We start from the raw sequence: 113,955 nt of genomic DNA on the forward strand, positions 1-113,955 counted from the left end.
CTGATGAACGCGATTCCAGCGAAGGTTGCCGGGGTCGAGCGTTTGGTGGTGGTCACCCCTACGCCGCACGGAAACACCAATCCTCTCGTTCTGGCCGCTGCGCACATCGCTGGCGTTGACGAGATCTGGCGCGTCGGCGGGGCGCAAGCAGTCGCCGCACTCGCCTATGGAACCGATCGCATCGCCAAAGTGGATGTCATTACCGGTCCGGGCAATGCCTGGGTCGCAGAGGCAAAGCGCCAGCTGTTTGGCGTGGTCGGGATCGACATGGTTGCCGGGCCAAGTGAAATTCTGGTCATCGCGGACAAGCACAATCGCGCAGACTGGATCGCCGCGGACTTGCTAAGCCAGTCCGAACATGATCCGACATCGCAGTCGATCCTGATCACCGACGATGCGGGATTTGCAGACGCCGTGTCTGAAGAGGTCGATGCCCAGCTCAACGAACTCGCAACAACGGAAACCGCAACTGCCAGTTGGCAAGCCAACGGCGCGATCATCATCGTGGACGACTTGGCTGAAGCTGCGCCACTTGCAGACCGCCTCGCCGCTGAACATGTCGAACTGGCTGTCGCGGAACCGGATACACTTTTGAATACCATCCGCCATGCGGGCAGCGTATTCCTTGGCCGCATGACCCCTGAAGCGATTGGCGATTATGTCGCGGGACCAAACCACGTGCTGCCAACCGGCCGCCGCGCACGCTTTGCCAGCGGCCTGTCGGTGTTGGATTTTATGAAACGCACCAGCTTTATCGCGCTGGATGATGGTTCGCTCGCGAAGATCGGACCTGCTGCAGTTTCGCTCGCTCATGCAGAGGGTCTTCCCGCGCATGCCAAATCAGTCGAATTGAGGCTAAAATGAACGCTCCTGCTCGCTCTCAAGCCCGCTCGGCCGCGCGGCTAGCCGCCGTTCAGGCGCTCTATCAGCAGCAGATGGACGGTACTGCACTGACCCGTCTGCTCAATGAGTTTCACCAGCATAGGCTGGGCCGCGAAGTTGACGACGAAGACCACGAGGGTGAAGTCTTTGCCGATGCCGAAGTCGATTTCTTTGACGATATCGTCAGCGGAGTGGATGCCCGCCGCGAAGAGATTGACGAATTGCTAGTCAATAAGCTGGCCGATGGCTGGACCCTCGCTCGCCTCGACAAGACCATGCTTCAGATCCTGCGCGCCGGCGCTTACGAGCTGATCGCTCGGGCAGATGTTCCAGCAGCCAGCGCAATCAACGAGTATGTCGATGTGGCCAAAGCCTTCTTCGACGACCGCGAGGCCAAATTCGTGAACGGCATCCTCGATGCGGTTGGCAAGGATGTGCGGTCATAGACGAACGCGGATTCATCGAAGCCCTGCGCAAACTCCCGCTCCATCCGGGCGCGCGCGGGCTTGAAGATGATTGTGCGGTTCTTTCGATCGGCAATGAAACGCTGATTCTGACGCATGACAGCATGGCAGAGGGAACGCATTGGCTTCCCGACGCCGATCCATATGACATCGCCTGGAAGCTCGTCGCTTCCAACCTCTCTGACCTCGCGTCGAAAGGTGCCGAACCCATCGGAGTGCTACTCAGCCATACTTTGGGAATGGGGGATGATCGCTTCCTGGAAGGTCTCCATGCAATCCTCTCCGAATATGACGTCCCACTGCTGGGCGGCGACACAATCAAGGCGGAAGGGCCTCGAACACTAGGCCTGACCGCAATCGGCCGCGCGTCGCAAACGCCTGTCCCTGCACGCAGCGGGGCTCAGATCGGCGACTACGTCTATGTCACCGGGATTCTTGGTCGGGCCATGCTGGGATTTGAAGGCGATCCTGCGCATCTTGAGGCCTACAATCGCCCTGTCCCGAGCCTGTCCGAGGGCCAAGCTCTCGCGCAGCATGTGACCGCGATGATGGATATCTCTGACGGGCTGCTGCTTGATGCATTTCGTATGGCGCAGGCTAGCGAAGTGACGCTGTCCATCGAGAGTTCTAAAGTGCCGGTCGCAGCGCCTGAACGGAGCTTAGACTGCCTCCGCTGGGGCGATGACTATGAGTTGCTTTTTACATTGCCATCCAGCGCCAGCCCGCCGGTTCCAAGCGCTCGCATTGGTACGGTCGAGCCGCATGGTTTTGCCCCTCTCGTCCTCGACAACGAACCGATTGTGAACGCGGAAGGGCTAGGATACCGGCACTGACGCCTAGCGAATCTGGTGACGCGCGCCGCATTCTGCCGATTCCACCCTTGTCACCGCCGTGTCATCGCCTATAGCCCTCGCCACCAAGGGCTTCTGCGTCCGCAGGGTCACATTTCCACGTAGGGTTAAGGGGAAGAGTTCGTGGACCTAATTCTCATTTCAATCGGGCTAGGTGTGCTCGCCGTCGTGTACGGTTTCGTCACCAGCCGTCAGGTTCTCGGCGCGGATGCCGGGAACGCCAAAATGCAAGAGATTGCTGGCGCCATTCAAGAAGGTGCGCAGGCCTATCTCAACCGTCAGTACACCACTATTGGCTTGGTCGGCGTGGTTGTCGCGATCCTGGTCGGGGTTTTCCTCGGCGCGATCCCGGCAGTCGGATTCGTCATCGGTGCGGTATTGTCAGGCGTTGCGGGCTATATCGGGATGAACATCTCGGTTCGCTCAAACGTGCGTACCGCGCAGGCGGCAAGCACCGGCTTGCAGCAAGGCCTCACCATCGCGTTCCGCGCGGGTGCGATCACCGGCATGCTGGTGGCTGGCTTGGCGCTGCTGGCAATTGCCGTGTTCTTCTATGTGCTAATCGGCCCGATGGCTCTTGAAGCGAACAGCCGCGCCGTCATTGATGGCCTCGTTGGCTTGGCTTTCGGCGCTTCGCTGATCTCGATCTTCGCGCGTCTGGGCGGCGGTATCTTCACCAAGGCCGCTGACGTGGGCGCTGACTTGGTCGGCAAGGTCGAAGCAGGCATTCCTGAAGACGATCCACGTAACCCGGCGACCATCGCTGACAACGTAGGCGACAACGTAGGCGACTGTGCCGGCATGGCCGCTGACTTGTTCGAAACCTATGTTGTGACCGTTGGTGCGACCATGGTTCTGATGGCGCTGCTGCTGACCGGCATTGGCGATCTGTTGCTGCCTCTGATGGCGCTGCCGCTGCTGATCGGTGGTGCGTGCATCGTGACTTCGATCATTGGCACATACTTTGTTCGTCTCGGCAATGGCACCAATGTCATGGGCGCGATGTACAAGGGCTTCATCGTGACCGCCGTTCTGGCGATCCCGCTGATCTGGTACGCGACGTCATATGCGCTGGGCACAGCTGGCATGGACATGAACACAGTGCTCAATCCGGGCCTAGGCATGGTCGAGTTTACCGGCCGTGACCTGTTCTATTGCTCGCTGATCGGCCTTGTGCTGACCGGCATCATCATCTGGATCACAGAGTATTACACCGGCACGAACTTCCGTCCGGTGAAGTCAATCGCCAAGGCATCGGAAACTGGCCACGGCACTAACGTGATCCAGGGTCTGGCAATCAGCCTTGAATCGACCGCTTTGCCGACCATCGTCATCATCGCGGCGATCATCGGTGCATATCAGCTTGCTGGTCTGCTCGGCCTCGCGTTCGGTGCAACGGCAATGCTCGCGCTGGCAGGTATGGTTGTCGCGCTCGACGCTTACGGCCCGGTAACCGACAACGCTGGCGGTATCGCCGAGATGTCTGGGCTGGATGACAGCGTTCGTGAGAAAACTGACCTGCTTGACGCTGTTGGCAACACCACCAAGGCTGTGACGAAGGGTTATGCCATCGGTTCTGCTGGTCTTGCAGCTCTCGTGCTGTTCGCAGCTTACACCGCTGACCTTCGCGAGTATTTCCCGAACGCTGAAGTCAACTTCAGCCTCGAGAATCCGTATGTCATCGTTGGTCTGCTACTGGGCGCGCTGCTTCCCTACCTGTTCGGTGCGATGGGCATGACCGCCGTTGGCCGCGCTGCGGGTGACGTGGTTGTCGACGTGCGTGACCAGTTCGCGAAAGACCCGGGCATCATGGAAGGCACGAGCCGTCCGAACTATGCCCGCACGGTTGATCTCGTAACGAAGGCTGCGATCAAGGAAATGATCATCCCGTCGCTGCTTCCGGTGCTCGCTCCCATTGCGACATACTACGTGATCTTCCTGCTCGCAGGTCAGAACGAAGCGTTCGCTGCTGTAGGCGCTCTGCTCCTCGGTGTGATCGTTGGCGGTCTGTTCGTTGCTCTGTCGATGACAGCAGGCGGCGGCGCTTGGGACAATGCCAAGAAGTACATCGAAGACGGCAATCACGGCGGCAAGGGCTCTGAAGCTCACAAGGCTGCTGTGACTGGCGACACTGTGGGTGACCCGTACAAGGACACCGCAGGTCCAGCCGTGAACCCGATGATCAAGATCACCAACATTGTGGCGCTGCTTTTGCTCGCCGCGCTGGCTGGCGCTCACTAAGAACACGAGTTCCCCCTAGAGGGACTGGAGACCCCGCTCGGAGCGATCCGGGCGGGGTTTTTCTATGGGTAGCGAGCGTTCTTACGTTGACGGAAGCGTAAGTGCATCGCATGGCTTCAACGATGTCCGATACAACCTCTCCCGAACGCCTGGTTGCAGGCCTTGTAAAGCTACTCACTGTAGAGCCTGAAGGGGACATGCAGTTCATCGGAAAAGCGCAGAAGAACGGCGTAGGACGCATGTTTGGTGGGCAAGTTATCGCGCAGGCGCTGCAGGCCGCTCAAGCCACTGTCGGCGATGGTAAAGAGGCGCATTCGATGCATGCCTATTTCCTGCGCGGGGGTAAGGAAGGTCCAGCCACCACATTGGACGTCGCAGCCGATTTCGACGGACGCAGCTTCTCGAACCGCCGAGTCGTCGCCAGCCAATTGGAGGAAGACGGCACTAGCCGCCCGATCCTAAACCTAACTGCCAGCTTTCAGAAGCCTGAGCCAGGCTTGGAACATGACGACTATCAGATGCCCGATGTTCCGCAGCCGGAGGATTTGCGCCCGGATATGGAGCTGCGCCGTGAGTATGCCGACAAAGCAGGGATCGAGGGGACTGCGCGTCAACTAATGCTACGCCCGCGCCCGATCGACATGCGGACGACGGATAAGCTGCACTGGATGAATTCAGAACCACGCCATCCCAGCGCACACAGCTGGTTCCGCGCAGCTGCCCCTCTGCCAGATGATCCGGCTCTGCACCGCGCGGTGATCGCCTACGCCAGTGACTTTACCCTGCTTGGCACCAGCGCGCTACCGCACGGACTAAGCTGGATGCGGGGTGAGCTGACCGGAGCGAGCCTGGATCATGCAATCTGGTTCCACCGCCCAGTCCGCGCTGACGATTGGCTACTCTATGCCACCGACGCCCCTTGGAGCGGAAGCGGGCGCGGCTTCAACCGTGGACGTATCTTCAACCGCGCTGGCATGCTCGTCGCCAGTGTAGCTCAGGAAGGCATGATCCGCCGGCGGAAGAAGAGCGCCTCTTAGTCAGGGTGCAGGCTTGCAAACCGATCAACATCAGCGATCCAACCGTCAGCTTGCATGAGCCACTAAAGCCAGGCTACGTGTACCCCAGGCCGAAGCCATCAATGAGCCATCAGTATCGGAATCTTCGGATCGGTTAGCGCTTTTCGCGTTACCCCGCCCAACAACATCTCAGCCAGGCGTGAATGGCCGTAAGCCCCCATGACCATGTAGCCGCATCCGCGCGCTTCAGTTGCTGCGAGCAGGCTCTGCGCAACCGGGGCATCTCCAGCCGGAAGCTCTACGATCTCTGCATGAACCCCATAGCGGCTGAGATATTCAGCACCATCAACGGGTGGAAGATCCTGACGCTCCTTGGCATCTTTTTCCGTAATAGTCGCGAGATAAACCTTGCTCGCCTTCGCCAGAAGAGGAACCGCAGCTCTCAGCGCGACACATGCCTCTGTAGACCCATTCCATGCGACCAGCGCCGGAGCGCTATAATCCAGCTTCTTCTGATCGTTTGGTACAACGAACACAGGCGTTCGCGAATGCAGAAGGAGATCGCCTACCATCCGCGATGGTCGTGGTCCGGTCTCACCAATGTCATTGGGCCCAAGAACGATCACATCATTGATCGCGGATTTCTCAAGCAGCCTGCTTTCCGCCATACCGAACTGGAACACCCATTCCCATGACACGTCTTCGTTCGCGAGATCCGCTTCAACTTTCTTCCGCAAGGCTTCAGCATTCTCTCTTATCACAGGCATGGCAGCCGCCATCGCTGAACCGTAGAAATCGCCCGGTGCAAAGATTTCGTAGGTCACAGCCTGAAGGCATGTGATGTGCCCCTCAAACGCACGAGCAAGGTCCAACGCAACCTGCATGCGCGCCTCCAGCCCTTCGTCATCGCCGATATGTAGCAAAATCGATTTCATGGGTGACCTCCTTCTCAATCTCACCAGGGTGACCATCAATGGATTCATGTTAGCATGTCGAAGACAGGCTACATTGATCTGCGTCAAAATTCCAAATCCGTTACCAGCGATCCTTGCCGCTTGCGCGTGCGGGCCAACCCGCTACTCTCACGCCAGAGAGGATTCCAATGCAGATCACCCGCGAAGCGCCGCTGAAATACACGCTTGAGCCATCGAACCACCCCTATCTGTCCGGGGCATGGACGCCGGTGCATGAAGAGGTCACGGTCGACCAGCTCGAAGTGATCGAAGGCGAAGTACCCAAGGACATCGACGGCATTTATTTGCGCAACACGGAAAACCCCGTTCATCAGCCGCTTGGGCGCCATCACCCCTTCGATGGTGACGCGATGGTGCACCAGGTTGAAATCCGCGATGGCAAGGTTCGCTATCGCAATCGTTTCGTGCGCACGCATTGTTTCGAAGAAGAGCAGATAGCGGGCCGATCGCTCTGGGGCGGGCTTATGGACCCGCCCGGCACTTCGGTGAGGCCCGGATTCGGCGCGCATGGCGGCCTGAAAGACACTGGTAGCACGGACATAATCGTTCATGCTGGCGTGGCATATGCGACCTTTTACCAGTGCGGCGAAGCGTGGATGCTGGACCCGATCACGCTAGAAAATTTGGGTAAGGCACCATGGGGCCCGCTCGACGGCGTCTCTGCTCACCCAAAGGTCGACGAAGAAACCGGCGAGCTGATGTTCTTCAACTACTCGGTCCATGCGCCTTATATGCATTATGGGGTGGTCGATCGCGCGGGCAAGCTGGTGCACTATGTCCCGATCCCGTTACCAGGCCCTCGCCTGCCGCACGACATGGCGATCACGAAGAACTGGTCGATTCTCAATGACATGCCGCTGTTCTGGGATGAAGACGCGCTGAAGAAGGATATCCACGCCGCGCGCATGCACGACGGGCTGCCCACGCGCTTCGCGCTGATCCCGCGCCACGGTCAGCCAGAGGATATTCGTTGGTTCAAAGCCGAGCCGACCTATGTGCTGCACTGGACGAATGCTTACGAGACCAAGAACGAGAATGGCGACGACGAAATCGTTCTGGAAGGCTATCACCAGTCCTGCCCTATGCCGCAGCCGCTGCAGGAATATGGCCGCTATGCGCATATGATGGCCTATGTCGATGAGCACAGTTTCCAGTGCCGCATGCACCGTTGGCGCTTCAACCTGACAACCGGCGAAACGCGCGAAGAGCGACTGTCTGACCGGATCGTCGAATTTGGCATGATCAATCCTGATTATGCGATGCGCAAATCACGCTATGTCTGGCACACGACCAGCAAACCCGGCTGGTTCCTGTTCAACGGCTTTGTGAAGCATGACACCGAGACCGGCGAGGAACAGGTGGTCGAGCTGCCTGACGGGGTCTATGCGAGCGAAGCGCCGGTGGTGCCAAAGAAGGGTGGGTCTCATGAAGATGATGCTTACCTCGTCACCTTCCTGATCGACGAGAACCGCGGCACGTCCGAACTCGCGATCCTCGATGCGAGCGACGTGACCAAGGGCCCGATTTGCCGACTGGCGCTGCCGCACAAGATTTCGAGCGGGGTGCACTCGACCTGGGTCGAACGCGCGATGATTGGCTAATCCTCAGGAGACAAAAGAATGGCGCAATTGAGTTTAACTGCCGGGAGAGTCCTGCTCGGCCTCTATTTCCTGATACCCGGCTTGATGAAGGCCGCGGGGCCGGAAGAGACCCTCGCTTATATGGAAAGCCACGCTATTCCCTTCACCGTTCCGCTGATGTGGTTTGCAACCTTCGTGAATATTGCAGGCGGGCTCGCGCTGATCGCCGGAAGGCATGTTCGCCTCGTTGCCTATGGGTTTGTGATTTACATCCTGCTGGTCAATTTCATGCTGCATGACTTCTGGACCATGGGCGAGCACGTCGCGCAGCACGAAGGGCAGAATTTCTTCAAGAATCTTGGCATTCTGGCGGGGCTGCTGGTTCTGGCGGGAACTTCGGCGGCGCGCCCGCTTTCGCTCACCGGTTGGTGGCGGAGTGACAAAGCGGTGAGCGGTTAGTTGCGACTAGCCGCTTAACGTCCGAATGTGGGGTGGAAAGCGGACGTCTCCTCGAAGCACACTAATGCCTATACGTGACGATTTAGCTGAGACATAAGCGGCATATGACGCAAAAACCAAAAGCTAAGTTATTGCTGCGCCGGCTCGGCCATAACCTTCGCGATCAAGACTGGTTTACGGTCGCAGTTGAATTCTTCATCGTTGTCTTCGGTGTTTTCCTCGGCATTCAGGTTGCGAACTGGAATGAGGAACGGCTGCAGCGTGACGACGAACGAGCCATCCTTGTGCGCTTGCAAGATGAAACTGAAAACCTCCTGAATACGGTGCGTGCCGAAGGTAAGGAATTGCAATTGCAGGCTGACAGGCTTGTGAGTGCGCAGCCAGTCCTTTTTTCGGCCGAACCTGAGCGCCCCCTTACGCCGGGCGAGTGCCTAGCTATCGTTGCTTCGCACGTTTATCGCAAGCCGTCGGACGAACTGCCCATCCTTGAGGAGTTGCTTGCAACCGGCCGCTTTGATCGGTTGCAGAACGCCGATCTGAAGCAAGAATTGCGCAGATACATAATGTTTCGTGACCGAGAGCGCGGAAACCACGAAGAGCGGACGAACGAGTTATTCCGACTTCATAGCCTCTACCCCGATCTTATCACCATCGACTTGATTGCAAGAGGCGATGAAGATGAACCGCTGAGCCGGTTTGAGTTGCTGAGTGCTGATGCATACCAATGGAACCGACGTTGCGACAGCAAGGGAATGCGGTCAAACCAGCCGTTCCTGAACGATCTATTCGACAATATGGCCCGCAACGGGAATGTCCTTAATTCAAACAGGATGCGAGAGACCCTGCTTGTTGAGCTGCAAGAACACTTGAACCACTTGCTGAATCCCTGACTTTTCCGTCGCGCCGAATTGCCCAGCGCACTGGCAAAGAGAATAAGCCTGCGAAGTTAGCCAACGTCCGCAATTGGGTCGTTAGCGGACATTTACACGTATCACCCACCCGCATGATAGAAATCGTAGATCTTCCGCGCTACCGCGTCACTAACTCCCGGTGCGCGCTGCAAGTCTTCCAGCGCCGCCGCGCGGACCTTGCTCGCCGTGCCGAAATGCAGCAGCAGCGCGCGTTTCCTCGCCGGGCCGATACCCGGAATCTCGTCCAGCGGTGAAGCAGTAATCGCGCGGCTGCGCTTTGCCCGGTGCGCGCCAATGACATAGCGGTGCACTTCATCGCGCAGGTTCTGCAGATGAAACAACACCGGCGAATTGGTGGGAAGCATCTTCTCGCGCCCGTCGGGGAAATGAAACACCTCGCGCCCCTCGCGCCCGTGATGCGGCCCCTTGGCAATCGCGATCAGCGGCACATCCTCGATCCCCAACTCCTCCAGCGTATCGCGCACAGAGGACATCTGCCCCTTGCCGCCATCGATCAGGACGAGATCAGGCCACACCGCCTTGTCACCCGAAGTCTCGCGATCGGGATCATCCTTCAGCGCGCGCTCGAACCGCCGCCGCATCACTTCGCGCATCATGCCGAAATCGTCATTGCTTTGCGCCTCGCGGATGTTGAACTTGCGGTACTGGTTCTTGAGGAAGCCATCAGGCCCAGCGACCACCATTGCCCCGACCGCCTTTGCGCCCTGGATATGGCTGTTGTCGTAGATCTCGATCCGCTCGGGCACACCATCGAGCTCGAGGAACTCGGCCATCTCGCGCAACGTCCTGGCCTTGGTGCCGCGTTCGGCCAGCCGCCGGTCAAGGGCTTCGCCGGCATTGCGGGTCGCTTGCTCCATCAGTTTGCGCCGTTCGCCGCGCTGCGGGACCGAAACGCTGACCTTTTTGCCGGCGAGTTCGGACAGCGCAGCTTCAACCAGCTCGCATTCAGGCAGCTGTCGATCGACGAGCACTGTCGGCGGTGGAGGAACCTCTTCGTAGAACTGAAGCAGCACATTCGACAGCACCTGATCTTCATCCACATCCTTTGTTCGCGACGGGAAGAAAGCACGGTGCCCCCAGTTTTGTCCGCCGCGGATGAAAAACGCTTGAATACCAACCTGCCCGCCCTTGGCCGCCAGCGCAAACACGTCTGCATCGCCTACGCCCTGCGCATTGATGGCTTGCGAGCCCTGAATGAAGGTGGCTGCCCGCAGTCGGTCACGCAGGATTGCCGCAGTTTCGAAGTCGAGCGCTTCAGCAGCCTCGGCCATTTGCTTTTCAAGATCGGCCTGCACTGCGGAGGATTTGCCCGACAGGAAATCCTTGGCCTGCTTTGTCAGATCGGCGTAGTCCTCTTCATTGATCCGACCCACGCACGGCGCGCTGCAGCGCTTGATCTGGTAAAGCAGGCAAGGCCGGTCGCGGCGGCTAAAGAAGCTATCGGTACAACTTCTCAGCAAGAACAATTTCTGCAGCGCGTTGATTGTGGTGTTGACGCTGCCAGCGCTGGCGAAGGGGCCATAGTAATTGCCCTTCGATTTGCGGGCGCCGCGATGCTTCATGATACGCGGGAAATCATGCCCCTCGCGAAGCAGGATAAAGGGAAAGCTCTTGTCGTCCCGCAAGTGGACATTGAACGGAGGGCGGAAGCGTTTGACCAGCTGCGCTTCAAGCAGCAGCGCCTCCGCCTCCGAATTGGTGGTGACGATTTCCATGGATCGGCACTGGCTAACCATGCGCTGAAGCCGGTTGGTCAGTCCTTGCACCTGCGTATAGTTCGCCACTCTGTTTTTCAGCGCACGCGCTTTGCCGACATACAGCACATCGCCGCGTGCATCGAGCATGCGATATACGCCTGGCAAAGGTTTCAAAGTCTTAACCGTCTCGCGGATGGCCGCCACACCCGCCTCTAGATCGGGCTGCGCTGAGGCAACCGTATAGGTCGCGCGCTCCTCATTGAAACGCTCTGCCCCTCTTGGGTCGTTCTGTGATCCTGCTTTGGCGCGTGACATTGGGTGAGAGATAGGCTGGGGCACAAACAATCTCAATCGCTTGCATGCCGTGAAGTTTCGCTCCAGCAAGGCGCAAAGGGGAATACCATGAGCACACAGGTCAAGCCGCCACGCACTGTCGGAGCAGTCGGAACGTCACTGTTCCAGATTAACGGCATGATCGGGGCGGGTATTTTCGCTCTACCGGCAGTTCTGGTCGCTGCAGTTGGCAGCTTTGCCCCTGTGATGATTGTGATCGGTGCGATCCTGATCCTGCCGACATGCTTTGTATTCGCATGGCTGGCTACGCGATTCGACAAGACAGGCGGGCCGGTACTTTATGGCAAGACTGCTTTTGGCAGTTACGCCGGCTTTCAGGCCGGTTGGGGCCGCTTTGCATCGGGCATAGTGGCCTTGGGAGCCAACACCCATGTCATGGTTGGCTATCTGGGGGCCTTGTTTCCCGCACTTCAAACGACATGGATTGCGTCGCTGACGGTATTCGTGATCCTAGTACTCACCACTCTCTATAACATTCTGGGAATGCGCAGCTCTGTGAATGCGTTGGGCTGGCTAACAGTGCTTAAGCTGGCGCCTTTGGGCGTTCTCGTCATCGCCGCAGTGATCGGAAATTATAACGCGCCTGCGATCGTTCTGCCTGAATTTACTGAGGCCGAAACGATCATTTTGCTGACCTTTTATGCCTTCATCGGTTTCGAGGGTGTAGTCGTTCCGGCAGGTGAAATGCGCAATCCCAAACGCGATCTACCGCGGGTAATTATGATCACTCTCACCGGCGTTACGCTGGCATACATCGGCGTTATCTGGGCGTACATGGCCATCGTCACAGAGCCTACCGGCAATTCCAATGCATTGGCGGGCGCCGCCGATATTGTATTTGGCGAAATCGGGGCGATCATGATTGTGCTCGCGGCTAGCTTTTCCATCATGGCAAACACTTTTGCCGGCATGGTTGTTGTACCCAGGCTTGCCTATGGCATGGCCGAACAAGGCATGCTGCCAACATGGTTCGAGCGCATCCACCCGCGCTTCCTTACACCGCACAATTCAATCATGTTTTACGGGTTCGGTGGGGCGCTGTTCAGCTTGACTGGAGGGTTTGCTGCCCTCGCGGCAGCCAGCACTCTGACTCGCCTGCTTACCTATGTGATCAGCGCTGGCGCGTTGCCGGTGATCGAACAGCGCGAAGGCGGGATGAACTGGCTGCACCTGCTTTTTGCGCTCCTCTCACTGGCATCCTGCGTATGGATCGCGTCCAATGCCAGTGCACAGTCATGGTTGACCTTCGGGGGAGTGTTCATCGTCGGAACGGTGCTGTTCCTGATTGCACGACGCGGCTCAGACGCTTCCCCTGAAGCGGAGTGATCAATGGTTAAGAACGTCGACGCAATTATCCTGGGCGGCGGGGCAGCCGGTCTGTTCTGCGCTGCGCGCGCGGGCCAGCGCGGCAAGCAAATTCTCGTGCTTGAGCGTGCCAGCAAAGTAGGAAAGAAAATCCTCATCTCGGGTGGCGGTCGGTGTAATTTCACTAATGTGAATGCTGGCCCGGCCAACTACATCAGCGCCAATCCACATTTCGCCAAGAGCGCGCTTGCCCGGTACACGCCGCAGGATTTCATCGAACTGGTCGACAGCTATGGCATCGCATCTCACGAAAAGACGTTGGGCCAACTTTTCTGCGATAGGTCCGCCCAGCAGATCGTCGATATGCTGTTGTCAGAATGCGAACGTGCGAAGGATGCAGGGGGCGATGTTGATGTGCGTTGCGGGGAAGAGATCGAAGAGGTCACGTACGCGGACGGAGTCTTCAGCGTTGCCACGCAGAACGGCACATTCACTAGTCCAGCGCTCGTCATCGCGACAGGTGGGCCTTCGATCCCCAAAATGGGGGCCACAGGATTTGCCTATGACCTTGCCCGTCAATTCGGTCTCAAGGTAGTTGAACCGCGCCCTGCTCTCGTCCCATTGACTCTGGGCGGCGAGCAGGTGCTGTTTCGAGAGATCTCCGGCGTTTCCGCGCCCGTAGTCGCGACCGCCAACAAGGTGAGCTTCGCCGAAGCGGCACTGTTCACTCACCGTGGACTTTCAGGCCCCGCCATCTTGCAAGTCAGTTCCTACTGGAAGCACGGCGATCCGGTAGCGATCAATTTCCTGCCAGATCAACCGGATGGCTGGCTGATCGACGCAAAGCAGAAGAGTCCGCGCGCCACGCTCAAATCGGTGCTTCGGGAACATCTCGCGGATCGGTTGGCAGACATTCTTGCGGAAAAAATCGCCCTTTCAACCGAGCTCGGCAATGCGCCCGATACCAGATTGCGCGAGGTAGAACAGCGGTTGGCGCGATGGATATTCCAACCCAATGGCAGCGAAGGATTCGCCAAGGCAGAGGTTACGATTGGCGGCATCTCAACCGCTGAGCTATCCTCTAAGACGATGGAATCTAAGAAGATTCCTGGTCTATACGTGATTGGCGAGGCAGTGGACGTTACTGGATGGCTGGGCGGATATAATTTCCAATGGGCATGGGCGAGCGCCGCCGCCGCAGGCGAAGCAATTTAGCGGCTCTATTCTACTCTAGGCTTACCCTGCGGAACCCTCTGACGCGGGCGGCAAGTTGACCAGAACCCAGCTTCTGTTAGCGTCTGCAGCATAACGGCTCGTAAAGCGCCGAAACAGGAGAGAACCCTTGCGGCAATTGCAGGGCATGGATTCATCGTTCGTCGCGATGGAATCGCCGAATTCGCCGATGCATATCGGCAGTGTGCTGATCTACAATCCGGAGACGGCGCCGGGAGGCTTTGTACGCTTCAAGGATATCCTTGAATTCATCGAAAATCGCTTACGACTTTCCACGACGATGCGGCAGCGACTGGTGCGCGTACCGTTCGATCTGGACTTTCCCTATTGGGTTGAGGACCCGAACTTCGATCTGGAATACCATGTCCGCCATGTTGCCCTGCCAAAGCCGGGCGACTGGCGGCAGCTTTGTATTCAGGCCGCACGGATCCACGCACGCCCGCTCGATCTGTCGCGCCCGCCGTGGGAATTCACAGTGGTCGAAGGCCTCGACAATGTGCGCGGGTTTCCCAAGGGCTGTTTTGCGTTCGTGACCAAGGTACACCACGCAGCAATCGATGGGATGAGCGGGATTGACCTGATGGAAGCGACACACACCGTCTCACCCAGCACTGCTCCACCAAACCAGCCCGATGACTGGAAGCCCGAGAAAATTCCTGGCGCTGTTGAATTGCTCGGCAAGAGCTATGTCAACGCAATCCTCAATCCGCTTAAGCAAGCCCAGGTTGCTGCCCAAGCGGTCCCAGGGATAGCAAGCGCGGTGAAAGGCCTGGTAACGCGCGAGTTCAAGCTTTCGACCGACATGGTTGCGCCACGAACGCGCTTTAACCGCACGATTTCGCCGCATCGTGTAGTCGAAGGCCGTACATTTCCTCTCGCCGATATGAAGGCAATCCGTGCGCTCTTGCCAGATGCCAAGGTCAACGACGTCGCGCTCGCCATTGTAGGTGGCGCGCTCAACAAATACCTGACAGCCAAGGACGATCTGCCCAAATCAACCTTGACGGCGATGGCACCCATTTCCGTGCGATCCTCTGACGAGAAAGGCGATATGGGCAATCAGGTCGCCGCCATGATCGCGCCGCTAGGCTCGCATATATCCGACCCTAAAAAGCGACTTGAGTATGTATTCGGTCAGACCAGCAATTCCAAAGCCCTGACCAACGCACTGGGTGCGCGAACCATGACTGAGGTCAGCAAGGTCAACCCGCTGCTCTATATGGCTTTGGGTGCGCAATTGTTCAGCCGTGTGAGCTTGGCCCACCGCGTCATGCCATTCAACACGGTCGTTACAAATGTACCGGGCCCGCCGGTTCACATCTATTCTGCTGGGGCACGGATGGAGAGCATGGCGCTGTCTCTGATCTGTCTTACCGACGGTCTGGGGCTGGCGCATGTGGTGCAGAGCTATGTCGATGAAGCCTATATCAGCTTCACGGCTTGCCGCGACATCATGCCTGATCCGGAATTCTATTCGCAGTGTCTGCAAGACAGCTTTGATGATATGCTCGCAGCAGCAAAGGCGCAGGCGGCAAAGCCGGTGGCCAGAAAAGCGGCTCCCGCGAAATCGGGCGCAACCAGCGCCAAGCGGAAAACTCCTTCAAAGAAGAAAGTGGCGCCTAAAAAACCCGCGTCGAGAAAAGTGGCAGCCAAGATCGCTGCGCCAACCAAGACTGGGGCCACCAGCGCAAAACGCACGCAAACGACCAAGAAAACTTCAGCGAAGCGTAATGGCGCCGCTGGCAAGACCAAAAAATAGGCCCAATGGGTCGCAAGAAAAAAGCAGGAAGGACGCAAGTATGGCCACTTTGGCTGCCGTAGAGGAAGAGCTTGACCATATTGCACGGCCACCCAGCCGCTTCTGGGCGCTGGCTGAAGGTCGAGCCATGTTCGAGCTCGGCGCTTTCTACCTGACCAGACCGTTTCTGAGCCAGTTGCCCAAGGGCGACGGGCACACTGTCAAAGTGCTGCCCGGATTTATGGCAACGAATAATTCGACCGCGCCGATGCGTCGGCTTCTGCAAGATTTGGGATACGATGCGCATGGCTGGGATAGCGGGCGAAACGTCCGTGTCGATAATGCGTTGATCGAACGGCTCGAAGCGCAGTTGCAGCGGCTGAATGACGATAGCGGACAAAAGGTATCATTGGTTGGCTGGAGTCTCGGCGGCGTGCTGGCCCGAGAACTTGCAAAGCTGCATCCTGATCGCGTGCGGCTGGTGATCAGCTTGGGTAGCCCGATCTCGGACGATCGAGGCCATACCAATGCTCGCCGACTGTTCGAACTCCTCAATGGCCGCGAGCCAGAGCCGTTGCGCGATGGCCGTTTTCAGGGTTTGGACGAAGCGCCTCCGGTGCCTACTACGTCGATCCTAACCAAGACGGACGGGGTCGTGCATTGGCGCGGCTCAGTTCAAAAGCCCACCCGCACACCAAGCGAGAATATCGAAGTCTACGCCAGCCATCTGGGGCTTGGCGTGAATCCTTCGGTCATGATCGCGATTGCTGACCGGCTCGCTCAACCAGAAGGCGACTGGGTTCCGTTTGAACCCTCATTGGCTCAACAATGGATGTTTCCGCATACAGGATTCAACTAAGCATCCCGGCTCGTCGACAAGCTTCTAGAAGGTCTTGCGCAGATCGATCCCGAGATAACGCCCGTTTGGATCGATCAGCAAAGGCTGATAGCGTAGCGGAGTATCACCATTCTGATCGACTACCCGACGCTGCGCGTCGAATACATTGTTCGCCACTACAGTTACGACGAGCCCCTTGCGCCAACCACTTTCGGCCTTGGTAAGTGTACCCAGATTCGCGAAAACCCGCAGATCGAAAGTCGCAATGTCATCGAAGAACAGCGGGCTGGTGCCGGTTACCACATTGCCGTTGACCCGCGCGCTGCCTGTGTATCGCGCGGAGGTACGGATACCCATCCCATCGCGGAAGAAACCGGTCTCTAACCGCGTTGTGTGCCGTGGCTGACCAAAGTCTCCCTCAGTGTCTCCATCAAGCAGGTCGAGTAGTGGACCGCCTTCTGCGATCAGGACTTCGTTTTCCAGTTCATATGTGTGCGTGAGGCTAGCGAAATAGCGCCCGCGCCCGTCGCGCCCAAAACCGCCTGATATCGGGTTGGGTATTGGTCGCTGACTAGATCTGTCTCCGTCCGACGGCCCACCGCGCATTTGCTCAGGGTCCATGCTGCAAAGTCGTTCTCGCCACTGGCTTAGCTGATCGCGATCTATCGTGCCATCATCTGCCGCAAAGCGCGCCAGCATACGTTGAGCGCGTGAGAGGTCGAGATCGGGAAACTGTTCGGACAAATCATCTCCCCGCTCGATCGCCTCTGCGATCTGCTCGAGAAAGGCCATTCCATCCTCAGCGCACAATCTCTTGCGGAAAGCCATAAATCGCTCGCGCTGCTCCGGGGTGGGCGGGCCACCCCGCGCCGCGCCCGGCGGTGGACCTCCCGGCCTTCCGCCCCCTGCTTCTGGTCGCGATCCGCGCCCCTCACCACGACCGGACGGCGCAGCCGCCCCCCACGAGCCTCGGGTGAACAAGCCAAAGACCAGCCTTTCGCTTCGTGTACTGTCAAAGGTCACCGGGCGACGATCAATCGACAACAATGTGCCACCCGCATCGCGCACGATGCGGTCCGGAAAAGCTGCCTCGATTTCTGCCGTCAATGCTGGGAAGCCGCGGGTTACATCGCTCGAGCGGTTGCGAATATACTCGCCAAAAAAGGTGGTGTTATCCCAAAACGGGATCTGCCAATTCGCGCTGAAGCGCCAGTCACGCTGAGTCTCTGCAAGGAGATCGGGGTTTCCGCCGGTTGTAACACTCGCCAACACCGTTTCACCGTTGACCAGGTCAAATACCGGGACATTGAATGTAGTGAAGTTTGCTGCGCCCAGACTATTTAGCCCTGGTGCAGCCTCGCGCCAGATATAGGTCGCTTGCAGGTTGAGGCGGCTTGTCGGGGCCCAGTTGAGACCTGCTGTCCAATCCATCAACGCGCCAAAATCGGAGAGATCTTCAAAGCCGACACTGCCATTGAGGGTAAAACTGCCTAGCGCATCCAAGAAACCTTCACGCTTGCTGGTTAGCGGCACCACAATATTGAAACCACCTTCAAGCTGTCGCCGCGACAAGTCCGTGTCAGTGGTGGTGCGGGTGTCCTCGCTACGTATGTTTTGCCAGTTGAGACCAAGGTCGAAAGTGGTGGACACTTCACCACCCGGCAAAAGTAGCGGACTTCCGTTCAAGGTAACTTTGTTCGCGGAGGTAATGGTCTGACTGCGCGAGATGTCGAACCCTGCGTCTGCTTGACGAGGGATCACACCAAAGATGTCAAGCGAGCCATCCGCGGCCGCCTCGATCAGCGACTGAGTATCAGCCCTGCGATCAATCTCATTCTCGCTTTCGATCAGACTAGCATCTGCGGTCGCAGTCATCTGATAACTGCCAATTCTTCGCGAATAACTGGCCGCGGCTGATATCGTATCTCGACCACTGCGAGTCTCCAGCGGATTGTCCTCGCCAAAAGTGCGCACGACGCTGGAGCCATCCGGCGTAGTCAATGTGACGCTATCAAGGCCCGAAAAGCTCGTCGCGTCAAAGCGATTATACGTCAGATTCAAACCAACCGACGCGCCGGAGTTCAAGAACGCCTTCGCCCAATTGACCGAGCCCTCAATCTCGCGACTATCGCTCAAAAGGCTGCGAAATTTCGCGGGATCAGGATCCCCTTCCACGCCCGAGACCGAACCCTGAGTCTGTATGATGCCGCGTTCCGCTTCCGTCAGCTGGGTTCGGTCATTTGCTTCAAGGCTGAAATTTATCCGTGCCCCATCGTTGATGGTCAGCAAAGTGAATTCCTGCTCGTTGCGCCAGTATCCTCCGCGATCCGGTGCTTCGAATTCCAGCTCCACTTCGCGGCTCGAGAAATTGTCCTTCAGGATGATGTTGACCACGCGGCGATCAGGCGGAAATCCGAAACGCTGGGCAACCTCCTCGGGCATAACCTCAACCTTGGCGACCGATTCCGGCGGGTAACTGCGCAATTCACGGAAACTGCCGATTCTGATCCCATTGACAAGGAAGACAGGCCGGCCTCCACCCCGTCCTTGTGAAGAACCAGTTTGGGGGCCGATCGCCTCAATCAATTCCTCGATCGAATTGGCCCCCAGCGAGGCGATATCTTCCTCGTTAAGTTCAAGTAGTGGGGGTTGTTCGACATCAAGCTGCCCACGCAAACGTTCACCCTGAACAACGATGGCGTCACTCGGGACTGTAGCTGCTTGGATTTCAGCTGGAATCTGGGCAGCGTCGCTTGCCTCCTGCGCATGCACGACAGAGGCAAATCCCATGCTTAGGGACGAAGTAGCTAGGAATAGAAACTTGGGGGGCATAGCGGAAGCGTCTCTCTTAATCGGCCTAGGCTGACAAGCCGCTGAAATGTATCATTTTGCATCAATCGTTACGAAGCGTGGCGCAATAGGGATGCACCGAGTTTTGGACCAAGAACGCACGAGGCTTCCCTTTTGCTCCCCGCAAGGCTAAAGCGCGCGAAATTTTGTGAAACACAACGACGCTAAGGAATTACATGGCCAAAGAAGAACTCCTCGAAATGCGCGGCAAGGTGGTCGAACTGCTGCCCAATGCGATGTTCCGGGTCGAGCTTGAAAACGGTCACGAAGTTCTCGGCCATACGGCTGGCAAGATGCGTAAAAACCGTATCCGCGTGCTGGTGGGTGACGAGGTGCTCTGCGAATTGACACCGTACGATCTCACCAAGGCACGGATTACCTACCGCTTCATGCCGGGTCGCGGTGGCCCCGGCCAGGGCCCAGGTCCAGCCTAAGCGCGCTGCTCAGACATGAGCACGCCCTCTCTCATATTAGCATCAGCTAGCCCGCGACGCCGCGAGTTGATTGCGCGCCTTGGCGTGACACCTGATGCCGTCGCTCCCGCCGATATTGATGAGACCCCACATAAAGGGGAACTTCCGCATGACTACGCGCAGCGAATGGCGCGAGAGAAAGCCTCGGCGCTAAGCGCTGATGGGCATGTCTTGGCAGGCGACACTGTAGTTGCAGCCGGTAGAAGGATACTGCCTAAGGCGGAGGATGAAGCGACAGCGCGGCAATGCCTTGCCCTTCTTTCTGGCCGCAGACACCGTGTTCTCTCTGCGATCGCACTCAAGTCACCCGATGGCACCTTGCGCGAGAGACTCAGCGAAACCATTGTTCGTTTCAAGCGACTGAGCGAAGACGAGGTGAACTCATATCTAGCCAGCGGCGAATGGGAAGACAAAGCAGGGGGCTATGCCATTCAAGGCGCAGCTGAAGGCCTGATCGCGTGGATTCAAGGCAGCCATTCGGGTGTCGTCGGACTGCCGCTCTTCGAAACGCGCGCTCTGCTCAAATCTGCGGGGTTCGAAATTGCCTGAGTGGGTGGTCGAACACGGCATAGGTGAGCATCGAGCCATGCTGATTGACGGGGAACGAGTTCTTGGTGCGAAACTGCATTGGCCCGGATCGCTCAATCCCGGACGCGTAATTGACGCCAAACTGACATCCAAGCATGCCGGATCGAACCGCGGCGTTGCGCGAACGGACGCTGGCACTGAAGTGCTTCTCGACAATCTGCCTCAAGACGTGAACGAAGGGGCAAAAATCCATGTAAAGATCAAGCGGGCGCCAATTGCGGAACGCGGCAGACTGAAACTTGCGTTGGGCAGATACCAAGACACCCATGCCGTCGAAGAGGCGCGTTCGCGCGGTGCGAAGCCGGGAGACATTGAGGGGTTCAGCTATCCCATGATGGGTGTTGAACAGATGAGGCAGCTTCCGGCTGGCCAGTTTCTTGACGACCGCTGGGAAGATATCTGGCACGCCGCATCATCAGGTGAAGTGGCATTCGATGGCGGCTCACTTCTGTTCAGCGTGACTCCAGCGATGACCCTGATCGATGTCGATGGAGAAGGCTCGCCGCGCGAATTGGCTCTCGCAGCAGTGTCTGCCATTGCGCGCTGGTTGCCTCTCTTCGATCTTGGCGGGAATATCGGGATCGATTTTCCCTCAGTCGAAGCAAAATCAGATCGCAAGGCAGTCGATATCGCTCTGGCTAAAGCGCTCGACCATTGGCCGCACGAACGCACCGCAATGAACGGATTTGGATTTGTACAGATCGTCGCGCGGCTTGAGGGGCCTTCACTGCTTCATCGCTTTGCCACCTCACGCGTTGGCATATGCACGCGAATGGCATTGCGATTGGGAGAGCTCGCCACGGGTACCGGCAACGTGCTGCTGCTAACGGTCCGCCCCGCACTCAAAGCAAAGCTGAAACCGGAATGGATCGAGGAACTCTCGCGGCGCAGTGGTCGACAAGTCGAGATTGCGGTCAACCCTGCCCTTGCACTCGAAGCCCCACAAGCCCAGATCATTACACGATGAGTAAAACCTCTAGGCCCTGCCCCATCTGTAAGAAGCCGCGGCACGAGGATTTCGCGCCTTTTTGCTCAAGCCACTGCAAGGATCGCGATTTGGCCAGGTGGTTTGGTGATGGCTATGCTGTGCCCGGTCGTCCTGCCACCCCAGAGGAAATCGCAAGTGAAATTATCCGCGAGGAGCGTGACTGAACCCCTCCTCTGGTAAATTCCGGCATTTCCCCCTTGCCAAGATCGCGCACCTTCGCCATAGGCGCGCTCTCACTCGCTCGCTGGCGCGATAAAGCGCTCTCGCGATTGCGATGCCTCGGTAGCTCAGTTGGTAGAGCATACGACTGAAAATCGTAGTGTCGGTGGTTCGATCCCGCCCCGAGGCACCATTTTCCAGATAGCGCCAGATTTTCTTCAATCAGGCTTGATAGTGACCAGCAAGGCCGATTTGGGGTAAGAGCCGACTATCCTAGGTCACGTATCGAGCGGAATTGGGTCTTGGGTGACCCCGGTTCGCTACGAATACAGCTTAACCGAGGCGGGGCTGACCCTGATCCCGGCTCTCAAGGCGTTCACGCTCTAGGGACAGAAACATATCGGTTCGACAGAAACCATAATCGCAGTCGAAGATGGCGTGCAACGCATGACCCGACCCGTTGCAGTTGATCCGGCGCTACTTCTCGACAATTGAGTCTGCCTGTTTCTCTTACACTGATTGCCAATTTCGCGCGTTGCGCCTATGTGAAAACGAACGCCCGGCCACCGCGTTGCGCACTCGCGCTGATTGCCGGGGCGCGTGTATTTTTGCAGCAGAGTGAGCCCGCACATGTCGCGTCGTCGCCAGATTTACGAAGGCAAGGCAAAGATCCTTTACGAAGGTCCTGAGCCTGGCACGATCATCCAGTACTTCAAGGATGATGCAACCGCATTCAACGCGGAAAAGAAAGGCACGATCAACGGTAAGGGCGTGATCAACAACCGCATCAGCGAGCATGTATTCACCCGCCTTGCGCATATCGGCATCCCAACACATTTCATTCGACGCCTGAACATGCGCGAACAACTTGTGCGACAGGCTGAGATCATCCCAATCGAAGTGGTGGTGCGCAATGTAGCAGCAGGCTCGATTTGCAAACGACTTGGGCTCGAGGAAGGCGATCCACTGCCGCACACTCTGATAGAATACTACTACAAGGATGATGCTTTGGGCGATCCGCTGATCGCTGAAGAGCATATCGCCTGCTTTAACTGGGCAGGCCCGGATGAGATGCAGGATATTGCCAGCATGGCTATCCGCATCAATGACTTCATGTGCGGTATGTTCGCCGCGATCGATATCCGGCTGATTGATTTCAAACTAGAGTTTGGTCGAATTTTTGAAGGTGATTTCAGTCGCGTCATTCTGGCAGACGAGATCAGCCCGGATGGCTGCCGCCTGTGGGATATGAAGACCAATGAAAAGCTTGATAAGGACCGGTTCCGCCGCGATCTGGGGGGCGAAAGCGAAGCTTATCAGGAAGTGGCCCGGCGTCTGGGCCTGCTTCAGAATGACGACAACGGTCCGGGCGAAGTGTTCGATATGTCGAGCCACCGGAGCCGATTGCGCGGCACCCCACCGCCTCCTAAGAAGTAAACCACCCACAACTATCGCATTCATCAACTTGTCAGCCTGCTTACGGCAGGTAAGCAGGTGCTATGCGATTGTTTGCCATGTTTGCGGCTGTGGCCGCCCTAACCTTCTCGCCAGCGACTTCGTTTGCCCAGGAGGTCCAGACAGACCCGCCTGCATGGGCGTTTGAGGAAAGCGATATACCTGTCGATCCTGCATTCCATTTTGGCGTGCTGGACAATGGTATGCGTTATGTCTTGCGATCAAACGGCACACCGGAAGGGACCGCATTGGTCCGGCTGCACATTGGCGCGGGCTCTCTAGATGAGACCGATAGCGAACGCGGCCTAGCGCACTTTGTTGAACATATGGCATTTAATGGATCGACCAGCATTCCCGAGGGCGAAATGATCCCATTGTTGGAGCGCGAGGGTTTGGCATTCGGGGCCGACACGAATGCCAGCACAGGCTTTGAGCGAACGCTCTACATGCTCAACCTACCGCGCAACGATGAGGATTTGCTGGAAACTGCACTGATGCTGATGCGTGAAACAGCCAGCGAACTACTGATAGAACAAGAGGCGGTTGAGCGCGAGCGTGGCATCATTCTGGCGGAACGACGGGACCGCAACAATTTTGCCTACAAGGCAGCGATAGACGGGTTTGAATTTTCCGCACCTGATGCCCGCTTTGTTGAACGCGTCCCTATTGGCAGTCTGGAGGTTTTGGAGAATGCGAGCGCAGAGGACCTTCGCGGTTTCTACGAGCGCAATTATATTCCCAATAATGCAGTGCTGGTCATCGTCGGCGACTATCCGGTCGAGTTGCTGGAAGCGCGCGTGAAGCATTGGTTCGCTGATTGGGAGGCCAACGAAGAACCCGGCGATCCTGTCACCGGCCCGGTTGATATTACCCGCACGGACGAAATTGATATCTATGTTGATCTGGCTCTGAACGAAACCATCTCTGTGTCGCGCTATTCCCCATGGGTTGAGCGTAGGGACACAATGGAGAACCGTCGCCAGAACTTGCTTCGCCAAGTGGGTTTCGGGATCATCGGGCGGCGTTTGGCAACGCTGGCACGCGGCGAGAATGCACCCTTCCGCGCTGCTCGATTTGGCGTGGACGAACTGTTCGAAGATGCGCGCACAACGACCCTTACCGTGAACACCTCTGACGGCGAGTGGCGCAACGGATTGATCGCAGCAGGGATCGCAGTACGCACCGCGTTAGAATATGGATTCAGCGAGGCCGAGGTCGCAGAGCAAGTTGCGCGACTGCGCGCCAGCATTGAGAACGCTGCGGGTGCTGCGAACACACGAAGCAATAGCGCGCTTGTGTCTGCAGCACTGGGACTGGTTCAAAGCGACAATATCCCCTCTACGCCGCAAAGTTCGCTCGAACGTTTCGAATCCTTTGCCGACCAGATTACGCCCGGGGCCGCATTCGCTGCAGTAAAGGACGAGATTGCCGAACTCACCCAACCCCTGATCCGCTTTCAAGGGCGCGCCGAACCCGATGGTGGAGCAGAAGCGCTAAAAGCGGCTTGGACAGAGGTTGAAACTGCAGAAATTGAAGCGCCAGAATTCACCGAAGCTGCCGAGTTCGCCTATCAGGACTTTGGTGATGCGGGTGAAATTATATCGGATACAATTGAAGAGCGCTTGGGCATCCGGAAAATCCGTTTTGCCAATGGTGTCATGCTCAATCTGAAGCAAACAGATATCAGCGAAGATCGGGTGAGCTATCGTCTGCGTCTGGACGGGGGGAGTTTGCTCAACACCGAAGATGATCCGCTCAAGACGGCTTTAGCGAGTTCCTTGCCTGCCGGCGGTTTGGGCGCGCATTCACAAGACGAATTGGTCAGCATTCTGGCCGGGCGCAGCGTTCGCTTCAGCTTCGGCTCTGGAAGCGAAGGATTCCAGATGAGTGGGACAACGACGCCACGCGATCTTGAACTACAATTGCAGTTGCTTGCAGCCAGCCTCACGGATCCCGGTTATCGCAAGGAAGGAGAGGAGCAGTACCGACGGGGTGTGGCTCAGTTCTTTGCCAGCATGGATGCCACACCGGGGCAGGCTCTCGGCAACAAGATTGGTGAAATATTATCAGATCGCGACCCGCGTTTTACGATCCAGCCCGAGGATGCATATGCCGCGCTCACGTATGAGAAACTGCAAGCTGATATCGGAGACAGGCTGGCCAACGGTGCGATCGAGCTTGCGATCGTAGGCGATTTTGACCCGGACAACGCGATAAGTGCAGTCGCCAAGACATTGGGCGCTTTGCCGAACCGTGAGACCGACTTCATGTCGCGCGAAAACGCACGCTACCGTCCATTTACTGCAGATCGAAGCTTGAGGGTGATTACTCACTCGGGTGAACTCGACCAAGCACTGATCCGCGTTGTCTGGCCAACGACCGATGACAGCGATCACGCCGAAGCAACGAGGCTTAGCCTGCTCGCTCGCGTGCTTCAGATCCGACTTCAAGAGGTTCTGCGCGAACAGCTTGGCCAGGCCTATTCGCCAAGTGCGCGAAGCAGCACTTCGCGTACATGGCGCAACTACGGAATTCTTAGCGTAAATGTCGCCGTCGATTACACCCAACTTGATCCTGCGCGAGACGCGATAATGGAAATGGTCGATGAACTTCGCGATGGCGTGGATCAGGATCTCATTGATCGCGCGCGGCAGCCCCTGCTCGAACGCTACGAAAACCTGCTCAAGAATTTGGGAGGCTGGATGAGCCTGGTCGATAATGCGCAAAGTGAAGCTGAACGACTCGACCGTTATTTCGATGCGCCTGAGTTGCTTGAAGGTATTACAGCAGAGGACATTGAAGCTGCGGCAAAGCAATATCTCGACACAGAATCCGCCGTCATAATGCAGGTGATCCCGGAGAGTTTTGCAACGGAGACCCAAGGCCGGGAGTAATCGCCTTACATGGTGGGCAACCGCTCCAAGGGCAATTGCAACACGAGAGGATCACGGTATAGGGCGTCGAGAGCGGCGCGACTGCGTTTTTGCGCCAGATACACTGCGAGGAGCTGTTCATGAAAGTCCGTATTCTGGTTCGCCTGAAGCCCGGTGTTCTCGACCCTCAGGGCCGCGCCGTGCACCACGCGTTAGAAGGACTGGGCTTTGACGATGTCGAGGACGTTCGAATCGGACGGGTTGTTGAAATGGACGTCGCAGACGACACCAGTGACGATACCATTGACGATATGTGCCAAAAGTTGCTCGCGAATATGGTGATCGAGGATTACACGGTCGAAAAATTCGAAAAGGCGGAGCCAGCCTGATGGCTTTTCGCGCCGCAGTTATCACATTTCCTGGATCAAATTGCGACCGCGACATGGCCGTTGCGATAGAGAAGGTTGTCGGTGCGGCTCCATTGCGGGTCTGGCACGGGGACGACCTCCTGCCTGATAAGCTAGACTTCATCGCACTACCCGGCGGGTTCTCATATGGCGATTATCTTCGCTCAGGCGCAATGGCTGCGCGCAGTCCGATAATGCGGGCGGTGGTGAAGGCTGCTGAGGCCGGCGTGCCTGTGCTCGGTGTATGCAACGGTTTTCAGGTCCTGACTGAAAGCGGCCTGCTGCCCGGTGCATTGATGCGCAATGCCAGCCAGAACTTTATTTGCCGGACAGTCTCGTTGACGGTTGAGAACAACCAGTCACTTTTCACCAGCGCCTATGAAGCAGGTCAAACTGTTCGGATCCCTGTCGCTCACCATGACGGCAATTTCTTTGCTGATGATGCTACGCTTGACCGGATCGAGGGTGAAGGCCGGGTGGCATTCCGCTATGCTGAACCTTGCAACGGCTCACGCCGCGACATTGCAGGTATCCTGAATGCGCAGGGAAATGTCCTGGGCATGATGCCGCATCCAGAAAGGGCGATCGAAGACGTGCTAGGCAGCAGCGATGGTCTGCAGTTATTCGAAAGCGTGGTTGGAAGTCTGGTCAGTGACTAGATAATAGACATCGTTAAGCGCTCAGGACAGACGCTTCTTCATCTCGGTTAACTGCACGATCTTTTCTGCATCGGCTGCCGACATGGGGCGTCCGAAATAATACCCCTGAATCTTGTCACAGCCCAGTTCACGTATGAGCTTGGCTTCTTCGCTTGTTTCAACGCCCTCTGCCGTTGTTGTCATTTCCAGGCTTTGCGCCATTGCTACAACCGCGCGGATAATCGCGAGGCTTTCAGCGCTCTCCTGCGCCGCACCCTTCACAAAGGTACGGTCAATCTTGATCGTGGAGAAGCGCAGTTTGCGAATGTAGCCGAGCGAGGAATAGCCCGTCCCGAAGTCGTCCAGCGCGACACTGCAGCCCAGCGCCATCACCTGTTCAAGCGCGCTTCGAGCTACGCTGGCATCGCGTACAAAAATGCTTTCAGTCACTTCGATCTCAAGCCGTTGGGGACGCAGTCCGGTTTCGGACAGAATGCGCACGACTTCGTCTGTGAATCCAGGGTCCAACAACTGTTCAGGTGAAACGTTGACGTTAATCTTGATATAATCGGGCCACTTACACGCTTCCAGACAAGCCTGCCGCAGCACCCAGCTTCCAATCGGAATGATCAAGCGAGTGTCTTCAGCGATAGGAATGAATTTTGCCGGGCTGACAAATCCATGCTCTTCACTTTGCCAGCGCAACAGCGCTTCAAAGCTGACCGCATGCTCCCGGTTTGCGTCAACGACCGGCTGAAAGGCGAGCTGAAATTCATCCTTGTCGAGCGCCTTGCGAAGCGACAGCTCAAGCTGTCGGCGTTCTTCGGCAACAACGTGCAGATTAGGTTCGTAAGGGTAGTGGTCATTGCCACCCTCATCCTTTGCCCGGTAGAGTGCCAGATCGGCATTTCGCATCAACTCTTCGACCGAACGTCCATCGCGCGGACCAATCGCCGATCCGACGCTGGCTCCGACGTACAGAGTATGATTATCGACAATGTAGGGTTCGGACAGGCTCTCAATGATTACCCTCGCAACCTTCTCGATGATGCGGTGATCTGTCGCGTCGCGAATGACAACGGCAAACTCGTCTCCGCCCAGACGTCCGCAGAGTTGCCCATCAACCATGAGCCCCTGAAGCCGGGCCGACACTTGTGCCAATAAGCGGTCCCCTACCAAATGCCCGAGAGAATCGTTGATCGACTTGAAACGATCAAGATCGATCATAAGGAACGCGCAGCGTGTTCTCCATTCGTCGGCATACTGCAAAGCTTCGCCCAGCGCTTCAGTAAGCTGTAATCGATTGGGTAGAGAGGTGAGCGTGTCATAGCGTGCAAGGTAAGCGATCTTGTCAGAGGATTCACGCTGAGCTGTCACATCAGAACCCACTCCGCGAAACCCGATAAAACGGCCATTCTCGGTCAAAATCGGGGTCCCTGATAGCTCCCACCAGCGGCGCTGGCCTCGGATTGAGACCTCCACCAACAAATTCGAAAAGCTTTGCTGGTTCTTTAGCTTGTTGGCGAGTTCATGCAACGTAGGTGGCAAGCGACCACTCTCCCATCCTTGCCCCGCGATCATTTCCAGCAAAGGTCGCCCTTCAGCTTCTGCCTGACTGCGACCAAGCGCGTAGGCAAGCCGAGGAGAAGCGCTACGAACACGACGCGTTGGATCAACTTCCCACAACCAGTCGGCTTCGTTTTCCTCGAATTCTCGCAGCAAGAGCGATACGACCTGATCCTTCTCGGTAGCAGCTTCCTCAGCTAGCCTCGCCGCCAGAAACATTCGCCCAGCTTCCACAGAACCAATCATCGAAATGGCAAGAAAAGTGAACGCTGCAGCCGCCATTGAGTACAGATCGTGGAATATCAGGCTAATCAGTCCTGCCGCACCGACAATGCTCGCGAAAACCAGAATGCCGAGAGGCGCCGCGGTATAAAAAAGCGTTGAGCCCGTTATCAGTACCGCAACGATCGTCCAGACTACCGCCATCTCCACGCCACCAGCTTGCGGAGCGAAGAATAGAAGAGCAATCGCCCACAGAACACCGGATAGCGCGGGCGTAACCAACTGTTGACGAAACTCTTCCTTTGTTACCCTACGCCTATGGGTGTCTGCCAGACTATTGTCGAACTTCATTCCGCGCAAATGGACGAACCCCAAGGCCGCTGCCCAAGGAACGAGCCACCATACAGCAACATGTTCTCGCAATATCGCCGCAGTCAATACGGCGAGAATGAGATGCATGATCATGCGGTATTTTGTGACCTGCGCCATCGTCGAATACTGCATGCCGCGCAGGTGAGCCCATTGCTCGCCAGCCGCGTCATCAAGACCCAGCACAGCGGCAGTCGACAAGCCCATTGGTTCGTCGGCAAAGGCGGATTCGTGTTCACTCACACACCCGCGATTAACCGCGAAAGGTTATGTCGCCGTAAACATTACTGAATTAGTGATTCTTGCAGGCAACTGCTGGCAGGCCGATGAACCAACTCACTCGACAGTCACCGATTTCGCAAGATTCCGGGGTTGATCGACGTCTGTCCCCTTCACGCAGGCAACGTGATAAGCGAGCAATTGAACCGGCACTGCATACACCATAGGCGCAATCAGCGGATGAACATTCGGCATTTCAATCGTTGCAAGACAACCCTCGCCAGCCGCTTCAAGACCTTCAGCATCCGATATAAGAACAATCTTTCCGCCGCGCGCGCGCACCTCTTCCATGTTCGAAACGGTCTTCTCGAACAAGGGACCTGAAGGCGCAATCACGATGACGGGCACGTCCTCATCAATCAATGCGATTGGCCCATGCTTCATTTCACCTGAAGCGTAACCTTCGGCATGTATATAGCTGATTTCTTTCAGTTTTAATGCGCCCTCCAGGGCTAACGGATAGTCCTGCCCGCGGCCCAGGTACAGCACGTCACGCGCTGGTGCGATCAGATGGGCCATGGCTGCAATGTCGGCGTCATGATCGAGCGCAGCATTCAGCGAAGCCGGCACTTCGAGCAGATGCTGAACTACTCGCGTTTCTTCCTCACGATCCATTCGACCTTTCACTACCGCCATACGCGCCGCAAGCGCAGCAAGTACAGCCAATTGGCAGGTAAATGCCTTCGTGGAGGCGACGCCAATTTCCGGCCCGGCATGGGTGGGGAGAAGCAGATCGGCCTCGCGCGCCATGGTACTGGTCGGCACATTTACGACAACGCCGATGGTCTGGCCCGCCTGCTTGCAATGGCGCAATGCCGCTAGGGTGTCCGCCGTCTCGCCGCTTTGGGAAATGAACAGCGCCAGTCCGCCCTCTTCCAGCACCGGATCGCGATAGCGAAACTCGCTGGCTACATCCACGTCGACAGGAAGCTTGGCAAAATGCTCGAACCAGTACTTGGCTACCAGCCCAGCATAAAAGGAAGTGCCGCAGGCAACGATGGTTAGTCGCTTGATTGCGGAAAGATCGAAATCAAACTGTGGTAAGGCCACTGAATTGTCTGACCTGCGCAAATAGGAAGAGAGCGTCTGTGCAACCGCAGTTGGTTGCTCGAAAATCTCTTTCTGCATGAAATGGTGGAAGTTACCCTTCTCCACCGCTGCCGCGGACGCACCGGAATGGCGAATCTCGCGTTCGACGGGTTTATTCTCTGCATCGAAGATTTTGGCACCGTCATGCGAAACGACCGCCCAGTCGCCTTCCTCCAAATAGGATATTTGCTGTGTCAGGTGTGCAAGCGCCAGCGCATCGGAGCCAAGATACATCTCGCCATCGCCATAGCCAACAACAAGCGGCGATCCCAGTCGAGCGCCGATCAATATGTCTGGATATCGGCGAAATGTGATTGCAAGCGAGAATGCTCCTCTGAGCTTTGGTAAAACTTCAGCTACAGCTTGCTGGGGTGAGAGCCCATTTTCTATCCGTACCGATATCAGATGGGCGACTACCTCAGTATCCGTTTCGCTGTTGTACGTGCGGTTTTCGCCTTTCAGTTCATCACGCAAAGGCTTGTAGTTTTCGATGATCCCATTGTGCACCAAGGCCAACTCATCAGTCATATGCGGGTGTGCGTTACTCGTAGTTGGTGCACCATGCGTTGCCCAGCGTGTATGCGCGATCCCGACAGTCCCCGTGGCCGGTTCAGCGCCAAGGACCTCGATGAGGTTCGCGAGCTTGCCTGAAGCACGGCGGCGAACTAATTCTCCATCGTCGACCGTACATAGGCCCGCGCTGTCATAGCCGCGATACTCCATCCGCCTGAGGCCATCTACCAGCCTTTCAGCAACTGGCTGTGATCCAACAATTCCAATAATTCCGCACATTGTGTCATTTCCCAAGAATTAATGCGATCGCGGGTCGACTATAGCTGCCCTGCTGAACACCGGATTGCCTGCAAAGCTATTCAGCGCCGGATCAAACGTTCTACTCTTTCTGTGCACCGTCACGCCAAAGGTAAAGACCCGCGCCGATAATAATGGCCGCACCGGCCATAGTAATCGCATCAGGCACGTCTCCAAAGAACCACCATCCGAGCAACGTTGCGACCAACATTTGGATATATGAAGCTGGCGCAATCTGCGATGCACCGGCGCGCGTCGTGCCAAGATAAACGAGCCAATGTGCTGTCGATGCGGTTAGCGCTACAAAAGCGCAGCGGAAAATTACATCCGCTGAGGGCCAAGACAGACGCAATCCATCGATCTGGGCAACTTCGCCACCGACGCTTGCAAGGATCAGTATGGGTACCGCGATCAGTGCCATGTAAGCCTGCATCGCCAACGCGCTGCCCGAGCCCGTGGATGCACGGTTGGCGATGATCATCAACGAAAAGAACACCGCGGATACCAAAGGCAGCACCGCGTGCCAACCGAGCTCCGCAAGATTTGGTCTAAGGATCAGTGCCACGCCAACGAGTGCAAAGAGGCATGCTATCCACACTGCCTGCCGAACCTTTTCGCCAAGCAGAGGTCCGCTTAACAAAGCTGTCAGCACTGGAGACAAAAATGTAATGGCCATCGTCTCCGCCAATGGCATCACGAATATCGCAGAGAAGAAAGATAAAGAGGCGCCCGCGAGGCAGACCCCCCGTGCAACTTGGAGCCAAGGCTTCGTTGGCCTGAAGCCCGCGGCTCCCTCATTGTAAGCAAGCATGGCGGAAAGTGCGATGGCGCCAATCGAAAACCGTAAAGCCGCCACAGCTGTAACAGGCCAGAGACCGGCCATGCTTTTCAGGACGGCGTCCCCTATTGAAAGAGTGGCAAAGCCTGCCACCGCCAGCAAAATTCCGGAACGTGTATCTTGCAAGTGGTGCCAATCAGTTTGTTCGGTCAGATTAGTGGTGGTTGATAGCCAAAGTTAATGCCCAAGCAAGGCGATTTCGCCTTAGTTAAGCCCAACGGAGGCCACGATACCCCAAGGCGCAATTTTAGGAAAATAATAAGGTTTCCCAATTATTCACCATTCTTCGAGAGACCCTCTTCGCCTTGAGCGAGGATGGCTGTTGTAAATGATTTAGCCGCTTTGGGGGCCATGGAATGAGTGCATTCGGCAAGAAGACCGGACCTGGGGGTATGAAGCCTGGGGCACGTCCGTCTTTTGGCGTCGCGCGTCCGATGAAGTCGGGCGAGAAAGCAGACGTAGAGAAATCCGAAGAAAGCGGTGGGGAGCAGTTTCCACCATTGCCCAATGGCGGCGGTTCCGAGCCTGCACCTGCTGCGCCAACTTCTGCCAAATCCTCTGGCAGGTCCAACGATGATGCAATGGCACGCCTCTCTGAGCGCATGAATGCCACACATGCCACCGATTCCGAGGTCGGCGGATTTGAAGCGAGCATCCACAAGATCAAAGAGCAGGTGCTTCCACGCTTGCTTGAACGCGTCGACCCCGAAGCTGCCGCTACTCTCACAAAGGATGAGCTGTCGGAGGAATTCCGTCCCATCATCATGGAAGTGCTGGCTGAACTGAAAGTGACACTGAACCGCCGCGAGCAATTTGCTCTCGAGAAGGTTCTGATTGACGAACTGCTGGGCTTTGGCCCGCTTGAAGAACTGCTCAATGACCCAGACGTGTCCGATATCATGGTCAATGGTCCGCAGCAGACCTATATTGAGAAGTCAGGCAAGTTGCAGCTCGCGCCGATCCAGTTCCGCGATGAACAGCATCTGTTCCAGATTGCGCAACGCATTGTGAACCAGGTTGGCCGCCGCGTTGACCAGACGACCCCGCTGGCCGACGCCCGTTTGAAAGACGGTTCACGTGTGAACGTCATCGTTCCGCCGCTGTCGCTGCGCGGTACTGCGATCTCCATTCGTAAGTTCTCCGAAAAGCCGATCACGCTCGATATGCTCAAGGACTTTGGTTCGATGAGTGAGAAGATGTGTACCGCGCTGAAAATCGCGGGCGCTTGCCGGATGAACATCGTTATTTCTGGCGGTACGGGTTCGGGTAAGACGACCATGCTCAACGCATTGTCGAAGATGATCGACCCGGGCGAGCGTGTTCTGACCATCGAGGACGCCGCGGAACTTCGCTTGCAGCAGCCGCACTGGTTGCCGCTGGAAACGCGCCCGCCAAACCTCGAAGGGCAAGGTGCAATCACCATCGGTGACCTTGTGAAGAACGCCCTGCGTATGCGTCCTGACCGCATCATTCTGGGTGAGATTCGTGGCGCGGAATGTTTCGACCTTCTCGCCGCTATGAACACCGGCCACGATGGTTCGATGTGTACGCTTCACGCCAACAGCCCGCGCGAATGCCTTGGCCGTATGGAAAACATGATCCTGATGGGCGACATCAAGATTCCGAAGGAAGCCATCTCCCGACAGATTGCAGAATCGGTCGATCTGATCGTCCAGGTTAAGCGTCTGCGCGACGGTTCGCGCCGCACCACCAACATCACGGAAGTGATCGGGATGGAAGGCGATGTCATCGTGACGCAGGAGCTGTTCAAGTTCGAGTATCTGGACGAGAGCGAAGACGGCAAGATCCTTGGTGAATTCCGCTCAAGCGGATTGCGCCCCTATACGCTCGAAAAAGCGCGTCAATACGGCTTTGATCAGGCCTATTTGGAAGCCTGTCTCTAACCATCGCAGCTATTGCGAGAATAGAGCAGTTGGAAGCGAAAGCGCGAGTAGTCCGCCGCCGATAATTGCGCAGGCCAGAAACACCAGTGTCCACGGCACCCAGCCGACACTGTCAAGTTGCCCTACCCGCTCGCGCCGCGAGCGTAAGCGATCCATGACCAAAGCGAGAATTGCGATCGTCACGAAGAGGCCGCCCAAAAAGGCAACCTGATCTGCTTCGCTCGCAAATGTGAAGGCGCTCGCAATCATCGAAAGCAAATGGTGCGCGAAACAGTCTGACGCAATCCCCCAAGAGGTTGCACGCTGCAACATTCTGCGTAGAGAACAGCTTGTGACTGCTGATGCACCCATCCAACGCCCGCTTTTCGCGCTCTTTGTCAGACTGGCTGCAGCAGCAACACTTTCAGTGATGGTCGCATTGGTCAAACTTGCCAGCGAAAGCGGTCTATCCTTGCCGGAAATCCTTTTCTGGCGCCAATTGCCAACGATTCCACTTGTCATTCTGATCTTCTGGGCCACGGGACGACTTGGCCGCCTGCGATCGAAGCGACTAAACCAGCACGGCCTCCGCGCCTTACTGGGAATTGGCGGCATGTTCCTAAACTTTGGTGCCGTAACCCTTTTGCCACTTGCAGAGGCGACCAGCTTGAACTTCACATCTGCAATTTGGGCAGTCATTTTGTCGGCATTGATCCTGCATGAGAGGGTGGGCCTTTGGCGCTGGGGCGCGGTGATCTTGGGGTTTGTCGGGGTTCTGGTCATTGGACAGCCGGGCGATGGACACATTCCACTTTTCGGGGCAGGCGTAGCACTGGGGGCCGCCTTTATGATCGCGCTGATTTCGATTGCGATCCGCGATCTTACCAAGACAGAAGACTCGCTAACGATCGTGTTTTACTTCGCGCTGTTCACTACACCGCTGCTGGCAATTGCTCTGCCCTTTGTATGGCAGGCCAAGTCCGCCGAACAATGGTTCTATTTGATCGCGCTCGGCCTCAGCGGGCTGTTAGGACAATATCTGCTTACCAGCGCCCTTAGGTACGGCAGTGTATCAAGCGTCATTGTGATGGATTATTCTGCTCTGATCTGGGCGACTTTGTTGGGTTGGTCGCTGTTCGATCGACTTCCGCCCGCAACAACTTGGCTGGGGGCGCCGCTGATCATCGGCGCGGGCCTCCTGATTGCCTGGCGCGAGCACCAGTTATCGCGTCCTGCACGCAGTCTGGCTGCTCCCCCATAGTAATTCCTTGCCAAATGCGTCAGTCTGTCGGCAAATACCAAAAGAGATGCCAACGAAAGGAAACAGGCATGATCCGTAAGACAATCATTGCAGCAGCTTTAGCCGCCATGACTTTGGCCGCCAGCGCCTGCAACACTGTCCGCGGCGTGGGCGATGACTTGAAGTCAGTCGCCGATGCGGTCGACGAAGAGACCTAAGTCTCACCGCTTCTGCGATAGACTAGCGTCAGATTGTTAGCCGGCATTTCATGGCGCGCTTTTCGCGCGAAACCGTAATCTGTGCCTAACGCATCGATATCGGCAACGTTTCGTAGACCCCAAGATGGATTGCGCGCCTTGAGACTGGTATCAAAAGCCAGATTTGACGGCGCAGTTTCGACGTCGTCTTCCAAATAGGGGCCATAGAGGATCAGCGGCGCGTCTTTCGAAAGAAGCATTGCCGCCCCTGCAAACAGCCCCTCGCACGCTTGCCAAGGCGCGATATGGATCATGTTTGCGCAAAAAATCGCATCGGCACGATCCAGTGCCCAGTCACTATCCTCTCCATTCAGTTCAATCGGTGGCAAGAGATTTGGACGTCCGTGATCAGCGCGCCACGCCTCAATCGAAGCGAGAGCAGCAGGATCAGGATCGCTGGGTTGCCATGTCAGGCTTGGGAATCTCTCCGCGAAGTAGAGCGTGTGCTCGCCGCTCCCGCTAGCGACCTCAAGGACAAGGCGAGCTTCCGGAAGCTCTAAAGCCAACACGTCCGCGATCGCCTCACGATTGCGCAAAGTAGCGGGCGCATAGCGTTTCTTGTCTTCAGTGGTCGACGCGTACAATGGCTAGCTAACCTGGCGTTCCTGTCCGGCCCAATAAGGCTCGCGCAGCTGCCGTCGCAGGATCTTACCAGAAGGATTGCGCGGCATCTCAGGGATCACGTCGACACTCTTGGGTGCCTTGAATGCGGCGACACGTTCGCGTGCATAGGCGATGATGTCGCCCTCTTCGACTGACTGGCCAGGCTTGCAAACGACGCAGGCTTTCACTTCCTCACCCCAGCGTTCGCTGGGCACCCCGATCACAGCCACTTCCGCGACCGCCGGATGGCCGAAAATCGCATTCTCTACTTCTGCCGGATAAACGTTCTCGCCGCCTGAGATGATCATGTCCTTGATGCGGTCCTGAATGTAGATGTAGCCATCTTCATCCATGATCGCCGCGTCACCGGTGTGCAGCCAGCCATCTTCATCGATCGTGTCGCGCGTTGCGTCGGGTAGCTGCCAATAGCCCGCAGTGTTCGATGGTGACTTGACGCAGACTTCGCCGATCTCGCCGAGCGGCACTTCCTTGTTGTCCGGCCCGCGAACCTCGATCTTAGCGCCCGGAACAGCTTTGCCAGCGGAACGCATGCGCTCGTTTCCTTCAAGCACATGATCTTCAGGCGGAAGGATAGAGATAGTGCCGGCGGTTTCCGTCATGCCATAGGCTTGCAAGAACCCCGCATTGGGCATGGTCCGCACTGCTTCCTTGAGAAGTTCCAAAGGCATCGGGGCTGCGCCGTACATCAGATATCGAAGCGCGGAAAAATCGGTTTCCTTGGCTTGAGGATGTTGGACCACCATTTGCAGCGCCGCTGGCACGATAAACATATGCGTTGCGCCATTCTCGATCGCTTCCAGTACACCGACGGGCGTGAACTCGGCTTGCACCAGGCAGCGGATGCCGTTGACAATGGCAATGTTGATCAGTCCCGTACCGCCAATGTGCGAACAGGGCATGGCGACCAGCATACACTCGCGCGGTTCGAAGAAGTTCCATGCCAGACCAGCTGCATTACCCGGATTGCGCAAGTCCATCAGGTTCGCGTTTGAAAGCATCACGCCCTTCGGGTTGCCGGTAGTCCCCGATGTATAAAGCTGCAGAATCGCCTCATGCTTATCGACCCGCTCATGCTGGCCGGGCTGTGTCTCCGAGATGGCCTTGCGTGCCTGATGTTCTCCGATCACGATCGGCTTGGCAGGCAGATCAGGCGCGATCTGGCTGGCCGTTTCCGTAAATTCTTCGCCGGTGAAGACGATCTTCGCGCCCGTATCTTTCAGGATATACGCGATCTCTGGCGGGGCGAGCCTCCAACCGATCGGCACCATAACCACGCCAACACGCGCCGCCGCCATGTAGAGTTGGCAGTGCAAATCGGAGTTCTTGCCCAGCCAAGCAACGCGATCACCCTTGCCAACTCCATGCGTCGCCCAAAGCGCAATAATACGCCGCGTATTCTCCTCCAGCTCGGCATAGGTCGTCGTACGGCCGTCTTGCTCGATAGCGACGTCATCGGGGCGCTCTTTCGCCCAGAATTGAAGAATATCGTCGAAATGAGTGAAGTCGTGATGTGCGTTCATGTCCTCTCCGCCTGGTCTGAATGCCAGTTTATGTCCCTCTCTTATACGCAGAAATCGGCCGAAGCGTTCCTGATTAATCTGCTCAGCTAAACCGTCCTTGCGCGCGCGCTCTGCCCTCCCGAACAATGAGCCAGACGAACAAGCCTAGCGGCCCCGCCATAAAGGTCGCGAGCAGAATCGGCGCCTGCAAGATGCGGGAGAAATTCTTGGAATCCGCATCACGCGCAATCCACAATCCGACAAACAGATCGAACGCCAGATAATGCACCCAACCAAGCGTAAGTCCGCCCTTGGATGAGAATAGCGTCTGAACGCCTTCAATTGAGCTGAAATTGCCGCCAGTCATGTCGCCAACCGGGTCCACAAACCCGCCAACAAGCCCGATAAGAATTCCTGCATAGAGCAAGCTCAACAGCCCAACCGACAGGAACAGGATCGCGCTGAGCAACGCGGGCCAACGCGGCAGCAGGATAAGCGCAACCCACGATATGAGCGCAAACATATTTGCTGCGCCGAAAATTGCGTCCCAGCTCATTCCTTCTCTCCCTTTCGATCTCGCCGCCACCATGCGGCAAGCAAGCTGCCAATGACAACGTGGTAGACCGCCGACACCGCGCTCGGCACAGGCGCAAGTGCAGCCTGCATCGGCAAAGTAAACTGTGCGGCAAAACTGGGGCTGGATGCAAGCGTTGACCCCAAGCCACTGTTTTGCATGCCCACCTCAATAGCACAGGTGCGCTGTTCCGCTTCGCCCAGCTTGAGCAGCCCGCTGAGTACATAGCCCAGAGCAAATCCAGTCGCGTGCAGCGCCAATAGCGCGAGCAAAAGAACCCCTGCATGCTCGATGATCAGCGGCTTTGACTGTGCGATAATGCCGCCAACAATCAATACTACGCCAACAACCGATGCGAGCGGCGATGCGGCCGCAATCCGGGCTGTGGCGGTTGGGAGAAGGCGGTTAAGCAACACGCCCGCGACCACTGGCAGCAAAACGACAGTTATCAATCCGCGAAACAGCGCCCAGCGGTCAATCTCCACGAATACGCCTGCCAGCCAACCCGTCAGAAGCGGTGTCAGCACGACTGCGATGAGTGTCGAGGCAAGCGTCATTGTGACAGACAGCGCCAGATTGGCCCGCGCGAGATAGGCAACGACGTTCGATGCCGTACCGCCGGGGCAACAGGAAACAAGGATCAAACCCACGGCAAGGCCTGTCTCAAGTCCAAACAAAGTCGCAAAGCCGATCCCGGCGAGCGGCATTACAGTGAATTGCAGCGTCACACCTGTGGCAACAGCGCGCGGAAGCTTAAGCACACGGCCAAAATCTTGAGGCGAAAGAGTGAGCCCCATGCCCAGCATGATAATGCCAAGAAGCACGCTGACAAGCGATTGTCCAAAGGGACGAAACGTTCCGTCAACCACCCACAGGAAATGATCCGGAATAAACCACGCCCATGCAGTTCCAAGCACAGTCCAGACCGCAAATAGATTGGTTGCCCACCGGATCATGTTTTCAGCCCCCTCCTCCAAAGAACTCCGATGTTCGTCAGCGCCCGGTCATCGATGTGACTAGCTGCCCTGCTTTGTCCATTCGCGCGCGCATCGGACGATCTGATCGTGCGTGTGCGTGAAACGACCCGCAGCCTTTCGTGACGAGAACCCCAGAGCTGCTTGCGCAACTATGCGCGCCTCAATCGAGCGATAGTCGCGCAGTTTGCCTCCCAGAAATGGATCGATGAATGGTGCGATGATCTGTCCAATGCCTTCTGCTAGCCGCGGGTCACCCTCACGCGGGCCACGCAACAATCCAGGTTGAAGAATATCAAGCCGTTTGAAACCGATCTTGGACAAACTCTCCTCTGTTTCGCCTTTCACCCGGAGGTAGAAATTCTTTGACCTCGCATCGGCGTTGACGGAGCTGATGGCAACCATCTGGCGGATACCAGCTTTACTGGCAGCTTTTGCTGTATCGGTGACAAGATGCTGATCCACGGCGCGAAATGCCTCTTCATCGCCGCCGACCTTCTTGATGGTCGTTCCCAGCGCGGAAATCAGCGCGGTAGGCTGCAATGCTTCGAAGACTTCGCCCCATTTCTCCGGCTGCGCGACAAACAGCTCCATGCGCGCCCCCTTGGGCAATTTCATTTCACGCCGAGAAATCGCTGCCAAGCGAATGTCTTCGCGCCCGATGCATGCTTCGATCACACGGCGACCCACTAGACCCGTGGCGCCGACGAGCACTATCCGCTGGGGCTCAGACATTGGTCAATCCGTTCGGTCTTTCCCCATAGATCGCGGCGCAACGCTCAATCGCAAATCGATCGCTCATTCCCGCGATGAAATCTGCGATCATCCGCGCTCGCTTAGGGTTTTCAGCGGGAAGATTCGCTTGCCATTCTGCCGGCATGAGGCTGGCATCGTTGGCATAGGCCTCGAACAGCTTTGCCACCACGTCGTGCGCTCGTCTGGCGGCCGTCACTTGATCTGAATGGTAGTAAAGCTTGGCGTACATGAATTCTTTGAGGCCGCGTTCTTGTTCGGCGAATTCTGGCGAGAAGCCGCTTAATTGCCGCCCTGCCGCGCGCACCTCTTCGACCGAAGCTATGCCTTCTATTTGCGACTTGGTGTGTGTGATGACATCGTTGACCATTAGCCCGATCTGATCGCGTACAAGCTCGCGCTGCAACCGATCGCGAGGGGCGTTCGGGTAACGCCGTTCGACGGCGCGCCATTGGTCCTTCAACAGATCAAGTTCGAGCAGATCCTCCAGCGCCAGGAAACCCGCCCGCAAGCCGTCATCAATGTCGTGATTGTCGTAGGCAATGTCGTCGGCTACCGCAGCGACCTGAGCCTCCAACGAAGGCCATTGCGTTAGCTCGAGCGGAAAGGCGGCATCCAGCTCTGCCAATGCCCAATTCGGGGCATCAATCGGTCCGTTGTGCTTGGCCAGCCCCTCAAGCAAATCCCATGTCAGATTGAGCCCGTCGTGCCCCGGATACGGGCTTTCAATCCGCATGATCGTGTGCAGTGACTGTGCGTTGTGGTCAAATCCGCCGTGGCTCTCCATGGCTTCGCACAAGGCGTCTTCGCCCGCATGTCCAAACGGCGGGTGCCCCAAATCATGCGCTAAACACAGCGCTTCGGTAAGGTCTTCATCGAGCCCGAGAGATCGCGCGATCACCCGCCCGATCTGAGCAACCTCAAGACTATGCGTCAGTCGCGTTCGGTAGTGGTCCCCCTCTGGCGAGATGAAGACCTGTGTCTTGGAACGCAGCCGCCGGAAACTCATCGAATGTATAATCCGGTCCCGGTCGCGTTGAAACTCGCTGCGCGGTCCGCGCGCGCCGGCGCGCTCTTGCGGAAACTCGCGACCCCGGCTGGTTTCAGGATTGGCTGCGTATGGCGCTCTCATTGGGGCCAAGCGAGTAAGTCAACCGAGCAGCCACGACAACGGGAACAATTGGGCAACACCGTTTAGCTGTGTGGATTATAGCGACGAAGCGTCGCCGACATCACGCATCGGGCTCTGCAGGCATCAGCTGCTCGATCCATTGGCGCAAGTCATCGACGCTTTGGGCGGCATGCTCTTGCTGCGGAATGTGTCCAATGCCTGGATAGGCGACAAATGTGTTGTTGGGCAGATGCTCTGCATACCATTCGCCGGCCGCAAGCGGGATCAACGCGTCCTCTTCCCCCCACATGACCAATGTCGGCACCTCCAATGCCTCAATCTGATCCTCCGAATAGACCACACGCGGCGTAGCGAAACGCTGCATCGTCGCGCGCCGGTTGCCGGGCAAACGAGCCAGCTCCCAATAGCGGTCAATCTCAGCGTCCGTCACAATCTCCTGATTCGAGACTGATTGGGAAAGGCTGCGCTCGAATATCGAACGTGGCATGAAATGCCGCGCCACATCGCGCAGCACCGGCGTTTGCGCGATGCGGAAGCCGAGCGGCGGCGGTCCATCACGCTGGATCGGTGCGCCGCTGGCATCGACCAGAATTAGCCCTGCCAACCGATCCGAATGCTCCAGCGCGTAACCTGCTGAAATCCAGCCCCCCATGGAGTTTCCGCCAAGAATGAACTCCTCAACCCCAAGCGCATCCGCGACAAGGTCTATGTCCTTGGTGAAACTCGCAAGCGTATAGTCTTCATCAGGCGCCGCCCCGGTTAGGCCATGCCCCCGCTGGTCGTACCGGATCACGCGGTAGTCAGCCTTAAGCTCTTCAACCCACGGCTCCCACGTATGCAGATCGGCATTTGAACCGTGCAGCAAGATGATCGGCATGCCATCGCGCGCGCCTTCGTCGCGCAAGTGGGCGGTCAGGCCATTGGGAAGCTCTACAAATTGCGACGGCTCTCCGCCATATTTGGCGCGCATCTCTGCCGTGTCGGTATCAGGCGTGCGGAAAAACAGGAAAGCAATCACCAGCAAGGCGACCAGTACACCCAGAACTCGCAACACCCACTTCATCCGAACCCTCCACAGATATCTCTCTGCTTGGTGTGGCAGCTAAACCCAAGGAAACGCAAGTGCAGATGAACGCCAGTGCTTCTACTTAGCCGTTGGCTGAAAGAGATATGACTACCGCGATTTGAGAACGCGAACCGAGGTCCATCGTCAATTTTGACCTTGTTAACAACCGCATGTCAGAAATGTCCGCTCTCACTCAAGGGAGCGATTGCGATCACGGAAGGTCTTGCTCTTGGCAGGTTTCTTGGACATTTTCCCGGCTATCGGGCGGCTAACTTTCCGTGCGATCTTTCGCCCAAAAATTCTGCCGATTGGCAATGCGATTTCCAGTTTCAAGTACTGGGCGACAGGCGATGATGAGCAGCCTATCGCGGCGGATGGAATTCTCAGATATGCAACGCCTTCTCAGCAGGCGTTTATCGGATATGCGTTACTTCCTTTCGCTTTGATGCCGGTATCCCTTCTTCTGTTACACCTTTCAGGTGGCGGTATCTTCCAACTCAATGAATTCTCAATCGGACTCGTGATGTTTGTCTGGCTTGCCGGGCAATTCTTCTTGGCGGCAATTTTCATTCCGTGGGCCAACAGTACGTTCGCAAAGATCCGCAACCAGAGATATTTTGAGCCAGAGAGCTCCGAGCCAAAGACCTAATCGAGCGCCTTCACAATCTCTTCAACCATCTTCTTGGCGTCACTGAGCAGCATCATCGTCTGGTCCATATAGAACACATCGTTGTCGACCCCCGCATAACCGACGCCGCCCATGCTGCGCTTGATGAAGAAGACCTGCTTGGCCTTGTCCACATCGAATACCGGCATGCCATAGATCGGTGAGCTCTTGTCGGTCTTTGCCGCCGGGTTCACAACGTCATTCGCGCCGATGATGAAGGCAACATCGCATTGCGCAAATTCGCTGTTGATATCTTCCAGTTCGAACACCTTGTCATAAGAGACGCTGGCTTCAGCGAGCAGCACGTTCATGTGCCCCGGCATACGCCCTGCAACCGGGTGGATCGCGAACTTCACGTCCACACCCTTTTCCTCAAGGATGTCGGTCATTTCGCGCAGCACATGCTGAGCCTGCGCCACCGCCATACCGTACCCCGGGATAATGATAACCTTCTCTGCCTGCTCCAGCATGAAGGCAGCGTCATCCGCACTACCCTGTTTGTAAGGGCGCTGCTCGCGTGCCTCGCCGCCACCAGAGCTATCATCGGCGCCAAATCCGCCCGCGATAACAGAGATAAAGCTGCGGTTCATTGCGCGGCACATGATGTAACTCAGGATAGCGCCGGAAGAACCCACCAGTGCACCCGTGATAATCATCGCGGTATTACCGAGCGTGAAACCCATCGCAGCCGCGGCCCAGCCCGAATAGCTGTTCAGCATCGACACCACGACCGGCATGTCCGCTCCGCCAATCGGGATGATCAGCAGGAAGCCGATTGCAAAGGCCAAGACCGTGACAGCCACGATCAGCGGGAATGTTTCTGCCGGGCCAACTGCCATGGCAAACATGCCCGTCAGCACGATAATCGCGGCGAGCGTGCCCAGATTGATGACATGACGTGCGGGCAGCAGGATCGGCGCGCCGCTCATCTTGCCCGAAAGTTTTGCGAACGCGATGACGGAGCCAGAGAAGGTAATCGCGCCGATCGCGATACCCAGCCCCATCTCGATCTTGCTGACCGGCGATATCGCATCGCCAACCAGTAGTCCGAATGCCCCAGGATTGAGATATGCAGCCCAGCCCACCAGCACCGCCGCCATACCGACCAGCGAATGAAATCCGGCGACCAGTTCTGGCATCTGCGTCATTGCGATTTTTCGCGCGATCACGAAGCCGATCGAACCGCCAAGAAAGATAGCTATGCCGATCTCAGGCAGGTTGGCGATGTCATGTGTGACAAGTGTCGTCACCACCGCAATCAGCATGCCGATCATACCATTGCGGTTGCCTGCGCGACTGGTCGCGGGCGAACTGAGACCGCGAAGGGCAAGGATGAAGAAGACGCCTGCTACAAGGTATGCGAGCGGCACCCAGGTGGGTGTCGCTCCGTCAACTCCGGCGGCGAGGATGGAGAAGCTCATCATTTCTTCTCCTTCTTCTTGTACATCGCGAGCATGCGCTCAGTGACAGCAAACCCGCCAAATATATTGACGCTGGCGAGCACTACACCCGCAAGGCCGAGCCATTTCGCAACCGCGCTGCCTGCTTCAGCTGAAGCGATCAGCGCGCCAACGATGATCACACTGGAAATTGCGTTGGTCACCGCCATCAGCGGCGTGTGCAGCGCCGGCGTGACCGACCAGACGACGTAATAGCCGACGAAACACGCCAGCACGAAGATCGAGAGGATTGAGATAAAGTCCATGGTTTTTCAGTCTTCCTCCCGTTCGTAATGGATGTTGTCCTTGGCATCGACGATCAAGCGATCAAGCAAACCCATTGCCTCATCAAGTTGCAGAATATCTGCCTGATGCGCCCTCGCGTCCCGTTCGGCAGTTCGGCCTGGGCAGGTATCTTTCGCCAAGGCTCGCTCTGAGGCTGCCTGCTTCCTTGCCTCAAGCAATTCATCGGCCATCGCCGTTCCGGCGACCCAATCGTCAAGCTCGTGCTGATTCTGCCGCAAGACTTGAATCAAATAATCATCCTCAAATGCCAGGGCCGGGCAAGCCGGAAAAAGCGCGCGGTGATACATCAATGCTGCGCCGGAAAAACCCTCCGGCAACTCGCCTTTGTCCGCACGGCTCTCCGTCGTTCCTGCAACGGCCATCAACGCAAGCGGAATGGCCAAGCTCACCCTTGCAGCCTTTCATTGACGACCGCGCCGCCCTGCGTCAGGCGCACCGCGTCGCCGATTTCCTCGTCTAGCACCGGCTTACCCGCCTCCTTGTCCCAGAAGGCGCTGAGGAAATTGAAAAGGTTGCGTGCGAACAGAGCCGAGGCGTCAGGCGCGAGCGTTGCGGGCGTGTTCGAATAGCCCATGATCGTCACGCCATGGCGCTCCACCAATTCGTCAGGTTTGGAACCCTCGACATTTCCACCTTGCGCCACTGCAAGATCGAAAATAACACTTCCGGCCTTCATCGTCTTGATCTGGTCGTCGCTGATGAGTCGCGGCGCGGCGCGGCCCGGGATCAGCGCGGTGGTGATTACAATATCCTGTTTAGCAATATGTTCCGATACCAGTTCGGCCTGCGCCTTCTGGTATTCCTCGCTCATTTCGGTCGCGTATCCACCGGAGCCTTCACCTTCGATACCTTCAACGCTTTCTACGAAGATCGGCTTAGCACCAAGTGACTGGATCTGTTCCTTGGTCGCGCTGCGGACATCGGTGGCTGAGACCTGCGCGCCCAAACGCTTTGCCGTCGCAATTGCTTGAAGCCCCGCAACGCCAACACCCATGATGAACACACGCGCAGCCTGAACCGTGCCTGCTGCTGTCATCATCATCGGAAACGCACGGCCATATGTGTCCGCCGCCGCGATCACGGCCTTGTAGCCTGATAGGTTGGACTGGCTAGAAAGCACATCCATGCTCTGCGCGCGGGTAATGCGCGGCATGAATTCCATCGAAAGCGCCTCAAGCCCTGCCTTGGCATAGGCTTCCACGCGTTCCTTTTGACCAAAGGGATCGAAAGTGGCCGCCACCCAGGCGCCGGCATTGGCACCTTGGAGAAGCTCGACATCTGGCGCCTGGACACCCAGTACGATGTCCGCCCCCTTTACAGTATCTGTCGCAGAGCCCACCTTGGCCCCGGCCTCCGCATAATCTGAATCGCTGATCGACGCTGTCATGCCAGCACCGCTCTCAACCGCCAGATCAGCCCCCAATCCGGCAAATTTCTTGACGGTCTCGGGAGTTATTGCAACGCGCCGTTCTCCGGCGGCGCGTTCTTTCAGAACCGCTATGCGCAAAGCCACAGGGTTATTCAGCGATCATCATGATGACGAAAAAAGTGATCACTGCGATAATCGGGATTGACCACTTCAGCAGCGAAATGAACCCGCCATAGGTCTTTTCTGCCGATTTCATGTCTTGCGATGCCATCAAAACTGATCCTTTTCAGAGATTTGCGTACAGTGCCGAAACAAAGTCGGTATATTGAATGTTCCGCTCCGTATCGAAGCATTTGATCAGGCTCAAGCCCTCACAACTGTCAGTGCTCAAATTCGAGCATAGCTACATTCAACACTTCATTAGGTCAATGACCTAAAATGAGTAATCCGCTTTAGCTGCGCGGACTTCTAGCCTTAACACGGTCTTTACACCTAACGCTTATCTTCAGGTTCTGTTTCACGACGGGACGATTTTGACGATGATGACGGGCGAAACCCGCGTTTTGATGCTGATCGACGATGAACCGGCACAGTGCCGGTTGATCAGTGCGCTCGCCGCCCGTGAGGGCTGGCGAACCATTGTCGCTCCCGATTCCGATGCTGCCATAGCCATGCTCGGCACTCGCGACGGTATGCAAACTGCGGCGATCATTCTTGACCAATGGGTACCAGGTGACGACGCGTGCCAGTTGATTGAGGAACTGAAGCGAAGACGCCCTGCACTGCCAATCCTCATGCTGACCACCAGCGCCTCTCCGTTACTCGCCGTAGAAGCTATGCGCGCCGGCGCGACGGACTATCTGATCAAGCCGGTCGCGCCTGATCGCTTGCTGGAAGCTTTGCGCAGCGCCACTGAAGGCGACACCGCTCAGGACGAACTGCAACCGCTTGCCGAGAAGATCAACGCTTCGCTCGACTTCGATGCGATGGTTGGAACGGCGCCTAAGTTTCGCGCCGCATTAGCGCAGGCGGCAAAGGCTGCACGAGGGCATGGCCACGTCCTTATCGAAGGCGAGTCTGGGACCGGAAAAGAAATGCTAATGCGTGCAATGCATGCGGCCAGCCCGCGCAGCAAAGCGCCATTTCGCATCATCAACCTCGGCGGAGTTCCGGCAAGCTCTGTTGAATCCGTTCTATTCGGTCATGAGCCTGGCGCATTCGCTGGCGCATTTGATCGACAGATCGGCGCTTTGCAGCAATGCGATGGCGGAACGCTGGTGCTTGATGAGATCGACCGTATTAACGCGCAAGTTCAAGCGAAGTTGCTCGAGGTGTTAACCACCGGGATTGTTCGTCCGCTTGGCGCATCGCATGGTTTCCGAGTTGATGTTCGCGTGCTGAGTGCTGGCAATCTGCCGCTGGAACTTCTCGCAAATAACGGCGAATTCGACCCACAACTGGTTGAACGGCTTTCACAGACATCGATCAAGCTACCAGCCTTGCGCGAACGTGCCGGCGACATCCCCGCCCTTACCCGCCACTTCCTCGCCCGCATCGGTGAGCAACCCGGTCTGCGGCATCTGTCCATCGCGGACGGCGCCCTGTCACTGCTTAAGGCTTATGACTGGCCGGGCAATGTACGGCAGCTTCAAGCGGTGCTGTTCCGGGCCGCTGTTTTTTGTGACAAGCAAACTCTTACGGCTGAGAGCTTTCCGCAATTGAGCGAGTTGCTGGGGGAGCCGATCGACAGCGATAGCAGCATCCAGGATGGCGCCGGTGTGATGCTCTACACCGAAGATGGCAACCTGCGCCCGCTTGAAGAGATTGAGGCTGATGTTATCCGGCTCGCCATCGGGCACTATCGTGGCCGGATGACCGAAGTTGCGCGTCGTTTGGGTATTGGCCGCTCGACGCTTTACCGAAAGCTTGCTGACTTAGGCATCGATAACGCTGCCTGAGCGTTTACCACTCAAGCGTTCTTGCGACCCGTGTTTCACCCTGGCTTCCGCGAAGGCTCATCGTGAAGGTCTTTGCCTCCCAGTCAATCTCGACCAGGCCAAAGTTCTCTTCCGAGATAAAGTCCGTGAGGCGTTTGGGGTCAGGCTCGCGAGCTGTGTTCCGCTCTGTCGAAGAAAACGAATAGTTCATAGAAGAACTGGTCAGCTCCCACAGCTGCTCGCCAGCCGCCTCAGGCGCTTCAGTATAAATACCACCGGCATGCCGGTCGCCTGATAGCAGAACCAAACCGCTATCCTCGCGCTCCGCCAGCATAGCGTACAGTTTCTCACGCTCGAGCGGCAGGTTCTCCCACGCCTCATAGTCGTGCGCGTCCGTGATCACCTGGATCGAAGAAACCACGATCCGCAGGTCGGCAGGTTTTGCCAGCTCCTGTTCCAGCCATTGCCATTGGGCATCGCCCAGTATCGTTTTTTCGGGATCGCTGCTCGGTTGATATGGCCCAAGCGGTGGGCGCTCGTTCTGATACGGCATCGTGGCGAGATCAGAACGGAAGAACCGCGTATCGAGCGTGATAATCTGCGTGACCTTGCCCTCTTCGCCGAACATACGGCTTTCATAGATGCCAGGGCGAGACTTCACCTCATCAGAAGACCCCCAAAACGTCTCGAAGATCGTCTCGGACCAACCGCGATAGGCAAAGCTCGCTCCGCCATCGTTGAAGCCATAATCGTGATCATCCCACGTGATCATCATCGGAACCCGCGCGCGAAACGCGGCCAATTCGGGCGTCTCGGCCATGACCCCATATGCTTCGCGCAAGCTGGTGAGCGCGGCGTCACCATCCCACATCTGGTCGCCATAGTTGTTGTCGCCGATGAACAGAAAGATATCTGGACTGGTCGCCGCGATCTGCCCCCACATATGCTGACTGCGCAATTGGTGATTGCAACTACCGAAAGCCAGACGCGTAATTGTATGATTGTGCGGCAGGGATACGCCTGCCGGCGCCACAGGTAATTCAATCTCTTGTTTCAACTTGGCGTAATAGGGCGCAAGCAAGTCTTCCGCGGAAAGCTCAACATCATTGTCGGCAGCCAAAGGCGCTGCGAGCATTGTTGCAGCTGCAATCGCGAGAGCAGGTTTGCGCATAAAGTATATCCTCAAGAATCTCTGATTGCGAATGCCATGCCCGCGAACTGTGACCGATTCAAGAAGCCGCGTCAGTCTCCCGGTATTTCCGCAAAGTCGGTTAACGCTGCATCGCGAAGGCCTCGCCATACGTTGCGCGCCTGCACGGTCTCGGCAACATCATGCACTCTAAGCAGCTGTACGCCCGCATTCATTCCTGCCATGGCGAGCGCGATTGAGCCACCCAGCCTCTCATGGGCCGCCGCCTCATTCGAGAGAGCGCCGATCATTCGCTTCCGGCTTGCGCCCAAGAGCAACGGCTGCCCCAGCGCATGGTACATCGGCAGTGCATTCAGGATCGCGAGATTGTCCGCCAGTGACTTTCCAAATCCGATGCCGGGATCAAGGATGATATTGGCACGCAAGATTCCCGCAGCCACCGCGGCATCGCGACGCTCCTTCAGTGCGTCGAATACATCGAATACAACACTCTCGTACTCGCCGTTGCTGTGCAGATCCTCGCCGTCGCCAGGTGCATGCATCAGAATCACAGGGCAACCAGCCTTTGCGGCCAGCGGCAGGCTGCGCGGATCGTGTCGCATTCCAGACACGTCATTTGCGATGTGCGCACCCGCCTCAAGCGTTGCTTCAAGCACGCCGGCGCGGCGCGTATCCACGCTGATCGCGGCACCCATCGCGCTGCAATACTCGATAGCGGGAAGGACGCGCTCCTTCTCATCGCCTTCCCAAGTCGCGGCGGCACCCGGGCGCGTGCTTTCGCCGCCAATGTCGATGATAGCCGCGCCCGCTTCAAGCATCGCAGATGCATGGGCCCGCCCCGTATCAGGATCATCGAGAAACTCGCCGCCATCACTGAAACTGTCCGGCGTGACGTTGAGAATGCCCATCACCTGCGGCTGATCCAAGCGGATGGTCCGCGAACCAAGTTCAAGCGGAGGATGTTTCAGCGTCAAATTCGCAAGCTGGGCCTGCGCTTCGTCAGACACGCTTGCCGGCAACCCGGCCAGCACCTCTCCGATTGTGTCGGTATCGCACATCCAGCGCCCAGTGACCTTGCCATCCTGTCGCAGAATGACTGCAAAGCGATGTGCATAGACCATGCCGCCCGCAAGACGGATGGTCTTGCCACCCTCATGCTGCGGCCCCGGCGCAAAACCAATCGGGCGGATGTAGATGCGGTCTGTCAATCAATCCTCTGTCGCGAGCAGATAGTCCTGACGCGCGGCATCGATGGGCTTCACGTCACCATCCGCCTCATAATGCCAGAACGTCCAGCCGTTGCAGCTGGGTGCCCCCTGCAACTCTTTGCCAAGACCGTGGATTGACCCCACCTGCTTCTCATAAGCTAGCGAGCCATCCGCGCGGACCGTCGCGATCCAGCGGCGTTTCTTGTCAAACACTTCTGTGCCCGGCTTGATAAAGCCATTCTCGACCAGCGCGCCGAACGCGACGCGTGGTGCGCTCTTCTTGCTCTGCATGGTTTCGATCGCGCTTTCATCGAGCGGCAATTCCTTGGCAATGCGCTTGTACGCAGCATCGCGATACACATTCTCTCGCTCACAACCGATCCATTCGCGGCCGAGACGTTTTGCAACCGCGCCAGTGGTACCAGTCCCAAAGAAGGGGTCGAGCACAACGTCGCCCTTTTCTGTCGTCGCGAGAAGTACGCGGTACAGCAGCGCTTCGGGCTTCTGCGTCGGGTGCACCTTGGTGCCGCCTTCCTTCAAACGCTCGCCGCCGGAGCAGATCGGCAGCACCCAGTCGCTGCGCATTTGCAGCTCATCATTGAGCGTCTTCATCGCGCGATAATTGAAGTGGTACTTCGCCTTCTCGCCCTGCGAACACCACAGCAGCGTCTCATGCGCATTCGTGAAACGCGTGCCTTTGAAATTCGGCATCGGGTTGGTCTTGCGCCATACGATGTCGTTCAAGATCCAGAAGCCCAGATCCTGCAAGATCGAGCCGACGCGGTAGATGTTGTGATAGCTGCCGATCACCCACAGTGAGCCATCGGGTTTGAGGACGCGGCGCGCTTCAGTCAGCCAGTCGCGCGTAAATTCGTCATAGATACGGAAACTGTCGAACTGGTCCCAATGATCGGTGACAGCATCAACCTGGCTGCCGTCAGGGCGATTGAGATCGCCGCCCAGCTGCAGGTTGTACGGCGGGTCTGCAAACACGCAGTCGACCGAATTGTCCGGCAAGCTGCGCATCGCTTCGATGCAATCGCCGTCAAGGATCCGCCCCAACGGCAAATCAGCTTTGGCAACAGCAACGCTCTTCGCGCGCGAAACGCGCGTTTTCGTGGTCTCCAGGACCGCCATATTTCACCCCTCATTTCAGACCCGACGCGCACGCCAAGCAAAGTTATCCACAGGGTGAGTCCCTTTGGACTCTGGGTCAAGCACAAAGAGATAAGCGGTTATGGTTAATTCTGCGTTAGCTATCACGGAACAAAAAGAGTCCCGCACAAGATATTGAGTCTGATGGCTTTTAGAGGACTCAATATCGTGGTGTGTTGCGTGGAAGACTCAATTCTCAGATTGTTTGTCAGGAGAACGCGATAACGATGTTGGCTGTGAATGCGATCAGCAGGATCGCCCCCATCGCACGACCGATCTGCTTGGCACGCGCTACCAAAGCAAGGAACGCCACCGCGCTCAATGCCAAGAGTGCCAGTTCGTACGTCAGCAAATCTGCAGGGATAGCGAAGGGCGCGATCGTCATCGTGACGCCTCCGATCAAGAGAATATTATAGATATTGGAGCCTACCACATTCCCGATTGCGAGCCCTGGCTTCCCGCGCACCGCAGCCGCTATCGAAGCCGCCAATTCGGGCAACGAAGTGCCGATTGCAACAACCGTCAAGCCGATCGCAGTTTCTGACACACCAAAGATGCGCGCCATGTCTATCGCACCGGACACAAGCAACTGACCACCAAAGACAAGCAGGCCCAACCCTCCGAGAAACAACACGATAGAGAACGTAAGTGCTGTTTGCGCTTCGGGCTCATCCTCATCATCCCCGACATCCGAGTGCGGATGATTATAGCGCCAAAAGATATAAGCGAGGATACCCAACAGCAGCCCGATACCCACCCAAATCGAACCTATTTGAGCAGCGGTAAGCGCCCATAGGCCCAGCGATGCAACCAGAGCGACGATCGCATCCCGCCGCCCCGTCCCCGACAGCGCAATCGGCATGACCAGTGCAGTTGCACCCAGAATCAACAGCGTATTGGCAAGGTTCGATCCTACCACATTGCCCCATGCAATGCCCGGCGATCCGGCCAGGGCGGCCTCTATGCTCGCCACCATTTCAGGCATCGAAGTTGCGAAACCAACGATCACCAGTCCCGTTACAAGATTGGAAACGCCCAATCGCTGGGCGATGCTGACAGAACCGCGCACCAACAGTTCGCCACCGACTGCGAGACCTACTAGGCCCGCCAGACTATACAGGATCGCTTCAATCATGGCTGAGCGCTTAAACGAATTCGCGTGCTATAGAAGCACCAATTGCGCAACCGGCGCAAAAGACTGACGATGGAGCGGGGATGGTCCATGGATCCGCAACGCTTCCATATGCTCGGCGGTTCCATAGCCTTTGTTCCGCTCCCATCCGTAGTGCGGATGCGCCTCGGCTGCCTCGCACATCATCCGGTCGCGCCATTCCTTTGCAATGATGGAAGCTGCGGAGATTACCGGCTCCAGAGCGTCACCGCCAATGATCGAGCGGGCGTCTGGCCAACGCCAATCGGCACAGCGACCATGCGGTGAGAGGTTACCGTCAATCAGCACCACTTCTGGCTCATCGCCAAGCTTCTCAACCAATTGAGTGACCGCAAGCGTCATCGCGCGCATAGTCGCCTGAAGGATATTGATCCGATCGATCTCTACTGGTTCAACAACACCCAGCCCCCACGTGCAGGTTTGCCGTATCGCTTCATCGAGTTCCCTGCGCCGTTTAGCCGAAAGTTTCTTGGAATCGTCCAGACCGTGCGGGTAGCCCTCGCCAAGCGCGACTGCCGCGGCTACCACGGGACCTGCCAGCGGTCCGCGACCAGCCTCGTCCACTCCGACGACAAATTTGCGGGCACTAAGTTTGTTTTCGCGCATTGCAGAGGACATGACCATGATTTCGAAATACTCACCCGCACTATTCCCCGCCTCCATTCTGCTCGCAAGCTGCAGCGCCACTGCAAATGTGGACACAGAGGCTGCAGAAGCTGAGCCAACGCTTAAGATTGAGGAAATGGGGACCTATGCCGAGCCTTGGGCTGCAGCGTTTGTGCCAGGCACGGAAACACTGATTATCACTCAGAAGACTGGCGAGATTCTAGGCTACGATACGACTACGGGTCGCGAGTTTACTGTAACCGGCGCTCCAGAGGTCGACTATGGTGGTCAAGGCGGCCTGGGTGACGTGGCATTCCTGCCCAGCGAGGCTGCCGACAACGTGGGTGAACGCGCAATCTATCTGAGCTGGGCCGAAGCAGGGTCTGCAGGAAATCGCGGAGCCGTGGTCGGCAGAGGCACAATCAACTGCGCTGCAGAGGCAGATTGCGCAATCGAGGGTCTTGAAGTCGTTTGGCGTCAGACGCCCAAGACCGGCCGGCGCGGTCACTATTCGCACCGCATTCGCTTCTCGCCCGACGAGCAGTACATGTTTGTCACGTCAGGTGACCGGCAGGAGCTGGAACCGGCACAAGACACCAGCAACAATCTAGGTACGATCGTACGTCTCAATCTGGATGGCACGCCCGCTGCAGGCAATCCATTGGCCGATCAAGGCGGTGTGACTGCGCAGATCTGGTCATACGGTCACCGCAACCCGCTGGGTTTCGACTTCGATGCAGATGGACGCCTGTGGGATATCGAGCACGGGCCGGCAGGTGGTGACGAGCTTAATCTAGTCGAACAGGGTGCCAACTATGGCTGGCCAACCCGTTCCTACGGTGAACACTATAATGGTGATGATATCCCCGATCACACCGAAGACGACGGCTTTAACAAGCCTGCAATCCATTGGACCCCGGTCATCGGCCCGGGCGACATGATCTTCTACCGCGGTGAAATGTTCGGCGCATGGAAAGGCAATGCTTTGATCGCTGGCTTGACCGCCAATGCAATTGTGCGCGTAGAGATTGATGACGACAAGGCAAGCGAGGCTGCACGCTATGAGGTCGGCGGGCGAATCCGCTCGATCGATGAAGCGGCGGACGGTTCGCTCTGGGTGCTTGAAGACGGCGAAAACGCGCGTCTGCTCAAGCTCTCGGCACAATAAGCACTTCGCAGCCAATCACAATTTGCATCGACATGGGGCAGCACAAACATTAATCGCGCTGCCGCATGGCGAGCATCATTCCCCTGTCCAATGTCGAGCCCGACATGATCGAGCAAGTGCTTGATCGTGCCTTTGGGCCAGAGAGGTATGCGCGCACCGCCTATCGCATCCGCACAGGAATGGAATGGTTGGAAGCGTTGAGCTTTGCGGCGCTTGACGATGACGACATGCTGGTCGGAACGATCCAGCTCTGGCCCGTTGCCTTGACCGATCCGGATGGCCGCGCGCATCCCCTGCTGATGGTTGGGCCGGTCGCCGTGCTGCCTGAACAGCAAGGTGAAGGCTATGGTCAAGCACTGATCTCGGCGGCGCTTGGTTCGCTCGATCCCAAGGCGAGCTTTCCGCAAGTCCTGATCGGAGATGAGTCTTATTACGGTCGTTGGGGATTCAGCGCAGCGCCGACATCGGGCTGGCGATGCCCCGGCCCGTGGGAACCTGAGCGCTTGCTTGTGCGATGCGACAATCCGGCTGTTCTTCTGCGCGAAGGCATGCTGGGGCCTTGGAATGGGTGAGTGTTTCTGGCAATTCAGCAAGTAGAAATGCCTTACGAGCCACCTCCCCATCTTGCGCAGCTAAGTCTGGCGGAAATCGCCGAGCAAGTTGCTGCGCGCAAACTGCCTCCAGTCGAAAGCTGGGATCCGCAGCAAGTAACAGACAGCTTCATGCGGATTGCAGCCGATGGCACTTGGTTTCATCAAGGCGATCCAATCCGGCGCCAAGCCATGGTGCGCGCGTTCGCCGGCCTGCTGAAACGCGATGATGCAGGCCATCATTGGCTGGTCACGCCGTTCGAGAAATCAGCCATTGAAGTCGAAGATGCAGCGTTCATTGCGGTTGACGTGGCACGCCGCGATGAAGGGCTCGCTTTCCGATTGAACACAGATGAGCTGGTGATCGCCGGGCCGGAGAACCGATTGCGCGCGGCGGGCGATGCAGACACGCCTGCGCTGTATCTGCAAGTGCGGCGCGGCTGCGAAGCGCGGCTCAATCGCAGCACTTACCAGCAGTTGGCCGATATCGCCCTCAACGAAGGCGATGACTGGACAGTCAGCAGCATGGGCGAGACATTCTCGTTGCTGCCTCAATGAGCGCGCTGTTCGATCATCTGTCGGCTGCATATGAACGCGGCCACGCACACGAAGTCCCCGACTTGCTCACCGATGCCCGCTTTGCTGATGCCAGCCGCACTGCCGAAGCGGCAGTCTTGATCGCTGTGACTGATCGACCCGAACCCGGTGTCATTCTCACACAGCGACCGCAGGACATGCGCGATCATCCCGGTCAGGTCGCATTCCCCGGGGGCAAGGTAGACCCAGGTGAAGACGCGATCACAGCTGCCTTGCGTGAAGCTGAAGAAGAATTGGCCATGCCGCGCGATCTGGTGCGCGTCATTGGCACGACTGATCGATATCAGACCGGCACAGGATTTGACGTCACACCTGTGCTTGCCGTCGTACCGCCCGACCTTGATCTCACGCCCAGCCCCACTGAAGTCGAGGCCTGGTTCGAAGCTCCGCTAGAGTATCTGCTTCAGCGTGATCATTGGGAAAAGCACGAAGTATTTTGGCGTGGCGCCATGCGCAGCTATCTAGAACTGCATTACAACGGTTTCAGGATATGGGGCGTGACAGCAGCGATTATTGCCAACCTTGCACGCCGGATTGCGGCAGAGGAGCTCACCATTGTTCGCTAAGCTGTCCGATGCTGCATGGACCAAGCGTGAAGGTTTGCGCAAGCTGACGGATGCACTGGGTGCAGACAATATTCGCTGGGTCGGCGGCGCGATCCGCGACAGTTTGCTGGGTACGGAGGTCAATGATGTCGATTGCGCTACGCTGCATCATCCTGACAGTGTCATCGAACTGTGCCGAAATGCGGAAATCCGCACGGTCCCAACAGGGATTGAGCATGGAACGATAACTGCCATCCTCAAGTGCGGCCCAGTGGAGATAACTACGCTTCGCCATGATGTCTCAACCGATGGAAGGCGTGCGACAGTTTCCTTCGCGACGGACTGGGAAGATGACGCCGCGCGGCGCGACTTCACTATCAACGCGCTTTACGCACATCCGGAAACGCTGGAAATCACCGACTTCTTTAGCGGACTCGCAGATCTCGAGGCGCAAAAAGTACGGTTTATCGGCGATGCCCGTACGCGCATTCGTGAAGATCACTTGCGCATCCTTCGTTACTTCCGCTTCCAGGCTCGGTTCGGCTCGGAACTGGATGAAGAAGCAGAGGAAGCCTGTAGCGAACTCGCATCTACGCTCAAAGGAATAAGCCGTGAACGCATCGCCGCCGAGCTGATATCCCTTTTATCGCTGCCTGATCCGCATCCGACTGTCCACCGAATGAGAAAGCTGGGCGTGTTGCAGCAGATCTTGCCTGAAACCTGTCCTTCGCAAATCGCACTACTTGAGCAAGTCATCGCCACAGAAAAGGAACAAGGCGTTTCGGCTGAGCCAATGCGACGGATGGGCGCCTTACTGCCCGCGCTGACCGAAGTTGCACAAACCGTCGCGGCGCGCCTGCGCCTGTCACGTGCACAGCGCGCGCATCTGGTCTCCGTCGCAGAACGCAAGCCCGAGGATGTGAACAACCCCCGCGCCTTGGCATATCGCGAAACCTTGCCGGTCGCGACTGATCGCGTCTTGCTGCAGGGAGGCGACATCTCGCCGTTAAAAGGCTGGGAGACACCACAATTGCCTTTAAAGGGCGGTGAAATTGTAGCGCGCGGTGTAACCGCTGGCCCCAAGGTGGCCGCTACTTTGCGTGCCGTCGAGGATGCATGGTTGGCAGAAGGCTTTCCCGGCCGAGAGCGCGTTCTCGAACTGCTTGACCGGGAACTTCTTCGCTAACGCAACATTTCCTTCAGTGAAGCTTCATATTAGGCGGCTAATAAACGAGCGGGTTGCGTTGCCGTTATGCTTATGGCTATAGGGCGCGCCCGTCGCGCTCATAAATATGGGCTGCTCGAAGGGATACTGGCCACTTTCCAGTCTTCCGAAATATTTGGATCGGTCGTCGGCGCTGCGGGATTTCCGGCACGCGGCGCTGTTAAAATGATTAAACGGAGAAGAATTCATGAAGATTGCAAAGCTTGCCCTCGCTGCAGTTGCCCTCGCCGCAACCCCGGTTGTCGCGCACGCTCAGGATGTAGGCGCAACCGTTTATGGCAATGATGGTCAGCCCATCGGCACTGTCGAAAGCAATGACGGCACAACAGCCGTGATCAAGGTCGGCGAATTCACCGCGCCGCTGCCGCTTAATATCTTCGGACAGGGCGAGAACGGCCCAACGCTGAATGCTACACGCGACGCTGTTTATGCGCAGCTAAAGGCAGCTGACGAGCAGGCGAAAGCAGCCGCGGCAGAAGCGCAGGCGAAAGCCGCTGCAGAGATGGCTGCGAAAGTGGACGCCGCGTTGGTCGCAGGTGCAGCAGTTCTCTCAGCTGATGCTCAGCCAGCTGGCGTAGTCGCAACGATCGACAACGAAATGGACGCTGTCGTTGTTGAGCGCGAAGGCGGCGTTGTAACGCTTAAGCGCGAGCACTTCGCAGTCGATGCAAATGGAGCGCTGATGGCGCTGTTCACCGTAGCGCAGCTTGACGGTGCAACCGTGGCCATTCCTGAAGGCGCAGAAATCGCAACTTCGGCTGAGTAAGCCCCACAAACAATCGCCACTTGGGCGTTTGAGGGCCGTGGATGTTCGCGCATCCGCGGCCCTTTGCTATGGAGCTCAGGCTTCTTTTTCGATCTTGTCTGGCAGCATGCCGAAGCGATTGTCCTTCGGGAAACCCTGCGGCGGCAAGCGCCCAGCCGCGCCGCGCGCAACCTTCCACTGCCATATTTCGTTTTCAGTGCGGGTGCGGTCACCCTTCCCACCCATCTGCCAGCTAAGCCCATCGGCAAGCACAAAGGTGGTCGCATCGGACAATCCCCCATCGCGATATCGCTGCAGCATAACGCCCTGTCCGCGCGCCATGACCGGCATTTCCTCAAGGTTGAATACGACCAGCTTGCGGTTTTCGCCGACGCACGCGACGTGATCATGCCCTTCTGGAATCTCGCGCATGACCTGCAGCCGCGCATCACCCTTCAGGTTTACCACCTGGCGCCCCTTGCGCGTCTCGGCGAGCAGTTCCGCCTCTTCGGCGACAAACCCCTTGCCAATACTGGACGCGAGAAGCAGCCGCCCTTTCGGACGATGCACCAGCATCCCGGCAATGCCGGTCTCCGCTTCCAGATCGACCATCGACTGCACAGGCTCACCAAATCCCCTCGCGCCGGGCAATTTGTCCACGCCCAGCGTGTAGAAGCGTCCATTCTCCGCTGCGATCAGGATTTTGTCAGTGGTTTGCGCGTGGACGATGAAGGCAAGCTCATCGCCTTCCTTGTACTTAAATTCCTGATCCAGCGGGACGTGCCCTTTGGCCGCGCGAATCCAGCCCTTCTTGGACAGGATTACGGTGACCGGCTCTTTCTCGATCATCGCATCCATGCTGAATTCGACAGCTGGCTCAGTCTCTTCGATCTTGGTGCGGCGCGCGCCCAAGTCCGTATCGAGGCCGTATTCCTTCTGCAGCGCCTTCAGATCACGCTTCAACCGGGTGCGCTGGCGCGCGGGCGAACCGAGCAGCTTTTCGAGCTCATCCTGTTCTTCAAGCAGCTTGTCCTTCTCATCGCGCAGCTGCATTTCTTCGAGCTTGCGAAGTGAGCGCAGACGCATGTTCAGGATCGCTTCGGCCTGACGGTCGGTCAGTTTGAACTCCTCCATCATGACTGCCTTCGGATCATCCTCGTAACGGATGATCTCGATCACGCGGTCGAGGTTGAGGAAAGCGATGATGTATCCTTCAACCAGTTCCAGCCGCCGCGCGATCTGGTCTAGCCGGTGCTGGCTGCGGCGCTGAAGTATCTCGATCTGGCTCGCGACCCAGTTCTGCAACAGTTCCTTCAGTCCCATGACCATCGGCGTGCGATTGGCGTCGAGGACATTCAAATTTAGGCCAAAGCGGGTCTCAAGATCGGTCAGTTTGAAGACTGACTCCTTGAGAAGTTCCGGATCAACATTGCGGCTGCGCGGGACCAGCACAATGCGGATTTGTTCGTCAGACTCGTCGCGTACATCGTCGAGGATCGGCAGCTTCTTGTCAGCGATCGCCTGCGCGATCTGTTCGATCAGTTTGCCCTTCTGAACCTGATAAGGGATTTCGGAGATAACGAGCTGCCATTGGCCACCGCCCAGCCGCTCAATCCCTGCTTCCCTGTCTTCCGCCTTTTCAGCCTCTGCCGCATGGAAAACGCCGCGCACACGGAATGATCCGCGCCCTGTCTCATAGGCGTGCGAGATAACCTCATGGCTGTCGATGATCTGTCCGCCAGTGGCGAAATCCGGCCCCTGGAACAGCTCCATCAACCGCGAATGTTCGACATGCGGATTGTCGATCAGCTCCAACGTGGCGTCGATCACTTCCGCGACATTGTGTGAGGGAATATTGGTCGCCATGCCCACGGCGATCCCGCTGGCACCATTGGCGAGCAGATTGGGGAACAGGCCGGGAAAAATCTCCGGCTCCTGTTCCTCACCGTTATAGGTCGGGATGAAATCGACGGTGCCTTCATCCAGCCCCGCCATCAGCTGCAGCGCCGTCTTGGTCAGGCGCGCTTCGGTGTAGCGATAGGCGGCGGCATTATCGCCATCGATATTGCCGAAGTTCCCCTGCCCCTCGACCAGCGGATAACGCAGGGCAAAATCCTGAGCCAGACGCACCATCGCGTCATAAACACTGGCATCGCCATGCGGGTGGTATTTACCGATCACGTCACCCACGACGCGGGCGGACTTCTTGAAGGCGGAATTGGGATCAAGCTTCAACTGCCGCATCGCCCACAGCAAGCGGCGGTGGACGGGCTTCAACCCGTCGCGCAGATCGGGCAACGAGCGCGCGGTGATCGTCGACAGAGCATAGACCAGATAGCGCTCTTCCAGCGCGGAATCGAACGGTGCGTCGACAATCGCATCGAACGGATCGGAATCGGGAATTTCAGTAACGTCAGCCATTGCTCATCCGCTTAGCAATGCGCGTGGACTAGGGGGAGAGGCATTTCCACAGGAATGGTCGGAATGTCAGGAGATGGGGTGGAACGCGGGCATTACCTGCGCTCAAATATCTACGCTCCTTAGCCGAAGAGAATTGGTCACAACCGAGATTGAGGACGCGCTCATCGCAAAAGCAGCAAACATTGGGCTGATCAGGATACCCATCACAGGGTAGAGAATACCCGCCGCCACTGGCACGCCAAGCGCATTGTAGAAGAGGGCAAAGAACAGATTCTGGCGAATATTGCGCATCGTTGCCAGCGTGAGTTTCCGTGCCCGAACGATGCCATCGAGATTGCCCCTGACCAGAGTGATTCCAGCGCTTTCTATCGCAACATCCGCACCTGTTCCCATGGCAATGCCAACATCAGCCTGCGCTAGAGCAGGTGCGTCATTCACGCCATCACCCGCCATGGCAACCTTGCTTCCTTGCTGCTGCAAATCGCGAATTATGCGCGCCTTGTCTTCCGGCAACACATCTGCGCGCACCTCATCAATACCGAGGCGCTTTGCAATCGCTCGCGCAGAGCGTTCATGATCGCCGGTGGCCATAATGATGCGGAAGCCCAGCTTGTGCAGCGCCGCCAAAGCATCAGGGGTCGTCTCCTTTATCGGATCCGCGACGCTGACCATTCCCGCCAGCGCATCGCCGATGGCCACAAACATGACTGTTTCGCCTTCATCTCGGCGCTCTCCGGCTACCTCTGCCAGCCCTCCAGGTTCGAGGCCTAAGTCCTCCATCAGTGCTGCATTGCCGAGTACCACTTGCCGCCCTTCGACCACGCCCTTTACGCCTTTGCCGGTCACTGCCTCGAATTCTACTGTGTCTGATAGCGGCAAGTCGCGATCTTGTGCGCCGCTCACGATGGCTTCGGCAAGCGGGTGTTCCGAACCGCGCTCCAGCGTCGCAGCAACCCGCAGCAACTCATCTTCAGTACGACCTTCTTCGGGCATGACTGCAACAAGGCGCGGCTTGCCTTCCGTCAAGGTTCCGGTCTTGTCGACGATCAACGTATCTATCGTCTCAAAGCGTTCAAGCGCCTCGGCATTCTTGATGAGTACGCCTGACTGTGCACCCCTTCCTGTCGCAGTCATGATCGACATGGGTGTCGCGAGCCCCAGGGCACAAGGACACGCAATGATCAGTACGGAAACAGCCGCTATAAGCGCATAGGACAGCGCGGGATCTGGTCCGAGAATTGCCCAGCAAACAAAGGCAATAACAGCGCCCCCGATCACTGCAGGAACAAACCATCCGGCTACCTTGTCGGCGTATTTCTGAATGGGAGCGCGCGATCGCTGCGCCTTTGCGACCATTTGGACAATCTGGCTTAGCATCGTGTCCGCGCCGACCCGCTGTGCTTCGATGACAAGGCTTCCCGTGCCGTTGATTGTTGCACCAGTAGCCGGATCGCCTCTGGTTTTCTCGACGGGAACTGGTTCGCCGGTGATCATGCTTTCATCGACCGATGAACGGCCCTCGATCACTTCTCCGTCGACCGGCACCTTTTCTCCCGGCCGCACGCGCAACCGATCGCCGACCTGTATATCTTCAAGCGGAATCTCTTCCTCACTGCCATCCTCGCGGATGATGCGCGCAGTCTTGGCACCAAGATCGAGCAGTGCCCGGATCGCCTTGCCAGTCCCCTCGCGCGCCCGAAGTTCCATCACCTGCCCAAGCAGCACAAGCACAACGATTACAGCCGCCGCTTCGAAATAGACCGGAACATGTCCGTGCATGTCGCGGAAGCCTACCGGGAAAACATCAGGCGCGAAAACCGCCGCTACGCTGAACAGCCATGAGGCCACAACGCCCATTGCGATCAGCGAGAACATATTGAGGTTCCACGATGCGAAGGATTTCCAGCCTCTCTCGACGAACGGCCAGCCACACCACAGCACCACCGGCGTGGCCAAGACCAATTCCATCCATTGTGCCCGCCCTTGACCGATTGCTTCGCGGATCACGCCCAGGCCGATCATCGGCCCCATGGCGATCAGCAAGACAGGCAAGGTTAGGACTGCGCCAATCCAGAACCGGCGGGTGAAATCAACTAATTCCGGGTTCGGACCTTCTTCAGCATAGGCTGCCGATTCCAGTTCGAGAGCCATCCCGCAGATTGGGCATGAACCGGGCTGCGTCTGTCGCACGTTGGGATGCATTGGACAGGTGTAGACGGCTCCCGCATGGTCCGAAGGAACATGGTCGTATTGGCCGTCGCGAGGAGGCTCTCCATCCCCGGCAAGGTGTTCGCCATGGTGACAGGCATGGTTGTGATGGCCTGACCCGCTATGATCGGAGTTTGTGCTCATGGCAGCGCAATATACATGTCACCCTGCAGATGCGCCAATGTCCGCAAATGGGTCGTTAGCTGACATTCATGCATTCAAGCCAGAGTTTCCCTCTCAGTAGCCCAGTGGTCAATCCTGCCCCAGATCGCGCAGCAGCTCGGCAAACCAAGGCAGTGTTGTGTCGAAAGTCTTGCCGCCCTTGATCCGCTCAAACTCGATCGCGCGCATTTCATCGCCGCGTTCTTCGTCCTGACCGATCACGCCGGGTTCGCCGCGCAGCGCCGCTTCGACGGCATAGTCTGTGCACGCCTTGATCAGCTCTAGATCGACGGCATTCGCGGGGGCCGAGCGCGAGAAGTAGCCGCTCTTTTGCACCAGCACCTTTTCCGCGCCGATTTCCTCGGCAAAGCGCTCTCCAAACCATTGCCCCGGATTGATCTTGTCGAGCTTTACATGGCCGAATGGATCGCGCGGCACTTCCTCGCCCGCCGCCTCCATCGCGGCGACAATCTCGGCCACGCCGGCGCCTTCTGAAATGAACAGGTTCACCCCGTCCTGCGCGTCCATGGTCGCGCGCAAGCGCTTCGCCTCGGCAGCGATGTCAAACGGACGCTCAGGCACGAACACACCGTGCACATCCCAGCGCGCGGCGGCATTCTCTGGCCATTCGGCAAAGGGCGCAGACTTCACCCAGCGATGGTGCGCGTCAGCAGTTGCCGCCGTCAGCCAGCCGCAATGTCTGCCCATCACCTCATGAATGATCAGCATACGCGGGTTGGCGGAATGTTCGGCGATGATATTGCGCGCATAGACCGCGCCCTGCTCTGCCGCCGTCCACGCGCCCAATGACTGTTTGATCGGGATCACGTCATTGTCGATTGTCTTGGGCAGGCCCACCACCGTTAGCGGATATCCATTGTCGCATAAGTAAGCGGCCAAATCCGCCGCCGCCGTATTGGTGTCATCCCCGCCAATCGTGTGCAGGATATCGACGCCATCGCGGGTCAACTGCTCAGCCGCAACCTGCAGCGGGTTCTGTCCCGGTTTCACCAGGCCGCGCTTCTCGCAATCGGCAACATTGGTCAGCTTGACCCGGCTGTTGCCAATCGGGCTGCCGCCAAATGCGTGCAATCGCCCCGCCGTCTCGCGAACCTTGTCGCTCACTTCGACATATTCGCCCTTCAGCAGGCCAGCATAGCCATTGCGGTACGCGATGATGCGGTGATCACGCGCCACCTCGGTGTAGCGCTCGATCAAACCGCCGACGGCAGAGGAAAGACACGGCGCCAGCCCGCCAGCGGTCAACATGGCAACGGTTTTGGTCATGGCTTGGGTTCTGCCAATTCAGCGCGCGCTCGGCTAGACTGAATACGATGCCAACTGGATAGAAGGCGCTTACATCCGGCGCATATCATGCGCTTCGGCGGGAACGGTGACGCTGAGGCCGTCGAGCTCTTCAGTCAGATCGATCTGACAGGAAAGGCGGCTTGTGCGGCGCACCCCGGCGGCGAAATCGAGCATGTCTTCCTCTTCTTCGCTTGCCTCCGGCAGCTTATCGAACCATTCGGCATCAACCACGACATGGCAGGTTGAGCAGGCCATCTGGCCCTCGCATGTGCCCTCCAGTGGCATGCCCAGCGCTTGACCGACTTCAAGCAAAGACTGGCCCACTTCGCCTTCGCCCTCGGTCACATTGCCCTGGCTATCGGTGAAACGCAGTTTGATGCTCAAAGTCCTTGCTCCTTCGCAGCAGCGTTGATCTTATTCGCTGCGATTTCAATCTCTTCGAGCGTTGTATAGCGCCCGAAACCTAGCCGGATAGAGGATTTCGCTTCGGCGTCCGAAAGTCCGATAGCTTTCAATACGTGGCTGGGCCGGCCAGAACCGCTGGCGCACGCAGAACCCGCGCTAAACATAACATCGCGCACGTCTGACATCACCCGGGCAACATCCAGCCCGTCGCGGCGGATATTGAGATTGCCGTGCCAGCGCGCCTCTGCACTGCCGTTAAGTGTCCAGTCGGCGAACAACTCGCGCGCACGGTTCCACAGCGCTTCCACATGTGCCGCATCTTCTGCCATGCGTTCTGACGCGAGCTCGGCTGCTGCGCCGAAACCTGCGATCAGCGCGGGCGACAAGGTGCCAGAGCGCAAATCATGCTCCTGCCCCCCGCCCGTTTGTATCTCAGTGAGTTCAACCCCGTCGCGCACCCACAGCGAGCCAATCCCTTTGGGGCCGTGGAACTTGTGTGCACTGACAGCGATCATGTCCGCAGAGGTGACTTGCATCTTGCCGTAAGCTTGCACCGCATCGCACAGATAGAGTGCGTTCGCCTCCTTGGCCCTGCGGTGCCATTCCACCGTTGGCTGGATCACGCCGATCTCATTGTTGACCTGCATCACCGCAACCAACCGCGTGTCTGCTGGCAAGTCCTGATTGGCGTTGCACTGGCCGTCATGGCCGACATTGAGGATGTGCGATTTGCCAGCCGCTTTGGCCGTATCCCCGACTGCCGAGTGCTCAATCGCGGAATAGGATACGGTGCCGCCATTACCTGAGCCGCGGATCGCGAGGTTTATCGCTTCGGTTGCGCCGCCGGTGAAGATCACTTTGCCGCCCGGAGGAAACAGCGCGGCAATCTTGTCCCGTGCGGCTTCGATCGCGGCTGCCGCCATACGGCCCATGCGGTGCGCGCTGTGTGGATTGCCGAAGCCAGTGCCATCCGGCCCGTCGAGCCAACGCAGCATCGCGTCGCGCGCTTCAGGCGCGAGGGGGGTGGTCGCTTGATAATCCAAGTAGATCATTTGAGCGAACTCCAGGCGTCGGCAAACCTGTCCAAATCCTCCGGCGTCGTGTTCCAGCCGATGCTGACCCGGATCGTCCGCGCAGCCACTTCATCTGACACACCAAATGCGTCGAGCACACGGCTTTTCTTGAGCGTGCCGGATGAACAAGCGCTTCCAGCGGATACCGCACAACCCATCGCATCGAGGCGGATAAGCAGCGCCTGAGCAGACATAGACGAATGCTTCACCGCGAAGATGTAGTCGTTCTGGTCGCCAAAACGCAGTACGTCCTCTCCGAGGCAATGCGCAAACTCTGCCCGATCGGCAGGCGTTGTTCCCCACTCGCCCGCTTCGAGCGCCGCAGCCATTCCCAATGCTGCAGGCATGTTTTCAGTACCCTGCCGATATCCGCGCTCATGCCCGCCGATGGGCTCCAGCAAATTGTAATCCCGGACCAACAGCGCACCGATACCAATCGGCCCTCCAAACTTGTGGGCAGAAACGACAAGCATATCAGCATCTGGAAGCGCGAGTTTGCCCGCACTTTGTGCGCAATCGGACAGCACCAATGCCCCGATCTCTCGGACTGTCTCGACCATTTGATCCACCGGATTGATCACGCCCGTTTCCGAGTTCACATGCTGGATCGCTAGGATGCAGTTCGCGTCAAATGTGCTCTCGTCTGAAAACTGCTCCGCATCCAGCGCTACGCGGAACACAGCGTCGTGTTCAACCGCGCTGACGATCCGACGGGTTGCCTTCGCGCGGTTGAGCGCGATCCACAGCGCCTCACTCGCGCCGCTGGTGAAGATCAGTTCGTAGTTTTTTGCTCCTTGGCCCAACCCGAGCGCGCACTTGATCCGCTCGCGCGCGTCTTCCAGCGCAGCCTTTGCTTTGCGCCCTTCAGCATGCGGAGATGACGGGTTTGCCCAAATGCGAAATCCCTCATCCATCGCCGCTTTGGCTTCAGGGCGCAGCGGGCTGGTCGCGGCGTGATCGAGATATATACGAGGTTTCAAATGAGGCCTTATTGCGAATGATTCTTAAAAAATTGCAGAATGTTACGCGCCGCACTATAGAGCACTCGAAAGCCGGTGCCAGCCGGTACTTGGCTTAACTCATTTCATAAGGTTCATTCGATGCCATCAGTCATCTTTCCCGGCCCAGAGGGTCGCCTTGAAGGTCGTTTTTCTCCGCCGCCGCGTCCGCGCGCGCCGGTTGCCATGATCCTGCATCCGCATCCCGAAGGCGGCGGCACGATGAATGATCGCATCGTCCAACGGATGTACAAGACCTTCGTCGATCGCGGCTTTGCTACACTGCGTTTCAACTTTCGCGGCGTCGGCCGCAGCCAGGGCAGCTTCGACAATGGTATCGGCGAGCTGTCCGACGCGGCATCGGCATTGGACTGGGTCCAGTCAATCCACCCTGAAGCACAGACCACTTGGGTCGCCGGATACAGCTTTGGCGCGCTAATCGGCATGCAGCTCTTGATGCGCCGCCCGGAAGTGCGCGGCTTCATCTCGGTCGCGCCGCCAGCCAACATGTATGACTTCAGCTTCCTCGCACCCTGCCCAGCCAGCGGCATCTTCATTCAGGGCGCTGCGGATACAGTGGTGCAACCTTCCGCTGTCCAGAAGCTGGTCGACAAGCTGCGCACGCAAAAGCACATCACAATTCATCATGAAGAGATCCCACGTGCGAACCACTTCTTCGAAAACGAACTCGAAGATCTGATGGCGTCAGTGGACAATTATCTCGACTTCCGACTCGACCCCGATTGTCCGATTAAGTGATCTTTGGGGTCAATCATATCTGACCCCACCCTCTCTTAACTTTCATGATTTTCAGAACGTTAGGCGCGTTCTTGCGCATGAGCGAAGCATATCTTGCCTCTGTTTATGTAATGTTGTAACATTAATTTCAGGGTGCCGCGTAAGGTTCACTAATCTGGCAAAAAAGCCCCATCGCGGCACCTTTTTGGAAAGAGAGGAGCCGAGTTTATGGCATTTGCAGATCAAAAGAGCTTGAAGGAACGCAGCGCAGGCTTAGTCGGCGCGATTGTCCTGCCCGCCGCTTTAGGTGCAATCTTCATCTCAGGATTAGCGGTCAAAGACATCATCATTCCGCCCGAGCAAAAAGCCTTTGAAGGACGGAATATAGAGATCGACCTTCCACCCCCGCCACCTGACGAGGTCAAACCAGAAACGCCCGTCGACAATCCGATCTCGCAGATCGTCACGCCTGATCCGGTGATAGATATTCCTACTAATGTAAAGCTATCAAACACAGTCATCGAGTTGCCACCTATCGACGCGGGATTGTCACGAATTGTCCTGCCAGAAATTGACAAAGGTCCGTCGCTGGGCGCGATCAAGCCAGCAGTGGCAACACCACGCAACAATCCCGGCAGTTGGGTCACAACCAGCGACTATAGAACCGTATGGATCAATCGCGAATGGACAGGCGTCGCGCGGTTCGAACTACAAGTGAGTGCGCGAGGGAGGGTCACAGATTGCCGGATTACCCGATCTACCGGACACGAAGCACTCGATCAGGCGACATGCAACCTGATCGCCAAGCGCGCACGCTTCAATCCAGCCAAAGATCCAACCGGCCAGTCCGTCAGCAGCACGTATTCAAGCGCGATCTCATGGGAATTGCCGGAATAGGCCCGATCACTCCGTATTGGCCCGTTGCACCTGATCGAGCGGAGCCTCTCCGCCCGATCCGGGCAGCGTCCAGATCAGTACGTTGACTATCGCAATCACTGCCAGGAGCAGCATTAGCGCCGGTTGCTTGGCGGGCACGCCTTTGCGCCACAAGATAAAGGCGCCCACGATCAATGCGCCAGCTGCCAACATCACGATCGAAAGCACCGCATTCATCTGATTTGATCTCCTTGGGTTACCCGTTAGTAGATTTATGTAAGAGCGCAAGGCCAGCACGATTGACTTGGCAGACTGCTCCGCGCACACCGCCCTCATGATCACCGACAAGATAACGCTCACCCGCCGCAATGCCTTAAAGGGTGCTGCCGGCGCATCCTTGATTGCCATGTTGCCTGCGTGCCGGATGCAAGCCGCGCCCGACCTTTCGCCGGACGAGATGCTGGACAAGGTGGCCTACAACCTTCTTGCCCACGAGCCAGAACGGGCGACCGGACTGGGCGTTGATACGGGCGATTATGCTTCGCTCAGATCTCAGCTGACCGACAAGTCTCCTGATGGACAAGCCGCCTACGCCGCGCAGTTAGAGGCGGATCTTGAAGACATTCGCGCTTATCCCCGTGACGGCATGACTGCAGACCAATTGACCGGCTTTGACGTGGTCGAAAGCGCTTACTCAACGGCGCTAGAGGGCTTTGCCTTGCCATATGGCGATGTCGCCGTCGGCAGCTGGCGCAACACGCCCTATGTGGTGATTCAGAATGTCGGGTCATACATCGACATGCCTCGTTTCATGGACTTTAGCCATCCGATGAACGAGCCCAGCGATGTCGATGCATATGCGGCGCGCATTGAGAGTTTCCCTGCTCAGCTTGATGGCGAGCTCGCCCGCATTCAGCAGGCAAGGTCCCACGGCCTGATCCCACCTGATTTCCTGCTGGACAAGGCGATTACCCAGATGGAACAGGCAGTGGCATCAGCTGAGACCACCTACCTCGGCCCACTTGTTCGCTCTGAAGTTGAAACGGCGCAGACACAGATTGAGCCTGTGCGCGGACTTGTTACCGACGGTGTGATCCCGGCACTCCAGCGCCAACTTGACGAGCTTAATTCCATGCGCACTCAGGCCGGGTCCGATGCCGGCATGTGGGCACAGCCTGACGGTGATGAATGGTATGCATGGTCGCTCAAGGCTTCGACTACCACAGACATGACGCCTGATCAGATTCATGAGCAAGGCCTGGCCGAGCTTGACGATTTGCATGGACGCATGGACCCGATCCTGAAGGAAATCGGCTATACACAAGGCAGTGTCGGCGAACGGATGCAGGCTTTGTCTGAAGACCCCCGCTATAAATTTGCACCGGGCGATCCGGGCCGCGAGGAAATTTTTGCCTTCATTGATGAGAGGATCGATTGGATCAAGGCGCAAATGCCGCGCGCATTCAACACTCTTGTCGACCCGAATATGGAGGTACGGCGGATCCCAGTGGGCGAAGAGCTTGGCGCACCAGGTGCTTACGGCGGCGCGGGCAGCAAGGATGGCACGATACCGGGGCGCTTCTGGATCAATCTCCGCACTACAGATCTGCACCGGAAATATGACTTGCCTGATTTGACCTTCCACGAGTCTATCCCGGGCCATGTTTGGGAAGGCGAATACTCGAACCGGCTACCACTAATCCGTTCGATCCTGGCATTCGGCGCATTCAGCGAAGGCTGGGCACTCTACGGGGAGCAACTTGCGGATGAACTGGGCGCCTATGACGAATTCAAGGTCGGACGCCTCGGCTATCTGCAATCGCTGGCATTCCGCGCCTGCCGTCTGGTAGTCGACACCGGCCTTCATGCCAAACGATGGACGCGCGAGGAAGCGCGCCGGTTCTTTGTCGAACGCAATGGCTCGAAAGAAGAAGAAGTCGCGAGCGAAGTTGACCGCTATTGCAGCTGGGCTGGTCAGGCTTGCAGCTACAAAATTGGTCACAGCGAAATTGTCCGGCAGCGCAGCAGGGCACAAACGGCGCTGGGTGACGCCTATGATTTCAAAACTTTCAACGACGCGGTTATTCTTGGCGGGAATGCACCGCTCGATGTGCTGGCCAAGAACGTCGACCGCTTCATCGAGGGAGCATCAAGCTGATCAAATCTTAGGTAATCTGCTTATTGCTCTCTGTAATATAATTGCGTTTTCGTCTAAGCGCTCACCCAATGGAGGCTGAGTCGATGACCGACGATTTTTACGCACGTGTTTCCGATACTCTGAAGGAGATCGAGGAACAGGGGCTCTACAAACATGAGCGACAGATTACCTCTGCGCAAAGCGCGGTTGTGACCATCGCCGGACCTGACGGACCCCTGGACGCGATCAATATGTGCGCGAACAATTATCTGGGATTGGCTGACAACGAAGAACTGTCCCGCGCTTCTGCCGAAACCAATGAACGCTATGGATTTGGTATGGCGTCAGTTCGATTTATCTGCGGCACTCTGGACTTGCATCGCCAGCTTGAACGCCGCGTCGCGGATTTCTTCGGGTACGAAGACTCGATCACTTTCGCAGCCTGCTTTGATGCCAACGGGGCGGTTTTCGAACCACTTCTGGGAGCAGAAGATGCGATTATTTCTGACTCTCTCAATCACGCTTCAATCATTGATGGCGTTCGTCTGTCCAAAGCCAGGAGATACCGCTTTGCCAATAATGACATGGCTGACCTTGAGGCGCAGCTGAAACAGGCCGATGCAGATGGCGCACGGGCCAAGCTGATAGTCACCGATGGCGTATTCTCGATGGATGGGATCATCGCCAATTTGGAAGGGCTATGTGATCTTGCTGACAAATACGGCGCGCTGACCATGGTCGATGACTGCCATGCGGCCGGCTTCATGGGCGCAAATGGGCGAGGCAGCCCGGAATATCGGGGGGTTGAAGGCCGAATAGACATTCTGACCGGCACTCTGGGGAAGGCACTGGGCGGCGGCATGGGCGGCTATATCTGCGCGCGTCAGAACATAGTGGACCTGTTGCGTCAGCGGGCGAGGCCCTATTTGTTTTCGAACGCGCTTGCGCCAGGCCTTGTCGGTGCGAGCTTGAAAATGTTCGATATGTTGAGCGAGGGCGATGACTTGCGCAAGCAGCTTGTGGCCAATGCGCAGCGTTTTCGCGCCGGTATGGAGGCAGCAGGTTTTGATCTGATTCCGGGCGAGCACCCCATCATTCCCGTTATGCTAGGCGATGCCAAGCTGGCAGCGGATATGGCAGCAAAGCTGATGGACGAGGGCGTGTATGTCACAGGTTTCTCTTTCCCCGTCGTGCCGCGCGGACAAGCGCGCATCCGCACGCAAATGAGCGCCGCACATACATTCGATCAAATCGATCATACTATTGCCGCCTTCACGAAGGTTGGCCGCGAACTTGGGGTAATCTGAGCATGGCAACCAGCAACGCGACAATGCCTGCATTGATCAAGGCAGAAGCGAAGCCCGGCATCTGGCTGCAACAAACCGACATCCCTACGACCGGCCCGGATGAAGTCCTGATCAAGGTGCACCGCACCGCAATCTGCGGCACAGACGTTCATATCTACAATTGGGACGAATGGGCCCAGCGCACCATCCCGGTTCCCATGGTCGTCGGCCATGAATTTGGCGGCGAGATTGCCAAAATCGGAAGCAATGTCAGACGTCCGCTCAAGGTCGGGCAACGCGTTTCAGGCGAAGGCCATATCGTCGGCGAGAAAAGCAGAGCTGTGCGCGCCGGCCATTTTCATCTGGACCCTGACACACAAGGCGTTGGCGTGAATCGCCCAGGCGCCTTTGCGAGTTATTTGACCATTCCGGCGTTCAACGTGATCGCCTTGCCCGACCATGTCGACATGGACGTGGCCGCCATGCTCGATCCGCTGGGCAATGCGGTTCACACAGCCTTGGCATTCGACTTGATCGGGGAAGATGTGCTCATCACCGGTGCAGGCCCAATTGGCATCATGGCGGCAGCAGTTGCACGCCATGTCGGCGCGCGACATGTCGTCATTACCGACATCAACCATTATCGGCTGGAGCTAGCCGCGAATATGGTTGACTGTATTCCGGTTAACGTCGCCGAAGAGGCCTTGCCCGATGTCCGCGCGCGCTTAGGCATGAGCGAAGGCTTCGATGTAGCCATGGAAATGTCAGGCGCCCCGCAAGCGCTTGATACGATCATCGACAGTATGGTCATGGGTGGCAAGGTCGCCATGTTAGGTTTCCCGGCCGGAAAGAGCGAGATCGAGTGGAGCCGGATTGTCTTCAAAGCGCTCACCATCAAGACGATCTATGGCCGCGAGATGTTCGAGACCTGGTACAAGATGCTCGCTATGCTTGGATCGGGACTGGATGTGAGCAAAATGATCACGCACCGCTATGACTATACGGAATTCCAGAAGGGTTTCGACGCCATGCGGTCAGGCAAATCCGGTAAGGTTATCCTGGATTGGAGCACCAGCTAGACGCTCCCATCCTGTCGGGGTCAATTCTTGCCGAATAGCCCTTTTGCCATATCGGCAATATCATCGAGCGGATTGCCGTCGCCGTCCAGGTCCAGCATTGAAGCAAAATGGGTTAGCGAGCCTTCGCCCCCGATTTGCTCCACGATCTGAGCCAAGACGTTTGTATCCAGACCGGTTTTTGCCGAGGCCAGTTCAACCGTATCACCTTGCATTTGATGCGCTTGCCCCAATGCAGCGATAGCTTTCTCCACCATAGAAGGGTCAATGCCGACCTTTTGCGCCAAATTCGCCACATCATCAGGCGCGCCGCCGATATTCTTCAAGACTGTGTCAAGCAAACTCATCTGGACATCTCCTTCTCAAGAGATGCTATTTTCGCACAGTCCTTAGGCAGAAAAAAGGCCCCGCTCAGTCAAGAGCGAGGCCCCCTCTCCTCAACGCAAATCAGGCTGTCTATCAGGCGGCAACTACGCTGCGCGGTGCTGCCTCTCGGACGCCTTGATCCACGTGATCTGCGAATTGCGCGAAGTTATCAATGAAGAGCTGCACCAGCTTCTCTGCTGTGCGGTCGTACTCTTCCTTGTCGGCCCATGTCCCGCGCGGATCCAGGATTGCGCTGTCGACGCCTGGGACCGAAACCGGCACATCGAAGCCGAAGTTCACATCCTTGCGGAATTCGACATTGTTCAAGCTCCCGTCGAGTGCGGCATTAAGCAGCGCGCGGGTCGCCTTGATCGGCATGCGGTTGCCTGTGCCATACTTGCCACCAGTCCAACCGGTGTTGACCAACCAGCATGCTACACCGCCTTTGGCAATCCGCTCTTTCAGGAGGTTACCATAAACACTGGGATGACGTGGCATGAATGGGGCGCCAAAGCACGTGCTGAAGGTGGCCTCCGGCTCTGTGACTCCAATTTCAGTACCGGCCACTTTCGCCGTGTATCCCGACAAGAAGTGATACATCGCCTGATCAGGTGTCAGCCGTGCAATCGGAGGCAATACGCCAAAGGCGTCAGCCGTCAGCATGATGACGTTGCTTGGCACCGGGCCGAGATTTTCTTCTGACGTATTCGGGATGAAGTCGATTGGATATGCACCACGAGTGTTTTCAGCCAGCGAGTTGTCGTCGAAATCGAGATCGCGGGTTTCCGGATCCATAACGACATTTTCCAGCACAGTGCCGAACTTGCGGGTGGTCGCGTAGATTTCAGGTTCTGCTTCTTCGCTAAGACGGATCATTTTTGCATAACAACCGCCCTCAAAATTAAAGACAGCCGTATCTGACCAGCCGTGTTCGTCATCCCCGATCAACGTGCGGCTCGCATCGGCGGAGAGCGTCGTCTTGCCAGTACCTGAAAGACCAAAGAATACTGCAGTCTTTCCGTCGGCGCCGACATTTGCAGAGCAATGCATCGGCATGACGCCCTTGGTAGGCAGCAGATAATTGAGGATACCAAACACGCTCTTTTTCATTTCGCCGGCATAGCGTGTGCCGCCGATCAGGATCAGCTTCTCACTAAGATTGACTGCAATCACCGTTTCACTTCGTGTCCCGTGGCGTTCCGGGTCAGCGCGGAAGCTCGGCAGATCGATTATGGTGTATTCAGGATTGAAATCTGACAGCTGGTCCGCAGTCGGGCGAACCAGCATCGTACGAATGAAGAGGTTGTGCCAAGCCAACTCATTGATCACGCGGACATTTACGCGATGCTCGGGCTGCGAACCGCCATAAAGGTCGGCGACGAACAATTCATCCTTGTCCTTCAATGCAGCCATGAAGTCTTGCTTGAGCGCTGCGAAGTGATCGGGCGTCATGCTGACATTGACCTTGCCCCACCAGACGCTGTCTTCTGTCTCCGCGTCGCGCACGATGAACTTGTCATTCGCACTCCGGCCCGTGTGGGCACCTGTCTTCACAACAAGCGAACCGTAGCGGGAAAGTTCGCCCTCTCCTTTGACAAGTGCTTGCTCGACCAATTGGGGTGTGCCGAGATTTGGGTGGATGCGAGCGGCGGTCTCAATGCCCTGATCGGACAAAGGAACAGCAAGCGAAATGGACACGCGATTCTCCTGGATTATTCCGGAACTGACCTGAGCTGCGATCAGGTCTACATTCAGCCAGCGCACATTTACATGTATTTATGCATACGAATGCACACAGACTTGATCTTCCTCTAGTCGGGCCAGGATTTGAGGTCAAACTTGAACCAAGACATAGCCACAATCTGTCCGATTCTTGCGACCATTCGTTGTTTCATTTCATCCAACGCGCTAATTGGTATGCGAGAGCGCGAGGAAAGGGCCACAAATGGACGAATCTGCGGCCGATGTCCGCCCAACCAGCAGCGAATCCGTGATCGCGCTGGTTGATGATGACCGGAACATTCTCACATCCGTGTCCATCGCACTCCAAGCGGAGGGATTCGTAACGCGACTTTATTCGGATGGAGAAACGGCGCTGAAGGCATTACTCGACAATCCGCCTGACCTCGCGGTGTTTGACATCAAGATGCCCAAAATGGACGGGTTGGAACTGCTGCGACGGGTTCGTCGCGAATCCTCGTTACCGGTTATATTCCTGACAAGTAAGGATGACGAACGCGACGAGGAGATCGGTTTGGAGTTGGGCGCTGATGACTACATTGCCAAACCATTCAGTTTGCGGCTCTTGCTCGCTAGAATTCGGGCAATCCTGCGGCGTGCAGAGCACATCGACGAAAACAGACTGGCAAGCGAATCTGACGCTCCCCCTCCTCACCCGTCAATTGAGCGAGGGCGGTTATTCATGGATCCCGCACGCCACCACGTCGCATGGGACGAAGAACCAGTTACACTAACCGTCACCGAATTCCTCATCCTTGAAGCGCTGGCAGCACGTCCTGGTGTTATCAAAAGCCGCAATCAGTTGATGGACGCCGCTTATCCTGACGATGTCTTCGTCGATGACCGGACTGTGGACAGTCATATAAAACGCATGCGAAGGAAATTTCGGCAAGTCGACCCTGAGTTCGGAGCGATTGAGACACTCTACGGCGCAGGCTATAGCTTCACCGATGGCTGATGCGCCGCGCCCGTCCGCTATTCCCCCGGCAATTGACCGGCTAAGTTGGAGCTCTCGCCTTTCGCTCACATCACGCATCCTAGCGGTAAACCTGTTGCCGCTTCTGCTTTTGGGCGGTGGGATCTTTTACCTTGATACCTATCGTACACAGCTGCTCAACGAGCGGTACAAGTTGGCGCGGATTGAAGCACAGATTACTGCAGAAGCATTGGCCGGCGCATCTCGAACACGCCAGGAAGCGCTGCTTGTCCAGATCGGTAAAGAACAACGGATGCGGATGCGTATGTTCGATGCCGAAGGGCTGTTGTGGGCTGACAGCTTCGCTCTGGACGAACCATCATTTCAGTTTGACGACATCACCGATGACAGTTGGGATCAGCAGTTCGCCCGTTGGCTTGACCGAGCCGTAGATACGATAGTCGGCGCTGAGCCCGTTACTGACTATGTCGAGCCTGAATCGCAGCGCGCGGACGCATGGCCGGAAGTTGTTCGTGCGCGGGACGAAGGGGTGAGCCAGATCACGTTGTATGACTGGCGCGACGGAACGCCAGTGATCACGGCCGCCGCTCCCGTTGGACTGAATGGCGCCACGTTGCTGACGACCCGTAACGCGGTAGACATCACCGAATCCGTGCGCGCGGCCCGGTCATCTTTGGGAGTCGCCGTGTTCCTGGTGCTCACAGCCTCGATTTTGCTATCCCTATTCCTCGCCCGAACCATCATTGCGCCTATTAGGTTGCTTTCTTCTTCAGCCGCCAAGGTTCGTCAGGGACGGGACCGCGATGTGGAGGTGCCGCGACTTCCGGGGCGCCGCGACGAGATCGGCAATCTCGCCCGATCAATCTCTGATATGACCAGCGCGTTGCGCCACCGTATCGATGCCGTTGATAGCTTCGCAGCTGACGTAGCGCATGAAATCAAGAACCCACTAGCCAGCCTTCGGAGCGCGATGGAATCACTGCCGCGAGTGGAAGATCCGGAGCTGCGTAAACAGTTACTTGATGTCGCTGCGCACGATGTGAAACGAATTGATCGATTGGTAACAGAGATTTCCGACGCCAGCCGCATCGATGCCGAAATGTCGCGCGCGATACGCGAACGGGTTGATATGACCAATCTCATCAAAGCCATTGTCGGCTCGCGCGAGACAAGGGCAGAGAATGCTGACCACCAGATCGAAATCAAGAGCCGCGGTCACGCGGCAATTGTTACCGGTGTGGCGCCCAGATTAGAGAGGGTGATAGAGAACTTACTGGATAACGCAGTTTCATTTTCACCAACTGATGCCCCCATCCTAGTCGATATCAACAACGATGGCAGCTGCGTTTCGATCACCGTTTGCGATTCTGGGCCAGGCATACCCGAAGACGCGAGAGAGAAGGTATTCGAACGTTTTCATTCGGTCCGCCCGGACGCGGAAAGCTTCGGCAATCACTCGGGTCTTGGTCTCGCCATCGCACGTGCTATCGCTGAAGCGCATGACGGGCGGCTCTTGGCCGAGGCCCGCCCTGATGGTGCCAGCGGAGCTTGTATGCGATTCGAGTTGCCGGCAGCGCGATGAACAAAACTCAGACATTGATTGGTGTGAGTGCGGTTGCGATTGATGGCCGTGCCCTTCTGATCGAAGGTGGGCCAGGAAGCGGCAAAAGCACTCTTGCTCTAGCATTGATTGATCGGGGCGCGCGATTGATCGGGGACGACGGCGTGAGGTGGGAATATTCGAGCGGCACGATACTGCTTTCTTCACCGCCCAATATTGCAGGCAAAATCGAAATTCGCGGTGTGGGGATCGTTGAGCTGGATGTCACGAGCGCGCCACTTTCACTGATACTGACATTCGCATCCGAAACGCCACGACTCCCAGAATCAGTGGATACCCGTGACTGGGATGGGGTCTCTGTGCCCTGTCTGCCATTGCGTAAAAATGATCTGATGCAGGCCCTCCGCGCTGAATGGGCATTGCGCATTCATGGCCTGACCTTCTAGCAAGGCGTGACATGAGCAAAGCAATGCCCCCAAGTTCAGACCGCAAAAACATTCTGCTGGTTACGGGTATGCTTGGCGCAGGCAAGACCACCGCATTGAATGTGCTGGAAGATCTGGGTTGGGAAATCATAGACAACCTGCCCATTCGCTTTCTCGAGAACATGGTGACGACGCCAGATGCGGATGGTGTCCCGCTCGCAATCGGTTTCGATTCGCGGACACGCGGTTTCGCGCCGCACGACATAATTGATTTAATCGAACGGCTTACAGAAACTGATAGCCTCTCGATTTCCAGCATGTTCATCGACTGCTCAACCGAAGAACTTGAGCGTCGCTATAACGAAACCCGTCGTCGCCATCCTTTGGCCAGCGAGCGACCACTTGGCGAAGGCATTCGCGCCGAGCGTGACTTGCTTGGGCCGCTACGCAACTGGGCCGCAGTAGTGGTCGACACCAGCGGCTTTGCTGCCAATGATTTGCGACAACATATTCGCGATCTTTACGCGCATTCTCCAGGCGCGCCCATGACAGTAACTGTATCCAGCTTCGGATTTGCGCGCGGAGCGCCGCCACTGGCGGACCTCATGTTCGACATGCGGTTTTTGAACAATCCGCACTGGGATGAGGAATTGCGGCCGCAGACCGGGCTTGAGGCAGGCGTCGGCGACTACATCCGCAAGGACCCTGGTTTCACGCCCAGCTTAGAGCGTATCTTGAGCCTTTTGACCGACCTTCTGCCACGCTATCAAATGCAAGGGAAAGCCTATGTCCACGTCGCTTTTGGTTGCACGGGCGGTCGCCATCGTTCTGTATTTACCGCCGAGCAAATCGCTGCGGGCTTGCGCGAAGCGGGTTTTTCGCCCACTGTCCGCCACCGCAATTTGGGGGCACGCACCACCGATGAAATCGAAGGGGGCAGCGTTGATCACCCTTAGTGATACGAAGCGGCACAGCGCCGCCAGAATGAACGGACCCGAGCTTCACCCATGATCGGATTGATCCTCGTCACGCATGGCGACCTCGCTGACCACTTTGTTGACGCGATGGAACATGTCGTAGGCCCGCAATCGGCGGTCGCAACAGTTTGCATCGGACCTAGCGACGACATGGAACAACGTCGTCAGGAAATTGCTGACGCAATCGCATCCGTAGAGCAAGGCAACGGTGTAATCGTGCTGACCGACCTGTTCGGTGGAACTCCATCCAATCTCGCCATTTCGCTGCTTGAGCGCGGACAAGTCGAGGTAATCGCCGGTATCAATCTACCGATGCTGATCCGCCTAGCTGGTGCGCGTAAGAAAATGACGGTGGCTGACGCTGTTGCCGCTGCGAAGAAGGCGGGTCGCAATTATATCACCGTCGCAAGCGAATTCCTCGGTGACGATGCAGAACCAGAAAGCGCGCGAGCATGAACGAGTTTCGCAAGTCGCTTACGATTGTCAACAAACGCGGGTTGCATGCAAGGGCCAGCGCCAAGTTTGTTGGCGCGGTATCCGCCTTGCCTGAAGGTACAGATGTACGCGTGGCGAAAGACGGGAACGAGGCAGCAGGTGGATCGATACTGGGCCTGATGATGTTGGGCGCAGCCAAAGGCGATGACGTCGAGTTAATCGTATCGGGCAACAATGCTGATTCGGTTTTTGCCGACTTGTGCGCGATGATCGAAGATGGCTTTGGCGAAGAGTAGTACCTGTGCCTGAACGCCGCGAGATCACCGGCTTTTCCAATCCGACCGTCAAATATCTGCGTAGCTTGCGTGAAAAGAAGCATCGCAAGGCCGCCGGCCAATTTCTGGCAGAGGGATTGCGGCTGCTGACCGACGCGCGCGAATGCGGGCATGTGCCGGAAACGCTTGTAATGGCCACCGGGCGCGATCCTCACCCGCTGCTGGAAGCGCTGGAAGCTGACGTCATGGCGGCAGGCGGCGATGTGATTGAAACCTCGCCTGATATCCTCGCCAAAATCACCGGCAAATCAAACCCGCAAACCGTGGCGGGTGTGTTTGCGGAATTTGATACTTCGCTGGACACCATCAAGCGCGAGACTGCGGACATTTGGCTGGTGGCACAAGCACTGCGCGACCCCGGAAATCTGGGCACTATGCTGCGAACCGGAGACGCTGTCGGTGCCGGCGGATTGATCCTGATCGATGATTGCGCTGATCCTTTCAGCGTCGAGGCCGTGCGCGCCAGCATGGGCGCGATTTTTACGCAGAAGGTCGCACGCGCATCATGGGGCGAGTTCTCGCCGTGGCTGCGTGCTGGTTCGGGGCAATTGGTCGCGGCAAGTCTGCGTGATGCGGTGCCGTACCGCGGCGCACCTTACCAAGCGCCTTGCTTCATCCTGGTCGGCAATGAATCACAAGGCCTACCCGAGGACTACGAGGCAGCATGTGATCTGCGCGTCACCATGCCGATGAAAGGCCGCGCGGACAGCCTCAACGCAGCGGTCGCGGGCGCGGTGTTGGCGTATGAGGTGCTGGCGGGATTGGGCAGCTGATCGCTATTCCGCCGATTGCTTGCCGCCATCGGTGAGCAAGTCGTCTTGCGTATAGCGTGGCGCGCCTTCGACCAGCGGCACTTCTTCGATCTCGCGCTTGCCGATCTCAATGCCTTTGTCTGCAAGTCGCTTGCCCGATGACAGGACATTTCGTTCGAAACTGCCGACGAACTTGTTGTAATTGTTGACCGCGCCTTCCAGACCGCCACCCACGCGCTTAAGGTGATCCGCTGCAACGGCCAAGCGTTCGTAAAGCTCGGCGCCCATCCGCCCGATTTCCTGCGCTTCCTTGGCAAGGCCGTCTTGCCGCCAGACCTGCGCAACCGTGCGCGCGATTGCGACAAGGTTTGTCGGCGTAGCAAGCAGCACGCGCTTGTCGAATGCGAAATTCCACAGGTCGGGATCGTGCTCCAGCGCCGCAGCAACGAAGTGCTCACCCGGAACGAACATCACGACATAGTCCGGCGCGTCCTCGAACTGCGATTGGTAGGATTTTGCGCCCAGTGACTGCACGTGGTTGCGCATCGAACGAACGTGATCTGCTAACGCCGCGTCGCGCGCATCGTCGTCGTCCGCCTCGAACGCCGACTGATATGCATTGAGTGACACCTTGGCGTCGATTACCAGCACTTTTCCGCCTGGAATGCGCACGATCGCATCGGGGCGCAAACGCCCCTCCTCGGTCTCAATCGAAGCCTCAAGCTCGAAATCGGTGTGCTGTGCAAGGCCAACCTGCTCCAGCAGGTTCTTCAATTGCTGCTCGCCCCAGCGGCCGCGCGCCTTGGGCGCATTGGTCAGCGAATTGCCCAGCCGCTGCGCTTCGCGGCGGACCTCCTCCTGCCCCTCACGCATCGACTGGATCAGGCCGGTTAGCTGACCAAAGGCATCGGTGCGCTTCTCTTCAAGTTCGGCGACTTGCTTCTCGTATTTCGCCAAACGCTCACCGACGGGATGGAGCAAAGTCTTGATCTTGGCTTCGCCCGCCTCTTCAGACTGTTTAAAGCGCTCTTCCGCGCGCTTGAGGAACTCTTCCTGACTCTTTGACAACACTTCGCTGCCCAGCGCTTTGAACTGCGCGAGCATTTCCTCACGCGCTTCCTTCATCTGCGCCATCTGCTTGTCGAAATTGGCGGCATTGGCCTTCAAAGTGGCCAATTCGATCTGCGCCTCGCCCAATTCCTTGATCGCGGTCTTGAATTCGCCCTCGCGCTCTGTCGCAGCAGCTTCCATTTCGCCCAGCTTCGCCTTTGCATCCGCAACAGGACGAGAGCCGATAAACCACCCTGCCCCCGCACCGATAGCGAGACCAAGAATGAGCGCAATTATGGTTAGAACTGTCGGATCCATGCCGCCTTTCTATGCGGAACGGAACCGGAACGCCAGTACTGAGTGAGGTTTACCCGCAGCTTACGCTGCCTGGCGCAGCTTCTTCAGCTTCTTCAGCGCCATATTGCGCTTCAGGCGTGAGAGATGATCGATGAAGAGAACGCCCTCAAGGTGATCCATCTCATGCTGGATACAGGTTGCGAGCAGACCTTCCATTTTCTCTTCATGATGGTTGCCGTCCAGATCCTGATACCGCACCGTGCAGGTCGCGGGGCGATCCACATCAGCGTAAATCTCAGGCACCGACAGGCAGCCTTCCTGATACGTGGCAAGCTCTGCCGCCGGATCGACGATCACCGGATTGATAAATGTGCGTGGCTCTTTCTTCGTCGCGGGATGCGTGTGCTTATGCCCGTCATGTTCGCACTCGATCGGCTCCGCATCGGGGTCCTCCGGTTGCAGATCGATCACCAGCACGCGCTTGGGCACGCCCACCTGAATGGCGGCCAGGCCAATTCCGGGCGCGTCATACATCGTCTCGAACATGTCTTCGACGAGGGTCTTGAGTTCATCATTGAACTCGTCATCCTTGACGGGTTCAGACACGACCTTGAGCCGGGGGTCCGGCACTTCCAGAATTTCACGAATAGCCATGACGTTCAGATAGGGGACCTTGCGGAGAGTTTCAATCCACTGGTCGCCGCGCGCGCAAAGCCTGCGCCAGTGTGCCTTCGTCGAGGTAATCTAGCTCACCGCCTACCGGCAAGCCATGCGCCAGCTGCGTGATGCGCAGCGGAAGCGCCTCTAGCCGCTCAGCGAGGTAATGCGCGGTCGTTTGCCCCTCTAAGGTCGCATTCATCGCCAGCACAACTTCGTCGATCCCGCCCTCTTCGATACGCGCCATGAGCGAAGCCACGTTGAGGTCCTCTGGTCCAATACCGTCGAGCGCAGACAGCTTGCCGCCCAGCACATGATATCTGCCAGTGAACAGCCGCGCCCGATCCAGCGCCCACAGGTCCGCCACATCTTCCACCACGCACAGCGACTTTTGATCGCGGCGCGGATCTGCGCAGATTCCGCATGGGTTCTTCGTATCGACATTCCCGCAAGTGTCGCATTCTATCAGCGTGTCGCGAACTGTACCCAAAGCATCGAGCAGCGTCGGCAACGCCTGTTCGCGGTTCTTGACCAACCACAGCACCGCACGCCGCGCGCTGCGCGGTCCCAGACCGGGGAGGCGCGACAATGCGCCTGCCAATGCTTCGATCTCTTGCGATGCCATGGCGTGACAGATAGGGGCTTGTTCGAATTCGAGAAAGGCCCGCCTGCACTGTTATGCGCCCCAAAATGAAAATAGCTTTCATGGGAACCCCTGACTTCGCCGTTCCGGCGCTGGTTGCTTGTCATGAGGCAGGGCATGATGTTGTGTGCGTCTATACGCAGCCGCCGCGCCCGGCGGGCCGGGGCAAGAAGCTGCAACCCTCCCCCGTGCAGCGCAAGGCGGAGGAGCTGGGGATTGAGGTTCGGTATCCGACCTCGCTCAAGAATGAAGAGGCGCAGGCAGAATTTGCGGCGCTACAAGCGGATGTGGCGGTGGTCGCCGCATATGGTCTGATCCTGCCGCAGGCGATCCTTGATGCGCCGACGCACGGCTGCCTCAACATCCACGCCTCGATCCTGCCGCGCTGGCGCGGGGCCGCGCCGATCCATCGCGCAATTTTGGCAGGTGATGAGGAAACCGGCGTCACGATCATGCAGATGGAAGCCGGGCTTGATACCGGGCCGATGCTGGCCAAGGTAATGACGCCGATCAATGCCAAAACAACCGGCGAACTGACAGAGGAACTGGCCAATCTGGGCGCCAATGCAATGGTGGGCGTGCTCAACGATCTGGAGCATCTGGCCGGGATCCCGCAGGATGATGATGCGGCAACCTATGCGCCCAAAATAGACAAAGCCGAAGCGCGGATTGACTGGTCAAAACCGGCAGAGGAAATTGAACGGTTGGCGCGCGGGCTCGCCCCTTTCCCGGGCGCATGGTTTGAAAGCGACGGAGAGCGCTTAAAATTGCTGCGGGCAGAATTGGCCGAAGGTTCAGGTAAATCCGGTGAGGTTCTCAATGAAGATTTCACCATCGCTTGCGGATCCGGCGCGATCCGCCCACTCCGCCTACAGCGCGCGGGCAAACCGGCTATGGATCGCGAGGACTTTCTGCGCGGGAATCCCGTTGTGCAAGGGATTACCCTTCCGTGACCCGTTTCGCGCTCACTCTGGAATTTGACGGCACCCCGTTTCAGGGCCTGCAACGGCAGAAACACGGGCCAAGCGTGCAGCAATCTGTCGAGGAAGCGGCACAAGCCGTCACGGGCGAAGGGGTGCGGCTTCACAGCGCGGGAAGAACCGACACGGGCGTGCATGCGCTGGCCATGCGCAGCCATCTCGACATCGCAAAGGAGATCGAGCCGTTCCGCTTGATGGAAGCATTGAACGCACATCTGCGGCACAACCCCATCGCGGTCACGCACTGCAAGGTCGTGCCAGACGATTGGCACGCGCGTTTTTCCTGCATCGGGCGCAGCTATGTCTATCGCATCATCAACCGCCGTGCGCCGCTGACACTTGATATCAAGCGCGCCTGGCAAGTACCACAAGAGCTTGATGAAAAGGCGATGCATCGCGCCGCACAATCACTGGTTGGTGAGCATGACTTCACCACTTTCCGTTCCGTCCATTGTCAGGCGCAAAGCCCGATCAAGACGCTCGACCGATTGGATGTTGAGCGAGATGGCGATGAGATTCGCGTTCATGCCGCTGCGCGCAGTTTCCTGCATCATCAGGTGCGCAGCATGGTCGGCTGTTTGAAGCTTGTCGGGCAAGGTGTCTGGAACGAAGATCAAGTCGCTGAAGCGCTCGCGGCGCGCGACCGGCAGGAATTAGGGCTTAACGCCCCGCCGCATGGTCTCTACTTCGTTAATGCAACTTACCCCGATTCTTGAGAGGAATGATCATGACCACCACTGGCAAACAGCTTTTCACCACGCTCACCGCAGATGGCAAACTGACGCTGGAGGTGAGTGAAGAGAGTTTCCCCGAACCAATGGGCAATCAGGTGCTGGTCGAGATGGAGGCGGCGCCGATCAACCCCTCTGATCTGGCGATCCTGACCAGCGCAGCCGACTTCGACAATGCCGAGTATTCACCCGGCAAAGTGGTCGCGCAAATGCCTGAGCCTTTCCTCTCAGGCCAGAAAAGCCGCCATGGTCAGCGTTTGCCAGCCGGCAACGAAGGTGCAGGTACCGTCATTGCGACGGGCGATGGCGACATGGCCAAGGCGCTGATGGGCCAGCGCGTCGCCTGCGTCCCCGGCAATGCATTTTCGCAATACGCCATCGCCGATGCGATGATGTGTCTGCCACTGGGCGAGCACAGCGCCGAAGTGGGTGCGTCCAGCTTCGTCAATCCGATGACGGCGCTGGGCTTTGTCGAGAACGCAAAGATGGATGGGCAGAAGGCAATTGTTCACACAGCCGCGGCATCAAACCTTGGGCAAATGCTGATCAAGATATGCCAGCAAGACGGTATCGAGCTGGTCAATATCGTGCGCAAGGCCGAACATGTTGAGATGCTGAAAGGCATTGGTGCGAAATATGTCGTCAACTCCTCGGACGATGATTTCATGGATCAACTGCGCACAGCTATTGACGAAACCGATGCTTTCTATGGTTTTGACCCAATCGGCGGAGGGCAGGCAGTCGACAATGTGTTCAAAGCGATGGAGCAAGTCGCGGTCAGCAAGATGACGGAATATTCACGCTATGGCTCGAACCAGGCAAAGCGGATGTTTATCTACGGCCGTCTGGACTTCGGCCCGACGATCCTGACGCCCAGCTATGGCTTTGGCTGGACGCTGTCAGGCTGGCTGCTGACGCCATTCCTGGCCAATGCAGGTATGGAAACCGTTGTGAAGATGCGCACCCGGGTGCAACAAAACCTGACCACAACATTTGCTTCAAGCTATAAAGCCAAAGTCAATCTGGTAGAGATGCTGACCAAGGACGCGATCCTTGACTATCGCCAGATGAAGACCGGCGAGAAGTATCTCGTCGCGCCTTGGGGCTGATTTTTCAGCGGTTATCAAATGCTGACTGGATCGCGCCGGGATCAGTGATCCCGTTCGCGATCAGCAGCTGCAGCAGGATTCGCGCTTTTTGGGGATTGAGGGCCCGCGCAGCGACGAAACCGTTGACATCGTCTTCCGGCTCGCGATCAACCAACCCTTCATCCGTCCGACTGGCCCGGACAATAATCAGCCCATCTTGGGCAAAACGGGCCAGTTCGCGCCGCACAGCGTCAGGCATATTGCCTTCGCCCACCCCGGCAAGCACCACACCGCGTGTGGTTTCGCCGATCATGCATCCCAAAGTTCTCGGCCCCATTCCGGCATAGACGTAAATGACTGGAACCTCTGGCAGAGTGTCGGCCCAATCGAGCTGCACTCCGGCATCGCCGCGCCAAGGCGCACCAAACCAGTCGAGCGACGCAGGCGTAACCAATGCAACCGATTCGCGTGGAAAGCCGCGAAATGCATCGGTGCCGCGTGTACGCACCTTGTGAACATCGCGTGCAGCAAACACCCGGTCACCCATGACAACCAAGACGCCGCGGCCGGATCCGTCCTGATCGCTGGCAACCCGAACCGCATTCGCGAAGTTCCGCATCCCGTCATAGCCCACTGCATCGGCAGGCCGCATTGCCCCGACCACGACCACTGGCTTGGTTGAAGGCAAAGTCAGATCAAGAAGAAAGGCGGTTTCTTCAAGCGTATCTGTGCCGTGAGTTACGATCACTCCGTCGCAATTATCATCGGCGAGCGACTCTACGATCGATCGATGTAATTCGTTCCAAACCTCGGGTCCGATGTCCGCCGAATCAATGTTTGCTATCTGCTTGCCAGAGAGCTCCGCCTCAAGTCCCAGTACACCTACTCGATCAAGATAATCTTCGATGTTGATCTGCCCAGACTTGTAGTCAGACGCGATTGCAGAGCCCGCAATACCTGCGATTGTACCGCCAGTGGCGAAAACAGTGACGCGTTTGGTCATAATTTGTCCGCTTAATCGCGAGAATATGCAATCGGCAATTGATTTTGCGAAAATGCACGCTAGATAGCGCGTCTCCGTAAGACGGAATGGGCGATTAGCTCAGTTGGTAGAGCATCTCGTTTACACCGAGAGGGTCGGCAGTTCGAGCCTGTCATCGCCCACCATTCCTAAAACGTCGTGTCCTAATTTGCCTTGGTAATCGCCTCTTCAATGGCAGCGATCGCTTCTTCGGAATCCCAATGATAACCGCCGGCAACACGGAACAGCTCAGCGCCATTAGCATCGTACAGCACAGTAAGCGGCATCGCCCCTGATCCGCCAAAACTCACGCCCAGATCGTTCGCTGGATCAAGCCATTGTTCAAGGTGCGCGAAATCGCGATCCGCGAAGAATGGCTCCACAGCCTCCGCACCGCGCATGTCCTGACTGACAGTAATGACCCGAAGCTCACCGTCCTTCTGAGCCGCCAGTTCGTCGAGCATAGGCATTTCGACAACGCATGGAGCACACCATGTCGCCCACAAATTCAAAAGCACGGGCGTGCCTTGTAATGCACCCAGATTCAGCTCTTTGCCTTCTGGATCGGACACTGTAATCACGGGCATCAGCTCACCAGCGAAGCTGTAATCAATCTCTCCGGTCAACTCCTGCTTGTCGGCGCCCAATTGCTCCTGCTGTTGCGCAGGATCGCTGGCACCACTATCGCAAGAAGCAAGAAACACAGCCGAGGCAAGAATGAGCGGCAATCGTAAAGACACGGGGCAAAGCTCCAATCAGATGTGGGGCGGAAGGTTCGCTGAAGGACCTAGTGCGATCATGCGCGAAATCAATGCTTCGATACCTTTCGACAAGGCATTGTGGCGTCAGGATATCGCCGCATCAAAGGCTCACGTCGCGATGCTGGGCGCGACTCGGATCATTTCCGCAGAAGATATGCAAACCATCTCCGATGGCTTGGATCTAGTAGCAGCGGAATACGAACGCGATGGCGTGCCTGAGGATTGGGACCTTGAAGACATCCACATGACGGTGGAAGCGCGGCTGACCGAGCTGATCGGCCCGGTCGCGGGGCGCCTTCACACCGCGCGCAGCCGGAATGATCAGGTGGCGACCGACTTCCGCCTATGGGTGCGCGACACGATCGACGAATTCGACGCGGCCCTGGACCAGCTGCAACTGGCCTTGCTGGCGCAGGCAGAGACACACGCTGACAGCATTATGCCCGGCTTCACTCACCTTCAAACCGCACAGCCGGTAACATTGGGCCATCACCTGATGGCGTACTTCGAGATGATTGAACGCGACCGGGATCGCTTCAATGATGCGCGCACGCGCCTCAGTATGTGCCCACTGGGCAGTGCCGCCCTCGCTGGCACAGGTTTTCCCATTGACCGTGACGCGACTGCCAAATCGCTCGGCTTTGCCGCGCCCACGCGCAATAGCCTGGACGCCGTATCTGATCGCGACTTCGCACTAGATTTCCTCACCGCTGCAAGCCAATGCGCGCTTCACCTTTCGCGACTAGCCGAAGAGTTCATTATCTGGGCAAGCCAACCCTTCGGCTTTGTCCGCTTGCCTGACAGCCTTTCGACCGGCAGCTCAATCATGCCGCAAAAGAAGAATCCTGACGCGGCGGAGCTCGTGCGCGGGCATGCTGGCCGGATCATTGGCTGCGCGACGTCATTGATGATCACAATGAAGGGCCTGCCCCTCGCTTACTCCAAGGATATGCAGGACGATAAGCCTCCCGTGTTCGAGGCTGCGGGTCTGTTAGCGCTCAGCATTGCCGCAATGACAGGAATGGTTGCTGACAGCGCATTCAAGACTGACCGTATGCGTGAAGCGGCGGAGCTGGGATATGCGACTGCAACCGACCTTGCCGACTGGCTAGTTCGAGAAGCCGGCATCCCCTTCCGCGAGGCGCATCACATCACTGGTGCTGCGGTGAAGCGTGCAGAGGCCGACAGCGTTGCCCTCGACCAATTGTCGCTGGATGCGCTTCAGGAAATCGACAACCGGATTGACGAACGCGTGTTCGAAGCGCTGTCGGTCGATGCATCGGTCGCGTCGCGTAACTCATATGGTGGCACCGCCCCCGATCAGGTAAGACTGCAGATCGCCGCAGCAAAAAAGCGTATGGGGATCGAACAATGATGAGACGATCGCTTTTAGCACTCGCACTTGCGTCGGTGGCGCTCGGCGCTTGCGGTCAACGCGCAGATATTGAGCCACTCGCCAATGCAAGCTTGCCGACAGCGCCCTTTGGCAGCGAGGCAAAACCGGAAGCCGAACAGCTACTCGAACTGGAAACTTTGGCTGCGCCGGAACGAAGTGTGGAGCTCAGACGTCGTTCGGAAGAACGCGAAGACGATCCGTTCGATCTTCCACCTGAGTAGAGCGACTTCAGTACCGCAATGGACCATTTCTCTATCATAGACGGCGTACTCCACGCCGAAGACGTGGCTCTGCCAAAGATCGCACAAGCGATAGGCACGCCAGTTTACGTATACTCGCAAGCTACATTGGAACGACACGCGCGCGTTTTTCGTGAAGCATTGGACGACGTGCCAGACAAGCTGATCGCCTTTGCGGTCAAGTCGAACCCGAACCTTGCTGTTCTTAAGGTACTTCAGAGTCAGGGCTATGGTGCTGACGTTGTGTCCGTGGGCGAAATGCGCCGGGCACTCGCCGCGGGCATTGCACCAGACATGATTGTCTTTTCGGGTGTCGGCAAAACGCGGCGCGAAATGATTGAGGCGCTCGAAGCCGGCATCGGTCAATTCAACATCGAGAGCGAAGAAGAAGGCCTCGAACTGGCAGAGATTGCCGAGGGTATGGGGCTGACAGCGGATTGCACGCTTCGGATCAATCCGGACGTTGACGCAGGAACGCATGACAAGATCTCGACGGGCAAGGCCGATAACAAATTTGGGGTGCCGATTGATCAGGCTGGCCAGATTTTCGGGAGATTGGCAGAACGAAGCGGCGTAAACCTTCGTGGTGTCGCCGTGCACATCGGCAGCCAGCTTGCCGACATTGCTCCGCTGGAGCGCGCCTTCACGAAATTGGGTGGTTTGGTCAACGCGCTGCGCGGCGCGGGACACACAATCACCCATGTCGACTTGGGCGGCGGGCTTGGTGTGCCCTACCGCAAGGGCGAAATCCTGCCGAGCCCAGCTGAATACGGCGAAATGGTCGCCCGCGTTACCAAAGACTGGGGCGTCAAACTGATATTCGAGCCAGGCCGCGTTATCGCCGGGAATGCCGGCGTGCTGCTGACTGAAGTCGTCCGGGTGAAGCGCGGGCTCAACAATCCCTTCGTTATTGTCGATGCTGCGATGAATGACCTGGCCCGGCCCGCTTTATATGGTGCCTACCACCATTTCGAAGCGGTCAGGCCAAGCGGTGAGAGCATGACAGCGAACATCGTTGGACCGATCTGTGAGACCGGCGACACCTTTGCCATGGGCCGCGAATGTGACAAGGTTGAAGGAGGCGACCTGGCTGTCTTCCGTACCGCAGGGGCCTATGGTGCGACCATGGCCAGCTCTTACAATTCTCGAGGATTTGTGGCCGAAGTATTGGTCGACAAAGACCAATTCGCAGTTGTGGCAGAGCGCGTTGACCCCGATTCATTCATCGATGCAGAGCGTGTGCCGGGCTGGCTATAAATGATAAATTCGCTTCCACTATTCCATCGGATAAAAGGCCAGAAGGTTTTGGTATTGGGAGATGGAAATGCTGCGGAGCCCAAAAAGCGGCTCGTTCAGAGAGCCGGCGGCATAATTGAAGACGACATGCAGCGCGCAATCGACGAAGGATTGAGATTGGCTTTCGTTGCCTATGATGATCCGAGCGCGTGCAAAAATGCGGCGATCAATCTGCGTTGTGCCGGCATGTTAGTGAACGTGGTCGACATGCCTGACCTATGCGACTTTATCACTCCCAGTATTCTCGATCGCGATCCGGTTCTGATTGCTGTTGGAACGGGTGGAGCATCAGCGGGGCTCGCCAAACATGTGCGACTACGGCTCGAACGGATCTTGCCGCAGTCACTTGGTAGGCTGGCCAAGGCCCTGTTCAACGCACGTGAGAGGCTGCGCGAAAAATTTCCGGAAGGCGCAGAAAGGCGGCGAGCGATCGATGACGCATTGTGCGAAGGAGGCGCGCTCGACCCTTTCGAGACCGGCAGCGCGGACAGGGTTGAGAAGTGGCTGAGCGATAAACTTGACGACAATACCAAGCTTGTCGAGCACATCACGCTTACAAGCACAGACCCTGAGGATTTGACGCTGCGCCAGGCACGGCTGCTGGGTGTTGCGGACGTGATCGTGCTTGTCGGCGACATACCTGTCCCCATCCTTGCTCGCGCGCGTGCCGACGCAAAGCAAATAGATGCTGCCTCCTTCACGAGCCCCGAACCGGGAACAAAGGTCGTCAGATTGATCGCAGTCAATCCTGCTACCTAAGCGACCGGAGGCCGCCCTCTTGCCGCGAAACAGCCGATCATGACATCTGGCGCACAAACACTCAGCGAAGCGAAAAGATTATTCGCTCCAGAATTGAACCATTTCGCCTTTTGAGCGGACTATTCATTCAATGACACGAAAATGCTCCTTGGCCGCCGAAACGTCCGCTGGACTCTATGACCAGCTGCTCGTTACTTTGGCGAAGAACGGAGATCGGAAGGCAGCCGATTTGCTGGTGCGCCGTTGGCACCCGCGCCTGGTGCGCACGGCCAGGCGATACACTGGAGATGCCGGGCTTGCAGAGCAGCTCGCGCAGGAGTGTTGGATCGGCATCTTGCGTGGTCTGTTTGGACTACGCGATCCGTCAAGATTCGCCCCATGGGCTTTCACAATCATGCGAAAGAAAGGGGCGGATATGATCCGGACATCGATTCTGGAGGCAGAGCGGCACCATGAACCAATGGACAGCTCTCAAGCCGCCCAACAGGAGGATCGCGTGGCCATTGCGCAAGCATTTGCTGCATTGCCGACAGATCAACGACTGGCTGCGCATCTACACTTTGTCGAAGGGCTGACGCTAAACGAGATCGCCGCAGTTCAAGGCGTACCGCCAGGCACCGCCAAGACCCGTATCTTCCACGCCCGCCGCAAGCTGAAAGCAGCGCTAGGCGAGCAAGCGGGCACACCAACTAGTAAGGAGACCTGATATGAGCACCATAGATGAACGCATCAGCGGCGCACTGAGCGAAGACGACCGCGCTTTTCTAGCGTCGCTGGACGAAGAGCGCGGACTTTTTACGCAGATTGGCGATACATTGACTGGTCCACTGGGTGGATGGTCAAAGCTGATTTTCGTGATTGCCATCGTCGTTGGATTGACGATGGTCTATGCAGCCTATCGGTTCTTCACATCGCCCGGCGGGGAGGATCTGCTGTTCTGGGGCCTAGTCTCCCTCGGTGCCTTGATGATGCAGGGATTTATCAAGGAATGGTTTTATAACCGAATGAATATGATCGCCGTGCTGCGCGAGCTAAAGCGCCTGCAAGTTCAGGTCGCTATGTTAAGAGAAGTCGCCGACTAATTGAACGGACGCAGAATCTGAAGAAATCCCCGCTCTATCGACCTGTTTACTGATAAGACAAACTGGCGGGGATGGGCGCGAGGCGAGCTAGGCGAGTGGGATGATCAGCGGTCAATCGATAAATGGGTCGCGCACCAGGATCGTGTCATCACGTTCGGGGCTAGTTGATACCAACGCCACCGGCGTTTCGATCAGTTCCTGCACTCGCTGGATGTACTTGATCGCATTGGCGGGCAAGTCCGCCCAACTGCGCGCTCCGGCGGTACTTTCACTCCACCCTTCGAGCTCTTCATAGATTGGTTCAACTGAAGCCTGATCGCCCGCGTGGCTGGGAAAGTAATCAAGCACATTGTTGTTGAGGCGATAGCCGGTGCAGATTTTGATTGTCTCCAGACCGTCCAGAACATCAACCTTGGTAAGAGCAATTCCGGTCACGCCGCTGATTGCGCAGCTTTGGCGTACCAGTACGGCATCGAACCAGCCGCAACGACGCTGACGCCCGGTTACGGTGCCAAATTCATGTCCACGCTCACCCAGCCGCTGCCCAACATCGTCATCAAGCTCTGTCGGGAACGGGCCACTACCCACCCTTGTGGTGTAAGCCTTGACGATCCCGAGAACAAATCCTGCACTGCCCGGCCCCAGACCTGAACCAGAGGCTGCTGTACCGCTCACCGTGTTCGAGCTAGTGACGAAGGGATAAGTGCCATGATCTACATCAAGCAGCACGCCTTGCGCACCTTCGAACAGAATCTTTGCGCCAGCCTTGCGTACTTTCTTTAGGCGCTTCCACACCGGCTGCGCGAATTTCATGACGAACGGCGCGATCTCTTTCAAGTCGTCAAGTAAACGTTGACGGTCGACAGGCGGCTGATCGAATCCCGCGCGCAAAGCGTCATGATGGGCGCATAGTCGGTCGAGCTGCGCTTCGAGACTGTCCAGGTGCGCAAGGTCACAAACGCGGATTGCACGGCGCCCAACCTTGTCTTCATAGGCCGGCCCTATTCCACGCCCGGTGGTGCCGATCTTGCCCGAACCAGCCGCTGCCTCACGCAAGCCATCGAGGTCGCGGTGGATCGGCAGGATCAACGGGCAATTGTCCGCAATAGCCAAGTTGTTATCGTTAATAGTGACACCCTGGCCTTCAAGCTTGGTCACTTCATCACGAAGCGCCCATGGATCAAGCACTACGCCATTGCCAATCATGCTAAGAGTGCCGGATACGATACCGGATGGCAGAAGGCTGAGCTTATAAGTCGTACCATCGACCACCAGTGTATGGCCCGCATTATGGCCGCCTTGAAACCGGACCACAGCGTCCGCGCGGCTGGCGAGCCAATCAACTATCTTGCCCTTCCCCTCATCGCCCCACTGGGCACCAATCACAGTTACATTGGCCATATTTGCGCGTCCTCACCTGCCAAGGTGATCCTCGCAGTCCTTCGACAGGACTCGACTACGGGATTGTAATGAAGGAACCGAAAGAGGTCCCGAATGCGCTGCGCGCGATAAAGTGGTGACCACTCCAAAGTCAAGCACTCGAATCCTTCCTATCTGCGGTTGCTTCGCAAAACCCGGCGGAACTGTCTGCAGCTCTAGAGTTCAGAAAGCTCGCTGCCGTTCAAGCAGTAGGTACAGCCAAGCGCTAAGGCGTCCTCGCCATCGCCGATTTGGGCGATAGTCCGATAGCCCTTGGCGCGAAGCTGCACCGCCTTGGATTTGTCATACCCCTCGGCAAGGTAAACCAAAGGTCTGGGTTCAAGCGAACTGGTCGCCTCTGCCAGCTGATCGGCATAGATCGTGAATCCGGTCGCAGCTTCGGCGCTTCCCCCAATATTGTAAGTGCCGCCGCGACCCAATGAGCCACGAATGCCATCAGCATATAACGTGAATCCAAACCAGCTCTGGTATTCGAAGCCGTGCCGCTCGGTTGGGTCCAGTGTGACCCGCGCAGTATCGCCGACCAGGGCAGCAATCGCCTCCAGCCCTGTTATCCGGCTGGCCAGAGCGCCTCCGGCATCAATCGCGCGCAGTTTTTCCAGTGCTTCAACCAATGGTCCGGTAGCATAGAGGAGCGGCAGATACGCTTCGGCGCCCGCGGCGCGAAGACCGCCAGCATCCTTCATATCAAGTTCGCGACGGACATCATCAACTTGCTCCGGCGAGAGCGGTAGAGCGCTCTCTGACAGCGTGTCTACCAGATCGGGCAGCGTGAAATCGACAGAGATACCGGTCAATCCTGCAGCGGCTAGCGCTTCAATAGCAAGCACCACGATTTCCCCGGCTGCAGCCACGGTGTCCGCGCCAATCAATTCCGCCCCCAACTGTATGCGTTGGCGGGCAGGCGCAAGCTGGTCTGCCTTTATCAAAGCCGTTTCACCGCAATAGGCAAGCCGCAAAGGCCGCGGCGCACCTGCCATGCTCGTAGCCGCAATTCGGCCAATCTGCGGAGTTATATCGCAGCGCAGCGCGAGTGTGCGGAGGCTCACTGGATCAACAAAGCGGAACATCCTCCGCGGTTGAACGCCATCCATGCGTCCAGCGAGTGACCTTTCAAATTCAACCATGGGAGGCCGGACGCGATCATAGCCATGACCGGTGAGCACATCCAAAGATGCGCGCATCGCGCGAGTGATCGCTTCCGCCTCTTGTGGCAGCTTATCCTCTAGGCCCTCAGGCAGCAGATCGTCTGGATTCGTCATGACAAGCGGGCGCTTGCCCGATCCACCGTCAGAATTCCAGCGCTTTGACCAATTTGACGCCTTCGATCTCGCTCGCTTGCGCTATGACATCTTCGGGAATGGCATCATCAAGGCTGAGCAGAAGTACGGCTTCTCCGCCTGCGGCACGTCTACCCAGATTGAATGTGCCGATATTGATACCGTGCGAACCAAGCAGCGTTCCGATACGACCAATAAAGCCCGGCTTATCATCGTTGACGACATAGAGCATGTGGCCTTCAAGCTCTGCCTCGATACCAATACCGAAGATCTCAACCAGGCGCGGAGCGTCGTTGCCAAACAGCGTGCCCGCCACCGATCGTGGCCCATCAGTTGTCTGCACAGTTACACGGATCAGGGTGTTGAATGCCCCTTCACGCGATTGACGCACTTCACTGACTTCCAGCCCGCGCTCCTTCGCCAGGTACGGCGCATTGACCATGTTCACCGTATCAGAATAGCGGCGCATGAAACCTGCCAGAACGGCCCCGGTTATCGGTTTTCCATTCAGCTCAGCAGCCGCGCCTTCGCGCTCGATGCTGATCTTCTCCAGATTGCCGTGCGCCAATTGGCCCACCAGCGAGCCCAGTTTTTCGGCAAGGCCCATATAGGGCTTCAGCTTCGGTGCTTCTTCCGCACTGAGCGAGGGCATGTTCAGCGCATTGGTAACGCCCCCGTTGACCAGATAATCGCTCATTTGCTCCGCGACCTGAAGAGCCACATTGACCTGCGCTTCAGTCGTGGATGCGCCCAGATGCGGCGTACAGATGAAGTTCGGAGCGCCGAACAAAGGATTTTCCTTGGCAGGCTCTTCTGCGAACACGTCAAGCGCAGCCGCCGCTACCTGCCCGCTCTCGAGGCAATCCTTGAGCGCGATTTCATCGATCAGGCCGCCGCGTGCACAATTGACAATGCGAATGCCCGGTTTAGCATTTTCCAGCCGCTCGCGGCTCAGGATATTGCGCGTTTGGTCGGTCAGAGGCGTATGCAAGCTGACGAAATCGGCTCGGCTCAGCAGGGTATCGAGATCAACCTTTTCAATACCAAGCTCAATCGACCGCTCTTCTGTCAGGAACGGGTCGTAGGCAATAACCTTCATCTTCAGACCTTGCGCACGGCTCGCGACAATTGAGCCGATGTTCCCTGCACCAATAAGACCCAGCGTCTTACCGGTGACTTCAACACCCATGAAATCTTTCTTCGGCCATTCTCCGGCTTGCGTGCGGGTGTTGGCAGCGGGGATTTGGCGAGCAAGCGCCATGATCATAGCGATGGCATGCTCTGCAGTAGTGATCGAGTTGCCGAATGGCGTGTTCATCACGACTACGCCCTTGCCCGAAGCATAAGGGATATCGACATTGTCGACACCGATCCCGGCACGGCCAATCACCTTGAGATTGGTCGCCGCATCGAGAATCTCCTTCGTCACAGTTGTTGAAGAACGGATCGCAAGGCCATGGTACTCGCCAATGCGTGCCTTCAGCTCCTCCGGGCTTTCGCCGGTGATCACATCAACATCACAGCCACGCTCTTCAAAAATGCGTGCTGCATTCGGGTCCATCTTGTCAGAGATGAGTACTTTGGGTTTGGTCATAGTGAATTCCTGTTGCTGGAGCGCGCCTACACGCGCTGCCTCAGTCAAAAAATTGTTCGAGAATCAGGCTTTGAGGCTTTCCCAGGCCCAATCGAGCCAAGGGCCAAGCGCTTCAATGTCAGCCGTATCAACGGTTGCTCCGCACCAAATGCGAAGGCCAGCCGGTGCATCACGGTATCCGGCGATGTCATAGGCCGCATCTTCCGCTTCGAGCAGACCAGCAAACTTCTTGATAAAGTCCGTATCTGCGCCCTCAACCGTCAGGCATACGCTGGTGTTTGAACGTGTTGCCGGATCAGCCGCGAGATGGCCAAGCCAATCCCGCTCCTCCACGATACCATTGAGCGCAGCGGCGTTCGCATTTGCGCGGGCAATCATGCCCTCAAGCCCGCCAACCGACTTTGCCCATTCAAGCGCGAAAATCGCGTCTTCAACCGCCAACATGCTGGGTGTGTTGATAGTTTCACCAACGAAAACCCCCTCGATCAACTTTCCGCCCTTCGTGAGGCGGAAGACCTTGGGCAGCGGCCATGCGGGTGTGTAGCTCTCCAGCCGCTCAACCGCGCGCGGGCCCAGGATGAGAACGCCATGCGCGCCCTCCCCACCCAGTACTTTCTGCCAGCTGAAAGTCAGCACATCGACTTTGTCCCAGGCAATGTCCTGCGCGAAAACAGCGCTGGTCGCATCTGCAATGCTCAAGCCTTCGCGGTCGGCGGCGATCCAATCGCCATTCGGAACGCGCACGCCAGAGGTCGTGCCATTCCAAGTGAAGATAACATCATTCGACCAATCAACTGCGCCAAGATCCGGCAACTCGCCATAGGGCGCTTCCATTACCGAGGGGTCGATCTTTAGTTGCTTGACTGCGTCGGTCACCCAACCCGCGCCAAAGCTTTCCCAGGCCAGCGTCGTAACAGGGCGTGCACCAAGCATAGTCCACATCGCCATTTCAACAGCACCCGTGTCTGAGCCGGGCACAATACCGATCCGATGCGTGTCCGGCACTTGCAGCACCTCGCGAAGAAGATCGATGCAATATTTCAGGCGCGATTTGCCAATCTTGGAGCGATGCGATCGCCCAAGGGACTCGGTGGAAATTTTGTCTGGAGACCAGCCCGGCGGCTTTGCGCAGGGACCAGAAGAGAAATGTGGGCGCGCGGGTTTCCGCACGGGTACGCTTAGTTCAGTCATGTAGACTCTCCTTACAGAGAGCACGCGCGGCGTTGGGACCGCGTGGCCCACGCTCCGCATTAATGTTGCGCACAAAGGAGTCAATGAGGAATAGGAATTCATCGACAAGGCGCTTTGGGAACAGGATAGGTGGCCAGCGCATTTTCCAGCCTCTAACACTCGCCAATTAAGCTCAGCTTCTCTATGTCACGGTTCAAGATGAAAAAGAGCGATCTTCGCATTGCCCTGTTTAGCGGCAACTACAACTACACACGCGATGGCGCGAACCAGGCGTTGAACCGTTTGGTCGAATATCTGCTGCGCCAGGGCGCGGCCGTGCGGGTATACGCCCCAAAGGTGGCTGAGCCGGATTTTCCACCTACCGGCGATCTTGTTGGCGTGCCTAACGTTCGCATGCCGGTAAAGGGCAGAGGTGAATACCGTTTGCCAACCGGGTTAAACCGCAGGGTCAGGGAGGATCTGGTCAAGTTCGAACCGAACATTGTGCATCTATCATCACCTGATCCGGCTGGCCACGCGGCGCTCCGTTGGGCGCAAGACTATGATTTGCCTGTGCTCGCATCCGTCCATACGCGGTTCGAGACCTATCCGCGCTACTATGGCGCCGGTTTTCTGGAGCCTGTTGTAGAGTGGATCCTGCGACGGCTCTATAACCGTTGCGATGCACTGGTGGCGCCTTCGCAAAGCATGGTCGACACCCTGTTAGAGCAGGATATGCACGACGACATCACGATCTGGTCACGTGGCGTAGATCGAACAATCTTTGACCCCTCCAAGCGCGATATGGAGTGGCGACGGTCGTTAGGGCTAGAAGACGATGACGTGGCTATCGTTTTCCTCGGCCGCCTGGTGATGGAGAAGGGGCTGGACGTCTTCGCCGACACGATCATTGAGCTACGCAAACGACAGGTCCCGCACAAAGTGCTCGTCATCGGCGATGGTCCAGCCAAGGATTGGTTCAAACAAGCGTTGCCCGGGGGGATTTTTGCCGGGTTCCAAACCGGTTCCGATCTTGGACGCGCACTCGCGAGCGGAGATATCTTCCTCAATCCCTCGATTACAGAGACATTCGGTAACGTAACGCTTGAGGCAATGGCCAGCGGTTTGCCCGTCGTGGCAGCGGGCGCAACAGGCGCATCGTCGCTGGTCAAACCGGGCGAGACTGGCCAGTTGGTTCCTCCGGGCGATACTGCTGCTTTTGCTGAGGCAATTGCACCCTATTGCGTCGACAATGAGCACCGCCAAGCCCATGGAAAAGCAGGCGAACAGAAATCACGTGAATACAGTTGGGATGCAATCAATCAGGTCGTCGCAGATACCTACATCCGCCTCGTCGAGGCACGCGAGGAACTGCGAGCCGCCGACGAAGCGAAGGTTAAAGCTGCGCTGGAATCAGCGTAGAACGCCCTCAGCCGTCATCCGGCGTGCATACCACAGCATGAACAGCGTCGTGACCCAGATCGTGATATTGAGTGGAAGGCTTTGCAGTTCAGCAGGCACTTCAATCATGAAATTCTGATAGATCGTAGTCCCGATCAGTCCGACAACTGAAATGGTCAACGACGTGACCGCCCAGTGTGAACGGAAAAGTATCAAAACTGATCCAAAAAACGCACCCCAGACTCCCATTGCCCACAAGGCGTTGGACCATGCTGGAAACGAGTTGAAAAAGGCTATCTGATCCGGCGTCATACCAAGGTCTTCGAGCCGATTCAGATGTGTCATCAAGTAGCTGAAAATGCCAACGGCGTTCCACAGCAGCGTTAGGACGCCCACGGCCCAAAGATGCCAGGGCGCTTTCGTTGCTTCGCTCATAATAGATCTCCCCTCCAAGATCGGTACTAGACCGACCTCAATGAGGGGAGAGTATTAGTTGATTAAGCTCGGCGCAAATACGTTAAGGCTTTGCCTAACGACAGACCTAGAGGCGCTCGATACGTTTGGCCACTTCGTCAATGATATCAACGATCTGGTCTACGGTGTTCTTGTCGAGTTTGCCAGCCCGCGCGCGGTTCTTAAGTACTGATGCGAGATTGCCCATCGCGCGGAACAGATCCGGAGACTTCTCTTTCACTTTCTCCGCACGATCACCATGCTCGTTGAGGCGGCCCATCAGTTCATCAACTTCGTCCGCGCGATCTTCCAGTTCAGCCTCACCTGACGAGGTGACTTCAAAGGGCTTCTTGCCAGAGGTCTCCTCATCGCTATCCTTACCTTTTTTCTTGGGTTTGGCTTGCTTGATCTGGCCTTCTTCCTCGAGCATTTGCAGCGTCGGATAGACCGCGCCGGGGCTTGGCGCGTACGCACCACCGGTCATCTCTTCGATTGCCTTGATCAGCTCGTAACCATGACGCGGTTCTTCATTGATCAGGGCCAGCAAGGCCAGTCGCAGCTCGCCAGTGCCAAACATGCGGCCACGGCGCTTGCGACTGCGCGCGCCATCGTGCCAGTCGCGCGGTTTGCGTCGGCGGCGTGAACTTTTGAACTCGTCCTCCCACTCGTTGGCAGCCGAAGCCATTGCCATTGCAATCATCGGCCCCAGATTATTCCAACCACCGCGTCGTGAACCATTCCAAGTCATTTTGTATCTCTCTTATGACTGTCTTAGATAGCTCTAAGATATATCGTAGATTGCCCTTTGCAAGTGTATGGTGGAATTGAGCGACGAACGGCTTATGAGGTTCGACCAATGGCTGATCTGTTCGCAAACGACCCTTCTGGCGCTCAATCTGAGCCCTTCAAGCCGCGCGATGATGCGCCTCTGGCGGATCGTTTACGCCCACGCTCGCTGAGCGAAGTCATAGGTCAGGAGCATCTGACGGGCCCTGAAGGCGCGATTGGCCGGATGGTCGCAGCGGGCAAGTTATCCAGCATGATCCTTTGGGGACCGCCAGGGACCGGCAAGACCAGCATCGCGCGACTACTCGCGGATGCGGTCGGCATGCGTTTCGTTGCGGTGAGCGCGGTCTTCTCAGGTGTGGCGGACCTGAAAAAGGCCTTTGCCGAAGCGGACAAGATGGCGAGCGCTGGCAAGAAAACACTGCTGTTCGTGGACGAAATCCACCGCTTCAATCGCGCGCAACAGGATGGCTTTCTTCCGTTCGTCGAGCGCGGAACTGTCACACTGGTCGGGGCAACCACCGAAAACCCCAGCTTTGAGCTGAACGCAGCTTTGCTCAGCCGCGCGCAAGTGCTGATCCTGAATCGGCTGGACGGCAATGCGCTGGAAAAACTGCTCGACCGGGCGGAAGCGCTGGAGGGTCCGCTCCCCTTGAATGAAGATGCACGCGCGGCGATGATCGCGAGCGCTGACGGCGATGGGCGGTTTCTGCTCAACCAGTGTGAAACGCTCTACAACGCAGATATTGAGGAGCCACTCGATCCCGCTGGCCTGAGCAAATTCCTGCAGCGCCGTATGGCGGTCTATGACAAGGATCGCGAAGGGCATTACAACCTTATCAGTGCGCTACATAAGAGCTTGCGGGGATCTGATCCTCAAGCCGCCCTGTACTATCTCGCACGAATGCTGGTCGCGGGTGAAGAGCCGCTTTATGTCCTGCGCCGCCTTGTCCGGTTTGCCAGCGAAGATATCGGGCTGGCTGATCCGCAGGCATTGACCCAATGCCTTGCCGCCAAAGATGCCTATGACTTCCTTGGTTCGCCCGAGGGTGAACTCGCGATTGTCCAGGCGTGCCTCTATTGCGCGACGGCTCCCAAATCGAACGCCGCATATGTTGCGCAAAAGTCCGCGTGGAAAAGCGCGAAGGACACCGGCAGCCTGATGCCGCCGCAAAATATCCTCAATGCGCCCACACAGCTGATGAAGGATGTGGGGTATGGCTCAGGCTACAGCTACGATCATGATGCTGAAGATGGCTTCTCCGGCGACAACTATTGGCCGGAAGAGATGGAGCCGCAAACGTATTACTCGCCCATCGAACGCGGGTTTGAGCGCAAAGTCAAAGAGCGGATCGAATATTGGAATCGTCTGAAGGAAGAGCGCGGGTGAACCCCAACCGCTTCACGCATTTCCTCGCGATCGATTGGTCAGGCGCCAAGGGCGAGCGACACAAGGGCATCGCGCTATCACTGGCGGATGCGGCAGGCGGGCCACCTGTACTGGTGGAACCACCACCGCGAGGTTGGGCGCGCAACGAAGTACTTGAGTTGCTGCGTGACGAAATTCCGCGCGATACGCTCGTCGGGATGGACCTTGGCATTTCGTTGCCCTTCGCAGATGCGGGAGCTTTCTTTCCGGAATGGAGCGAAAGCCCGAGCGATGCCAAGTCACTTTGGGCTCTGATCGACCGGATTTGCGCCGGGGACCCACACCTCGAATGCGGCAGCTTCGTTACCCATGAACAGGCGTCGCGCTATTTCCGCCATTCGAAGGAGCACGTAGGCGACCGTTTTCACTTGCCTGACGCGCTAACACGCGAAGGTCGTTTCCGTTTGGCGGAGAAGGCGCAGCGAGAACAGGGCGTGCGCCCGGTGAGCAATTTCAATCTGGTAGGCGCTGCACAAGTCGGTAAATCAAGCCTGACGGGAATGCGCATGCTGCATCGATTGCGCGGCCATGTCTCCGTCTGGCCGGTCGATCCCTTCCCCAATTCGGGTCCAGTCGTGCTTGAGATGTACACTTCGATAGCTGCACGCGGAGGCGGTGTGAGCGGCGCAAATACCAAGCTGCGCAGCTACGAAGACCTCAACCAAGCGCTCGCGCAACTTGGATCGCCACCGGTATCCGGCGAAGGGCCGATTGATGATCATTCGTCCGACGCATTGGTCACGGCAGCGTGGTTGCGCAAGATTGGGCAAGACGCACGGTATTGGCAGCCTAAAGGGCTTACTCCGGACATTGCTCGAACTGAGGGTTGGACCTTCGGCGCCTTGTAGTTCGCCCTGCCGCCGCCCAATTTTTTTGGGCAGGATATCTTAGCGGTACAGGTGCGACGTGTCGCGGCGTTCCTTGCGATATCCAATAGACCGCAGATCTTCGAGCATAGCTTCGCGTTTGCGGTCTGCTTCCGTAATCGGCCGGCGGTGATCGACCTGTTTGGGATGCGCTTCGGCACCTCCGTCTGCAGCGTTGATCATGTTCAGAACATTGATGTTGTGATCCTTGATCATGCCAGGAATCAGGAAAAGATCAGCCAGCAACCAGAACCCCAAAGCAATCCATCCAACAATGGGAATCAATAGCAGGATCAGCTGCGCAACGCCCGACTTGGTTTTTCCAGCGTAGAAGCGATGCACCCCGAACATACCGAGGAACAGCCATAAGAGATAGCCGATTGCGACCGACTTGCTGTTGTTCTCATATGCTATTTGACTTTGGAGACTAACGGACACCACGAACCCCTTTCTTCGCCTCTCAAGATATATCTTAGAGTTCGGCGCTGCAAGCAGCTTGCGGTTCAATTCGACGAAATGCACATGGTGGTCGGCTAAATTGGAAAAACCCCAAATCGGAAAATCTCGAATTGGAGAAACAGGGTCTGGACATTTGCCGCTTTGTAGATAAAGGGGCGCGTCTTGAATGTCAGTGCCGGCTTAGCTCAGTTGGTAGAGCAGTTGATTTGTAATCATCAGGTCGCGAGTTCGAGTCCCGCAGCCGGCACCATTCAACCCCTTCCGCGATATCCCTGAACGCCCTGTTCCGGCACCCACAGTCCCTCAGGGATCGGACCGCTTTGCCAGAACACATCGATCGGAATGCCTCCGCGCGGATACCAATAGCCGCCGATACGCAGCCATTTCGGTTTCATTTCGGCGGCCAGCCGCTGGCCAATGCCCACCGTCACATCCTCGTGGAATCCATTGTGATTGCGGAAAGACCCGAGGAACAGTTTCAGGCTTTTCGATTCAACAATCGTATTCCCCGGCGCGTAATCAATCACGAGATGGGCAAAATCCGGCTGACCGGTTACCGGGCATAGCGAAGTGAACTCAGGAGCCGCAAAGCGCACTAGATACAGTGTCCCTTCGCGCGGATTGGGGACGTAGTCGAGTTGCGCCTGTTCAGGTGAGGCGGGAAGTTCGGTCTGTTTACCTAGAAACTGCGGGCTTGGTTGGTCGCTCATGCCGCGCTGTTGCCTTGAAGTTACGTTGAGCGCAAGAGTTGGTCTCGATCGCGTTGGGTTCACTCGATATTCAGCGCAGGTGCCGCTTGACCTGTTTTGCCGCCATGAAACCCGTTCTGCATCTTTTTGCATACATATTTTCGCTGACGCTGTTCGCAGCGCCGCTCGCCGCGCAGCAAAGTGTGCAGGATTTTTCATTGCCGCCAGGCGAAACGTCCGCACCTGCTCCTGAAGTCGTCGGACCAGCCGACGAGACCGCCGGCGTCGCGATACCGCCACGCAGAATCACAACACCCATACCCTCGCCCGCACAAACACCTGCTCCAGCGACCGCACAGCCCATAATTCAACCAATACCGGCGCCGGGCCCAGCGCCTGAAACGGTTCAACCCACGTCTGCTCCGCCGCCTTCATCGCGCCCTTCTGTTGCCACAACCGCAACGCCTGAGCAGACGCCATTGCCCTCTCCTGCCAGCTCCTTTGATGACACCACCCAAAGCGAAGACCCATCGACGACTTCAATAATACCGCCAGCAGAGCCCGCTGTGTCATCAACTGTCCAGATAGAGCCAGTAGCCTCACACAAAGGACCCTCCCCTCTGGATTGGTGGCCGTGGATCGCAGGCTTGTTCGGCGCGCTATTGGCTGGCGGCGCAGGCGGATGGGTTTTCGCACGAAGACGCGTACGCGCTGCCCCTTCGCCAATTAAGCCGCCCATAACACCGATGCCTCCTATTCCGAGTGACGGTGTCGGGCGTTTGCGCGGCGACAAACTGAAAGTCTCTGTAGATGTAGAAAGGCTTATGCGCAGTGTGATGATGCTCACACTCAAATTCGACGTTCGGCTCGCCAATAGACAGGAACATGCGTTGCGTGACAACCGAATGTCTGCGGAGTTGATCAGTGCCAGGCGGGGATTGTCTATGGAACAACAAACGGCAAGCGCCGGAAGCTCACTGCAGCGGATTGGGCAGGCTGCACGCATTGGACCCAATCAGACCGGTACAATCCGGGGTCAGCTCCAGATGCCGATTGGCGATTTCGAGGTATTTCGCCAAGGTCAGATACCGTTCTGCGTCCCGATCTTGCTCTTGCGGTTAGAGGCTGAGGGAATCGAACCACAACATCATACGTTTCTGATTGGCCTTGCTCCTACGCAGCCGGGTGGTCGCGTGCAGCCGCTGCCGCTTTCCGGCCCGCCGGGCGGATATGATGGCGTGATTGCAAAGCGGTTGGAGCGGACATCCTGACACTCATATCGGTCAGTCTTGACCGCCCCTCTCGACGCGCGCGTGCATCGCGGCTAGTCCTCCTGCAATGGACAGCCTGGTTTCAACAGATTGGCTCGCAAGAGAGCTTGATGCGGAGGACCTCGTCGTACTTGACGCCTCCCTTCATTTGCCGGGCACCGGACGGAACGCTCAGGACGAATTTCGTTCGGCTCATATTCCTGGCGCGCGCTTTCTCGACTTGGCCAAACTTGTGGACGACACGTCTGACGTGCCTCAGGCGCTGCCTCGCCCTGAACAATTGACCGCTGCACTGGCGGCTTGCGGTGCGGACTGCAACAGCCGGATCGTTTTCTACGATGACAGCCCGGTTAAGACTGCAGCAAGAGCATGGTTCCTGTGCCGGGCGCATGGGCTGGAAGATGTTTCAATCCTCGATGGCGGGATTGCGAAGTGGAAGTTCGAGGATCGGTTGGTTGAAAGCGGCGAAACCAACGCGCAACCAAAAGATCATTTCGATTTGCAAGCGCCGGAGCGCATTCGCCTTAAGCAAGATATGCTGTCGAACATAAAGAGCGAAGTCGCACAGGTAGTCGATGCCCGGGATCCCGGGCGTTTCTCTGGCACTACAGAAGACACCGTGCATGGACAGCCGACTGGTCACATCCCCGGTTCTTGCAATTTGCCATTTGCCACTCTGTTCAATCATGACGGCACTTATAAATCGATCGATGAACTGCGGCAGGCCTTAAGCGATGCAGGCATTATGCCTGACAAGCCCGTGATCACGACTTGCGGCAGTGGCGTAACCGCCTGCGTCCTGCTTTTCGCTCTGCATCTTACGGGTCGCGACGACACCGCGCTTTACGACGGGAGCTGGCTCGATTGGGGCAGCGATCCTGACACACCCAAAGCCACGGTGGATTCGTGAAGAGGGATAGCGAGGATAAGAAACCGGCTACAAAGCTGGTCGAAGCGGGTCGGCGCGAAGAGTGGACGGGCCGGGTCGTCAATCCGCCGGTCGTGCGTGCCAGCACGCATCTCTATGCGAGCGAAGCGGAACGCAAAGAGACGCTCAAGAACAATAAGGACGGCGTCCACTACTATGGCCGACGCGGTGCACAAACGCAGTGGGCGCTTGCCGAAGCGCTTACAGAGATTGAGCCCGGCGCAGATGGCACCGTGCTCTATCCCAGCGGCGTGGCCGCGATTGTCGGTGCTTTGATGGCGGTGCTGCGCCCCGGTGACGTGCTGCTAGTAAGCGACAACTCTTACGAGCCCAGCCGCCTGACTGCGATGGGCCTGTTGAAGAAATGGGGTGTGGAGCATCGCTTCTTCGATCCATTGGATCTTGAGGCCTACGAAGCCGCATTTTGCGCGAAAACCCGCGCAGTATGGCTTGAGAACCCGGGCAGCTTGACAATGGAGGTTTGCGATATCCCGACCATGGCGGCCATCGCACGTAGACGCGATGCGGTCAGCCTTATCGACAATACATGGGCCACATCACTGGGCTTTGCAGCGCTCTCCCACGGTTGCGATATCAGCGTGATGAGCCTGACCAAGCATATCAGCGGACATTCGGATGTGATGATGGGCTCTGCCAGCGCGGGAGAGCGTTGGCACCGTTCGCTGCGCCTTACCAGCCAGCAATTGGGGCACGTTGTTTCACCCGATGATGCGTCGCTGATGTTGCGCGGTCTTCGGACGATGCAGGTTCGACTGGAAAAGAGCACCAAATCCGCGCTCAGGGTCGCCGAATGGCTCGCATCCCGATCAGAAGTGGCGCATGTCCTTTGCCCCATGATGCCAGGCGACGCAGGGTATGATTTATGGAGCCGAGATTTTACCGGCGGATGCGGGCTGTTCAGTTTCGTCTTGAACGGCCGTGACGAAGCCGCTCGTGCGCGTTTGGTCGACAGTCTCGAGTTGTTCGGGATCGGCTATAGCTGGGGCGGTTTCGAGAGCCTGGCCTTGCCATTTGACCCTGCCGCCATTCGCAGCAACTCCAGTTGGCCGCCGCAGACGTGGGACCAGAATGACAGACTTGGCGTTAGACTTTCGATAGGGCTAGAAGATCCCGACGATTTGATCGCTGACCTGTCGCAAGGTTTTGAAAAAATGGACAACGCATGACCACCGCAGCAACTCTTCCAGCTGATGTTACCGATGTCGAGGATCAGTCCACAATCACAGAGGACGCCGCAGACGATACGAATACAGGTGCTGCACCTTCAACAGATGAATCCGTGCCCGACACAGTCAAAGAACCCGTGGAAGTCATCGAAGCGTCGGGCGAGTTCGTGGAAGGGGTTGGAGAAAAGAGCGAGACTGCTGGCGCCTTCCTCGAATGGATGAGTGAGATAGCCTTCGAAATCGGCAACTTGCGCATCTCGTTGCTTGATGTGTTCCTTGCTGTCGGGGTTGTCTTACTGGTCATGACTGCTGCGTGGATGGCCATCAGGCTAAGCCGCAGTCTTATCAAACGAATAACCCGCTTTGACAGTACGCAGAAACTGCTGGCCGAGAAGCTTAGCACAGTGGCTATATGGGCTCTCGCGTTCCTGATCGGGATAGATTTACTCGGCATTGACTTGACCGCCCTTGCCTTTTTCGGAGGCGCGTTTGGTTTGGCCATCGGTTTCGGCCTACAGAAAACCTTTGGTAACCTGATCTCTGGAATCATCCTCTTGCTCGACAAGTCGATCAAGCCGGGGGACGTCATCTCCGTAACAGATCAGGCAGGCAACGAAGCGATCGGCCAGATTCGCAAAATAGGCATTCGCGCGATCTCCGTGATCACCCGTGATCAGACAGAACACCTCATTCCCAACGAAAACCTGATGATCAATCAGGTCGTCAACTGGTCATACAGCTCAAAGGATGTGCGGGTGAAGGCGCCCATTGGCGTTTCTTATGACAGCGATTTGGAATTGGTCAGCCGCTTGCTCTATCAGGCTGTTGACGATGTTCCTCGCGTACAGGCCACGCCCAAACCTCGCGTCAATCTGATGGGGTTTGGTGACAGCTCGGTAGATTTCGAAGTGCGATTCTGGATTCAAGATCCTGAAGAGGGGATCGCCAATATCCGCTCTGATGTTTACACGCGCATTTGGGAACTGTTCAAAGAGCATGGCGTAGAGATCCCATTCCCGCAACGCGATCTCAATCTGCGCACCAACAAGCAGTTCGAGAAACTGATCGAAGCACTTGGGAATCGGGCTGAAAACGGCTCTAACTCATAGAGTTATTTCGGTTACAACCCGGCGCATATAGGTTTCCTACGCGGCATAAAATCCATTCTCGCTGGCGGGTTTGCGGTCGATGCATCATCTCGCGTGCATGGCAAACCCCGGAACCATATACCTCGTTGGCGCAGGGCCAGGTGACCCCGACCTGCTGACCCTGCGCGCAGCGCGTCTCATCGAGAGCGCTCAAATCATCGTCCATGACGGGCTGGTTGATCCCGCCATCCTTGCGCTGGCACGCGATGATGCGGAGCTTATCTCTGTCGCAAAGCAGCGCTCAAAGCACACGCTGCCGCAGGATCAAATCAACGCATTGCTGATCCGCGAAGCGCAGGCTGGCCGCGACGTCGTGCGCCTCAAAGGCGGTGATCCGTTGATTTTCGGTCGCGGCGGCGAAGAGGCAGAGGATGCGCGCGCAGCGGGCGTACACGTTGAAATCGTGCCGGGTATCAGTGCTGCCAATGGCGCGGCTGCAGCTGCACAGATCGCTTTGAGCCACCGCGATGCATCCAGCATCGTCAGCTTTGTTGCTGGCCAATGCAAAGGTCTTTCAGATCAGGATTGGTCAGGCCTCGCGGGGAAGGGTCGCACGCTGGTGATCTACATGGGCGTGAAGACCTCTCCTCAGATTGCCGAAAAGCTGATGGAAGACGGGCTTGCCCCTGAAATGCCCGTGGCCATCATTGAAAACGCAGCCCGACCAGAGATGCGCGTTATTCGCGGCCTGCTGGCGGGTCTGCCAGAGCTGGTTGACCTGCACGCAGTAAAGAGCCCGGCGCTGATCGTGATTGGCGAAGTAACTGCGCGTGACAATGCCTCGCTCGCGCAAATCGCTCAGGAGGCGCAACGGTGAAGATCCTCACAGGAAATGATTTGAAGTCAGGTGCAGTTGTCTGGTGGGACGGCACCAGTTGGTCGCTTTATGTCGACGACGCAGTCGATGTTGGCGAGCAGGCTGATGAGATCATGGCACGCGAGCAATCTGGCCGCCGCGTGAATTCAGCCTATGCGCTCGATGCGACCCGTGACGACAATGGTGTACGGCCTGCCCATATCAAGGACCGCGTCCGCGCGCTTGGCCCCACAGTGCGGCCGGACCTGACGCTCAAACCCAAAGACCCCGAAGCCATGGATTGGGTGATTTAGCATGTACCAGTATGACCAATATGACCAAGCCATGGTCGACACCCGCGTCGAGGAATTCCGCGACCAAACGCGTCGTCGGCTGGAAGGCAAGATCAGCGAAGAGCAATTTCGCCCGCTGCGCTTGATGAATGGCCTTTATTTGCAACTACACGCCTATATGCTGCGCGTTGCGATCCCGTATGGCACGCTCAACTCCGCGCAAATGCACGCGCTGGCAGACATCGCAGAGAAGTATGACCGCGGTTATGGGCATTTCACCACGCGTCAGAATATCCAGTACAACTGGATCAAGCTGGAGGAAGCGCCGGACCTGCTCGCTGATCTAGCCAAGGTCGAGATGCACGCCATCCAGACCAGCGGTAACTGCATTCGCAACATCAGCTCTGATCATTTCGCTGGAGCAGCGGCTGACGAATTGATCGATCCGCGCCCTTACGCAGAGCTGCTACGCCAATGGTCCAGCTTCCATCCGGAATTCAGCTTCCTCCCGCGCAAGTTCAAGATCGCTGTTATCGCGGCTGAGAAAGACCGCGCAGCGATGAAGCTGCACGATATCGGCATTCAGATCGTCAAGAATGAAGCGGGTGAGATCGGCGCGCGTTTCTATGTTGGCGGCGGTATGGGTCGCACCCCAATGATTGCGCCCTGCATTCGCGATTTTGTGCCGCTAGATCAGCTGATTACCTATGCCGAGGCATGCCTGCGCGTTTACAACCGCTATGGCCGCCGCGACAACAAGTACAAGGCGCGGATCAAGATCCTGGTCCACGAATTGGGCGCGAACGAATACACGCGTCAGGTCGAAGAAGAATTCGCGCATATGCTGGAGCAAGGCATTGAACCGCCGCTGGCTGAGCTGGAGCGGATCAAGCCTTACTTCGCGGACCCCGCGTTCGAAGCGGATCTGTCGACGGAAATCGATCGCTCGGACCCTGACTTCGCGCTTTGGGTCGATACCAACACCCATCCGCACAAGGCGCCGGGCTATGTCAGCGCAGTGATCAGCCTGAAGCCGGTAGGCGGCATTCCCGGCGATGCGTCCGTTGAGCAGATGCATTTGATGGCTGAGCTTTCCAAGGAGTACAGCTTTGACGAGAGCCGCGTCACACACACGCAGAACATTGTTCTGCCGCATGTAAAGATCACGGACTTGCACGCGCTGTGGGGCCAACTGGATGCGGCCGGTCTTGGCTCACCAAACCTTGACACAATCGAGGATATTATCGCCTGCCCCGGCCTCGACTATTGCAGCCTCGCCAATGCGCGTTCGATCCCCATTGCGCAGCAAATTTCTGATCGCTTCGCAAAAAAAGGTCGCACGCACGAATTGGGTGAGCTGAAGCTGAAGATTTCCGGATGCATCAATGCATGCGGGCACCACCATGCCGGGCATATCGGCATCCTCGGCGTCGATAAGAAGGGCGTCGAGAATTACCAGCTACTGCTGGGTGGCAGCGAAGCTGAGGATACAGCGCTCGCGAAGATCACCGGCCGCGGTTTCGACGAAGAAGGTATCGTCAATGCGGTTGAGACCGTGACCGACATCTATCTCGCTCAACGCACTGAAGGTGAACGTTTCCTCGACACCTACCGCCGGATCGGCATGGAGCCGTTCAAGGAGGCACTTTATGACTGAAGTTCTCGGAACCAGCCCAGACGACGTGCAATTTCGCTTTCGAGATGACGAAGTAGCCGATCACGCACAGGTAACTGTCGACAGCTTCCTTGAGCAGACCAATGCGGTCGCTGTACGGATTGAGCCGGGCGACGATGCGCGCGACTTGCTGCCCTTTCTAGATCGCTTGCAGCTGGTCGAAGTCAACTTTCCCGTGTTTGGCGACGGGCGCGGCTATTCCTCAGCGCGCGTGCTGCGCGAAGCCGGTTATGCAGGCGAACTGCGTGCGGTAGGTGACGTCTTAGTCGACCAGCTTGCCTATATGCGGCGGTGCGGTTTTGACGCGTTCGCCCCCGATAGTCCGCTTGATGAAGATGATGCCCAAGCTGCATTCGCGCGCTGGGAGAATGTTTATCAACACGCGGCCGACGGCCGCCGCCCGATCCCCGAGCTGCGCCATGAATAAGCCTGCGCAGAACATCCGGGCCGACGACCGCCAAATTGACCGGATCGACACTGGTCCGCGCTTTACCGAGCATGACGCGGTGCGATTGAACCGGATGTTCCGCGGCTCTTCGACTGAAGAGATGCTGGAAGCCGTGATCAAGGACCGGCTTGCGGGCGATATAGCTGCCGTATCCAGTTTCGGTGCTGAAAGTGCGGTCTTGCTCCACCTGATTGGCAGCATCGATCCAAGCGTGCCAGTGTTATTCCTTGAGACAGGTAAGCACTTTCCCGAAACGCTTGCCTATCGCGATGATCTGACAGAACGTCTGGGCCTGACCAATCTCATCAATCTGTATCCTGATGTAGAAGAGCTTCAGGCCAAAGATGAAACAGGCCTGCGCTGGTCATATGACCCGGATGGGTGCTGCGAGATCCGCAAAGTAAAGCCACTGGGAAAGGCGCTCGCGAATTATGACGCAAGCTTCACTGGGCGAAAAGCGTTCCAGTCATCGACCCGCGCCAATCTGCCACGCTTCGAGATTGACACCTCGGATGCGCAAGGCCGCTTGAAGATCAATCCGCTGATCGATTGGGATGCGAGCAAGATCGCCGCCTATTTCGTGATGCACGATCTGCCGCAGCACCCGTTGGTATCAAAGGGGTTCCCGTCGATCGGCTGCAGTCCTTGCACGCACAAGGTCGCCCCGGGTGAAGATCCGCGTTCAGGCCGCTGGAAAGGCTGGGACAAGACGGAATGCGGCATTCACACGCCGCTCACCGAAGATGGCGAGCTGCCGCCGGGCTACGAGCCGTTCTTGTGAGTTTGCGGGGCGCCAAAGGCGACGCCCCGCTTAACATTATTCGGTAGCTTCTTCGACGACGCGCTCAACAGTTGCGGTTTCGCCGCTCTCGCGATCCTTCGAAACCCACACACCGTTTTCATCGATCATTTCGTCGTTGCAGTCTTCCTCTGCACCTTCTTCATCAGAAGTTGTGCAATAGACATCAGGCGAAGGTTGAGACCACGTACCGGATTCGGTGCTGCCATCTGCCATCGTCGCCGTGTAGGTCCCATCTTCGCGGACTTCCTCCATGATGACATCGCCATTAGCGAGCGTCACACGATAAGTTGCAGGTGTTGGCAATCCGTCAGCAGCAATCGGACCTGTTTCAGCTACCTCTTCAGTCGCTTCCTCTTCTGTCGCGGTTTCTGGCTGTGCGCATGCAGCCAATGCTGCAACCGCGGCGAGAGCGATAAACTTCTTCATGAAATCCCCCTTCGTGACTCAATTGGCGGGCAATACCGCCATCGTGATTCGCGATCCCGCGCGCAGCTTATGACGAAATGGATGGGACTCCAAGCTAATGGCTAAAGCCAGCCTTCGCGGCGATACCAGTCAGCAGTCTCTTTGAAGCCTTGACGACCGGCGATCTGCGGTTGCCAAACACTATTCGGGACCTTCCGGTCCATTCGCGCCACCCAATTCGGGTGGCACATATAGCTTACGCGATCCTGCGTGATTTTGGCTTTGGAACCGCGAAACAGTTTATCGAGGCTCGCCGCCCCTTGCAAAATCGCGCGTGGCAGATGCGGCGCGACCACGCGTCTGCCAACAGATGCTCCGATGGCCTTCGCCATTTCCTTGTGGCTCCAGCCACCTTCACGTCCATCGTCCGGCTCGAACACCTTCTTGCGTACCAGCGCTGGCTGCGCGTCTACCAGATCTAGCAAAAGTCGGGCTAGATCAGCCACATGGATAATCGAAGTCGCACCACCCGGCGGCAAAGGAACAAATCCCATGCACGCAGTCCGGAATAGCTCGAACATGTCGCCGTCACGTGGTCCATAAACCGCAGGTGGGCGGACTATCGTCCAATCGAGACCACTTGTCCTGACCAGCTCTTCTGCTGCAGCCTTTGATGCACCATAGGCGGACAGTTCGGGCTTTCGAGCCGAAAGTGAGGATACAAATACAAACCGCTTCACGCCGTTCTGCTTGGCCGCAGAGATAACATTCTCCGTGCCCGCGACGTTGGCCGCCTCAAACTCCTCCAGATCGGGTGTATTGGTAAGGCCCGCGATATGGATTACCGCCCTGGTCCCAGCAACCAGATGGCCAAGTGCGTGGGCGTTGGAGAGATCGCCCATTACCCATTCAACGCGCGTATGACGATGATCTGTAGCACGGCGAACAAGCACATTGACCGGCTGATTACGGTGCATTGTCTCATCGAGCACCGCCTGCCCGACGAAGCCGGTTCCCCCTGTGATAGCGATAGGCACTTCGCCGCTCACAACAGCACCATGTGGTCACGGTGGACGACGGCGGCGCGCGGTGCATAACCCAAAGTCTTGGCCTGAAAGTCCTCGCGCATGCCGGCGATCCTGCGGCAAACCACCGAATCGTATTCGACCAG

The 113,955-nt window shown here is 57.2% G+C and carries 114 protein-coding genes and 3 tRNA genes (2 of these 117 cut by a window edge); 67 read left to right on the top strand and 50 right to left on the bottom strand.

Annotated elements, in window-relative coordinates; translation table 11 throughout:
• The 5 genes from hisD to A6F69_RS10390 form a co-directional block, all read left to right on the top strand.
• Positions 1–864, top strand: the 3' portion of a protein-coding gene (gene hisD / locus A6F69_RS10370; protein WP_067600865.1) for a histidinol dehydrogenase. Its footprint begins 426 nt before the window's first position; 864 of the gene's 1,290 nt are visible here — the last part of the coding sequence; its start codon lies off the left edge, out of view; its stop codon occupies positions 862–864.
• A complete protein-coding gene (gene nusB / locus A6F69_RS10375) occupies positions 861–1,328 on the top strand; it encodes a transcription antitermination factor NusB (protein ID WP_067600868.1) in 468 nt (155 codons plus the stop codon). The genes hisD and nusB overlap by 4 nt, the downstream gene beginning before the upstream one ends.
• 23 nt (positions 1,329–1,351) lie before the next feature.
• Positions 1,352–2,179: a thiamine-phosphate kinase gene (gene thiL / locus A6F69_RS10380; RefSeq protein ID WP_425388083.1), complete on the top strand. Its 828-nt coding sequence runs from the start codon at positions 1,352–1,354 to the stop codon at positions 2,177–2,179.
• A gap of 141 nt (positions 2,180–2,320) precedes the next feature.
• Positions 2,321–4,438, top strand: coding sequence for a sodium-translocating pyrophosphatase (locus A6F69_RS10385; protein ID WP_067600873.1), 2,118 nt, complete (start codon positions 2,321–2,323; stop codon positions 4,436–4,438).
• A gap of 122 nt (positions 4,439–4,560) precedes the next feature.
• Entirely contained in the window at positions 4,561–5,475 is a 915-nt protein-coding gene (locus A6F69_RS10390; RefSeq protein WP_067602931.1) for an acyl-CoA thioesterase, read from the top strand.
• A 98-nt stretch (positions 5,476–5,573) separates the two neighbouring features.
• Here A6F69_RS10390 and A6F69_RS10395 read toward each other — a convergent pair whose 3' ends face one another.
• The gene (locus tag A6F69_RS10395) at positions 5,574–6,389 is read right to left on the bottom strand and encodes a universal stress protein (protein ID WP_067600876.1); all 816 of its coding nucleotides are present in this window, start codon (positions 6,387–6,389) and stop codon (positions 5,574–5,576) included.
• A 167-nt stretch (positions 6,390–6,556) separates the two neighbouring features.
• Between A6F69_RS10395 and A6F69_RS10400 the strand changes: the two genes are divergently transcribed.
• The 3 genes from A6F69_RS10400 to A6F69_RS10410 all read left to right on the top strand — a co-directional run bounded on the left by A6F69_RS10400 (position 6,557) and on the right by A6F69_RS10410 (position 9,357).
• A complete protein-coding gene (locus A6F69_RS10400; RefSeq protein WP_067600878.1) occupies positions 6,557–8,029 on the top strand; it encodes a carotenoid oxygenase family protein in 1,473 nt (490 codons plus the stop codon).
• 18 nt (positions 8,030–8,047) lie between these two features.
• The gene (locus tag A6F69_RS10405; RefSeq protein WP_067600880.1) at positions 8,048–8,467 is read left to right on the top strand and encodes a DoxX family protein; all 420 of its coding nucleotides are present in this window, start codon (positions 8,048–8,050) and stop codon (positions 8,465–8,467) included.
• A 104-nt stretch (positions 8,468–8,571) separates the two neighbouring features.
• Positions 8,572–9,357, top strand: coding sequence for a hypothetical protein (locus A6F69_RS10410; RefSeq protein ID WP_067600883.1), 786 nt, complete (start codon positions 8,572–8,574; stop codon positions 9,355–9,357).
• 101 nt (positions 9,358–9,458) lie between these two features.
• Here the strand turns inward: A6F69_RS10410 and uvrC are convergent, their stop codons facing one another.
• On the bottom strand, positions 9,459–11,411 hold the full coding sequence (uvrC, locus tag A6F69_RS10415) for an excinuclease ABC subunit UvrC (protein ID WP_179946158.1): 1,953 nt from the start codon (positions 11,409–11,411) through the stop codon (positions 9,459–9,461).
• A gap of 87 nt (positions 11,412–11,498) precedes the next feature.
• Between uvrC and A6F69_RS10420 the strand changes: the two genes are divergently transcribed.
• From A6F69_RS10420 to A6F69_RS10435, 4 genes are all read left to right on the top strand, one after another.
• Positions 11,499–12,776: an APC family permease gene (locus A6F69_RS10420; protein ID WP_067600886.1), complete on the top strand. Its 1,278-nt coding sequence runs from the start codon at positions 11,499–11,501 to the stop codon at positions 12,774–12,776.
• A gap of 3 nt (positions 12,777–12,779) precedes the next feature.
• Positions 12,780–13,970 carry a BaiN/RdsA family NAD(P)/FAD-dependent oxidoreductase gene (locus tag A6F69_RS10425; RefSeq protein WP_067600890.1) on the top strand — a complete coding sequence of 397 codons (1,191 nt, stop codon included), beginning with the start codon at positions 12,780–12,782 and terminating at the stop codon, positions 13,968–13,970.
• Between the two features lie 145 nt (positions 13,971–14,115).
• A complete protein-coding gene (locus tag A6F69_RS10430) occupies positions 14,116–15,747 on the top strand; it encodes a WS/DGAT/MGAT family O-acyltransferase (RefSeq protein ID WP_067600893.1) in 1,632 nt (543 codons plus the stop codon).
• 40 nt (positions 15,748–15,787) lie between these two features.
• Positions 15,788–16,585, top strand: a complete 798-nt coding sequence (locus A6F69_RS10435) for an alpha/beta fold hydrolase (protein WP_067600896.1) — start codon at positions 15,788–15,790, stop codon at positions 16,583–16,585.
• Between the two features lie 24 nt (positions 16,586–16,609).
• Here the strand turns inward: A6F69_RS10435 and A6F69_RS10440 are convergent, their stop codons facing one another.
• Positions 16,610–19,354, bottom strand: a complete 2,745-nt coding sequence (locus A6F69_RS10440) for a TonB-dependent receptor (RefSeq protein WP_083984771.1) — start codon at positions 19,352–19,354, stop codon at positions 16,610–16,612.
• Positions 19,355–19,590: 236 nt separating this feature from the next.
• On the opposite strand from A6F69_RS10440, the gene infA reads away from it, so the two are divergent.
• The 9 genes from infA to purQ all read left to right on the top strand — a co-directional run bounded on the left by infA (position 19,591) and on the right by purQ (position 27,016).
• Positions 19,591–19,848 (top strand): translation initiation factor IF-1, encoded by a 258-nt coding sequence (infA, locus tag A6F69_RS10445; protein WP_067600927.1) that lies wholly within the window; start codon positions 19,591–19,593, stop codon positions 19,846–19,848.
• A gap of 15 nt (positions 19,849–19,863) precedes the next feature.
• Positions 19,864–20,436 (top strand): Maf family protein, encoded by a 573-nt coding sequence (locus A6F69_RS10450; protein ID WP_067600930.1) that lies wholly within the window; start codon positions 19,864–19,866, stop codon positions 20,434–20,436.
• Positions 20,429–21,442 (top strand): ribonuclease E/G, encoded by a 1,014-nt coding sequence (locus A6F69_RS10455; RefSeq protein ID WP_067600933.1) that lies wholly within the window; start codon positions 20,429–20,431, stop codon positions 21,440–21,442. The genes A6F69_RS10450 and A6F69_RS10455 overlap by 8 nt, the downstream gene beginning before the upstream one ends.
• Positions 21,439–21,627, top strand: coding sequence for a DNA gyrase inhibitor YacG (locus tag A6F69_RS12990; protein ID WP_083984772.1), 189 nt, complete (start codon positions 21,439–21,441; stop codon positions 21,625–21,627). Before A6F69_RS10455 ends, A6F69_RS12990 begins: the two co-directional genes overlap by 4 nt.
• Before the next feature lie 112 nt (positions 21,628–21,739).
• Positions 21,740–21,815: transfer RNA gene (locus A6F69_RS10460), tRNA-Phe, on the top strand.
• Between the two features lie 437 nt (positions 21,816–22,252).
• On the top strand, positions 22,253–23,059 hold the full coding sequence (gene purC, locus A6F69_RS10465; RefSeq protein ID WP_067600936.1) for a phosphoribosylaminoimidazolesuccinocarboxamide synthase: 807 nt from the start codon (positions 22,253–22,255) through the stop codon (positions 23,057–23,059).
• 62 nt (positions 23,060–23,121) lie between these two features.
• Entirely contained in the window at positions 23,122–25,971 is a 2,850-nt protein-coding gene (locus A6F69_RS10470; RefSeq protein WP_067600939.1) for a M16 family metallopeptidase, read from the top strand.
• Positions 25,972–26,090: 119 nt separating this feature from the next.
• A complete protein-coding gene (gene purS / locus A6F69_RS10475) occupies positions 26,091–26,339 on the top strand; it encodes a phosphoribosylformylglycinamidine synthase subunit PurS (protein ID WP_067600942.1) in 249 nt (82 codons plus the stop codon).
• Positions 26,339–27,016 carry a phosphoribosylformylglycinamidine synthase subunit PurQ gene (gene purQ / locus A6F69_RS10480; RefSeq protein WP_067600946.1) on the top strand — a complete coding sequence of 226 codons (678 nt, stop codon included), beginning with the start codon at positions 26,339–26,341 and terminating at the stop codon, positions 27,014–27,016. Before purS ends, purQ begins: the two co-directional genes overlap by 1 nt.
• Positions 27,017–27,037: 21 nt before the next feature.
• Here the strand turns inward: purQ and A6F69_RS10485 are convergent, their stop codons facing one another.
• From A6F69_RS10485 to A6F69_RS10495, 3 genes are all read right to left on the bottom strand, one after another.
• Entirely contained in the window at positions 27,038–29,395 is a 2,358-nt protein-coding gene (locus tag A6F69_RS10485) for an EAL domain-containing protein (protein WP_342669855.1), read from the bottom strand.
• A gap of 93 nt (positions 29,396–29,488) precedes the next feature.
• Positions 29,489–31,312 carry a glutamine--fructose-6-phosphate transaminase (isomerizing) gene (gene glmS, locus A6F69_RS10490; protein ID WP_067600949.1) on the bottom strand — a complete coding sequence of 608 codons (1,824 nt, stop codon included), beginning with the start codon at positions 31,310–31,312 and terminating at the stop codon, positions 29,489–29,491.
• A 100-nt stretch (positions 31,313–31,412) separates the two neighbouring features.
• Complete coding sequence (locus A6F69_RS10495) at positions 31,413–32,261, bottom strand: DMT family transporter (RefSeq protein WP_245638233.1); 849 nt, start codon at positions 32,259–32,261, stop codon at positions 31,413–31,415.
• Between the two features lie 263 nt (positions 32,262–32,524).
• Between A6F69_RS10495 and A6F69_RS10500 the strand changes: the two genes are divergently transcribed.
• On the top strand, positions 32,525–34,072 hold the full coding sequence (locus A6F69_RS10500; protein WP_083984774.1) for a TadA family conjugal transfer-associated ATPase: 1,548 nt from the start codon (positions 32,525–32,527) through the stop codon (positions 34,070–34,072).
• A gap of 9 nt (positions 34,073–34,081) precedes the next feature.
• Here the strand turns inward: A6F69_RS10500 and A6F69_RS10505 are convergent, their stop codons facing one another.
• A complete protein-coding gene (locus A6F69_RS10505; RefSeq protein WP_067600952.1) occupies positions 34,082–34,321 on the bottom strand; it encodes a hypothetical protein in 240 nt (79 codons plus the stop codon).
• A gap of 82 nt (positions 34,322–34,403) precedes the next feature.
• On the opposite strand from A6F69_RS10505, the gene A6F69_RS10510 reads away from it, so the two are divergent.
• On the top strand, positions 34,404–35,312 hold the full coding sequence (locus A6F69_RS10510; RefSeq protein ID WP_067602946.1) for a DMT family transporter: 909 nt from the start codon (positions 34,404–34,406) through the stop codon (positions 35,310–35,312).
• A gap of 68 nt (positions 35,313–35,380) precedes the next feature.
• On the top strand, positions 35,381–35,509 hold the full coding sequence (locus tag A6F69_RS13260; protein ID WP_281179634.1) for a hypothetical protein: 129 nt from the start codon (positions 35,381–35,383) through the stop codon (positions 35,507–35,509).
• Here A6F69_RS13260 and A6F69_RS10520 read toward each other — a convergent pair.
• The 7 genes from A6F69_RS10520 to A6F69_RS10550 form a co-directional block, all read right to left on the bottom strand.
• A complete protein-coding gene (locus tag A6F69_RS10520; protein ID WP_067600958.1) occupies positions 35,506–36,132 on the bottom strand; it encodes a DUF938 domain-containing protein in 627 nt (208 codons plus the stop codon). The genes A6F69_RS13260 and A6F69_RS10520 overlap by 4 nt on opposite strands.
• 3 nt (positions 36,133–36,135) lie before the next feature.
• Positions 36,136–37,692 (bottom strand): long-chain-fatty-acid--CoA ligase, encoded by a 1,557-nt coding sequence (locus tag A6F69_RS10525; protein WP_067600961.1) that lies wholly within the window; start codon positions 37,690–37,692, stop codon positions 36,136–36,138.
• 82 nt (positions 37,693–37,774) lie between these two features.
• A complete protein-coding gene (locus A6F69_RS10530; RefSeq protein ID WP_067600964.1) occupies positions 37,775–38,227 on the bottom strand; it encodes an ABA4-like family protein in 453 nt (150 codons plus the stop codon).
• Complete coding sequence (locus tag A6F69_RS10535) at positions 38,224–39,201, bottom strand: bile acid:sodium symporter family protein (protein WP_067600967.1); 978 nt, start codon at positions 39,199–39,201, stop codon at positions 38,224–38,226. The genes A6F69_RS10530 and A6F69_RS10535 overlap by 4 nt, the downstream gene beginning before the upstream one ends.
• A gap of 60 nt (positions 39,202–39,261) precedes the next feature.
• Entirely contained in the window at positions 39,262–39,954 is a 693-nt protein-coding gene (locus A6F69_RS10540; protein WP_067600970.1) for an NAD(P)H-binding protein, read from the bottom strand.
• Entirely contained in the window at positions 39,947–41,104 is a 1,158-nt protein-coding gene (locus tag A6F69_RS10545) for a deoxyguanosinetriphosphate triphosphohydrolase (RefSeq protein ID WP_067600974.1), read from the bottom strand. Before A6F69_RS10545 ends, A6F69_RS10540 begins: the two co-directional genes overlap by 8 nt.
• Before the next feature lie 100 nt (positions 41,105–41,204).
• Positions 41,205–42,167 carry an alpha/beta fold hydrolase gene (locus tag A6F69_RS10550; protein WP_067600977.1) on the bottom strand — a complete coding sequence of 321 codons (963 nt, stop codon included), beginning with the start codon at positions 42,165–42,167 and terminating at the stop codon, positions 41,205–41,207.
• Between the two features lie 244 nt (positions 42,168–42,411).
• Between A6F69_RS10550 and A6F69_RS10555 the strand changes: the two genes are divergently transcribed.
• Positions 42,412–42,819 (top strand): hypothetical protein, encoded by a 408-nt coding sequence (locus A6F69_RS10555; protein WP_144573599.1) that lies wholly within the window; start codon positions 42,412–42,414, stop codon positions 42,817–42,819.
• On the opposite strand, the gene A6F69_RS10560 is transcribed toward A6F69_RS10555, so the two are convergent.
• Genes A6F69_RS10560 through A6F69_RS13075 form a run of 5 tightly spaced genes read right to left on the bottom strand, consistent with a single transcriptional unit; the run spans position 42,816 to position 46,222 of the window.
• Entirely contained in the window at positions 42,816–44,258 is a 1,443-nt protein-coding gene (locus tag A6F69_RS10560) for an NAD(P)(+) transhydrogenase (Re/Si-specific) subunit beta (RefSeq protein WP_067600982.1), read from the bottom strand. The genes A6F69_RS10555 and A6F69_RS10560 overlap by 4 nt on opposite strands.
• Positions 44,258–44,542 (bottom strand): NAD(P) transhydrogenase subunit alpha part 2, encoded by a 285-nt coding sequence (locus A6F69_RS10565; RefSeq protein ID WP_050599815.1) that lies wholly within the window; start codon positions 44,540–44,542, stop codon positions 44,258–44,260. Before A6F69_RS10565 ends, A6F69_RS10560 begins: the two co-directional genes overlap by 1 nt.
• A 6-nt stretch (positions 44,543–44,548) precedes the next feature.
• Complete coding sequence (locus A6F69_RS10570) at positions 44,549–44,971, bottom strand: hypothetical protein (RefSeq protein ID WP_067600985.1); 423 nt, start codon at positions 44,969–44,971, stop codon at positions 44,549–44,551.
• On the bottom strand, positions 44,968–46,089 hold the full coding sequence (locus tag A6F69_RS10575) for an NAD(P) transhydrogenase subunit alpha (protein WP_083984863.1): 1,122 nt from the start codon (positions 46,087–46,089) through the stop codon (positions 44,968–44,970). The genes A6F69_RS10570 and A6F69_RS10575 overlap by 4 nt, the downstream gene beginning before the upstream one ends.
• A gap of 10 nt (positions 46,090–46,099) precedes the next feature.
• Positions 46,100–46,222 (bottom strand): aa3-type cytochrome c oxidase subunit IV, encoded by a 123-nt coding sequence (locus tag A6F69_RS13075; RefSeq protein ID WP_144573597.1) that lies wholly within the window; start codon positions 46,220–46,222, stop codon positions 46,100–46,102.
• 268 nt (positions 46,223–46,490) lie between these two features.
• On the opposite strand from A6F69_RS13075, the gene A6F69_RS10580 reads away from it, so the two are divergent.
• Positions 46,491–47,909 carry a sigma-54-dependent transcriptional regulator gene (locus tag A6F69_RS10580; RefSeq protein ID WP_067600991.1) on the top strand — a complete coding sequence of 473 codons (1,419 nt, stop codon included), beginning with the start codon at positions 46,491–46,493 and terminating at the stop codon, positions 47,907–47,909.
• A 4-nt stretch (positions 47,910–47,913) separates the two neighbouring features.
• On the opposite strand, the gene A6F69_RS10585 is transcribed toward A6F69_RS10580, so the two are convergent.
• The 5 genes from A6F69_RS10585 to A6F69_RS10605 form a co-directional block, all read right to left on the bottom strand.
• Positions 47,914–49,059, bottom strand: coding sequence for an alkaline phosphatase D family protein (locus tag A6F69_RS10585; RefSeq protein WP_083984775.1), 1,146 nt, complete (start codon positions 49,057–49,059; stop codon positions 47,914–47,916).
• A 71-nt stretch (positions 49,060–49,130) separates the two neighbouring features.
• Positions 49,131–50,246, bottom strand: a complete 1,116-nt coding sequence (gene folP, locus A6F69_RS10590; protein ID WP_067600994.1) for a dihydropteroate synthase — start codon at positions 50,244–50,246, stop codon at positions 49,131–49,133.
• The gene (locus tag A6F69_RS10595) at positions 50,247–51,383 is read right to left on the bottom strand and encodes a site-specific DNA-methyltransferase (protein ID WP_067600997.1); all 1,137 of its coding nucleotides are present in this window, start codon (positions 51,381–51,383) and stop codon (positions 50,247–50,249) included.
• Positions 51,384–51,609: 226 nt separating this feature from the next.
• The gene (locus A6F69_RS10600) at positions 51,610–52,536 is read right to left on the bottom strand and encodes a calcium/sodium antiporter (protein WP_067601000.1); all 927 of its coding nucleotides are present in this window, start codon (positions 52,534–52,536) and stop codon (positions 51,610–51,612) included.
• Between the two features lie 27 nt (positions 52,537–52,563).
• On the bottom strand, positions 52,564–53,178 hold the full coding sequence (locus A6F69_RS10605; protein WP_245638234.1) for a ribonuclease HII: 615 nt from the start codon (positions 53,176–53,178) through the stop codon (positions 52,564–52,566).
• Positions 53,179–53,188: 10 nt separating this feature from the next.
• Here A6F69_RS10605 and A6F69_RS10610 point away from each other — a divergent pair, with 10 nt between their 5' ends.
• The 6 genes from A6F69_RS10610 to A6F69_RS10635 all read left to right on the top strand — a co-directional run bounded on the left by A6F69_RS10610 (position 53,189) and on the right by A6F69_RS10635 (position 58,069).
• Positions 53,189–54,346 carry a PQQ-dependent sugar dehydrogenase gene (locus A6F69_RS10610; protein ID WP_067601006.1) on the top strand — a complete coding sequence of 386 codons (1,158 nt, stop codon included), beginning with the start codon at positions 53,189–53,191 and terminating at the stop codon, positions 54,344–54,346.
• 65 nt (positions 54,347–54,411) lie between these two features.
• A complete protein-coding gene (locus A6F69_RS10615) occupies positions 54,412–54,918 on the top strand; it encodes a GNAT family N-acetyltransferase (protein WP_067601008.1) in 507 nt (168 codons plus the stop codon).
• Positions 54,919–54,945: 27 nt separating this feature from the next.
• Positions 54,946–55,494: a DUF1285 domain-containing protein gene (locus tag A6F69_RS10620; protein WP_067602952.1), complete on the top strand. Its 549-nt coding sequence runs from the start codon at positions 54,946–54,948 to the stop codon at positions 55,492–55,494.
• Positions 55,491–56,099 carry a CoA pyrophosphatase gene (locus A6F69_RS10625; RefSeq protein WP_067601011.1) on the top strand — a complete coding sequence of 203 codons (609 nt, stop codon included), beginning with the start codon at positions 55,491–55,493 and terminating at the stop codon, positions 56,097–56,099. The genes A6F69_RS10620 and A6F69_RS10625 overlap by 4 nt, the downstream gene beginning before the upstream one ends.
• On the top strand, positions 56,089–57,264 hold the full coding sequence (locus A6F69_RS10630) for a CCA tRNA nucleotidyltransferase (protein ID WP_144573593.1): 1,176 nt from the start codon (positions 56,089–56,091) through the stop codon (positions 57,262–57,264). The genes A6F69_RS10625 and A6F69_RS10630 overlap by 11 nt, the downstream gene beginning before the upstream one ends.
• Positions 57,265–57,490: 226 nt before the next feature.
• On the top strand, positions 57,491–58,069 hold the full coding sequence (locus A6F69_RS10635) for a hypothetical protein (protein ID WP_067601014.1): 579 nt from the start codon (positions 57,491–57,493) through the stop codon (positions 58,067–58,069).
• A gap of 75 nt (positions 58,070–58,144) precedes the next feature.
• Here A6F69_RS10635 and parC read toward each other — a convergent pair whose 3' ends face one another.
• The 6 genes from parC to A6F69_RS10665 form a co-directional block, all read right to left on the bottom strand.
• Positions 58,145–60,469, bottom strand: coding sequence for a DNA topoisomerase IV subunit A (gene parC / locus A6F69_RS10640; protein WP_067601017.1), 2,325 nt, complete (start codon positions 60,467–60,469; stop codon positions 58,145–58,147).
• 102 nt (positions 60,470–60,571) lie between these two features.
• Complete coding sequence (locus tag A6F69_RS10645; protein ID WP_083984776.1) at positions 60,572–62,821, bottom strand: copper-transporting P-type ATPase; 2,250 nt, start codon at positions 62,819–62,821, stop codon at positions 60,572–60,574.
• A 108-nt stretch (positions 62,822–62,929) separates the two neighbouring features.
• Positions 62,930–64,126, bottom strand: coding sequence for a pyrophosphate--fructose-6-phosphate 1-phosphotransferase (locus A6F69_RS10650; RefSeq protein WP_067601021.1), 1,197 nt, complete (start codon positions 64,124–64,126; stop codon positions 62,930–62,932).
• 69 nt (positions 64,127–64,195) lie between these two features.
• The gene (locus A6F69_RS10655; protein WP_067602959.1) at positions 64,196–64,525 is read right to left on the bottom strand and encodes a 2Fe-2S iron-sulfur cluster-binding protein; all 330 of its coding nucleotides are present in this window, start codon (positions 64,523–64,525) and stop codon (positions 64,196–64,198) included.
• A 2-nt stretch (positions 64,526–64,527) separates the two neighbouring features.
• Positions 64,528–65,604 (bottom strand): cysteine desulfurase family protein, encoded by a 1,077-nt coding sequence (locus A6F69_RS10660; protein ID WP_067601024.1) that lies wholly within the window; start codon positions 65,602–65,604, stop codon positions 64,528–64,530.
• On the bottom strand, positions 65,601–66,539 hold the full coding sequence (locus tag A6F69_RS10665; protein WP_245638329.1) for a cysteine desulfurase family protein: 939 nt from the start codon (positions 66,537–66,539) through the stop codon (positions 65,601–65,603). The genes A6F69_RS10660 and A6F69_RS10665 overlap by 4 nt, the downstream gene beginning before the upstream one ends.
• Positions 66,540–66,725: 186 nt before the next feature.
• Here A6F69_RS10665 and A6F69_RS10670 point away from each other — a divergent pair, with 186 nt between their 5' ends.
• Together A6F69_RS10670 and A6F69_RS10675 are read left to right on the top strand one after the other, a co-directional pair.
• Positions 66,726–67,382, top strand: coding sequence for an alpha/beta hydrolase (locus A6F69_RS10670; protein ID WP_067601030.1), 657 nt, complete (start codon positions 66,726–66,728; stop codon positions 67,380–67,382).
• 207 nt (positions 67,383–67,589) lie between these two features.
• Positions 67,590–68,258 carry an energy transducer TonB gene (locus A6F69_RS10675; protein ID WP_067601033.1) on the top strand — a complete coding sequence of 223 codons (669 nt, stop codon included), beginning with the start codon at positions 67,590–67,592 and terminating at the stop codon, positions 68,256–68,258.
• A gap of 6 nt (positions 68,259–68,264) precedes the next feature.
• Here the strand turns inward: A6F69_RS10675 and A6F69_RS10680 are convergent, their stop codons facing one another.
• On the bottom strand, positions 68,265–68,474 hold the full coding sequence (locus A6F69_RS10680; RefSeq protein WP_067601036.1) for a hypothetical protein: 210 nt from the start codon (positions 68,472–68,474) through the stop codon (positions 68,265–68,267).
• A gap of 97 nt (positions 68,475–68,571) precedes the next feature.
• Between A6F69_RS10680 and A6F69_RS10685 the strand changes: the two genes are divergently transcribed.
• The 3 genes from A6F69_RS10685 (at position 68,572) to tdh (ending at position 72,739) form a co-directional block, all read left to right on the top strand.
• Positions 68,572–70,395 carry a DUF885 domain-containing protein gene (locus A6F69_RS10685; protein WP_067601039.1) on the top strand — a complete coding sequence of 608 codons (1,824 nt, stop codon included), beginning with the start codon at positions 68,572–68,574 and terminating at the stop codon, positions 70,393–70,395.
• Positions 70,396–70,478: 83 nt separating this feature from the next.
• Positions 70,479–71,681, top strand: a complete 1,203-nt coding sequence (locus A6F69_RS10690) for a glycine C-acetyltransferase (protein ID WP_067602962.1) — start codon at positions 70,479–70,481, stop codon at positions 71,679–71,681.
• 2 nt (positions 71,682–71,683) lie between these two features.
• Positions 71,684–72,739, top strand: a complete 1,056-nt coding sequence (gene tdh, locus A6F69_RS10695; RefSeq protein ID WP_211352809.1) for an L-threonine 3-dehydrogenase — start codon at positions 71,684–71,686, stop codon at positions 72,737–72,739.
• Between the two features lie 20 nt (positions 72,740–72,759).
• Here tdh and A6F69_RS10700 read toward each other — a convergent pair whose 3' ends face one another.
• Together A6F69_RS10700 and A6F69_RS10705 are read right to left on the bottom strand one after the other, a co-directional pair.
• Positions 72,760–73,083 (bottom strand): hypothetical protein, encoded by a 324-nt coding sequence (locus A6F69_RS10700; protein WP_067601041.1) that lies wholly within the window; start codon positions 73,081–73,083, stop codon positions 72,760–72,762.
• A 112-nt stretch (positions 73,084–73,195) separates the two neighbouring features.
• Positions 73,196–74,794, bottom strand: a complete 1,599-nt coding sequence (locus A6F69_RS10705) for a phosphoenolpyruvate carboxykinase (RefSeq protein ID WP_425388084.1) — start codon at positions 74,792–74,794, stop codon at positions 73,196–73,198.
• A 253-nt stretch (positions 74,795–75,047) separates the two neighbouring features.
• Between A6F69_RS10705 and A6F69_RS10710 the strand changes: the two genes are divergently transcribed.
• The 7 genes from A6F69_RS10710 to A6F69_RS10740 are packed head-to-tail and all read left to right on the top strand — an operon-like array spanning position 75,048 to position 80,285.
• Positions 75,048–75,800 (top strand): response regulator transcription factor, encoded by a 753-nt coding sequence (locus A6F69_RS10710; protein ID WP_067601043.1) that lies wholly within the window; start codon positions 75,048–75,050, stop codon positions 75,798–75,800.
• Positions 75,793–77,361, top strand: coding sequence for a sensor histidine kinase (locus tag A6F69_RS10715; RefSeq protein ID WP_067601046.1), 1,569 nt, complete (start codon positions 75,793–75,795; stop codon positions 77,359–77,361). Before A6F69_RS10710 ends, A6F69_RS10715 begins: the two co-directional genes overlap by 8 nt.
• Positions 77,358–77,786: an HPr kinase/phosphorylase gene (locus A6F69_RS10720; protein WP_067601049.1), complete on the top strand. Its 429-nt coding sequence runs from the start codon at positions 77,358–77,360 to the stop codon at positions 77,784–77,786. The genes A6F69_RS10715 and A6F69_RS10720 overlap by 4 nt, the downstream gene beginning before the upstream one ends.
• An 11-nt stretch (positions 77,787–77,797) precedes the next feature.
• Positions 77,798–78,721, top strand: coding sequence for an RNase adapter RapZ (gene rapZ / locus A6F69_RS10725; RefSeq protein ID WP_067601051.1), 924 nt, complete (start codon positions 77,798–77,800; stop codon positions 78,719–78,721).
• Positions 78,722–78,772: 51 nt separating this feature from the next.
• Positions 78,773–79,198, top strand: coding sequence for a PTS sugar transporter subunit IIA (locus A6F69_RS10730; protein ID WP_067601054.1), 426 nt, complete (start codon positions 78,773–78,775; stop codon positions 79,196–79,198).
• The gene (locus tag A6F69_RS10735; RefSeq protein ID WP_067601057.1) at positions 79,195–79,473 is read left to right on the top strand and encodes an HPr family phosphocarrier protein; all 279 of its coding nucleotides are present in this window, start codon (positions 79,195–79,197) and stop codon (positions 79,471–79,473) included. Before A6F69_RS10730 ends, A6F69_RS10735 begins: the two co-directional genes overlap by 4 nt.
• 5 nt (positions 79,474–79,478) lie before the next feature.
• Positions 79,479–80,285: a TrmH family RNA methyltransferase gene (locus tag A6F69_RS10740; protein ID WP_067601060.1), complete on the top strand. Its 807-nt coding sequence runs from the start codon at positions 79,479–79,481 to the stop codon at positions 80,283–80,285.
• 3 nt (positions 80,286–80,288) lie between these two features.
• Here the strand turns inward: A6F69_RS10740 and A6F69_RS10745 are convergent, their stop codons facing one another.
• From A6F69_RS10745 to recR, 3 genes are read right to left on the bottom strand one after another with little or no spacing between them, the layout of a single operon-like run.
• Entirely contained in the window at positions 80,289–81,632 is a 1,344-nt protein-coding gene (locus A6F69_RS10745; protein ID WP_067601063.1) for a DNA recombination protein RmuC, read from the bottom strand.
• A gap of 60 nt (positions 81,633–81,692) precedes the next feature.
• Positions 81,693–82,265, bottom strand: a complete 573-nt coding sequence (gene def, locus A6F69_RS10750; protein ID WP_067601066.1) for a peptide deformylase — start codon at positions 82,263–82,265, stop codon at positions 81,693–81,695.
• A 31-nt stretch (positions 82,266–82,296) separates the two neighbouring features.
• A complete protein-coding gene (recR, locus tag A6F69_RS10755) occupies positions 82,297–82,893 on the bottom strand; it encodes a recombination mediator RecR (RefSeq protein WP_067601069.1) in 597 nt (198 codons plus the stop codon).
• 65 nt (positions 82,894–82,958) lie between these two features.
• Here recR and fmt point away from each other — a divergent pair, with 65 nt between their 5' ends.
• The 3 genes from fmt to A6F69_RS10770 are packed head-to-tail and all read left to right on the top strand — an operon-like array spanning position 82,959 to position 85,731.
• A complete protein-coding gene (gene fmt, locus A6F69_RS10760) occupies positions 82,959–83,864 on the top strand; it encodes a methionyl-tRNA formyltransferase (RefSeq protein WP_067602974.1) in 906 nt (301 codons plus the stop codon).
• On the top strand, positions 83,861–84,607 hold the full coding sequence (truA, locus tag A6F69_RS10765) for a tRNA pseudouridine(38-40) synthase TruA (RefSeq protein WP_067601072.1): 747 nt from the start codon (positions 83,861–83,863) through the stop codon (positions 84,605–84,607). The genes fmt and truA overlap by 4 nt, the downstream gene beginning before the upstream one ends.
• 11 nt (positions 84,608–84,618) lie before the next feature.
• Entirely contained in the window at positions 84,619–85,731 is a 1,113-nt protein-coding gene (locus tag A6F69_RS10770) for a zinc-binding dehydrogenase (protein ID WP_067602971.1), read from the top strand.
• A gap of 4 nt (positions 85,732–85,735) precedes the next feature.
• Here the strand turns inward: A6F69_RS10770 and A6F69_RS10775 are convergent, their stop codons facing one another.
• Positions 85,736–86,713, bottom strand: a complete 978-nt coding sequence (locus A6F69_RS10775) for an asparaginase (RefSeq protein WP_067601075.1) — start codon at positions 86,711–86,713, stop codon at positions 85,736–85,738.
• An 88-nt stretch (positions 86,714–86,801) separates the two neighbouring features.
• Between A6F69_RS10775 and A6F69_RS10780 the strand changes: the two genes are divergently transcribed.
• A tRNA-Val gene (locus tag A6F69_RS10780) sits at positions 86,802–86,877 on the top strand.
• 18 nt (positions 86,878–86,895) lie between these two features.
• On the opposite strand, the gene A6F69_RS10785 is transcribed toward A6F69_RS10780, so the two are convergent.
• Entirely contained in the window at positions 86,896–87,435 is a 540-nt protein-coding gene (locus A6F69_RS10785; protein ID WP_245638235.1) for a TlpA family protein disulfide reductase, read from the bottom strand.
• A 13-nt stretch (positions 87,436–87,448) separates the two neighbouring features.
• Here A6F69_RS10785 and argH point away from each other — a divergent pair, with 13 nt between their 5' ends.
• From argH to A6F69_RS10815, 6 genes are all read left to right on the top strand, one after another.
• On the top strand, positions 87,449–88,867 hold the full coding sequence (argH, locus tag A6F69_RS10790; RefSeq protein WP_067601078.1) for an argininosuccinate lyase: 1,419 nt from the start codon (positions 87,449–87,451) through the stop codon (positions 88,865–88,867).
• Complete coding sequence (locus tag A6F69_RS10795; protein WP_083984777.1) at positions 88,864–89,109, top strand: hypothetical protein; 246 nt, start codon at positions 88,864–88,866, stop codon at positions 89,107–89,109. The genes argH and A6F69_RS10795 overlap by 4 nt, the downstream gene beginning before the upstream one ends.
• A gap of 18 nt (positions 89,110–89,127) precedes the next feature.
• A complete protein-coding gene (lysA, locus tag A6F69_RS10800) occupies positions 89,128–90,384 on the top strand; it encodes a diaminopimelate decarboxylase (RefSeq protein ID WP_067601084.1) in 1,257 nt (418 codons plus the stop codon).
• A complete protein-coding gene (locus A6F69_RS10805) occupies positions 90,385–91,182 on the top strand; it encodes a precorrin-2 dehydrogenase/sirohydrochlorin ferrochelatase family protein (RefSeq protein WP_067601086.1) in 798 nt (265 codons plus the stop codon).
• A gap of 130 nt (positions 91,183–91,312) precedes the next feature.
• A complete protein-coding gene (locus A6F69_RS10810) occupies positions 91,313–91,888 on the top strand; it encodes an RNA polymerase sigma factor (RefSeq protein WP_067601089.1) in 576 nt (191 codons plus the stop codon).
• 1 nt (position 91,889) lies between these two features.
• Positions 91,890–92,264 carry a DUF6768 family protein gene (locus tag A6F69_RS10815; RefSeq protein ID WP_067601092.1) on the top strand — a complete coding sequence of 125 codons (375 nt, stop codon included), beginning with the start codon at positions 91,890–91,892 and terminating at the stop codon, positions 92,262–92,264.
• A 111-nt stretch (positions 92,265–92,375) separates the two neighbouring features.
• Here A6F69_RS10815 and A6F69_RS10820 read toward each other — a convergent pair whose 3' ends face one another.
• The 4 genes from A6F69_RS10820 to A6F69_RS10835 all read right to left on the bottom strand — a co-directional run bounded on the left by A6F69_RS10820 (position 92,376) and on the right by A6F69_RS10835 (position 97,769).
• On the bottom strand, positions 92,376–93,665 hold the full coding sequence (locus A6F69_RS10820; protein WP_067601095.1) for an adenylosuccinate synthase: 1,290 nt from the start codon (positions 93,663–93,665) through the stop codon (positions 92,376–92,378).
• 194 nt (positions 93,666–93,859) lie between these two features.
• The gene (locus A6F69_RS10825) at positions 93,860–94,966 is read right to left on the bottom strand and encodes an ATP phosphoribosyltransferase regulatory subunit (RefSeq protein WP_067601098.1); all 1,107 of its coding nucleotides are present in this window, start codon (positions 94,964–94,966) and stop codon (positions 93,860–93,862) included.
• A 28-nt stretch (positions 94,967–94,994) separates the two neighbouring features.
• On the bottom strand, positions 94,995–96,578 hold the full coding sequence (serA, locus tag A6F69_RS10830; RefSeq protein ID WP_067602980.1) for a phosphoglycerate dehydrogenase: 1,584 nt from the start codon (positions 96,576–96,578) through the stop codon (positions 94,995–94,997).
• 63 nt (positions 96,579–96,641) lie between these two features.
• Positions 96,642–97,769 (bottom strand): phosphoserine transaminase, encoded by a 1,128-nt coding sequence (locus A6F69_RS10835; RefSeq protein ID WP_067601101.1) that lies wholly within the window; start codon positions 97,767–97,769, stop codon positions 96,642–96,644.
• Between the two features lie 198 nt (positions 97,770–97,967).
• Between A6F69_RS10835 and A6F69_RS10840 the strand changes: the two genes are divergently transcribed.
• Positions 97,968–99,170 carry a glycosyltransferase family 4 protein gene (locus A6F69_RS10840; RefSeq protein WP_067602983.1) on the top strand — a complete coding sequence of 401 codons (1,203 nt, stop codon included), beginning with the start codon at positions 97,968–97,970 and terminating at the stop codon, positions 99,168–99,170.
• Here the strand turns inward: A6F69_RS10840 and A6F69_RS10845 are convergent.
• Both A6F69_RS10845 and A6F69_RS10850 read right to left on the bottom strand, forming a co-directional pair.
• Complete coding sequence (locus A6F69_RS10845) at positions 99,162–99,584, bottom strand: hypothetical protein (RefSeq protein ID WP_067601104.1); 423 nt, start codon at positions 99,582–99,584, stop codon at positions 99,162–99,164. The genes A6F69_RS10840 and A6F69_RS10845 overlap by 9 nt on opposite strands.
• 106 nt (positions 99,585–99,690) lie before the next feature.
• Positions 99,691–100,350 carry a PadR family transcriptional regulator gene (locus A6F69_RS10850; protein ID WP_245638236.1) on the bottom strand — a complete coding sequence of 220 codons (660 nt, stop codon included), beginning with the start codon at positions 100,348–100,350 and terminating at the stop codon, positions 99,691–99,693.
• Positions 100,351–100,458: 108 nt separating this feature from the next.
• Between A6F69_RS10850 and A6F69_RS10855 the strand changes: the two genes are divergently transcribed.
• Both A6F69_RS10855 and A6F69_RS10860 read left to right on the top strand, forming a co-directional pair.
• Positions 100,459–101,778, top strand: coding sequence for a replication-associated recombination protein A (locus tag A6F69_RS10855; protein WP_067601107.1), 1,320 nt, complete (start codon positions 100,459–100,461; stop codon positions 101,776–101,778).
• Complete coding sequence (locus tag A6F69_RS10860; RefSeq protein ID WP_067601110.1) at positions 101,775–102,665, top strand: hypothetical protein; 891 nt, start codon at positions 101,775–101,777, stop codon at positions 102,663–102,665. Before A6F69_RS10855 ends, A6F69_RS10860 begins: the two co-directional genes overlap by 4 nt.
• Positions 102,666–102,704: 39 nt before the next feature.
• Here the strand turns inward: A6F69_RS10860 and A6F69_RS10865 are convergent, their stop codons facing one another.
• On the bottom strand, positions 102,705–103,121 hold the full coding sequence (locus A6F69_RS10865; RefSeq protein ID WP_211352808.1) for a TM2 domain-containing protein: 417 nt from the start codon (positions 103,119–103,121) through the stop codon (positions 102,705–102,707).
• 195 nt (positions 103,122–103,316) lie between these two features.
• Here A6F69_RS10865 and A6F69_RS10870 point away from each other — a divergent pair.
• Positions 103,317–103,392, top strand: a tRNA-Thr gene (locus tag A6F69_RS10870).
• Position 103,393: 1 nt separating this feature from the next.
• On the opposite strand, the gene queF is transcribed toward A6F69_RS10870, so the two are convergent.
• Complete coding sequence (gene queF / locus A6F69_RS10875) at positions 103,394–103,852, bottom strand: preQ(1) synthase (protein ID WP_067601115.1); 459 nt, start codon at positions 103,850–103,852, stop codon at positions 103,394–103,396.
• A 385-nt stretch (positions 103,853–104,237) separates the two neighbouring features.
• Positions 104,238–104,570, bottom strand: a complete 333-nt coding sequence (locus tag A6F69_RS10885; protein WP_067601121.1) for a hypothetical protein — start codon at positions 104,568–104,570, stop codon at positions 104,238–104,240.
• A 7-nt stretch (positions 104,571–104,577) separates the two neighbouring features.
• On the opposite strand from A6F69_RS10885, the gene A6F69_RS13185 reads away from it, so the two are divergent.
• From A6F69_RS13185 to A6F69_RS10930, 9 genes are all read left to right on the top strand, one after another.
• Positions 104,578–105,102, top strand: coding sequence for a hypothetical protein (locus tag A6F69_RS13185; RefSeq protein WP_067601123.1), 525 nt, complete (start codon positions 104,578–104,580; stop codon positions 105,100–105,102).
• Between the two features lie 67 nt (positions 105,103–105,169).
• Positions 105,170–106,012 carry a sulfurtransferase gene (locus tag A6F69_RS10895; protein WP_067601126.1) on the top strand — a complete coding sequence of 281 codons (843 nt, stop codon included), beginning with the start codon at positions 105,170–105,172 and terminating at the stop codon, positions 106,010–106,012.
• On the top strand, positions 106,009–107,217 hold the full coding sequence (gene metC / locus A6F69_RS10900; protein WP_067601129.1) for a cystathionine beta-lyase: 1,209 nt from the start codon (positions 106,009–106,011) through the stop codon (positions 107,215–107,217). The genes A6F69_RS10895 and metC overlap by 4 nt, the downstream gene beginning before the upstream one ends.
• Positions 107,214–108,326, top strand: coding sequence for a mechanosensitive ion channel family protein (locus A6F69_RS10905; RefSeq protein ID WP_067601132.1), 1,113 nt, complete (start codon positions 107,214–107,216; stop codon positions 108,324–108,326). The genes metC and A6F69_RS10905 overlap by 4 nt, the downstream gene beginning before the upstream one ends.
• A 97-nt stretch (positions 108,327–108,423) precedes the next feature.
• A complete protein-coding gene (gene cobA, locus A6F69_RS10910) occupies positions 108,424–109,182 on the top strand; it encodes a uroporphyrinogen-III C-methyltransferase (protein ID WP_067601135.1) in 759 nt (252 codons plus the stop codon).
• Complete coding sequence (locus tag A6F69_RS10915) at positions 109,179–109,475, top strand: DUF2849 domain-containing protein (protein ID WP_067601138.1); 297 nt, start codon at positions 109,179–109,181, stop codon at positions 109,473–109,475. The genes cobA and A6F69_RS10915 overlap by 4 nt, the downstream gene beginning before the upstream one ends.
• Position 109,476: 1 nt before the next feature.
• A complete protein-coding gene (locus A6F69_RS10920) occupies positions 109,477–111,111 on the top strand; it encodes a nitrite/sulfite reductase (RefSeq protein WP_067601141.1) in 1,635 nt (544 codons plus the stop codon).
• Complete coding sequence (locus tag A6F69_RS10925; protein WP_067601154.1) at positions 111,104–111,556, top strand: DUF934 domain-containing protein; 453 nt, start codon at positions 111,104–111,106, stop codon at positions 111,554–111,556. Before A6F69_RS10920 ends, A6F69_RS10925 begins: the two co-directional genes overlap by 8 nt.
• Complete coding sequence (locus A6F69_RS10930; RefSeq protein WP_067601157.1) at positions 111,549–112,358, top strand: phosphoadenylyl-sulfate reductase; 810 nt, start codon at positions 111,549–111,551, stop codon at positions 112,356–112,358. Before A6F69_RS10925 ends, A6F69_RS10930 begins: the two co-directional genes overlap by 8 nt.
• Positions 112,359–112,394: 36 nt before the next feature.
• Here the strand turns inward: A6F69_RS10930 and A6F69_RS10935 are convergent, their stop codons facing one another.
• From A6F69_RS10935 to proB, 3 genes are all read right to left on the bottom strand, one after another.
• Positions 112,395–112,805, bottom strand: coding sequence for a hypothetical protein (locus A6F69_RS10935; protein WP_067601160.1), 411 nt, complete (start codon positions 112,803–112,805; stop codon positions 112,395–112,397).
• A gap of 101 nt (positions 112,806–112,906) precedes the next feature.
• Complete coding sequence (locus A6F69_RS10940; RefSeq protein ID WP_067602989.1) at positions 112,907–113,821, bottom strand: NAD-dependent epimerase/dehydratase family protein; 915 nt, start codon at positions 113,819–113,821, stop codon at positions 112,907–112,909.
• Between the two features lie 8 nt (positions 113,822–113,829).
• Positions 113,830–113,955, bottom strand: partial view of a glutamate 5-kinase gene (gene proB / locus A6F69_RS10945; RefSeq protein ID WP_067601162.1) — the 3' end only. Its footprint extends 999 nt past the window's final position; only the last 126 of its 1,125 coding nucleotides appear in the window; its start codon lies beyond the right edge, outside the window; it ends in the stop codon at positions 113,830–113,832.

This window comes from Altererythrobacter ishigakiensis, from assembly GCF_001663155.1.
GTDB classification, from domain to species: domain Bacteria; phylum Pseudomonadota; class Alphaproteobacteria; order Sphingomonadales; family Sphingomonadaceae; genus Erythrobacter; species Erythrobacter ishigakiensis.

Bases quoted from the DNA above. Each gene is read 5' to 3' on its own strand.
- nusB (WP_067600868.1), top strand. From the start codon at position 861: ATGAACGCTCCTGCTCGCTCTCAAGCCCGCTCGGCCGCGCGGCTAGCC.
- A6F69_RS10390 (WP_067602931.1), top strand. From the start codon at position 4,561: ATGTCCGATACAACCTCTCCCGAACGCCTGGTTGCAGGCCTTGTAAAG.
- A6F69_RS10395 (WP_067600876.1), bottom strand. From the start codon at position 6,389: ATGAAATCGATTTTGCTACATATCGGCGATGACGAAGGGCTGGAGGCG.
- A6F69_RS10400 (WP_067600878.1), top strand. From the start codon at position 6,557: ATGCAGATCACCCGCGAAGCGCCGCTGAAATACACGCTTGAGCCATCG.
- A6F69_RS10405 (WP_067600880.1), top strand. From the start codon at position 8,048: ATGGCGCAATTGAGTTTAACTGCCGGGAGAGTCCTGCTCGGCCTCTAT.
- A6F69_RS10410 (WP_067600883.1), top strand. From the start codon at position 8,572: ATGACGCAAAAACCAAAAGCTAAGTTATTGCTGCGCCGGCTCGGCCAT.
- uvrC (WP_179946158.1), bottom strand. From the start codon at position 11,411: ATGTCACGCGCCAAAGCAGGATCACAGAACGACCCAAGAGGGGCAGAG.
- A6F69_RS10420 (WP_067600886.1), top strand. From the start codon at position 11,499: ATGAGCACACAGGTCAAGCCGCCACGCACTGTCGGAGCAGTCGGAACG.
- A6F69_RS10425 (WP_067600890.1), top strand. From the start codon at position 12,780: ATGGTTAAGAACGTCGACGCAATTATCCTGGGCGGCGGGGCAGCCGGT.
- A6F69_RS10430 (WP_067600893.1), top strand. From the start codon at position 14,116: ATGGATTCATCGTTCGTCGCGATGGAATCGCCGAATTCGCCGATGCAT.
- A6F69_RS10435 (WP_067600896.1), top strand. From the start codon at position 15,788: ATGGCCACTTTGGCTGCCGTAGAGGAAGAGCTTGACCATATTGCACGG.
- A6F69_RS10440 (WP_083984771.1), bottom strand. From the start codon at position 19,354: ATGGGATTTGCCTCTGTCGTGCATGCGCAGGAGGCAAGCGACGCTGCC.
- infA (WP_067600927.1), top strand. From the start codon at position 19,591: ATGGCCAAAGAAGAACTCCTCGAAATGCGCGGCAAGGTGGTCGAACTG.
- A6F69_RS10450 (WP_067600930.1), top strand. From the start codon at position 19,864: ATGAGCACGCCCTCTCTCATATTAGCATCAGCTAGCCCGCGACGCCGC.
- A6F69_RS12990 (WP_083984772.1), top strand. From the start codon at position 21,439: ATGAGTAAAACCTCTAGGCCCTGCCCCATCTGTAAGAAGCCGCGGCAC.
- purC (WP_067600936.1), top strand. From the start codon at position 22,253: ATGTCGCGTCGTCGCCAGATTTACGAAGGCAAGGCAAAGATCCTTTAC.
- A6F69_RS10470 (WP_067600939.1), top strand. From the start codon at position 23,122: ATGCGATTGTTTGCCATGTTTGCGGCTGTGGCCGCCCTAACCTTCTCG.
- purS (WP_067600942.1), top strand. From the start codon at position 26,091: ATGAAAGTCCGTATTCTGGTTCGCCTGAAGCCCGGTGTTCTCGACCCT.
- purQ (WP_067600946.1), top strand. From the start codon at position 26,339: ATGGCTTTTCGCGCCGCAGTTATCACATTTCCTGGATCAAATTGCGAC.
- glmS (WP_067600949.1), bottom strand. From the start codon at position 31,312: ATGTGCGGAATTATTGGAATTGTTGGATCACAGCCAGTTGCTGAAAGG.
- A6F69_RS10500 (WP_083984774.1), top strand. From the start codon at position 32,525: ATGAGTGCATTCGGCAAGAAGACCGGACCTGGGGGTATGAAGCCTGGG.
- A6F69_RS10505 (WP_067600952.1), bottom strand. From the start codon at position 34,321: ATGATTGCGAGCGCCTTCACATTTGCGAGCGAAGCAGATCAGGTTGCC.
- A6F69_RS13260 (WP_281179634.1), top strand. From the start codon at position 35,381: ATGATCCGTAAGACAATCATTGCAGCAGCTTTAGCCGCCATGACTTTG.
- A6F69_RS10525 (WP_067600961.1), bottom strand. From the start codon at position 37,692: ATGAACGCACATCACGACTTCACTCATTTCGACGATATTCTTCAATTC.
- A6F69_RS10530 (WP_067600964.1), bottom strand. From the start codon at position 38,227: ATGAGCTGGGACGCAATTTTCGGCGCAGCAAATATGTTTGCGCTCATA.
- A6F69_RS10535 (WP_067600967.1), bottom strand. From the start codon at position 39,201: ATGATCCGGTGGGCAACCAATCTATTTGCGGTCTGGACTGTGCTTGGA.
- A6F69_RS10540 (WP_067600970.1), bottom strand. From the start codon at position 39,954: ATGTCTGAGCCCCAGCGGATAGTGCTCGTCGGCGCCACGGGTCTAGTG.
- A6F69_RS10545 (WP_067600974.1), bottom strand. From the start codon at position 41,104: ATGAGAGCGCCATACGCAGCCAATCCTGAAACCAGCCGGGGTCGCGAG.
- A6F69_RS10550 (WP_067600977.1), bottom strand. From the start codon at position 42,167: ATGAAGTGGGTGTTGCGAGTTCTGGGTGTACTGGTCGCCTTGCTGGTG.
- A6F69_RS10560 (WP_067600982.1), bottom strand. From the start codon at position 44,258: ATGAGCTTCTCCATCCTCGCCGCCGGAGTTGACGGAGCGACACCCACC.
- A6F69_RS10565 (WP_050599815.1), bottom strand. From the start codon at position 44,542: ATGGACTTTATCTCAATCCTCTCGATCTTCGTGCTGGCGTGTTTCGTC.
- A6F69_RS13075 (WP_144573597.1), bottom strand. From the start codon at position 46,222: ATGGCATCGCAAGACATGAAATCGGCAGAAAAGACCTATGGCGGGTTC.
- A6F69_RS10580 (WP_067600991.1), top strand. From the start codon at position 46,491: ATGATGACGGGCGAAACCCGCGTTTTGATGCTGATCGACGATGAACCG.
- A6F69_RS10585 (WP_083984775.1), bottom strand. From the start codon at position 49,059: ATGCGCAAACCTGCTCTCGCGATTGCAGCTGCAACAATGCTCGCAGCG.
- A6F69_RS10595 (WP_067600997.1), bottom strand. From the start codon at position 51,383: ATGGCGGTCCTGGAGACCACGAAAACGCGCGTTTCGCGCGCGAAGAGC.
- A6F69_RS10600 (WP_067601000.1), bottom strand. From the start codon at position 52,536: ATGATTGAAGCGATCCTGTATAGTCTGGCGGGCCTAGTAGGTCTCGCA.
- A6F69_RS10605 (WP_245638234.1), bottom strand. From the start codon at position 53,178: ATGCGCGAAAACAAACTTAGTGCCCGCAAATTTGTCGTCGGAGTGGAC.
- A6F69_RS10610 (WP_067601006.1), top strand. From the start codon at position 53,189: ATGACCATGATTTCGAAATACTCACCCGCACTATTCCCCGCCTCCATT.
- A6F69_RS10615 (WP_067601008.1), top strand. From the start codon at position 54,412: ATGGCGAGCATCATTCCCCTGTCCAATGTCGAGCCCGACATGATCGAG.
- A6F69_RS10620 (WP_067602952.1), top strand. From the start codon at position 54,946: ATGCCTTACGAGCCACCTCCCCATCTTGCGCAGCTAAGTCTGGCGGAA.
- A6F69_RS10625 (WP_067601011.1), top strand. From the start codon at position 55,491: ATGAGCGCGCTGTTCGATCATCTGTCGGCTGCATATGAACGCGGCCAC.
- A6F69_RS10635 (WP_067601014.1), top strand. From the start codon at position 57,491: ATGAAGATTGCAAAGCTTGCCCTCGCTGCAGTTGCCCTCGCCGCAACC.
- parC (WP_067601017.1), bottom strand. From the start codon at position 60,469: ATGGCTGACGTTACTGAAATTCCCGATTCCGATCCGTTCGATGCGATT.
- A6F69_RS10645 (WP_083984776.1), bottom strand. From the start codon at position 62,821: ATGAGCACAAACTCCGATCATAGCGGGTCAGGCCATCACAACCATGCC.
- A6F69_RS10650 (WP_067601021.1), bottom strand. From the start codon at position 64,126: ATGACCAAAACCGTTGCCATGTTGACCGCTGGCGGGCTGGCGCCGTGT.
- A6F69_RS10660 (WP_067601024.1), bottom strand. From the start codon at position 65,604: ATGATCTACTTGGATTATCAAGCGACCACCCCCCTCGCGCCTGAAGCG.
- A6F69_RS10665 (WP_245638329.1), bottom strand. From the start codon at position 66,539: ATGGATGAGGGATTTCGCATTTGGGCAAACCCGTCATCTCCGCATGCT.
- A6F69_RS10670 (WP_067601030.1), top strand. From the start codon at position 66,726: ATGCCATCAGTCATCTTTCCCGGCCCAGAGGGTCGCCTTGAAGGTCGT.
- A6F69_RS10675 (WP_067601033.1), top strand. From the start codon at position 67,590: ATGGCATTTGCAGATCAAAAGAGCTTGAAGGAACGCAGCGCAGGCTTA.
- A6F69_RS10680 (WP_067601036.1), bottom strand. From the start codon at position 68,474: ATGAATGCGGTGCTTTCGATCGTGATGTTGGCAGCTGGCGCATTGATC.
- A6F69_RS10685 (WP_067601039.1), top strand. From the start codon at position 68,572: ATGATCACCGACAAGATAACGCTCACCCGCCGCAATGCCTTAAAGGGT.
- A6F69_RS10690 (WP_067602962.1), top strand. From the start codon at position 70,479: ATGACCGACGATTTTTACGCACGTGTTTCCGATACTCTGAAGGAGATC.
- tdh (WP_211352809.1), top strand. From the start codon at position 71,684: ATGGCAACCAGCAACGCGACAATGCCTGCATTGATCAAGGCAGAAGCG.
- A6F69_RS10700 (WP_067601041.1), bottom strand. From the start codon at position 73,083: ATGAGTTTGCTTGACACAGTCTTGAAGAATATCGGCGGCGCGCCTGAT.
- A6F69_RS10710 (WP_067601043.1), top strand. From the start codon at position 75,048: ATGGACGAATCTGCGGCCGATGTCCGCCCAACCAGCAGCGAATCCGTG.
- A6F69_RS10715 (WP_067601046.1), top strand. From the start codon at position 75,793: ATGGCTGATGCGCCGCGCCCGTCCGCTATTCCCCCGGCAATTGACCGG.
- A6F69_RS10720 (WP_067601049.1), top strand. From the start codon at position 77,358: ATGAACAAAACTCAGACATTGATTGGTGTGAGTGCGGTTGCGATTGAT.
- rapZ (WP_067601051.1), top strand. From the start codon at position 77,798: ATGAGCAAAGCAATGCCCCCAAGTTCAGACCGCAAAAACATTCTGCTG.
- A6F69_RS10730 (WP_067601054.1), top strand. From the start codon at position 78,773: ATGATCGGATTGATCCTCGTCACGCATGGCGACCTCGCTGACCACTTT.
- A6F69_RS10735 (WP_067601057.1), top strand. From the start codon at position 79,195: ATGAACGAGTTTCGCAAGTCGCTTACGATTGTCAACAAACGCGGGTTG.
- A6F69_RS10745 (WP_067601063.1), bottom strand. From the start codon at position 81,632: ATGGATCCGACAGTTCTAACCATAATTGCGCTCATTCTTGGTCTCGCT.
- def (WP_067601066.1), bottom strand. From the start codon at position 82,265: ATGGCTATTCGTGAAATTCTGGAAGTGCCGGACCCCCGGCTCAAGGTC.
- recR (WP_067601069.1), bottom strand. From the start codon at position 82,893: ATGGCATCGCAAGAGATCGAAGCATTGGCAGGCGCATTGTCGCGCCTC.
- fmt (WP_067602974.1), top strand. From the start codon at position 82,959: ATGAAAATAGCTTTCATGGGAACCCCTGACTTCGCCGTTCCGGCGCTG.
- A6F69_RS10770 (WP_067602971.1), top strand. From the start codon at position 84,619: ATGACCACCACTGGCAAACAGCTTTTCACCACGCTCACCGCAGATGGC.
- A6F69_RS10775 (WP_067601075.1), bottom strand. From the start codon at position 86,713: ATGACCAAACGCGTCACTGTTTTCGCCACTGGCGGTACAATCGCAGGT.
- argH (WP_067601078.1), top strand. From the start codon at position 87,449: ATGAGCGGCAATCGTAAAGACACGGGGCAAAGCTCCAATCAGATGTGG.
- A6F69_RS10795 (WP_083984777.1), top strand. From the start codon at position 88,864: ATGATGAGACGATCGCTTTTAGCACTCGCACTTGCGTCGGTGGCGCTC.
- lysA (WP_067601084.1), top strand. From the start codon at position 89,128: ATGGACCATTTCTCTATCATAGACGGCGTACTCCACGCCGAAGACGTG.
- A6F69_RS10805 (WP_067601086.1), top strand. From the start codon at position 90,385: ATGATAAATTCGCTTCCACTATTCCATCGGATAAAAGGCCAGAAGGTT.
- A6F69_RS10810 (WP_067601089.1), top strand. From the start codon at position 91,313: ATGACACGAAAATGCTCCTTGGCCGCCGAAACGTCCGCTGGACTCTAT.
- A6F69_RS10815 (WP_067601092.1), top strand. From the start codon at position 91,890: ATGAGCACCATAGATGAACGCATCAGCGGCGCACTGAGCGAAGACGAC.
- A6F69_RS10820 (WP_067601095.1), bottom strand. From the start codon at position 93,665: ATGGCCAATGTAACTGTGATTGGTGCCCAGTGGGGCGATGAGGGGAAG.
- A6F69_RS10825 (WP_067601098.1), bottom strand. From the start codon at position 94,966: ATGACGAATCCAGACGATCTGCTGCCTGAGGGCCTAGAGGATAAGCTG.
- serA (WP_067602980.1), bottom strand. From the start codon at position 96,578: ATGACCAAACCCAAAGTACTCATCTCTGACAAGATGGACCCGAATGCA.
- A6F69_RS10835 (WP_067601101.1), bottom strand. From the start codon at position 97,769: ATGACTGAACTAAGCGTACCCGTGCGGAAACCCGCGCGCCCACATTTC.
- A6F69_RS10840 (WP_067602983.1), top strand. From the start codon at position 97,968: ATGAAAAAGAGCGATCTTCGCATTGCCCTGTTTAGCGGCAACTACAAC.
- A6F69_RS10845 (WP_067601104.1), bottom strand. From the start codon at position 99,584: ATGAGCGAAGCAACGAAAGCGCCCTGGCATCTTTGGGCCGTGGGCGTC.
- A6F69_RS10850 (WP_245638236.1), bottom strand. From the start codon at position 100,350: ATGACTTGGAATGGTTCACGACGCGGTGGTTGGAATAATCTGGGGCCG.
- A6F69_RS10855 (WP_067601107.1), top strand. From the start codon at position 100,459: ATGGCTGATCTGTTCGCAAACGACCCTTCTGGCGCTCAATCTGAGCCC.
- queF (WP_067601115.1), bottom strand. From the start codon at position 103,852: ATGAGCGACCAACCAAGCCCGCAGTTTCTAGGTAAACAGACCGAACTT.
- A6F69_RS10885 (WP_067601121.1), bottom strand. From the start codon at position 104,570: ATGGGCGGCTTAATTGGCGAAGGGGCAGCGCGTACGCGTCTTCGTGCG.
- A6F69_RS13185 (WP_067601123.1), top strand. From the start codon at position 104,578: ATGCCTCCTATTCCGAGTGACGGTGTCGGGCGTTTGCGCGGCGACAAA.
- A6F69_RS10895 (WP_067601126.1), top strand. From the start codon at position 105,170: ATGGACAGCCTGGTTTCAACAGATTGGCTCGCAAGAGAGCTTGATGCG.
- A6F69_RS10905 (WP_067601132.1), top strand. From the start codon at position 107,214: ATGACCACCGCAGCAACTCTTCCAGCTGATGTTACCGATGTCGAGGAT.
- cobA (WP_067601135.1), top strand. From the start codon at position 108,424: ATGGCAAACCCCGGAACCATATACCTCGTTGGCGCAGGGCCAGGTGAC.
- A6F69_RS10920 (WP_067601141.1), top strand. From the start codon at position 109,477: ATGTACCAGTATGACCAATATGACCAAGCCATGGTCGACACCCGCGTC.
- A6F69_RS10925 (WP_067601154.1), top strand. From the start codon at position 111,104: ATGACTGAAGTTCTCGGAACCAGCCCAGACGACGTGCAATTTCGCTTT.
- A6F69_RS10930 (WP_067601157.1), top strand. From the start codon at position 111,549: ATGAATAAGCCTGCGCAGAACATCCGGGCCGACGACCGCCAAATTGAC.
- A6F69_RS10935 (WP_067601160.1), bottom strand. From the start codon at position 112,805: ATGAAGAAGTTTATCGCTCTCGCCGCGGTTGCAGCATTGGCTGCATGC.